General features: G+C 70.9%; 107 protein-coding genes (1 of these 107 running past the window's edge). 40 read left to right on the forward strand and 67 right to left on the reverse strand.

Annotation, left to right across the window (positions count from 1 at the left end; all coding sequences use genetic code 11):
• The 7 genes from ACZ7L4_RS13725 to ACZ7L4_RS13755 all read right to left on the reverse strand — a co-directional run.
• Positions 1-30, reverse strand: the 5' portion of a protein-coding gene (locus ACZ7L4_RS13725; protein WP_472102207.1) for a carbohydrate ABC transporter permease. The gene continues 900 nt to the left of window position 1, outside the view; the window shows 30 of its 930 coding nt (coding positions 1-30); the start codon lies at positions 28-30; its stop codon lies beyond the left edge, outside the window.
• The gene (locus ACZ7L4_RS13730; RefSeq protein ID WP_472102209.1) at positions 27-968 is read right to left on the reverse strand and encodes a carbohydrate ABC transporter permease; all 942 of its coding nucleotides are present in this window, start codon (positions 966-968) and stop codon (positions 27-29) included. Before ACZ7L4_RS13730 ends, ACZ7L4_RS13725 begins: the two co-directional genes overlap by 4 nt.
• A gap of 149 nt (positions 969-1,117) precedes the next feature.
• On the reverse strand, positions 1,118-2,860 hold the full coding sequence (araD, locus tag ACZ7L4_RS13735; RefSeq protein WP_472102211.1) for an L-arabinonate dehydratase: 1,743 nt from the start codon (positions 2,858-2,860) through the stop codon (positions 1,118-1,120).
• Positions 2,857-3,783 (reverse strand): dihydrodipicolinate synthase family protein, encoded by a 927-nt coding sequence (locus ACZ7L4_RS13740; protein WP_450817648.1) that lies wholly within the window; start codon positions 3,781-3,783, stop codon positions 2,857-2,859. Before ACZ7L4_RS13740 ends, araD begins: the two co-directional genes overlap by 4 nt.
• Positions 3,780-4,451 (reverse strand): GntR family transcriptional regulator, encoded by a 672-nt coding sequence (locus ACZ7L4_RS13745; protein ID WP_472102213.1) that lies wholly within the window; start codon positions 4,449-4,451, stop codon positions 3,780-3,782. Before ACZ7L4_RS13745 ends, ACZ7L4_RS13740 begins: the two co-directional genes overlap by 4 nt.
• A 181-nt stretch (positions 4,452-4,632) precedes the next feature.
• Positions 4,633-5,793 (reverse strand): hypothetical protein, encoded by a 1,161-nt coding sequence (locus ACZ7L4_RS13750; RefSeq protein ID WP_472102215.1) that lies wholly within the window; start codon positions 5,791-5,793, stop codon positions 4,633-4,635.
• Entirely contained in the window at positions 5,790-6,734 is a 945-nt protein-coding gene (locus ACZ7L4_RS13755) for a 5-dehydro-4-deoxyglucarate dehydratase (RefSeq protein ID WP_472102217.1), read from the reverse strand. The genes ACZ7L4_RS13750 and ACZ7L4_RS13755 overlap by 4 nt, the downstream gene beginning before the upstream one ends.
• Positions 6,735-6,949: 215 nt before the next feature.
• Here ACZ7L4_RS13755 and ACZ7L4_RS13760 point away from each other — a divergent pair, with 215 nt between their 5' ends.
• The 6 genes from ACZ7L4_RS13760 to ACZ7L4_RS13785 all read left to right on the forward strand — a co-directional run bounded on the left by ACZ7L4_RS13760 (position 6,950) and on the right by ACZ7L4_RS13785 (position 13,119).
• Positions 6,950-7,795, forward strand: a complete 846-nt coding sequence (locus ACZ7L4_RS13760; protein ID WP_472102219.1) for an NAD-dependent epimerase/dehydratase family protein — start codon at positions 6,950-6,952, stop codon at positions 7,793-7,795.
• A gap of 279 nt (positions 7,796-8,074) precedes the next feature.
• Positions 8,075-8,836 carry a DeoR/GlpR family DNA-binding transcription regulator gene (locus ACZ7L4_RS13765; protein ID WP_472102221.1) on the forward strand — a complete coding sequence of 254 codons (762 nt, stop codon included), beginning with the start codon at positions 8,075-8,077 and terminating at the stop codon, positions 8,834-8,836.
• 105 nt (positions 8,837-8,941) lie between these two features.
• Positions 8,942-10,315: an ABC transporter substrate-binding protein gene (locus tag ACZ7L4_RS13770; RefSeq protein ID WP_472102223.1), complete on the forward strand. Its 1,374-nt coding sequence runs from the start codon at positions 8,942-8,944 to the stop codon at positions 10,313-10,315.
• Positions 10,312-11,247, forward strand: a complete 936-nt coding sequence (locus ACZ7L4_RS13775) for a carbohydrate ABC transporter permease (protein WP_472102225.1) — start codon at positions 10,312-10,314, stop codon at positions 11,245-11,247. Before ACZ7L4_RS13770 ends, ACZ7L4_RS13775 begins: the two co-directional genes overlap by 4 nt.
• Complete coding sequence (locus tag ACZ7L4_RS13780; protein ID WP_399232439.1) at positions 11,247-12,080, forward strand: carbohydrate ABC transporter permease; 834 nt, start codon at positions 11,247-11,249, stop codon at positions 12,078-12,080. The genes ACZ7L4_RS13775 and ACZ7L4_RS13780 overlap by 1 nt, the downstream gene beginning before the upstream one ends.
• Positions 12,081-12,129: 49 nt before the next feature.
• Complete coding sequence (locus tag ACZ7L4_RS13785; protein WP_472102227.1) at positions 12,130-13,119, forward strand: zinc-dependent alcohol dehydrogenase family protein; 990 nt, start codon at positions 12,130-12,132, stop codon at positions 13,117-13,119.
• A gap of 52 nt (positions 13,120-13,171) precedes the next feature.
• On the opposite strand, the gene ACZ7L4_RS13790 is transcribed toward ACZ7L4_RS13785, so the two are convergent.
• Positions 13,172-14,134 (reverse strand): PRC and DUF2382 domain-containing protein, encoded by a 963-nt coding sequence (locus tag ACZ7L4_RS13790; protein WP_472102229.1) that lies wholly within the window; start codon positions 14,132-14,134, stop codon positions 13,172-13,174.
• A gap of 248 nt (positions 14,135-14,382) precedes the next feature.
• Entirely contained in the window at positions 14,383-15,627 is a 1,245-nt protein-coding gene (locus tag ACZ7L4_RS13795; RefSeq protein ID WP_472103986.1) for a TerD family protein, read from the reverse strand.
• A gap of 158 nt (positions 15,628-15,785) precedes the next feature.
• Here ACZ7L4_RS13795 and ACZ7L4_RS13800 point away from each other — a divergent pair, with 158 nt between their 5' ends.
• Positions 15,786-17,279: an amino acid permease gene (locus ACZ7L4_RS13800; RefSeq protein WP_472103988.1), complete on the forward strand. Its 1,494-nt coding sequence runs from the start codon at positions 15,786-15,788 to the stop codon at positions 17,277-17,279.
• A gap of 4 nt (positions 17,280-17,283) precedes the next feature.
• On the opposite strand, the gene ACZ7L4_RS13805 is transcribed toward ACZ7L4_RS13800, so the two are convergent.
• A complete protein-coding gene (locus tag ACZ7L4_RS13805; RefSeq protein WP_472102231.1) occupies positions 17,284-18,723 on the reverse strand; it encodes an alkaline phosphatase PhoX in 1,440 nt (479 codons plus the stop codon).
• Between the two features lie 116 nt (positions 18,724-18,839).
• On the opposite strand from ACZ7L4_RS13805, the gene ACZ7L4_RS13810 reads away from it, so the two are divergent.
• The 4 genes from ACZ7L4_RS13810 (at position 18,840) to ACZ7L4_RS13825 (ending at position 21,668) form a co-directional block, all read left to right on the forward strand.
• Positions 18,840-19,604 (forward strand): SDR family NAD(P)-dependent oxidoreductase, encoded by a 765-nt coding sequence (locus tag ACZ7L4_RS13810; protein WP_472102233.1) that lies wholly within the window; start codon positions 18,840-18,842, stop codon positions 19,602-19,604.
• 140 nt (positions 19,605-19,744) lie between these two features.
• Positions 19,745-19,996: a hypothetical protein gene (locus tag ACZ7L4_RS13815; protein WP_472102235.1), complete on the forward strand. Its 252-nt coding sequence runs from the start codon at positions 19,745-19,747 to the stop codon at positions 19,994-19,996.
• 50 nt (positions 19,997-20,046) lie between these two features.
• The gene (locus ACZ7L4_RS13820) at positions 20,047-21,201 is read left to right on the forward strand and encodes a chymotrypsin family serine protease (protein WP_472102237.1); all 1,155 of its coding nucleotides are present in this window, start codon (positions 20,047-20,049) and stop codon (positions 21,199-21,201) included.
• 20 nt (positions 21,202-21,221) lie between these two features.
• A complete protein-coding gene (locus tag ACZ7L4_RS13825) occupies positions 21,222-21,668 on the forward strand; it encodes a hypothetical protein (RefSeq protein WP_472102239.1) in 447 nt (148 codons plus the stop codon).
• Positions 21,669-21,807: 139 nt separating this feature from the next.
• Here ACZ7L4_RS13825 and ACZ7L4_RS13830 read toward each other — a convergent pair whose 3' ends face one another.
• Complete coding sequence (locus ACZ7L4_RS13830; protein ID WP_472102241.1) at positions 21,808-23,247, reverse strand: hypothetical protein; 1,440 nt, start codon at positions 23,245-23,247, stop codon at positions 21,808-21,810.
• 392 nt (positions 23,248-23,639) lie between these two features.
• Here ACZ7L4_RS13830 and ACZ7L4_RS13835 point away from each other — a divergent pair, with 392 nt between their 5' ends.
• Positions 23,640-25,478 carry an endonuclease/exonuclease/phosphatase family protein gene (locus ACZ7L4_RS13835; protein WP_472102243.1) on the forward strand — a complete coding sequence of 613 codons (1,839 nt, stop codon included), beginning with the start codon at positions 23,640-23,642 and terminating at the stop codon, positions 25,476-25,478.
• Between the two features lie 13 nt (positions 25,479-25,491).
• Here the strand turns inward: ACZ7L4_RS13835 and ACZ7L4_RS13840 are convergent, their stop codons facing one another.
• The 4 genes from ACZ7L4_RS13840 to ACZ7L4_RS13855 all read right to left on the reverse strand — a co-directional run bounded on the left by ACZ7L4_RS13840 (position 25,492) and on the right by ACZ7L4_RS13855 (position 27,475).
• Positions 25,492-26,241, reverse strand: a complete 750-nt coding sequence (locus ACZ7L4_RS13840) for an SRPBCC family protein (RefSeq protein ID WP_472102245.1) — start codon at positions 26,239-26,241, stop codon at positions 25,492-25,494.
• A 120-nt stretch (positions 26,242-26,361) separates the two neighbouring features.
• Positions 26,362-27,027 carry a hypothetical protein gene (locus tag ACZ7L4_RS13845; RefSeq protein WP_472102247.1) on the reverse strand — a complete coding sequence of 222 codons (666 nt, stop codon included), beginning with the start codon at positions 27,025-27,027 and terminating at the stop codon, positions 26,362-26,364.
• Positions 27,024-27,179 (reverse strand): hypothetical protein, encoded by a 156-nt coding sequence (locus ACZ7L4_RS13850; protein ID WP_472102249.1) that lies wholly within the window; start codon positions 27,177-27,179, stop codon positions 27,024-27,026. The genes ACZ7L4_RS13845 and ACZ7L4_RS13850 overlap by 4 nt, the downstream gene beginning before the upstream one ends.
• Positions 27,176-27,475, reverse strand: coding sequence for a hypothetical protein (locus ACZ7L4_RS13855; RefSeq protein ID WP_472102251.1), 300 nt, complete (start codon positions 27,473-27,475; stop codon positions 27,176-27,178). Before ACZ7L4_RS13855 ends, ACZ7L4_RS13850 begins: the two co-directional genes overlap by 4 nt.
• 213 nt (positions 27,476-27,688) lie before the next feature.
• On the opposite strand from ACZ7L4_RS13855, the gene dapA reads away from it, so the two are divergent.
• On the forward strand, positions 27,689-28,576 hold the full coding sequence (gene dapA / locus ACZ7L4_RS13860; protein ID WP_472102253.1) for a 4-hydroxy-tetrahydrodipicolinate synthase: 888 nt from the start codon (positions 27,689-27,691) through the stop codon (positions 28,574-28,576).
• On the opposite strand, the gene ACZ7L4_RS13865 is transcribed toward dapA, so the two are convergent.
• Together ACZ7L4_RS13865 and ACZ7L4_RS13870 are read right to left on the reverse strand one after the other, a co-directional pair.
• The gene (locus ACZ7L4_RS13865) at positions 28,563-29,786 is read right to left on the reverse strand and encodes a TolB family protein (RefSeq protein ID WP_472102255.1); all 1,224 of its coding nucleotides are present in this window, start codon (positions 29,784-29,786) and stop codon (positions 28,563-28,565) included. The two genes, dapA and ACZ7L4_RS13865, sit on opposite strands and share 14 nt — an antisense overlap.
• Positions 29,783-30,352, reverse strand: a complete 570-nt coding sequence (locus tag ACZ7L4_RS13870) for a SigE family RNA polymerase sigma factor (RefSeq protein WP_472102257.1) — start codon at positions 30,350-30,352, stop codon at positions 29,783-29,785. Before ACZ7L4_RS13870 ends, ACZ7L4_RS13865 begins: the two co-directional genes overlap by 4 nt.
• 203 nt (positions 30,353-30,555) lie before the next feature.
• On the opposite strand from ACZ7L4_RS13870, the gene ACZ7L4_RS13875 reads away from it, so the two are divergent.
• Positions 30,556-30,879 carry an SCO4225 family membrane protein gene (locus ACZ7L4_RS13875; RefSeq protein WP_472102259.1) on the forward strand — a complete coding sequence of 108 codons (324 nt, stop codon included), beginning with the start codon at positions 30,556-30,558 and terminating at the stop codon, positions 30,877-30,879.
• A 61-nt stretch (positions 30,880-30,940) separates the two neighbouring features.
• On the opposite strand, the gene dapD is transcribed toward ACZ7L4_RS13875, so the two are convergent.
• From dapD to ACZ7L4_RS13930, 11 genes are all read right to left on the reverse strand, one after another.
• Complete coding sequence (gene dapD, locus ACZ7L4_RS13880) at positions 30,941-31,930, reverse strand: 2,3,4,5-tetrahydropyridine-2,6-dicarboxylate N-succinyltransferase (RefSeq protein ID WP_472102261.1); 990 nt, start codon at positions 31,928-31,930, stop codon at positions 30,941-30,943.
• Positions 31,931-32,009: 79 nt separating this feature from the next.
• Positions 32,010-32,549, reverse strand: coding sequence for a TetR/AcrR family transcriptional regulator (locus ACZ7L4_RS13885; RefSeq protein ID WP_472102263.1), 540 nt, complete (start codon positions 32,547-32,549; stop codon positions 32,010-32,012).
• A complete protein-coding gene (locus ACZ7L4_RS13890) occupies positions 32,549-32,869 on the reverse strand; it encodes a DMT family transporter (RefSeq protein WP_472102265.1) in 321 nt (106 codons plus the stop codon). Before ACZ7L4_RS13890 ends, ACZ7L4_RS13885 begins: the two co-directional genes overlap by 1 nt.
• 69 nt (positions 32,870-32,938) lie before the next feature.
• The gene (locus ACZ7L4_RS13895; RefSeq protein ID WP_356388343.1) at positions 32,939-33,277 is read right to left on the reverse strand and encodes a metal-sulfur cluster assembly factor; all 339 of its coding nucleotides are present in this window, start codon (positions 33,275-33,277) and stop codon (positions 32,939-32,941) included.
• Entirely contained in the window at positions 33,274-33,732 is a 459-nt protein-coding gene (gene sufU / locus ACZ7L4_RS13900; protein WP_450816422.1) for a Fe-S cluster assembly sulfur transfer protein SufU, read from the reverse strand. Before sufU ends, ACZ7L4_RS13895 begins: the two co-directional genes overlap by 4 nt.
• Positions 33,733-33,751: 19 nt before the next feature.
• Positions 33,752-35,008, reverse strand: a complete 1,257-nt coding sequence (locus tag ACZ7L4_RS13905; RefSeq protein ID WP_472102268.1) for a cysteine desulfurase — start codon at positions 35,006-35,008, stop codon at positions 33,752-33,754.
• Positions 35,005-35,769, reverse strand: coding sequence for a Fe-S cluster assembly ATPase SufC (gene sufC / locus ACZ7L4_RS13910; protein ID WP_385766119.1), 765 nt, complete (start codon positions 35,767-35,769; stop codon positions 35,005-35,007). The genes ACZ7L4_RS13905 and sufC overlap by 4 nt, the downstream gene beginning before the upstream one ends.
• A gap of 7 nt (positions 35,770-35,776) precedes the next feature.
• A complete protein-coding gene (locus ACZ7L4_RS13915; protein ID WP_472102270.1) occupies positions 35,777-36,100 on the reverse strand; it encodes a non-heme iron oxygenase ferredoxin subunit in 324 nt (107 codons plus the stop codon).
• Complete coding sequence (sufD, locus tag ACZ7L4_RS13920) at positions 36,100-37,284, reverse strand: Fe-S cluster assembly protein SufD (protein ID WP_472102272.1); 1,185 nt, start codon at positions 37,282-37,284, stop codon at positions 36,100-36,102. Before sufD ends, ACZ7L4_RS13915 begins: the two co-directional genes overlap by 1 nt.
• 73 nt (positions 37,285-37,357) lie before the next feature.
• Positions 37,358-38,782 carry a Fe-S cluster assembly protein SufB gene (sufB, locus tag ACZ7L4_RS13925; RefSeq protein WP_399232392.1) on the reverse strand — a complete coding sequence of 475 codons (1,425 nt, stop codon included), beginning with the start codon at positions 38,780-38,782 and terminating at the stop codon, positions 37,358-37,360.
• Positions 38,779-39,501 (reverse strand): helix-turn-helix transcriptional regulator, encoded by a 723-nt coding sequence (locus tag ACZ7L4_RS13930; protein WP_472102274.1) that lies wholly within the window; start codon positions 39,499-39,501, stop codon positions 38,779-38,781. Before ACZ7L4_RS13930 ends, sufB begins: the two co-directional genes overlap by 4 nt.
• A gap of 206 nt (positions 39,502-39,707) precedes the next feature.
• On the opposite strand from ACZ7L4_RS13930, the gene ACZ7L4_RS13935 reads away from it, so the two are divergent.
• From ACZ7L4_RS13935 to ACZ7L4_RS13950, 4 genes are all read left to right on the forward strand, one after another.
• Positions 39,708-40,499 (forward strand): AAC(3) family N-acetyltransferase, encoded by a 792-nt coding sequence (locus ACZ7L4_RS13935; protein WP_472102276.1) that lies wholly within the window; start codon positions 39,708-39,710, stop codon positions 40,497-40,499.
• A gap of 346 nt (positions 40,500-40,845) precedes the next feature.
• Positions 40,846-41,769 carry an ABC transporter ATP-binding protein gene (locus ACZ7L4_RS13940; RefSeq protein ID WP_472102277.1) on the forward strand — a complete coding sequence of 308 codons (924 nt, stop codon included), beginning with the start codon at positions 40,846-40,848 and terminating at the stop codon, positions 41,767-41,769.
• Positions 41,766-42,533 carry an ABC transporter permease gene (locus tag ACZ7L4_RS13945; protein WP_472102279.1) on the forward strand — a complete coding sequence of 256 codons (768 nt, stop codon included), beginning with the start codon at positions 41,766-41,768 and terminating at the stop codon, positions 42,531-42,533. The genes ACZ7L4_RS13940 and ACZ7L4_RS13945 overlap by 4 nt, the downstream gene beginning before the upstream one ends.
• 83 nt (positions 42,534-42,616) lie before the next feature.
• Positions 42,617-43,612: a COX15/CtaA family protein gene (locus ACZ7L4_RS13950; RefSeq protein WP_472102281.1), complete on the forward strand. Its 996-nt coding sequence runs from the start codon at positions 42,617-42,619 to the stop codon at positions 43,610-43,612.
• Between the two features lie 16 nt (positions 43,613-43,628).
• Here the strand turns inward: ACZ7L4_RS13950 and ACZ7L4_RS13955 are convergent, their stop codons facing one another.
• From ACZ7L4_RS13955 to ACZ7L4_RS13965, 3 genes are all read right to left on the reverse strand, one after another.
• Positions 43,629-44,723, reverse strand: a complete 1,095-nt coding sequence (locus ACZ7L4_RS13955) for an amidohydrolase family protein (protein WP_472102283.1) — start codon at positions 44,721-44,723, stop codon at positions 43,629-43,631.
• Between the two features lie 104 nt (positions 44,724-44,827).
• Positions 44,828-45,163, reverse strand: a complete 336-nt coding sequence (locus ACZ7L4_RS13960) for a hypothetical protein (protein ID WP_472102285.1) — start codon at positions 45,161-45,163, stop codon at positions 44,828-44,830.
• Between the two features lie 93 nt (positions 45,164-45,256).
• Positions 45,257-46,207, reverse strand: coding sequence for a heme o synthase (locus tag ACZ7L4_RS13965; RefSeq protein WP_472103990.1), 951 nt, complete (start codon positions 46,205-46,207; stop codon positions 45,257-45,259).
• 392 nt (positions 46,208-46,599) lie between these two features.
• On the opposite strand from ACZ7L4_RS13965, the gene tkt reads away from it, so the two are divergent.
• The 5 genes from tkt to pgl are packed head-to-tail and all read left to right on the forward strand — an operon-like array spanning position 46,600 to position 53,241.
• Positions 46,600-48,687 carry a transketolase gene (gene tkt, locus ACZ7L4_RS13970; RefSeq protein WP_472102287.1) on the forward strand — a complete coding sequence of 696 codons (2,088 nt, stop codon included), beginning with the start codon at positions 46,600-46,602 and terminating at the stop codon, positions 48,685-48,687.
• A gap of 32 nt (positions 48,688-48,719) precedes the next feature.
• Positions 48,720-49,838, forward strand: coding sequence for a transaldolase (gene tal, locus ACZ7L4_RS13975; protein WP_450816400.1), 1,119 nt, complete (start codon positions 48,720-48,722; stop codon positions 49,836-49,838).
• Between the two features lie 4 nt (positions 49,839-49,842).
• Positions 49,843-51,378: a glucose-6-phosphate dehydrogenase gene (zwf, locus tag ACZ7L4_RS13980; protein ID WP_472102289.1), complete on the forward strand. Its 1,536-nt coding sequence runs from the start codon at positions 49,843-49,845 to the stop codon at positions 51,376-51,378.
• Positions 51,375-52,451, forward strand: coding sequence for a glucose-6-phosphate dehydrogenase assembly protein OpcA (gene opcA, locus ACZ7L4_RS13985; RefSeq protein WP_472102291.1), 1,077 nt, complete (start codon positions 51,375-51,377; stop codon positions 52,449-52,451). Before zwf ends, opcA begins: the two co-directional genes overlap by 4 nt.
• A 10-nt stretch (positions 52,452-52,461) precedes the next feature.
• Positions 52,462-53,241, forward strand: a complete 780-nt coding sequence (gene pgl, locus ACZ7L4_RS13990) for a 6-phosphogluconolactonase (RefSeq protein ID WP_450816394.1) — start codon at positions 52,462-52,464, stop codon at positions 53,239-53,241.
• 49 nt (positions 53,242-53,290) lie between these two features.
• Here pgl and ACZ7L4_RS13995 read toward each other — a convergent pair whose 3' ends face one another.
• From ACZ7L4_RS13995 to uvrC, 12 genes are all read right to left on the reverse strand, one after another.
• Positions 53,291-53,773 carry a DUF2087 domain-containing protein gene (locus tag ACZ7L4_RS13995; protein ID WP_472102293.1) on the reverse strand — a complete coding sequence of 161 codons (483 nt, stop codon included), beginning with the start codon at positions 53,771-53,773 and terminating at the stop codon, positions 53,291-53,293.
• 71 nt (positions 53,774-53,844) lie between these two features.
• Entirely contained in the window at positions 53,845-55,500 is a 1,656-nt protein-coding gene (pgi, locus tag ACZ7L4_RS14000) for a glucose-6-phosphate isomerase (RefSeq protein ID WP_472102295.1), read from the reverse strand.
• 157 nt (positions 55,501-55,657) lie between these two features.
• Complete coding sequence (locus ACZ7L4_RS14005) at positions 55,658-55,993, reverse strand: RNA polymerase-binding protein RbpA (protein WP_003976875.1); 336 nt, start codon at positions 55,991-55,993, stop codon at positions 55,658-55,660.
• 230 nt (positions 55,994-56,223) lie between these two features.
• A complete protein-coding gene (gene secG, locus ACZ7L4_RS14010) occupies positions 56,224-56,454 on the reverse strand; it encodes a preprotein translocase subunit SecG (RefSeq protein WP_306322637.1) in 231 nt (76 codons plus the stop codon).
• Positions 56,455-56,586: 132 nt separating this feature from the next.
• Positions 56,587-57,342, reverse strand: a complete 756-nt coding sequence (tpiA, locus tag ACZ7L4_RS14015; RefSeq protein WP_472103992.1) for a triose-phosphate isomerase — start codon at positions 57,340-57,342, stop codon at positions 56,587-56,589.
• Between the two features lie 39 nt (positions 57,343-57,381).
• Entirely contained in the window at positions 57,382-58,593 is a 1,212-nt protein-coding gene (locus ACZ7L4_RS14020) for a phosphoglycerate kinase (protein ID WP_472102296.1), read from the reverse strand.
• Positions 58,594-58,746: 153 nt separating this feature from the next.
• Positions 58,747-59,757, reverse strand: coding sequence for a type I glyceraldehyde-3-phosphate dehydrogenase (gap, locus tag ACZ7L4_RS14025; protein WP_385766174.1), 1,011 nt, complete (start codon positions 59,755-59,757; stop codon positions 58,747-58,749).
• 193 nt (positions 59,758-59,950) lie between these two features.
• Entirely contained in the window at positions 59,951-62,911 is a 2,961-nt protein-coding gene (locus tag ACZ7L4_RS14030) for a M14 family metallopeptidase (protein ID WP_472102298.1), read from the reverse strand.
• Between the two features lie 184 nt (positions 62,912-63,095).
• Entirely contained in the window at positions 63,096-64,121 is a 1,026-nt protein-coding gene (gene whiA, locus ACZ7L4_RS14035) for a DNA-binding protein WhiA (protein WP_472102300.1), read from the reverse strand.
• Complete coding sequence (locus tag ACZ7L4_RS14040) at positions 64,112-65,149, reverse strand: gluconeogenesis factor YvcK family protein (protein WP_450816381.1); 1,038 nt, start codon at positions 65,147-65,149, stop codon at positions 64,112-64,114. Before ACZ7L4_RS14040 ends, whiA begins: the two co-directional genes overlap by 10 nt.
• Positions 65,146-66,240: an RNase adapter RapZ gene (rapZ, locus tag ACZ7L4_RS14045; protein ID WP_472102302.1), complete on the reverse strand. Its 1,095-nt coding sequence runs from the start codon at positions 66,238-66,240 to the stop codon at positions 65,146-65,148. The genes ACZ7L4_RS14040 and rapZ overlap by 4 nt, the downstream gene beginning before the upstream one ends.
• The gene (gene uvrC, locus ACZ7L4_RS14050) at positions 66,237-68,333 is read right to left on the reverse strand and encodes an excinuclease ABC subunit UvrC (protein WP_472102304.1); all 2,097 of its coding nucleotides are present in this window, start codon (positions 68,331-68,333) and stop codon (positions 66,237-66,239) included. Before uvrC ends, rapZ begins: the two co-directional genes overlap by 4 nt.
• A 196-nt stretch (positions 68,334-68,529) precedes the next feature.
• On the opposite strand from uvrC, the gene ACZ7L4_RS14055 reads away from it, so the two are divergent.
• Both ACZ7L4_RS14055 and ACZ7L4_RS14060 read left to right on the forward strand, forming a co-directional pair.
• Positions 68,530-69,480 (forward strand): hypothetical protein, encoded by a 951-nt coding sequence (locus tag ACZ7L4_RS14055; RefSeq protein WP_472102306.1) that lies wholly within the window; start codon positions 68,530-68,532, stop codon positions 69,478-69,480.
• 159 nt (positions 69,481-69,639) lie between these two features.
• Positions 69,640-70,578 (forward strand): carbohydrate kinase family protein, encoded by a 939-nt coding sequence (locus tag ACZ7L4_RS14060; RefSeq protein ID WP_472102307.1) that lies wholly within the window; start codon positions 69,640-69,642, stop codon positions 70,576-70,578.
• A 95-nt stretch (positions 70,579-70,673) separates the two neighbouring features.
• Here ACZ7L4_RS14060 and uvrA read toward each other — a convergent pair whose 3' ends face one another.
• A complete protein-coding gene (gene uvrA, locus ACZ7L4_RS14065) occupies positions 70,674-73,718 on the reverse strand; it encodes an excinuclease ABC subunit UvrA (protein WP_472102309.1) in 3,045 nt (1,014 codons plus the stop codon).
• A 298-nt stretch (positions 73,719-74,016) separates the two neighbouring features.
• Between uvrA and ACZ7L4_RS14070 the strand changes: the two genes are divergently transcribed.
• Both ACZ7L4_RS14070 and ACZ7L4_RS14075 read left to right on the forward strand, forming a co-directional pair.
• Positions 74,017-74,745, forward strand: a complete 729-nt coding sequence (locus tag ACZ7L4_RS14070) for a maleylpyruvate isomerase family mycothiol-dependent enzyme (RefSeq protein ID WP_472102311.1) — start codon at positions 74,017-74,019, stop codon at positions 74,743-74,745.
• Positions 74,746-74,754: 9 nt separating this feature from the next.
• Complete coding sequence (locus ACZ7L4_RS14075) at positions 74,755-75,411, forward strand: MBL fold metallo-hydrolase (RefSeq protein ID WP_472102313.1); 657 nt, start codon at positions 74,755-74,757, stop codon at positions 75,409-75,411.
• A gap of 47 nt (positions 75,412-75,458) precedes the next feature.
• On the opposite strand, the gene aroQ is transcribed toward ACZ7L4_RS14075, so the two are convergent.
• From aroQ to ACZ7L4_RS14115, 8 genes are all read right to left on the reverse strand, one after another.
• Positions 75,459-75,932 carry a type II 3-dehydroquinate dehydratase gene (gene aroQ / locus ACZ7L4_RS14080; protein ID WP_472102315.1) on the reverse strand — a complete coding sequence of 158 codons (474 nt, stop codon included), beginning with the start codon at positions 75,930-75,932 and terminating at the stop codon, positions 75,459-75,461.
• 83 nt (positions 75,933-76,015) lie between these two features.
• Positions 76,016-77,116, reverse strand: coding sequence for a calcium:cation antiporter (locus tag ACZ7L4_RS14085; RefSeq protein ID WP_472102317.1), 1,101 nt, complete (start codon positions 77,114-77,116; stop codon positions 76,016-76,018).
• 83 nt (positions 77,117-77,199) lie between these two features.
• A complete protein-coding gene (locus tag ACZ7L4_RS14090) occupies positions 77,200-77,502 on the reverse strand; it encodes a hypothetical protein (RefSeq protein WP_472102319.1) in 303 nt (100 codons plus the stop codon).
• A gap of 129 nt (positions 77,503-77,631) precedes the next feature.
• Positions 77,632-78,621, reverse strand: a complete 990-nt coding sequence (locus ACZ7L4_RS14095; protein WP_472102320.1) for a TerC family protein — start codon at positions 78,619-78,621, stop codon at positions 77,632-77,634.
• A 233-nt stretch (positions 78,622-78,854) separates the two neighbouring features.
• The gene (locus ACZ7L4_RS14100; protein WP_472102322.1) at positions 78,855-80,771 is read right to left on the reverse strand and encodes a TerD family protein; all 1,917 of its coding nucleotides are present in this window, start codon (positions 80,769-80,771) and stop codon (positions 78,855-78,857) included.
• A 10-nt stretch (positions 80,772-80,781) separates the two neighbouring features.
• Positions 80,782-81,348, reverse strand: a complete 567-nt coding sequence (locus ACZ7L4_RS14105; protein ID WP_472103994.1) for a TerD family protein — start codon at positions 81,346-81,348, stop codon at positions 80,782-80,784.
• Between the two features lie 163 nt (positions 81,349-81,511).
• Positions 81,512-83,653 carry an excinuclease ABC subunit UvrB gene (gene uvrB, locus ACZ7L4_RS14110; protein ID WP_472102324.1) on the reverse strand — a complete coding sequence of 714 codons (2,142 nt, stop codon included), beginning with the start codon at positions 83,651-83,653 and terminating at the stop codon, positions 81,512-81,514.
• A gap of 74 nt (positions 83,654-83,727) precedes the next feature.
• Positions 83,728-84,579 (reverse strand): MHYT domain-containing protein, encoded by an 852-nt coding sequence (locus ACZ7L4_RS14115; RefSeq protein WP_472102326.1) that lies wholly within the window; start codon positions 84,577-84,579, stop codon positions 83,728-83,730.
• A gap of 270 nt (positions 84,580-84,849) precedes the next feature.
• Here ACZ7L4_RS14115 and ACZ7L4_RS14120 point away from each other — a divergent pair, with 270 nt between their 5' ends.
• The 3 genes from ACZ7L4_RS14120 (at position 84,850) to ACZ7L4_RS14130 (ending at position 87,721) form a co-directional block, all read left to right on the forward strand.
• Positions 84,850-85,725: a glycerophosphodiester phosphodiesterase gene (locus ACZ7L4_RS14120; protein WP_472102328.1), complete on the forward strand. Its 876-nt coding sequence runs from the start codon at positions 84,850-84,852 to the stop codon at positions 85,723-85,725.
• Between the two features lie 41 nt (positions 85,726-85,766).
• Entirely contained in the window at positions 85,767-86,339 is a 573-nt protein-coding gene (locus ACZ7L4_RS14125; protein WP_472102330.1) for a methylated-DNA--[protein]-cysteine S-methyltransferase, read from the forward strand.
• A 191-nt stretch (positions 86,340-86,530) separates the two neighbouring features.
• Positions 86,531-87,721 carry an MFS transporter gene (locus tag ACZ7L4_RS14130; protein WP_472102332.1) on the forward strand — a complete coding sequence of 397 codons (1,191 nt, stop codon included), beginning with the start codon at positions 86,531-86,533 and terminating at the stop codon, positions 87,719-87,721.
• 24 nt (positions 87,722-87,745) lie between these two features.
• Here the strand turns inward: ACZ7L4_RS14130 and ACZ7L4_RS14135 are convergent, their stop codons facing one another.
• Complete coding sequence (locus ACZ7L4_RS14135; RefSeq protein WP_472102334.1) at positions 87,746-88,132, reverse strand: cupin domain-containing protein; 387 nt, start codon at positions 88,130-88,132, stop codon at positions 87,746-87,748.
• A gap of 207 nt (positions 88,133-88,339) precedes the next feature.
• On the opposite strand from ACZ7L4_RS14135, the gene fdhA reads away from it, so the two are divergent.
• A complete protein-coding gene (gene fdhA / locus ACZ7L4_RS14140; RefSeq protein ID WP_450816345.1) occupies positions 88,340-89,566 on the forward strand; it encodes a formaldehyde dehydrogenase, glutathione-independent in 1,227 nt (408 codons plus the stop codon).
• Between the two features lie 84 nt (positions 89,567-89,650).
• On the opposite strand, the gene ACZ7L4_RS14145 is transcribed toward fdhA, so the two are convergent.
• Positions 89,651-90,448 carry a methyltransferase domain-containing protein gene (locus ACZ7L4_RS14145; protein WP_472102336.1) on the reverse strand — a complete coding sequence of 266 codons (798 nt, stop codon included), beginning with the start codon at positions 90,446-90,448 and terminating at the stop codon, positions 89,651-89,653.
• 173 nt (positions 90,449-90,621) lie between these two features.
• On the opposite strand from ACZ7L4_RS14145, the gene ACZ7L4_RS14150 reads away from it, so the two are divergent.
• On the forward strand, positions 90,622-91,749 hold the full coding sequence (locus ACZ7L4_RS14150; RefSeq protein WP_472102338.1) for a magnesium and cobalt transport protein CorA: 1,128 nt from the start codon (positions 90,622-90,624) through the stop codon (positions 91,747-91,749).
• Positions 91,750-91,776: 27 nt separating this feature from the next.
• On the opposite strand, the gene ACZ7L4_RS14155 is transcribed toward ACZ7L4_RS14150, so the two are convergent.
• Entirely contained in the window at positions 91,777-92,409 is a 633-nt protein-coding gene (locus ACZ7L4_RS14155; RefSeq protein WP_472102340.1) for a nucleoside/nucleotide kinase family protein, read from the reverse strand.
• A gap of 44 nt (positions 92,410-92,453) precedes the next feature.
• Here ACZ7L4_RS14155 and ACZ7L4_RS14160 point away from each other — a divergent pair, with 44 nt between their 5' ends.
• The 3 genes from ACZ7L4_RS14160 (at position 92,454) to ACZ7L4_RS14170 (ending at position 95,385) form a co-directional block, all read left to right on the forward strand.
• The gene (locus ACZ7L4_RS14160; RefSeq protein WP_472102342.1) at positions 92,454-93,242 is read left to right on the forward strand and encodes a DUF2293 domain-containing protein; all 789 of its coding nucleotides are present in this window, start codon (positions 92,454-92,456) and stop codon (positions 93,240-93,242) included.
• 62 nt (positions 93,243-93,304) lie between these two features.
• A complete protein-coding gene (locus tag ACZ7L4_RS14165) occupies positions 93,305-93,790 on the forward strand; it encodes an anthrone oxygenase family protein (RefSeq protein ID WP_450818102.1) in 486 nt (161 codons plus the stop codon).
• Positions 93,791-93,873: 83 nt separating this feature from the next.
• Positions 93,874-95,385: a glutamate synthase subunit beta gene (locus tag ACZ7L4_RS14170; protein WP_472102344.1), complete on the forward strand. Its 1,512-nt coding sequence runs from the start codon at positions 93,874-93,876 to the stop codon at positions 95,383-95,385.
• A 36-nt stretch (positions 95,386-95,421) separates the two neighbouring features.
• Here the strand turns inward: ACZ7L4_RS14170 and ACZ7L4_RS14175 are convergent, their stop codons facing one another.
• Both ACZ7L4_RS14175 and ACZ7L4_RS14180 read right to left on the reverse strand, forming a co-directional pair.
• Positions 95,422-95,694: a DUF397 domain-containing protein gene (locus ACZ7L4_RS14175; RefSeq protein ID WP_385765527.1), complete on the reverse strand. Its 273-nt coding sequence runs from the start codon at positions 95,692-95,694 to the stop codon at positions 95,422-95,424.
• Positions 95,695-96,564 (reverse strand): helix-turn-helix domain-containing protein, encoded by an 870-nt coding sequence (locus ACZ7L4_RS14180; RefSeq protein ID WP_450818099.1) that lies wholly within the window; start codon positions 96,562-96,564, stop codon positions 95,695-95,697.
• Between the two features lie 341 nt (positions 96,565-96,905).
• On the opposite strand from ACZ7L4_RS14180, the gene ACZ7L4_RS14185 reads away from it, so the two are divergent.
• Entirely contained in the window at positions 96,906-97,343 is a 438-nt protein-coding gene (locus tag ACZ7L4_RS14185) for an ATP-binding protein (RefSeq protein ID WP_472103996.1), read from the forward strand.
• Between the two features lie 58 nt (positions 97,344-97,401).
• Positions 97,402-97,878, forward strand: a complete 477-nt coding sequence (locus ACZ7L4_RS14190; RefSeq protein WP_472102347.1) for a hypothetical protein — start codon at positions 97,402-97,404, stop codon at positions 97,876-97,878.
• Positions 97,879-97,920: 42 nt separating this feature from the next.
• Here ACZ7L4_RS14190 and ACZ7L4_RS14195 read toward each other — a convergent pair whose 3' ends face one another.
• Entirely contained in the window at positions 97,921-98,103 is a 183-nt protein-coding gene (locus tag ACZ7L4_RS14195) for a hypothetical protein (RefSeq protein WP_472102349.1), read from the reverse strand.
• A 163-nt stretch (positions 98,104-98,266) separates the two neighbouring features.
• On the reverse strand, positions 98,267-98,959 hold the full coding sequence (locus tag ACZ7L4_RS14200) for a DUF899 domain-containing protein (protein WP_472102351.1): 693 nt from the start codon (positions 98,957-98,959) through the stop codon (positions 98,267-98,269).
• Positions 98,960-99,134: 175 nt separating this feature from the next.
• Here ACZ7L4_RS14200 and ACZ7L4_RS14205 point away from each other — a divergent pair, with 175 nt between their 5' ends.
• Positions 99,135-100,097 (forward strand): endonuclease/exonuclease/phosphatase family protein, encoded by a 963-nt coding sequence (locus ACZ7L4_RS14205; RefSeq protein ID WP_472102353.1) that lies wholly within the window; start codon positions 99,135-99,137, stop codon positions 100,095-100,097.
• Positions 100,098-100,107: 10 nt separating this feature from the next.
• On the opposite strand, the gene ACZ7L4_RS14210 is transcribed toward ACZ7L4_RS14205, so the two are convergent.
• Positions 100,108-102,021, reverse strand: a complete 1,914-nt coding sequence (locus ACZ7L4_RS14210; RefSeq protein WP_472102355.1) for an FUSC family protein — start codon at positions 102,019-102,021, stop codon at positions 100,108-100,110.
• 137 nt (positions 102,022-102,158) lie between these two features.
• On the opposite strand from ACZ7L4_RS14210, the gene ACZ7L4_RS14215 reads away from it, so the two are divergent.
• Positions 102,159-102,689 carry a 2'-5' RNA ligase family protein gene (locus ACZ7L4_RS14215; protein ID WP_472102357.1) on the forward strand — a complete coding sequence of 177 codons (531 nt, stop codon included), beginning with the start codon at positions 102,159-102,161 and terminating at the stop codon, positions 102,687-102,689.
• Here the strand turns inward: ACZ7L4_RS14215 and ACZ7L4_RS14220 are convergent.
• Together ACZ7L4_RS14220 and ACZ7L4_RS14225 are read right to left on the reverse strand one after the other, a co-directional pair.
• The gene (locus ACZ7L4_RS14220) at positions 102,683-103,462 is read right to left on the reverse strand and encodes a nucleotidyltransferase domain-containing protein (RefSeq protein WP_472102359.1); all 780 of its coding nucleotides are present in this window, start codon (positions 103,460-103,462) and stop codon (positions 102,683-102,685) included. The two genes, ACZ7L4_RS14215 and ACZ7L4_RS14220, sit on opposite strands and share 7 nt — an antisense overlap.
• Positions 103,459-104,913: an NCS1 family nucleobase:cation symporter-1 gene (locus ACZ7L4_RS14225; RefSeq protein ID WP_472102361.1), complete on the reverse strand. Its 1,455-nt coding sequence runs from the start codon at positions 104,911-104,913 to the stop codon at positions 103,459-103,461. The genes ACZ7L4_RS14220 and ACZ7L4_RS14225 overlap by 4 nt, the downstream gene beginning before the upstream one ends.
• 168 nt (positions 104,914-105,081) lie before the next feature.
• Between ACZ7L4_RS14225 and ACZ7L4_RS14230 the strand changes: the two genes are divergently transcribed.
• Positions 105,082-105,747 carry a GntR family transcriptional regulator gene (locus tag ACZ7L4_RS14230; RefSeq protein WP_472102362.1) on the forward strand — a complete coding sequence of 222 codons (666 nt, stop codon included), beginning with the start codon at positions 105,082-105,084 and terminating at the stop codon, positions 105,745-105,747.
• 10 nt (positions 105,748-105,757) lie between these two features.
• Here ACZ7L4_RS14230 and pip read toward each other — a convergent pair whose 3' ends face one another.
• From pip to ACZ7L4_RS14255, 5 genes are read right to left on the reverse strand one after another with little or no spacing between them, the layout of a single operon-like run.
• Positions 105,758-106,711: a prolyl aminopeptidase gene (gene pip, locus ACZ7L4_RS14235; protein ID WP_472102364.1), complete on the reverse strand. Its 954-nt coding sequence runs from the start codon at positions 106,709-106,711 to the stop codon at positions 105,758-105,760.
• Between the two features lie 41 nt (positions 106,712-106,752).
• Complete coding sequence (locus tag ACZ7L4_RS14240) at positions 106,753-107,961, reverse strand: nitrate/nitrite transporter (protein WP_472102366.1); 1,209 nt, start codon at positions 107,959-107,961, stop codon at positions 106,753-106,755.
• A gap of 9 nt (positions 107,962-107,970) precedes the next feature.
• Positions 107,971-108,699: a uracil-DNA glycosylase gene (locus ACZ7L4_RS14245; RefSeq protein WP_472102368.1), complete on the reverse strand. Its 729-nt coding sequence runs from the start codon at positions 108,697-108,699 to the stop codon at positions 107,971-107,973.
• 18 nt (positions 108,700-108,717) lie between these two features.
• Positions 108,718-110,256: a YfcC family protein gene (locus ACZ7L4_RS14250; RefSeq protein WP_472102370.1), complete on the reverse strand. Its 1,539-nt coding sequence runs from the start codon at positions 110,254-110,256 to the stop codon at positions 108,718-108,720.
• Positions 110,253-111,629, reverse strand: coding sequence for a M20/M25/M40 family metallo-hydrolase (locus tag ACZ7L4_RS14255; RefSeq protein ID WP_472102372.1), 1,377 nt, complete (start codon positions 111,627-111,629; stop codon positions 110,253-110,255). The genes ACZ7L4_RS14250 and ACZ7L4_RS14255 overlap by 4 nt, the downstream gene beginning before the upstream one ends.
• Positions 111,630-111,712 lie beyond the last annotated feature (83 nt).

Here is a 111,712-nt window from a genome sequence, read left to right on the forward strand (position 1 = left end):
GGCGGTCAACCGGGCTTCCTTGACGGTCACTTGTCCTCGCCCCCGAACTTGCTCAGGCGGAGATAGATCATCGAGCAGAACAGGAGGATCACGAAGGCGATGGACGTCAGCGCGGACGCGTAGCCGAAGTCGTGGCTGTCGACGGCAATGGAGGCGATGCGCAGCGGCAGGGTGGTCGTCTCGCCCGCGGGTCCGCCGCCGGTGAGGGTGTAGAGCAGGTCGACGTTGTTGAACTCCCAGACCGCGCGCAGCAGCGTGGAAAGGATGATCGCGTCCTTGAGGTGCGGCAGCGTGATGTGGAAGAACTGCCGCAGCCGGCTCGCCCCGTCGACCTCGGCCGCCTCGTACAGGTCCTTCGACACGGACTGCAGGTCGGCGAGGATGAGGATCGCGAAGAAGGGCACGCCTCGCCAGAGTTCGGCGGTGACGACGGCGGGGAAGACGGTCGCCGTGTCGGAGAGCCAGGACGTGCCGTACGAGCCGATGCCGATGTCGGCGAGGTAGCGCGTGATGCCGGTCTGCGAGTTGTAGAGCAGCATCCAGACGGCCGAGGTCAGCACGCCGGAGACGGCCCACGGCGAGAAGACCAGGGCGCGGGCCATGCCGCGGCCGACAAAGGTCTGGTTGACGACGAGCGCGAGCCCGAGGCCGAGCAGCAGTTGCAGCACCACTTGCACGACGACCCATTGGAGGCTGAAGCCCAGCGTCCGCCAGAAGTCCGGGTCGTTGGTGAACGCGGTGACGAAGTTGTCGAGCCCCGCGAACCCGTTGCGCCACGGCTTGGTCGGGTTGAAGTGCTGCACGCTGTAGTAGAAGACGCTGATGACGGGATACGCGATGAAGCCCAGCATCAGCAGCCCGGCGGGCGCGATCAGCAGATACGGGAGCCTGCGCGGGGTGGCTGACTTGCGGCGCCGGGGCGGCGACGCGCCCCCCGGGGCTTTGGCCACGGCTGCGGCTTGGGCCATGACGGGAACTCCGTTCTCGGTGGCTCAGGTCGGTGCTTCTTGCTTCTTCACGGGTCCGTAGAAAGCGCTTGCACGGGGCACGTATCGAAACGCTTCGCAGACGGTGTTCGGGGTGTCGGCCATGAAGGCCGGCGGTCGTGCGGGGTGGCTCAGCTCGCGTACGGGTCCTGGACCGTGCCGGACCGCGCCAGGAAGGCGAAGTCGCAGCCGGTGTCGGCCTGGGTGATCTGCTCGTCGTAGAGCACGCCGTAGCCGCGCCGGTGACGCTCGGCGGGTGGCGTCCACTCGGCTCTCCGCCGCTCCAACTCCTCGTCGCTGACGTCGAGTCGGAGGGAGCGGGCGGCGACGTCGAGCGTGACGGTGTCGCCGCTGCGGATGAGCGCGAGCGGCCCCCCGACGTGCGACTCGGGGGCGATGTGCAGGACGCACGCCCCGTAACTGGTGCCGCTCATCCGGGCGTCGGAGAGCCGCACCATGTCACGCACGCCCTGCTTGAGCAGGTGGTCGGGGATGGGCAGCATCCCGTACTCGGGCATGCCGGGCCCGCCCTTGGGGCCCGAGCCGCGCAGCACCAGGACACTGTCGGCGGTGATGCCCAACTCCGGGTCGTTGATGGTGCGTTGCATGGTCCTGTAGTCGTCGAAGACCACGGCGGTGCCGGTGTGCTTGAGGAGTCGCGGGTCGGCGGCGATGTGCTTGATGACGGCGCCGTCGGGGCAGAGGTTGCCGCGCAGGACGGCGACGCCGCCCTCGGCCGCGACCGGGTTCGCACGGGTGCGGATCACGTCGTCGTCGTGGACCTCGGCGCCCTCGATCTGGTCGCCGAACCGCCCGTTGACGGTGGGCCGTTCGAGGTGCAGCAGGTCGGCGATGCGGGAGAGGAACGCGGGCAGGCCGCCGGCGAAGTGGAAGTCCTCCATGAGGTACGTCTGTCCGCCCGGCCGTACGTTCGCGAGCACGGGAACGGTGCGTGCGATCCGGTCGAAGTCGTCGAGCGTGAGCGGCACCCCGGCCCGTCCGGCCATGGCGATCAGGTGGATGACGGCGTTGGTGGAGCCGCCGAGCCCGAGCACCGAGGTGACGGCGTCCTCGAAGGCCTCGGGGGTGAGGATCTCGGAGGGCTTGAGCGCGGTCCAGGCGAGGTCGACGGCGCGGCGACCGGAGGCGGCGGCCATCCGCTCGTGCGCGGAGTCGACGGCCGGGATCGAGGAGGCGCCGGGAAGGGTCATGCCGAGGGTCTCGGCCGCCGCGGTCATGGTGGACGCGGTCCCCATGGTCATGCAGTGGCCGGGCGATCGCGCCAACCCGCCCTGGAGTTCCCGCAGTTCGCAGTCGGTGAGGTTGCCCGCGCGGTGCTCGTCCCAGTACTTCCACATGTCGGTGCCGGAGCCGAGGGTCTCGCCGCGCCAGTGCCCGGGCAGCATCGGCCCGGCCGGCACGAAGAGCGCCGGTACGTCGGCGGAGGCCGCGCCCATGAGCAGGGCGGGGGTGCTCTTGTCGCAGCCGCCGAGCAGCACCGCCGCGTCGACCGGGTAGGAGCGCAGCAGCTCCTCGGTCTCCATCGCAAGGAGGTTGCGGTAGAGCATCGGGGTCGGCTTCTGGTACGTCTCCGAGAGCGTGGAGACGGGGAATTCGAGCGGGAAGCCGCCCGCCTGCCACACGCCCCGCTTCACGGCCTCGGCGCGCTCGCGCAGGTGCACGTGGCAGGGGTTGATGTCGGACCAGGTGTTGAGGACGGCGACGACGGGGCGGCCCTGGTACTCCTCGGCCTCGTAGCCGAGTTGGCGCATCCGGGCGTTGTGCGACCAGGTGCGCAGCTGCCCTTCGGTGCCGTACCACTGGTGGGAGCGGAGCTGTTCGGGAGCCAGCCGGGCTCTGGGCGCGTCGGTCATATGGACCACCCCGCCGCTATCCCGGCGACCTCGGCGCGCTCCGCCTCGGGCAGCTCCTTGCTCGGCGGGCGGACGTCGCGGCGGCACAGGCCGAGGGATGCCAGGGCCTCCTTGACGACGGTGACGTTGTTGGCGGAGGCGTCGGCGCCGCGCAGTTCCTCGAAGCGGCGGATCTGCTCCCACACCTTCATGGCGGCGGCGTGGTCGCCCGATCGAAGCGCTTCGATCATGGACAGCGAGACGCTCGGCGCGACGTTCACGAGCCCCGAGGTGAATCCGGTGGCGCCCGCGGAGAAGTAGGAGGGCGCGTACGGCTCGGCGAGCCCGGCCACCCAGACGAACCGGTCGAGGCCCGCGTCCCGGGCGAAGCCGGCGAACCGCGCGGCGTCCGGCACCGCGTACTTCACGCCGATCACGTTCGGGCAGGCGGCGCCGAGCTCGGCGAGCCGGGCACCGGGCAGCGCCGCGTTCCTGAGGTAGGGGACGACGCCGAGCTCGGGCACGGCCCGTGCGATGGCCCGGTGGTAGTCGACCCAGCCCACCTCGGAGACGTACGGGTGCACGGGCTGGTGGACCATCACCATGTGGGCGCCGTGCTCGCGGGCGTGCCGGGCGGCCTCGATCGCGGTCGGCACGTCATGCCCGACGCCGACCAGGACGACGCCCCGCTCCCCCACCTCTTCGAGGGTCGCCTCCGTGACGAGGCGGCGCTCCTCGGGGGTGAGGGCGTAGAACTCGCCGGTGTTCCCGTTCGGCGTGAGGGTGCGCACCCCGCTGTCGAGCAGGCGCCGCAGCAGGGCCCGGTACCGCCCCTCGTCGACGGATCCGTCCTCGGCGAACGGGGTCACCGGGATCGCGACCACGTCCGCGAGCGCGGCGCGCTGGGTCTCGAACGCGGCCGGCGTGACCGATGTGGCAGTCATGAGTGGTGCTCACCCTTTTCTTCCCGGTCCTCCCGCACGTCGGGGAAGGCCCGCTCGACGAACGACGCGATGTGGTCCCGCAGTGCGCGCGAGGCGCCCTGGGCGTCACCGGCGAGGGCGAGCTCCAGGATCTCCCGGTGCTCGGCGGCCTCCCGGTCCCACGAGGGGTCGGCGGCCCACGCCACGGCGGACACCAGGGCGGCCTGGTCGCGGACCTCGTCGAGCATCCTGCCGAGCAGCGGGTTGCCGCACGGGAGGTAGAGGGCGCGGTGGAACTCCCGGTTGGCCAGCGAGCGCTGGGCCGTGTCGCCCGCGGTGGCGGCGCTGTGCAGGGCGTCGCGAGCGGCGTCGAGGGAGGCGCGGCGGCGCACGGTGCGGCGCAGCGCCTCCGGTTCGAGCAGCAGCCGCACGTCGTAGACCTCGCGGGCCATGTCGGCGTCCACCATGCGCACCGTGACGCCCTTGTACTGGCTCATGACGACGAGCCCGGTCCCGGCGAGGGTCTTGAGGGCCTCGCGCACCGGGGTCTTGGAGACCCCGAACTGGGCGGCGACGTCGGTCTCCACCAGGGCCTGACCGGGCCGCAACTGCCCGGTCAGGATGCGGTGCTTGATCTCCTCCAGGACGTACTGGGTGCGGGAGGGGATCGGCGTGGGCACAGAGGTCATGCGGGCCTCTCGTATGGCGTATCGCGTCTCATATATGACGTACGAAGTACGACGCGTTGAAGCTAGAAGCGCGGCTCTGTTTCGTCAACGCTTCCGGCGAAAGAAGTTCACACAACTTCCATGTTTCTTGCGGAAGTTGATCATCCACTCCCATCACACTCCCCCCTGCGCCGCCCGCCCTTCAGAGCTCCGCGAGCGCCCCCGCCACCGCCGCGAGGTCACCGTCCGAGGCGAGCCCCGCGTGGTACAGCCGCAGCTGCGTCGCGCCCAGGTCACGTGCCGCGCGCGCGTCCTCGGCGAGGGTGGCGGGGCTGCCGCCCATGCCGCGCACGACGGTGAGGTTCGCGGCGACGACACCCCTCTCCCGCTCCGCGAACGGGCGCACCAGGCCCGCGCCGCCCGTACAGGGCACCACGACGCCGTCGGCGACGGAGAGGATGTGCTCCGGGTCGACGCCGGCGTTGGCGCCGCAGTGGTACGAGACCGGATCGGCGTGCAACAGCACCTGGAAGCCGGCGGGGGCGGCGGCCCGGACCGCCGCCACGGCCGCTTCCTGGAGGCTGCGGGCCGTGGTGTCGCGGTACGCGCGCGTGGCCGCCGCGGTCTCGGCGCCGAGCAGCTTCTCGACCGTCGCCCAGCCGTCGTCCGCCCCGTTCCCCCGCCACACGGGGTCCAGGGCCGACCGCACGGACACCGCCAACTCGACCGGATCCAGGCCGTGTTCGGCGTACCCCTCGCGGCACGAGGGGCAGAAGCACAGCGACATCAGGTACTGCCCGGCCTCGCCGAGTCCGACGCCGCCGGTCTTGTCGTGGGCGTGCAGGTGCGCGAGGCCGTACCAGCCGAGCGATTCCAGCTCGGTGCCGCGTGCGCCCGGCCGGGTGGCCGCCTCCGCCGCCAGGTCGACGAGGTACGCGCGCGTGGCGGGCTGCGCGATGCACGGCGCCCAGGGATAGCGGTCGCCGTAGGCGTTGACGACGGAGGTGTCCGGATGCTCGGCGCCCATCCGGGAGTTGTGGGCGAGCACGACCCAGGTGTGGACGTCGAGCCCCGCGCCCGCGAGGGCCTCGGCGGCTTCCCCGAAGGCGTCGCCAGGAGCCCAGCCCCCGGCCTCGTACGGGGCCAATTCCCGCCCCTGCCAACGTTGTTGGTCGGGTGGGTAGAGCACGGCCGCGTGTTCCGCCGTCACGATGCGGTGGCGCGGATGGCGGGGCGTGAGCGCGCGTGTGGAGTGGTACGCGGCGGCGAGTGTGACCTGCTGGACGCCGAGGTCGGCGATGCGGCGTGCGGCGTCCGGGTCGCCGTTGACGTCCCAGGGGTAGACGAAGGCGGAGGTCCTCACGCGTCGGCTCCTTCCAGCAACTTGGCGCCCTGCTCGACGAGTTCGACGAGGCGGTCGATGTGTTCCGCGCGCGGTTCGTGCAGCGGCGGCCGCACCCCGCCGACGTCGAGCCCGCCGAGCCGCACCCCCGCCTTCACGAGGGAGACCGCGTACCCGCGGCCCTGGTTGCGGAGTTCGACGAGGGGCCGGTAGAAGCCGTCGAGGAGCCGGTTGACCGTGGCGTCGTCGCCCGCGTTCAGCGCCTTGTGGAAGGCCTGCGCGAGCTCGGGCGCGAAGGCGAAGGCGGCGGAGGAGTAGAGGGTGATGCCGATGCCGCGGTAGGCGAGGCCGGTGAGTTCGGCGGTGGGGAGCCCGTTGAAGTAGAGGAAGTCCGCCGCCCCTTCGGTCCGTACGGCGCTGACGATCCGCTGCATCAGGTCCAGGTCGCCGAGCCCGTCCTTGAGGCCGATCACCTTGGGGTGGCGGGAGAGCGCGACAACGGTCTCCGGGGTGAAGACGGCGTTGTCGCGCTGGTAGACGACGGTGTCGAGGGAGGTCGCGTCGGCCAGCTCCGTGTAGTGCCGGAGCAGCCCCTCCTGTCCCGCGACGACGAGGTAGGGCGGCATCGCCAACAGCCCGTCGGCGCCCGCGCGTTCGGCCGCGCGCGCGTACCGGACGGCGAGCGCGGTGCCGTATCCGGCGCCCGCGACGACGGGCACCCGGCCAGCCGTCGCCTCGACCGCGGCGGCGACGCAGTCCTCGAACTCCTCGGGCGTGAGGGCGTGGAACTCCCCGGTGCCGCAGCAGGCGAACACGGCGGCGGCCCCGGCCTCGACGCCGCGCGCCACATGGGTGCGGTAGGTGTCGAGGTCCACGGTCCCGTCGGATCCGTAGGCGGTGACGGGGAAGAACAGCGGCCCGCTGGGAATGCTGAGGCGAGCGGCGAGAGGGACTGAGGTCACGAGCTCTCCCTGGACGTGCGCACCGCACGGTGTGCACGTTTGTGATTCGCGTTTACATTTCTGAACAATGCCACGGTAGGACGGCCTCCGACGGCCGGTCAAGCACGCAAAACACGCGAACTCACTCTGCGCGCACGCCTCTTGACTGGCCATGGGAGCGCTTCATAGCGTGTCCATGAATGTGAATGCCGCTCACGCACCCGGAGATCACACGCATGCCAGTCCCCTCCCGTTCCCGCACCATCCTGCTCACCGGCGCGGCCGGCGGACTCGGCACCCTGATGCGGGAGCTGCTGCCCCAGTACGGCTACGAGCTGCGCCTGCTCGACGTGCGCCCCATCGAGGACGCGCCCGACGCGATCGTCGCCGACCTGAACGACACGGACGCCCTGCGCGAGGCCGTGCGCGGCGTCGACGGCGTGCTGCACCTCGCCGGGATCTCCCTGGAGTCGACCTTCGAGAAGATCCTCGACTCCAACATCAAGGGCACGTACCACCTGTACGAGGCCGTGCGCGAGGAAGCCGCGTCCCGCGCGGACGGCACCGCGCCCCGCGTCGTCTTCGCCTCCTCCAACCACGCGATCGGCTACACGCCGCGCCCGCGCGCGGAGGACGGCGATCCGCTGGTCCCGGTGGAGACGCCGCGCCGCCCCGACACGCACTACGGCCTGTCGAAGTCGTTCGGCGAGGACCTCGCCCAGTTCGCCTGGGACAAGTACGGCATCGAGACCGTCTCCGTGCGCATCGGCTCCTGCTTCAAGGAGCCCACGGACGTCCGCATGATGTCGGTGTGGATGAGCCCCGCGGACGGCGCCCGGCTCTTCCACGCGGCCCTGACCGCCGAGAAGGTCGGCCACACGGTCGTCTACGGCTCGTCCGCCAACACCCGCGTCTGGTGGGACCTCTCCAGTGCCCGCGCCCTCGGCTACGAGCCGCAGGACGACTCGGAGGTGTACGCGGAGAAGCTGCTCGCCGAGCACGGTCCGCTCAGCGACGACAACCCGGCGCACCAGTACATGGGCGGCCGCTTCGTGAACGACCCGCCGATCTGGCCCCACTGAGCGCTGCCGAAGCCCCACTGAGGGCGGCACTTCCAGGCGGGCGGGCACCGAACGGGCCCGCCCGCCGCCTTGTTCGGGCATCCGCCCCGCCCGAACCCACATGATCCCCCGCTCCCCCGCAGGTCCGAGCCGGACCGCGCGCCCTGCGAAACGGGCAGGAACGGGCGGCATCGGGCCCGCTCCAGGCCTGTTCACCTCGGCGTACCCCCGGTACAACTTCCGGTGCGGGTCCTTCCGGGCCCGAACGGGCAGTGACGGACACGGAGGAGGTCGGCGGGCATGAGCGCGGAGGAACGACAGCGGGAGATCGTGCGGGCGGCGCGGCACTCCGGGTCCGTCGACGTCACGGAGCTCGCGGACGCGCTCGGGGTCGCCAAGGAGACCGTGCGCCGCGATCTGCGGGCCCTTGAGGACCACGGCCTGGTGCGGCGCACGCACGGCGGGGCGTATCCGGTGGAGAGCGCCGGGTTCGAGACGACGCTGGCGTTCCGCACGACGATGCACGTGCCGGAGAAGCGGCGGATCGCCTCGGCCGCCGCGGAGCTGCTGGGCGACGCCGAGACGGTCTTCGTCGACGAGGGGTTCACGCCGCAGCTGATCGCCGAGGCGCTGCCGCGCGAGCGGCCGTTGACCGTCGTCACCGCTTCCCTCGCCACCGCGGGCACGCTCGCGGAGAACGACAACACGACCGTGATCCTGCTCGGCGGCCGGGTCCGCGCGGGCACGCTCGCGACCGTGGACCACTGGACGTCGAAGATGCTCGCCGGCTTCGTCGTCGACCTCGCCTACATCGGCGCCAACGGCATCTCCCGCGAGCACGGCCTGACCACCCCGGACCCGGCCGTCAGCGAGGTGAAGTCGCAGGCCATCAGGGCGGCGCGGCGCACCGTCTTCGCGGGCGTGCACACCAAGTTCGGCGCGGTCAGCTTCTGCCGCTTCGCCCCGGTGGGTGCGCTGGAGGCCATCGTCACCAGCACCCAGCTGCCCGCGTCCGAGGCCCACCGCTACTCGCTGATGGGGCCGCAGATCATCCGCGTCTGATCCGCCCACGCACCACTCCCCGGTACGCGGGCGGGTTCCGCACACCCGTCGACGTACCGCTTCATCCCCGTACACACCCTTCATCCCTTACGTCCAGGAGCATCGATGCGAACCCAGAGCCGACGCAGGCCACCGGGCCCCCTGCTCGTGATGGCCGCCGCAGGGACGCTGCTCACCCCCCTCCTGTCCGGCTGCTGGGCCGGCGCCGGCGGGCTCGGCAGCGGCGGTGACTCCCTCAACGTCCTGATGGTCAACAACCCGCAGATGGTCGAGCTGCAGAAACTCACCGCCAAGCACTTCACGCGGGAGACCGGCATCAAGGTGAACTTCACGGTGCTGCCGGAGAACGACGTCCGCGACAAGATCAGCCAGGACTTCGCCAACCAGGCGGGCCAGTACGACGTCGCGACGCTCTCCAACTACGAGATCCCGATCTACGCCCGCAACGGCTGGCTCCGCTCGCTCGGCCCCTACGTCAGCAAGGACAAGGGCTTCGACCAGAAGGACATCCTCGCCCCCATGCGCGAGTCGCTGACCGGCGACGACGGCAAGCTGTACGGCGAACCGTTCTACGGCGAGTCGTCCTTCCTCATGTACCGCAAGGACGTCTTCGCCAAGAAGGGCCTGAAGATGCCCGAGCACCCGACCTGGCAGCAGGTCGCGGACCTGTCGGCGAAGGTCGACGGCGCGGAGAAGGGCATGAAGGGCATCTGCCTGCGCGGACTGCCCGGCTGGGGCGAGTCGATGGCACCGCTGACGACGGTCGTGAACACCTTCGGCGGCACCTGGTTCGACAAGGACTGGAAGGCCCGCCTCGACGACAAGGGCTTCAAGGACGCGACCAAGTTCTACGTCGATCTCGTCCGCAAGCACGGCGAGTCCGGCGCCGCGCAGGCCGGCTTCGCCGAGTGCCTCAACAACCTCACCCAGGGCAAGACCGCCATGTGGTACGACGCCACGTCCGCGGCGGGCTCCCTCGAAGCGTCGAAGTCCCCGGTCAAGGGCAAGATCGGCTACGTATCGGCGCCCGTCGAGAGGACGAAGTCCAGCGGTTGGCTCTACACCTGGGCCTGGGGCCTGCAGAAGGCGTCCCCCAACCCGGACAAGGCCTGGAAGTTCATCTCCTGGGCGTCCGGCAAGGAGTACGAGAAGCTCGTCGGCGAGAAGTTCGGCTGGGCCAATGTGCCCGCCGGCAAGCGCGCCTCGACGTACGACATCCCGCAGTACCGCGAGGAGGCGGCGCCCTTCCAGGCCCAGACGCAGGCCGCCATCGAGAACGCGCGGCCCGGCGATCCGGGCGTGCAGCCGCGGCCCGCGCCCGGCATCCAGTTCGTCGGCATCCCCGAGTTCACCGACCTCGGCACCAAGGTCTCGCAGGAGATCAGCGCGGCCGTCGCCGGACGCCAGTCGGTCGACACGGCGCTCGCCAAGTCCCAGAAGCTCGCCGCCGAGATCGCGAAGGAGTACGAGGGCCGATGACCACGACGACCGCTCCGGCGCCCCCTGCCACCCGCGCGCCGGCCACCCCGAACACGCCGAGCAGGCTGCGCGCCTGGGCGACCCGCGCGCCGCTGCTTCCCGCCCTGATCTTCATGATCGTGGTCACCCAACTCCCGTTCGTGGCCACGCTGGTGATCTCGTTCTTCGACTGGAACGCGCTGTACCCGGACGCCCGGCACTTCACCGGACTCGGCAACTACTCCGAGGTCCTCACCGACCCCGACCTGCGCAAGTCGGTCCTGACCACGATCGTCCTGACGGTGTCGGTGGTCGTGGCGAGCCTGGTCATCGGCCTCGCCCTCGCGCTGCTGCTCGACCGGCGCTTCAAGGGCCGCGGCCTGGTCCGTACGCTGCTGATCGCGCCGTTCCTGATCGTCCCGGTCGCCGCGGCACTGCTGTGGAAGCACGTCCTCTACAACCCCGAATACGGGCTGCTCAACGGCCTGTTGCACTACGTGGGCGGGCCCCAGCCCGACTGGATCTCGAACACCCCGCTGCTCGCGGTGGAGCTCTCGCTCGTCTGGCAGTGGACGCCGTTCATGATGCTGATCCTGCTCGCGGGCCTGCAGTCGCGCTCCGCCGAACAGATCGAGGCCGCCCGCGTGGACGGCGCGGGAGCCTGGCAGATCTTCCGCCATCTCACGCTGCCGCACCTGCGCCGGTATCTGGAGCTGGGCGCGCTGCTCGGCTCGATCTACATCGTGCAGAACTTCGACGCCGTCTTCACCATCACGTCCGGCGGCCTCGGCACGGCCAACCTGCCCTACACCGTCTACCAGTCCTTCTACCAGGCCCACGAGAACGGTCTCGCCTCGGCGGCCGGCGTCCTGGTCGTCATCGGTTCGATCATCATCGCGACGTTCGCCCTGCGCGTCGTGTCGTCCCTGTTCCGCGAGGAGGTGTCACGCTGATGACGTTCTCAACGTTCCTGCGCAGCAAGGGACTCGGGCTGCTCGCGTGGCTGGCCGGCATCGTCTTCTTCCTGCCGATCGCCTGGATGGCGCTGACGTCCTTCCACTCGGAGGCGGACGCCGCCACCAACCCGCCCTCCTTCGCCGCCGCGCTCACCCTCGACGGCTACCGCGACTTCTTCGGCGCGGACGGCGGCGCGAGCCCCTGGCCCGCGCTCATCAACTCGACGGTGGCCTCGCTCGTGGCGACGCTGTTCGTGCTGGTGCTCGCGCTTCCGGCGGCGTACGCGCTGTCGATCCGCCGGGTCCGCAAGTGGACGGACGTCCTGTTCTTCTTCCTGTCCACGAAGATGCTGCCGGTGGTGGCAGGTCTGCTGCCGATCTATCTCTTCGCGAAGAACACCGGCTTCCTCGACAACATCTGGCTGCTCGTCATTCTCTACACGTCGATGAACCTGCCGATCGCGGTGTGGATGATGCAGTCGTTCCTGGCCGAGGTGCCGGTCGCGGTGATCGAGGCGGCGCAGATCGACGGGGCGCGGCTTCCTACGGTCCTGACGCGGGTGGTGGCCCCGATCGCCCTGCCGGGGATCGCCGCGACCGCCCTCATCTGCTTCATCTTCAGCTGGAACGAACTCCTCTTCGCGCGGGTGCTCACCGGCGTCGTCGCCCAGACCGCACCCGTCTTCCTGACCGGCTTCATCACGAGCCAGGGCCTGTTCCTGGCGAAGGTGTGCGCCGCGTCCCTCGTGATCTCCCTGCCGGTGCTCGCGGCAGGGTTCGCCGCCCAGGACAAGCTCGTCCAGGGCCTGTCCCTCGGCGCGGTGAAGTGAACCAAGCGAGCAGCTGTCACAACTCCCGTACGTGCTTTGGAGGTTGTCCATGAAGGCCGCGATCGTCGAATCGGTGGGCAAGGTCGTCGTCGGCGAGGTGCCGGATCCGACACCTGGCCCCCGCGACGTGATCGTCGAGGTCGCGGCCTGCGGGCTCTGCGGCACCGATCTGCACATCCTGCAGGGCGAGTTCGCCCCCACGCTGCCGGTGGTGCCGGGCCACGAGTTCGCGGGCACGATCGCCGAAGTGGGGCGTGAGGTCACGGAGTTGAGGGTCGGCGACCGGGTGGCGGTCGACCCCTCCCTGCACTGTCACGAGTGCCGCTACTGCCGGGCCGGGCGGGGCAATCTGTGCGAGCGGTGGGCGGCGATCGGGGTCTCGACGGCGGGCGGCGCCGCCCAGTACGCCGTCGCGCCGGTCGCCAACTGCGTCCGGCTGCCCGACCACGTACAGACGCAGGACGCGGCGCTCATCGAGCCGCTGTCCTGCGCGGTGCGCGGCTACGACGTCCTCCAGTCGCGGCTCGGCTCGCACGTGCTGATCTACGGCTCGGGCACGATGGGCCTGATGATGCTGGAGCTGGCCAAGAGGACGGGCGCGGCCTCGGTCGATGTCGTCGACCTCAACCCGGACCGGCTTGCGACCGCCCAGCGCCTCGGCGTCTCGGCGTCCGCGGCGAACCCGGACGAGCTGGAGCGCCCCACGGGCTGGGACGTCGTCATCGACGCGACCGGCAACGCGGCGGCGATCCAGGACGGCCTCGGCCGGGTCGCGAAGGCGGGCACGTTCCTCCAGTTCGGCGTCGCGGACTACGCGACCCGGGTGGAGATCGACCCGTACCGCATCTACAACCAGGAGATCACCATCACCGGCTCGATGGCGGTCCTGCACAGCTACGAGCGGGCGGCGGAGCTCTTCGCGGGCGGCGTCCTCGACCCGGCCGTCTTCATCAGCGACCGGCTGCCGCTCGACAACTACCCGCAGGCGCTCGACCAGTTCGCCTCGGGCGTGGGCCGGAAGATCGTGGTCGTGCCCTGACAGCGGTGCGGGCCCGAGCCTTCCGGCCGGGCCCGCACGCCGTCCACCGCGGTCAGTGCCGCGGCCCGCGACGGCCCCGGCCCTCGCCGGGCATGCCGTCGTCCTTCGGGTTGTCGAACTCGATCTTCTCCTTGCGGACGGTGTCGGAGACCTCCTTCGTCTCCGTGACCTTCTCGGTCTCCAGGCGGACGCGCTCGACCGGGACGGTCTCCTTGCGGACGACCGCACGCTCCGCGTGCAGCGTCACCTCGGTCTCGGCCTCGCTGATCGTGCCCTTCGCGCCGTCGCCCTCGCGGATCGGTTCGCGGACGACGCGGACCTCCTCGTGGGAGACGGGCACCGACGTGGTGACGTTCTCCGTCTCCACCGTCTTGCGCAGGTGGGCGTGGCCGACCTCCTGCTCCTCGACGCCGACGCGCAGCCGCTCCTCGGAGCGGATCATCTCGTCGGCCTTGCCGTCGCCGCCGGGGCCGGAGCGCATGGCCGGCTCGCGTGCGGCGGCACCCGCGTGCCGACCGGCGTCCGAGCGCTCACCGGCGCCCGCACCGGCCATGCCCGCGGCGCCCGCGCCCGCACCGGCCATACCGGCGGCGCCCGCCGTACCGGCCGACCCGGCCGTGCCCGCCGTGCCCATCCGGCCGGTGTCGGCCTGGCCGGGCCGCTGGGGCTGGTTGGTGCCCGCCGCGCCCGCCGCGGGGCGGGTCATGCCGTAGTGGGTGTACAGCTCGTTCTTCTCGGCCTCGTCGAGGTGCTGGTCGGCGTCGACCCGCGGCGCGTCCTTCACCGCTTCCTTCGTGTACCGCACGTTGAGCCGGTCCGTGTCGTGCGTGGCACCCTTCAGCGGCACGAAGGTCTCCTTCATGCCGAAGAGGCCCGTCTTGACCGTCACCCAGTCGGCGTTGCCGGTCCTGTCATCGAGGTAGACCCGCTCGACGCTGCCGATCTTTTCCCCGGTGCGGTCATAGGCGGTGAGCCCGACAAGGGCATCCGGGTTGTTGATCTCGCTCTGCGTCATGCGTGATCACTCCCTTCGGGACATGGAGGCGGCTGGTGGCCGCCGCTTGGGCCATGTGCCTCGGGTCCATCGCGCGCCGGACCCGGGGAGTTCGCAACAAGGGATCTCACTTGGTGTAGCCGACGTGCCTGGTGGGAGTGACTTTGCGGCTCCATGGAGGGGCGCGGCGCACGGCTCGGCGAATATCCCGATTACCGCCATACGGGTGAACTGTTGGCATCCGCAACAGCCCACCCGCGTCCCGCGTCCTACAGCGCCTTGGCCGCCGGCTTCACCATTCCGCGCACCGTCCGTGACTTCACGAACTCGCCCATCGCCGTCATCTCCCACTCGCCGGAGAACTGCTTGATGAGCTTGGCCATCATCACGCCCGTCTGCGCCTCCGCGTTCGTGAGGTCGAAGCGGACCAGCTCCTCGCCCGTCGCCGCGTCCATGAGGCGGCAGTACGCCTTGGCGACCTCGGTGAACTTCTGGCCCGTGAACGAGTTCACGGTGAAGACCAGGCCCGTGACCTCCTGGGGGATGCGGCCCAGGTCCACGACGATCACCTCGTCGTCGCCCGCGCCCTCGCCCGTGAGGTTGTCGCCGGAGTGCTTGATCGCGCCGCCCACGATGGAGAGCTTGCCGAAGTAGCAGCTGTCGACGTGATTGCGCTGCGGCCCGTACGCGATGACCGACGCGTCGAGGTCGATGTCCTTGCCGCGGTACGCGGGCTCCCAGCCGAGGCCCATCTTGACCTGCGAGAGGAGCGGCTTGCCGCCCTTGACCAGGGACACCGTCTGGTTCTTCTGGAGGGAGACGCGGCCCTTGTCGAGGTTGATCTTGCCGGAGCCGGGCGCCGGGGCGGGCGCGGCGGCTGCGGCTGCCGGCGCGGCAGCGGCCGGTGCGGCGGTCGGCGGGGGCGGGGCCATCCGCGGGTCGACCGGAGGCGTCGTCGGCGCGGGCATCGAGGCGGGCGGAGCCTGCGGGGCAGGGGCGGGCGCCGCGGCCGGGGCCGCCGGCTCCTCCACCGAGACCCCGAAGTCCGTGGCGATACCCGCAAGCCCGTTCGCATACCCCTGGCCCACCGCGCGGGCCTTCCACGCGCCGTTCCTCAGGTACACCTCCATGACCACCAGCGCCGTCTCCGCGCCGAGCTGCGGCGGCGTGAACGTGGCGAGGACCGAGCCGTCGTCCGCGCTGCGGATCGTGGCCGTCGGCTCGACGCCCTGGAACGACTGGCCCTCGGCGTCCGGGCTCGCGGTGACGACGATCTTCTCGATGCCCGGCGGCACGGCGGCCGTGTCCACCGTGATGGCGTCCGGCGAGGTACCGCCGCCCGACGTGTACGTCACGCCGGGGCCCGAGGGCTGGTTGTAGAAGATGAAGTCGTCGTCCGAGCGCACCTTGCCGTCGGCGGTGAGCAGCAGGCCCGATACGTCGAGCCGCACGGGCGCCGTGACGTCCACCGTCACGCGCTGTGCGGTGAGCGGGATGTTCGAGCCGGGAGTCATTGCGGTCATGCCTGGGGTAACGAGCGACTCCGCTTTACCGTTCCCTTACCCGGGACTTTTGCGGGCCACTTTTGTGCGGGACTTTTCCCGCCCCCGCACGCCTGCGGCGCGTAGCTGCGACGCCAGGCATTTAATTTGCGAGAGTGCCCGTCGTGAACATGCACAAAGGGCACCAAACCGGACCAGCCGGGGAAGACCCCCACCTGGACGACCCGATCACCGCCGAGGGGGTCGCCGACGCCGGTGACCTCGGGTACGCCAAGAGTCTCAAGCCCCGCCACATCAGCATGATCGCGATCGGTGGGGCGATCGGCACGGGGCTCTTCCTCGGCGCCGGCGGCAACCTCGCCAAGGCGGGACCCGCCCTCGCGTTCGCCTATGCGATCTGCGGCGTGTTCGCCTTCTTCGTGGTGCGGGCCCTGGGCGAACTCGTCGTGCACCGGCCCTCCTCGGGCTCCTTCGTGAGCTACGCGCGCGAGTTCCTCGGCGAGCGGGGCGCGTTCGTGGCCGGCTGGATGTACGTGCTGAACTGGTCCTCGGCCGGCATGGCCGACATCACCGCCGTCGCCCTGTACGTGCACTACTGGTCGATGTTCACGACGATCCCGCAGTGGGTGCTCGCCGCGGTCGCCCTCGCGATCGTGCTGACCATCAACCTCATCTCCGTGAAGAGCTTCGGTGAGATGGAGTTCTGGTTCGCCATCGTGAAGGTCGCGGCCCTGGTCCTGTTCCTGCTGATCGGGATCTTCTTCCTGGTGACGGGCGAGCCCGTCGACGGGAACCACGACCCGGGCATCTCGCTCATCAGCGACAACGGCGGCTTCTTCCCGCTGGGCGTGCTGCCCGTCGTCCTCATCACGCAGACGGTGGTCTTCGCCTACGCGGCGGTCGAGATGGTCGGCGTGACGGCCGGCGAGACCGCGGAGCCGGAGAAGGTCGTGCCGAAGGCCGTGAACTCGATCATGTGGCGTGTCGGCATCTTCTACGTCGGCTCGGTCGTGATGCTGACGCTGCTGCTGCCCTGGACGGCGTACTCGGCGGGCGAGAGCCCCTTCGTGACCGTCCTGTCGAAGATCGGGGTGCCTGCGGCCGGCGGCATCATGAACCTGGTGGTGCTGACCGCCGCCATGTCCTCGCTCAACTCCGGGCTCTACACCACGGGCCGCATCCTGCGCTCGATGTCGATGGCGGGCTCGGCCCCCTCCTTCACGGCCCGGATGAGCGGCAGCCACGTCCCGTACGGCGGGATCATGCTGACGGCGACGGTGGCGCTGTTCGGGGTCGCGCTCAACGCCTGGCTGCCGGAGGACGCGTTCGCCATCGTCACGAACGTCTCCTCGCTCGGCGTCATCTCCACCTGGGTGATGATCATGCTCTGTCACCTGGTGTTCGTGCGGCGGGCGCGGGAGGGCGTCGTGCACCGGCCCGCGTTCCGGCTGTGGGCCTCGCCGTGGATCGAGCTGACGACGATCGCGTTCCTGCTCGCCGTCGTCGTGATGATGTGGTTCGACAAGGACGGCGCGGGCCGCGACACGGTGCTGATGCTGGTCCCGATCGCCGTGTGCCTGACGATCGGCTGGTACGCGGTGCGCGGGCGGGTCCACCGGATCGCCGCGGAGCGCGAGGCGCCGCCGGTGGACCCGCTCGAGTGAGCCCTCAGCCCTGGCGCTTCCAGGGGCCCTTGATCGCCACCATGATGCCGGGCGTCTGGATGTTGGCGTAGAGGGTCGAGCCGTCGGGCGAGAAGGTCACGCCCGTGAACTCGCTGTACTCCGGCTCCGCCTCGGTGCCGATGTTCAGCTCGTTGCGCGCAATCGGGTACGTACGGCCCTTCTCGGTCGCGCCGAACAGGTGCTGGATGCCCTCGCCGTCCTCGGCGATGACCAGGCCGCCGTACGGCGAGACGGTGATGTTGTCCGGGCCGTCGAAGGCACCATCCTTCGACGGGTCCGGGTTCACGCCCAGCAGCACCTTCAGGGTGAGGGTGCGGCGCTTGGGGTCGTAGAACCAGACGGCCCCGTCGTGCGCCACCGGGCTCTCCTCGCGGGCGTACGAGGAGACGACGTAGGCGCCGCCGTCGCCCCACCACATGCCCTCCAGCTTGCGGGCGCGGGTGATCTCGCCGTCCTTGAACTGCTTGCGCGTGGAGACCGACTTGGCGTCGCGGTCGGGCACGTCGACCCAGTCCACGCCGTACGTCGTGCCGATCTTCGTGGCGCGCGACAGGTCGTCGACGAAGCGGCCGCCGGAGTCGAAGCAGCGGGTCGCCTGGAGCACGCCCGCGTCGTCGGCGAGGGTGCGCAGCTTGCCGCGGCCGTGCTCGAAGCCCTTCGGCGGAACCCAGCGGTAGAGCAGGCCGTTGGGCCCTGAGGCGTCCTCGGTGAGGTAGGCGTGGCCGCGCTTGGGGTCGATGACGACGGCCTCGTGGGCGTAGCGGCCGAACGCCTTGATGGGCTTCGGGGACCGGTTGGCGCGGCGGTCGGCGGGGTCGACCTCGAAGACGTAGCCGTGGTCCTTGGTGAACCCGTTCTTGCCGGCCTTGTCCTCGGTCTCCTCGCAGGTCAGCCAGGTGTTCCACGGGGTGTGCCCACCCGCGCAGTTGGTGGCGGTGCCGGCGATGCCGACCCACTCGGCGACCTCGCCGCCGCGGCGCACCTCGACGACGGTGCAGCCGCCGGCCGCCATCGGGTCGTAGACGAGGCCCTCGGTCAGCGGCACCGGGTGCGGCCAGTCGGCGCGGGCGCCCGCCAGCTCGTGGTTGTTGACGAGCAGCGTGGCGCCGCGCGGGCCCGGGAAGGTGGCGGTGCCGTCGTGGTTGGAGGGCGTGAACTCGCCGGACTCCAGCTTGGTCTTCCCGCAGTACGTGATGACCGTGTACGAGAAGCCCTCGGGCAGCGCGAGGATGCCGTCGGGGTCGTCGACCAGCGGGCCGTAGCCGATGCCCTTGTCCCTGCCCTTGAGGACGTCGACGGAGGCGTCGTCGGTGGCCGCGAGGGCGTTCGGTGCGGTGGCCAGGGAGCCGACGGACCCGGCGAGTGCGATGCCGGCGCCGGTGGCCGCGGATCGTCTGGTGAAGTCCCTGCGAGTGAGCGACATGCTGGCTGTCTCCCGTGATGATCGATGAGAGTGAACGGGCCCTGTTTTCGGCCATACGTTCTCGCTCGCGTATAAACGGCGGTTGAACACCGTCCGACGCCGAGGGGCCCGCTTACATGACTTCCGTGAACCTGGAACCGTCCGACCGCCGCGTCCTCGTCTCCGGGGCCTCGCGCGGCCTGGGCCGCGCGCTGGCCCGCGCCTTCGCGGCGAACGGCGACCGGGTGGCGGTGCACTACGGCTCGCGGGAGGACGAGGCACGGGCCACGCTCGACTCGCTCACCGGCCAGGGGCACGTCCTCGTCGGCGGCGACATCGCCACGCCCGACGGCGCGGCGGACGTCGTCGAGCGCGCCGGCGACGGCCTCGGCGGCCTCGACGTCCTGGTCAACAACGCGGCCGTGAACACCCCGCATCCCCCGGCCACCACCCCGTACGAGGAGTGGGTGCGGCAGTGGCAGAGCCATGTCTCCGTGAACCTGCTCGGCACCGCGCACCTCAGCCACCTCGCCGCCCAGCGCATGATCGCGCAGGGCACGGCGGGCCGGATCGTCAACATCGGCTCGCGCGGCGCCTTCAAGGGCGAGCCGGACCACCCGGCGTACGGTGCGACGAAGGCGGCCGTGCACGCGCTCGGCCAGTCCCTCGCGGTGGCGCTCGCGCCGCACGGCATCGGGGTGGCCTCGATCGCGCCCGGCTTCATCGAGACGGAGCGGGTGGCGCACCGGCTGACCGACGAGGTCCGCGCGCAGAGCCCGTTCGGCCGGGTGGCCTCGGCCGAGGAGATCGCCGAGGCCGTCCTGTGGCTCGCCTCGCCCGCCGCGCAGTGGGCATCCGGCACCGTCCTCGACCTGAACGGCGCCTCGTACCTGCGGACGTGACGCGGCACGCGGACGCCCGCCGGAATCTTCGTAAAGAAGGTCAACACGCCCATCCTTGACGCAAACCCAAGATTTCACGCAGAACGCCTTGACCGGCCTGCCGTGCCGCAATAGACAGACGGCAGCAGACAGTTCGGGGGGTGGCGAGCCGAATGGACGTACGCCAGGCGCGCGGCCTCCATGAGAGCCGGCTGATGAGGCTGGCCAATGTCACCGGAGTCGGGACCGGGAAGGACGAGCACTCGGGCGAGGACGTCATCGTCGTCTTCGTGACCCGCAAAGTGCCCCGCGACCGGCTCCGTGCGGAGGACGTCGTCCCCGAAGCGCTCGACGGGGTACCGGTGCGTGTGCTCGCGATCGGTGACGTGCACGCCCAGGACGACGAGTCGTGAGGGGTCCCCCGCACTTCAGCGGCAAGTCAGGGGAATAGAGGTGGTCTGGCGTGCGCCAGCCCGAATTGATGCGCGGACCGGCCGGCGGGCAGCTCAGCGACAGCTCCCGGCAGCAAGCGACCAGCGACTTCCTGCGGCGCGAGGCGCCCCTTGCCAATGTGGTCGGCTTCGGCCACGGCGTGAAATGGTCGAACGGCGAGCCGACGGGCGAGGAGGCCGTCCTCGTCTTCGTGACCCAGAAGGTGCCCGAATCACTGCTCCCCGAACGGGATGTGATTCCGCGTCAGATGGACGACGGCACCCCGACCGACATCGTGGCCGTCGGTCACATCTCCGCCCAGCGCCGGCAGAGCCGCCCCTCGGGGGCCCGCTCGGAAGAGGTCTCGTACGGCCCCGACGGCGGCATCGCCCAGCAGCTGTCCGGCGTCGGCCAGCCGCTCCTCGAGGAGCTCGGCGGCCTCGGCGCGTTCGAGCCGCAGCAGCTCGTACGCCGCATGCGCCCGTGCCCCTCCGGCTTCTCCGTGGGCAATGTGGCCATCACCGCGGGCACCCTCGGCAGCGTCGTCTACGACTTCCTGCCGGGCGCCACGGTGGACCCGCCGGGCCCGGGCCTCGGCACCCCGTCGAAGTTCTACATCCTCTCCAACAACCACGTCCTCGCCGACTCCAACCGGGCCCAGCTGGGCAGCGCCATCGTGCAGCCCGGCCGGTTCGACGGCGGCACGGACCCCGCGGACCGCATCGCCACGCTGTCCCGCTTCATCACCATCCAGTTCGCCCCGCAGACGCCGCTGGAGCGGCAGAACAACGTGGTCGACGCCGCGCTCGCCGAGGTCCAGTTCCAGGACGCCACGCGCGAGCAGTACTTCAGCGGGGCGCCGCGCGCCTGGCGCCGCAAGGCGAACGTCGCGGTGGGCGACCTGGTGAAGAAGACGGGCCGTACGACGAACGTGTCCTTCGGCCGGATCGTCTCGGTCGACGCCACGATCGACGTCAACTACGGCACGGCGGGCACGGCCCGCTTCAAGGACCAGATCCTCACCACGAACATGTCCGCGGGCGGCGACTCCGGTTCGCTCGTGACGTCCTACGACAACGTGGCGGTCGGCCTGCTGTTCGCCGGCTCCTCGACGGTCACGGTCGAGAACCACATCGAGAACGTACGCGCCCTGCTGCGCGTCGAGGTCTCCGAGCAACTGGCATAGAAGGAGGTGACGTTGACGTCATGACCACGCAAGCACGCAAGGGCAAGAGCCAAACCCGCTCGGAACACCGCTTCCACAACCCGCAGGGCGCGGAGGTCAAGACCCGCGACGAGGCGTTCGCCGCGCAGCGCGAGGTGTCCGCGGAGGCACTGACGGTCGACTGCAAGCTGGAGCTGAACAACGGCTCGGTCACCTTCGCCATCACCGCGAAGATCAACCCGAACACGCACCCCTTCGTGGTGACCGGCGGCCAGATCACGTCGGGCATCTGCGGCGCCCCGTGGGACATCACGGGCGGCTTCATCGGCGACACCATCCGCCTGGACGCGAAGCGCGCGGGCCAGGGTTCGTGCGCCTCCACGATCACGGTGGTCGGCGAATTCCAGAACCCACCGTCGTACCGCGGCACGTACGGCTTCGACGGCGCGTCGTCGTCCTTCAAGCACACGACGCGGTATCTCTGCTGAGCACGCAGCGCCCGGCCGCCGCGTGCAGGCGGCGGCCGGGCGCATTCCAAGCCCGGGTACGCATTTCAAGCCCCTGCGGCGATTGAGCAGCGGGGCCCGGGGCAGAGCCCCGAGACCGCAACCCCGGCGCCGCGCAACGTCAACTCCCGTTGGCCGACCGCGCCTTGAACGCCGCCTTGCGCGCCTCCTTGGCCACCTTCTTGTCCGGGTGAAGGCGCCCCATCGCCTCCAACACATCGGCGGTAGCCGGATGCTCCACCCGCCACGCCGCCGAGAAGAACCCACTGTGCTGCGCGGCGAGCCCCTCCACCAGCGCCTGCAACTCCTCCGAGTTCCCCTCGATGGAAAGCTGCGCCGCGATCGTGTCGACGGTCAGCCAGAACACCAGGTCCTGCGAGGGCGCCGGCACGTCCCCGAACCCGTGCTCGGCCAGCCACACCCGGGCGAGCCCGCCCAGCTCCGCGTCGTCCAGCACCTCGCGAAGCGCCGGCTCGGCCTCCGCGCCGACCAGCGACAGTGCCTGCTGGCACCGCAGCCGCCGCAGCGGCGCCCACTCGTCGGCGCCGCGCGCCGCGGCCAGCAACTCCCGCGCCGCGGCCAGCGGTTCACGCCGCGCGAGCCACTGCTCGATCTCGACCTGCGCGGCGGCCTGCGGGAACGCGGCCGTACCGTCGAGCAGCGCGTCGGCGCCCTTGTCGGCGAGGTCGCCGACGGCCGGGGCGTCCAGGCCCGCGTCGAGCATCCGCGCCCGCACGCCGTACAGGCCGAGGGGCGTGAGCCGCACCATCCCGTAGCGGGAGACGTCGGCGTCGTCGACGGGCTCGGCCACCGACTCCTCGGCATCGGCCATCAGCGCCTCGTCGACCGGCTGGAACTCCACCAGGCCGATCGGGTCGAGCAGCCGGAACTGGTCGTCGAGCCGCATCATCGCGTCCGAGACCTGCTCCAGGACGTCGTCGGTCGGCTCGCCCATGTCGTCGGGCACGATCATCGACGCGGCGAGCGCGGGCAGCGGCACGGCCTCCTCGCCTGCGCCGCCGTCGCTGACGGTCAGCAGATACAGGTTGCCGAGCACGCCCTCCAGGAACTCGGACTCCGCCTCGGGGTCCCAGTCGAGCTGCGAGAAGTCGATCTCGCCGCCCTCCTCCATGGCGCCGACCAGGTCGTCGAGGTCGGGCACGCTCGCGTCGGCGAGCACGGTGTCGAGCGCGCCCAGCCACAGCGCGAGCACGTCGGCGGGGCCGCCCGCGGTGAGCGTGCCGAGCTCCTCACCGACCTTGACCGTGCCCTCCTCCTCGTCCACGACCTCCACGAGGCCCGTGTCGACGGCGATGCGCCAGGCCTCGCTCGCGTACGCGGCGGCGTCGGCCTCGTCGACGGCACCGGTGAGCCCGAGCTCGGCCGCAGCGGCGGGCAGCTGCTCCTCGACCAGCTCACCGCCCGCGCCGACCCGGGTGTCGGGACCGGCCCAGCGGGCGAGCTTCACCGCGCGGGACAGGAGAGGGGTGGCAAGGGCGTCCCGCGCCAGCTCCGCTTCGGCGGGCAGCCGCACCGGCGGCAGGGGGGAGCTGTCTGACATCGGCTGGTTCTCCTCGGGGACGTGCATGGGGCCTACGTTGCGACCGCCCAGCCTAGAGCCTGCCCGGCGGATCCTGCTGGAGTCGCGGGGTCTGGCACGCACTCCTGCGGCGTTGTCGTCAATCACCATCGCTCCGCGATGCCTCAATCCTCCGCCTTGCAGGCGCACGCACCAGACCCCGCTCGCCTGCACCGCCTGGGCGCGGCCACCCGCATCCAGCCTGATCCGCCGGGCAGGCTCTGACGGATTTACACCCATGCTGCCGGGTTCATCTACCGGTCGGCTCCCCCTCATGTCCCCGACATCCCCGAAACCTTGACAACTCACGGGCGCAGGACGGAAATTGACGCGCGTAGAAGGCGCCGCGCGCCTCTCCCGACAAGGAGTCGAACATGAAGCCGAGCAAGTACGTGCTGTCCCGGTCGCGCCTCGCCGCGCTGGCCGTCGCCTGCGCCGCGGTGTCCGGCACCCTCGCCACGCTCCCCGCCCACCCGGCCGCGGCCGCCGACGTCGCCATCCACGACATCCAGGGCGGCACCCGGATATCCCCGCTCGCCGGACAGCAGGTCACCGGCGTGACGGGGGTGGTGACGGGCGTCAGAACGTACGGCTCGTCCCGCGGCTTCTGGTTCCAGGACACGAAGCCCGACGCCGACCCGGCCACCAGCGAGGGCGTCTTCGTCTTCACGAGTTCCACCCCCACCGTGAAGGCCGGCGACGCCGTCACCGTCTCCGGGACGGTCTCCGAGTACGTGCCCGGCGGCGCCTCGTCCGGCAACCAGTCGCTCACCGAGCTGACGAAGCCGACCGTGACCGTGAACTCCTCGGGCAACCCCGTGCCGGTCACCACCATCACCGCCAAGTCGGTCCCCGCCGCGTACGCGCCGCAGGGCGACCCGGCGGCGAACGGCTCCGTCAACAAGCTGCCGCTGAACCCGCGCGCGTACGCCCTCGACTACTACGAGTCCCTGGAGGGCCAGAACGTCCGCGTCGGATCCTCGCGGGTCGTCACCGCGTCCGACGCGTACGGCGAGCTGTGGGTCACGGTCAAGCCGCACGAGAACCGCACCAAGCGCGGCGGCACCCGCTACGCCTCGTACGAGGACCAGAACGGCGGGCGGCTGCAGATCCAGTCGCTCGGCGCGCTCGCCGACTTCCCCGCGGCCGACGTCGGCGACACGCTGACCGGCACCACCGAGGGACCGCTCGACTTCAACCAGTACGGCGGATACACGCTGGTGGCACGGGAGTTGGGGAGCCTGAAGCAGTCCGGCCTGGAGCGCGAGACGACCCGCGCGCAGAAGTCGGGCGAGCTGGCCGTGGCGACGTACAACGTCGAGAACCTCGACCCCTCCGACGCCACCTTCGACGCGCACGCCGCCGCGATCGTCGGCAACCTGCGCTCCCCCGACATCGTGTCCCTGGAGGAGATCCAGGACAACAACGGCGCGAAGAACGACGGTACGGTCGCCGCCGACGCGACGATGGGCAAGCTGATCGACGCGATCGCCGCCGCGGGCGGGCCGCGCTACGACTGGCGTTCGATCGACCCGGAGAACAACAAGGACGGCGGCGAGCCGGGCGGCAACATCCGCCAGGTCTTCCTGTTCAACCCGGACCGCGTGTCCTTCACCGACCGTCCCGGCGGCGACGCCACCACGCCGGTGGGCGTGACCCGCGAGAAGGGCAGGGCGGCGCTCACCGCCTCCCCCGGCCGCGTGGCGCCCGCCGACACGGCCTGGGCGAACAGCCGCAAGCCGCTGGCCGCCGAGTTCTCGTTCCGCGGCAAGCCCGTCTTCGTGATCGCCAACCACTTCGCGTCGAAGGGCGGCGACCAGGGCCTGACCTCCCAGTACCAGCCGCCCGCGCGCTCCTCGGAGACGCAGCGGCACGCGCAGGCGACGGTGGTGAACACCTTCACCAAGGACATCCTGAAGGCGCAGCCGGACGCGGACGTGATCACGCTCGGCGACATCAACGACTTCGAGTTCTCCGGCACGGCGCAGCGCCTGGAGGCCGGCGGCGCGCTCTGGTCGGCGATCAAGTCCCTGCCGAAGCACGAGCGTTACACGTATGACTACCAGGGCAACAGCCAGGTCCTGGACCAGATCCTGATCAGCCCGTCGATCAGGGCGAAGGACGCGTTCGCGTACGACAGCGTGCACATCAACAGCGAGTTCCACGACCAGATCAGCGATCACGACCCGCAGGTGCTGCGCTTCCGCCCGTAGTCGAAGTGATCCGCTAGTCGAAGATCCTCGCCAGCCAGTCGCCCCACTCGATCTCGTTCCGCACGGCGTCGGCGTCCGGCGCGAAGTCATGGACGCCGACGCCCACGGGCGCGCCCCAGTGACCGCGCCCGAAGAAGCGGTACAGGGCGTCGTCGGTGCGCAGGCCGAGGAAGTGGGCGTTGCGGTAGTCGAGCACGGCGTCCAGGGTCTGTCCTGCCGGACCCTGGACGCGCACCCTGGCACCCGCCGTCGCGTCGGCGGGCAGGTCGAGCGCCCTGCCGACGGCGGTGAGCGCCTCGCGGTTCGCGGAGGAAGGGGGCCCGTCGAGCGTGGCGAAGGCGGCCGGGCGGCCCGCGAAGTACGTCACGTACTGGCGCAGTGTGTGCAGGTAGAAGTCGGTGTGCTTGTCGCAGGCGTCGTACTGCTCGTCCCAGTGCTCGGTGAAGATGCCGCTGTGGGTGTAGCGGACCCGGGCGCGGCTGCCGCCGTCGCGCGGCTCGATGGCCCAGTCGAGCTGGTTCAGCGGCTGGCCCGGCGGCAGGGCGGCCGGGTCGTCGGAGCGGACGGTGAGCCGGCGCGGCGGGTTCCAGACGGTCAGCACGGAGTGGAAGGGGCCGTGGCCGCCCTCTTTCGGCTCGTACTCCATGGGCCACAGCCAGCCGGCCGCCCCTTGCGTCACGGCGTCCCACACCTGCTGGGGGGCGGCGCCGATCTCGAATTCCCGTGCGACCTCGAACGGCTTTCCGCCGCCGGGTCCACTCATGACCGCCGACTTCGTCGCATGGCTCCACGGTCCCCCGGAAGCCGCTCCCCGTCCAGACGAACGGCCCCGGCCGCGCTCCCCGCTCCGGACCCGAGCCGGGACCGCTCCCCGTCCGCGCCGCTACTTCTCCCCGCCCATCGCCCGCCCCAGGCGCGCCAGCTGTCCCTGGAACCAGTCGAGCCGGGCCTGGAGCAGGGCCGCCTCCGCGGCCAGCTCGGGCATTGCGGGGGCGGGCCCCCGCGGCCCCGCGCCCGGTGCGGCGCGCACCCGCAGCCCGTCGCCCGCGAGCCGGGCGAAGGCCTCCAGGGTCCAGCGCGGCCGCCCGCCCACGCACCCGGCGCACGCCGCTTCGAGCACAAGCCGGCCGGCCCGCCCCCACCCCGCGTCGGCGAGCACGGACGCCTCGGCGCCGCACGGGCACGGCCCGACGGTGGCGGTGCGCACCCGCTGGCGCCCGTAGCGGAACCCGCGCTCGAACCGGATGTAGGGCCCGAGGACGGAGACCTCGAGCAGGACCGCCCTGCGGTGCCCGGCCTCGACCAGCAGCCCCTCCGCGCTCCGGCGTTCGTGCACGCAGTGGAATCCGCAGTCGCAGCGCCGGTGCGGCGCGCGGTGCCGCCGCCCGTACACGCAGCGCGCCTCGTCGAGCACCTTGTAGGGCGCCGCGGCGCCGAGCGAGACGCCCAGGAATCCGGCGCTCCCACCGTCCGCGGCGAGCACGGGGTGGGCGATCTTGTAACCGGTGGGCGGCTCCGTCGGGCGCTCCTGAGGGAGCCGCAGCCTCATCGCGCGGCCGGGACCTCGGCGGGCTCCGGCACGGCGTCGCGCACGACGGTCTCGGCCGTCAACTCCTGCGCCTGATCGTCGACTTCGGGCCGCTCGGTCTCCCGCGGCGCTTCTTCGGCGATCCCGGTGGCGAGTGCTTTGCCGAGCCTCATGGTGCCTCCCCTGAACGGCCTTCGGCGATCCGGTTGCCGGTCACCGGCCTCTCATGGTGGCGCACACCGCCCGATTTGGCACCAGTGCGTTCGGCGTCCTGCATGAGCAGGGCGTGCTCGTCGGCCACCAGCGCCTCGGCCACGGCCACCGCACGCTCCCCCGCGAGCCGCAGCCCGGCCTGCGACCAGGGTTCGGGGGCCGGGTGCCGGCGCCGCCACCACACGGCGCACGCCGCGTAGATCCCGCTCGCACACATCACCGCGGGCGCGGCAAGCGCCATCACCACGTCTCGCACCACACGCACCTCGCGAACGGACCAGCATCTTCACTGCGGTTCATCGGGTTTCCGCCGCGCCACCTGAAGCGCACATCTCGGCCAAATCGGATGGGAGGCAGTGCATTTCAAGCCCCGCCGTTCCGCTTCCGCCTCGACTCTTCAGCGGTGCTTCGCACCACCTCGTAGCAGAATTAAGTGGAGCTGCACCGTGCCCGGACCGACACTCCCGTCATGACCGACACAACCCCACGCCCCTCCCCCTTCAACCGCGCCCTGTGCGCCATGGTCACGCCCTTCACACGGACGGGGACGCTCGACCTGCCCGCTGCCCAGAAGCTGGCCGACCAGCTCGTCACCGAGGGCTGCGAGGGCCTCGTCCTGTCCGGCACGACCGGCGAGTCCCCGACCACGACCGACGCGGAGAAGGCGGACCTCGTACGGGCGGTGCGCGAGGCGGTCGACCGCCGCGCGAAGGTCGTCGCCGGCATCGGCACGTACGACACCCGCCACACCGTCGACCTCGCCCACCAGGCCCAACAAGCGGGCGCGGATGGCCTGTTGGTCGTCACCCCGTACTACAGCCGCCCGCCGCAGGACGCGATCGAGGCCCACTTCCGGGCGGTCGCCGACGCCACGGACCTCCCCCTGATGCTGTACGACATCCCGGGCCGCACCGGCACCCGCATCGAACCGGAGACGATGATCCGGCTGGCGGAGCACCCCCGGATCGTCGCCGTGAAGGACTGCGCGTACGACCTCCTCGGCACCCAACGGGTCATGTCTGCAACGGACTTGGCGTACTACACGGGCTGCGACGAGTACGTCCTGGCACTGTACGCACTGGGTGGCGCGGGCTACGTCTCGACGGTCGCGAATGTGGCACCCGCCGCCTTCCGCGCCATCGTCGACGCGTACGACGCGGGCGACACGGCGGAGGCCGCCCGCCGCCAGCGACTCACGGTCCCGCTCACCCAGTTGATGATGAACGCGGGCCTGCCCGGCACGGTGACCACCAAGGCCCTCCTCGGCGGCCCGGTCCGCGCACCGCTGCAGCCCGCCGACCAGGAGGCGACCGACGGGCTGCGGGCGGCGCTGGAGAAGCTGCTCAGCGCGTCGTGAACTGGGGCGACCAGCGCCCCGGATAGTCCGCCGACGCCTTGCGGAAGTCGCTGAGCTGGACGACCTTGTCGCTGCCGACCGTCACCAGCAGCAGCTGGTTGCGGAACTCGCCCTTGCCGCCGCACTTCTTGGGGTCACAGCCCCAGGCGACGAGCCGCTTGTCGTCGGCCCAGGCGAGCAGCTGCTGCGCGGGCAGCTTGTCGACGAGTTCACCGGTCCGCGCGTCGTTCACGGCGACGGCGATCGTGTTCTTGCCGCCCGCGAAGTCCCCCGCGGCGAGCTTCCCGTCGGGCGAGAGCCCCGCCTCGGCGTACATCAGCCAGTGCCGCAGCTTCTCGGGCGTCGGGGCCTTCTTGCCGTCGAGACCGTAGGCCTGCGGTCCGCCGTCCGACATCGAGGTGGCGACCACGAGGTCACCGTCGGGCGCGAACCGGAAGTCCTCCCGGGCGTTGTGCTCGAACTCCCCACCCTTGAGCGGCACCGCCGCCCACGTCCCCTTCCCGCTCGCCACGTCGACGACGGAGAACCCGGTCCTGGACGGGTGACCGGGACTCGGCTGCTCCGGACCGCTGCCGTCGCTCATGGGCCGGTCCTTGTACAGGTGGTCCGGATCGGTCTTGTACGTCGTCACGACGAGCTTGCGGCCGTCCGCGGAGTACTCGACCCCGGCCGCCCCCTGTGCCACCGGGATCCAGCGCGTCACCTTGTTCGTGGCCAGGTCGAGGATGCCGACCCGCTTCGCGGGCAGCTTCTTCTCCAGGACGGCGGCGGTGCGCGCCCCCGGGGCGACGGTCAGCCAGGACCAGTCCGTGGTCTTCCGATACGTCTTGGTCGTCGGGTCGAGCACCCCGTACGTCCGGGTCAACTTCCCGTCCCCGTCGGCGTACTTGACCGACTTGTACGTGACGAAGGACGCGAGAACCGTGCGCCCCGCCGCGATGACGTCCTTGGGCGGCGACTGGTCCGGGTGCGCGATGACATCGGCCGAACCGGTCACCTCGGCGGGCGGGGCGTCCTTCCCGTCGTCGATCCGCGGCACCAGTACGGCGGCGACGACCACCGCCGTGGCCGCCACGAACGCGCCCACGGCCGTGCCGGTGCGCCGCCTGCGCCGCACCGCCAGGACCCGGTCGGCGAGGTCGACGGGCGCGGGCCCGACGGCGTCGGCCTGCTCGCGCAGCGCCTCCTTGAGCATGGCGTCGACGTTCACGGGCGCACCTCCGCCGGCGCGTAGTCATGGGAGGACGGCGGCCGGTCGTCGCCGTCCTGTGCCAGTTCGGGAGCGAGCCCGCGCAGCTTCGCGAGCGCGCGGTGGGTGGTGGAGCGCACGGTGCCCACGGAGACGCCGAGCTCCCGGGCGACGTCGCCCTCCGGCAGGTCCTCGAAGTACCTGAGGACGAGGACGGTGCGCTGCCGTGCGGTGAGCCGGGCTAGGGCGGCGCGCAGCACGACGCGCAGTTCCGCGTCGGCCGTCCCGTCCCCCGCCGCGGCGCCGTCCGGCACCCGCCCGTAACTGACCTCACGCTTGGGCCACTTCAGCCGCCACCGGCTGATCTGCTGCCGGTAGAGGGCCTGGCGCACATACGCCTCCGGGTCCTCGATCCGGTCCCACCGCCCGGCCACCTTGATCAGCACGCTCTGCAGCAGGTCCTCGCCCGCGTGCCGGTCCCCGCCACTGAGCAGCACGGCCGTCTTCAGCAGCACGGACGACCGTTCGGCCACGAACTCCCTGAACCGCTCCGCCCCCGCACCGCGCTCTTTCCGCACCGCATCCATCGCCACCTTCTCTTTCCCCCCGGGCTGCCCCCGGCTGTCCCCGCTGTCACCCCTGATGACGAGCGCGGGCGCGGTCCGCTATGCCTGCCCGGCGAGAATTCTTCCGTACGGCCCCGAACCAGGTACGGATACTCATGACGGGACCACGGGCCCGGCGTGACCATGGGGGAAGAACGGCACCATCACCCACGGGGAGACGACCGATGAATGCCCGCACCCTCTTGCGCCTGACCGTCACCAACCCGGCGTCGGCGATCTATCTCAGCCTGGTCGGCGCGTCCGTCGTGTTCACCGGCGTCGTCGTGCTGACGTCCTCCGACCCGGGCTTCGTCGGGGTCTGGCCCTTCTTCTTCACCGCTCCGACGTCCCTGCTCATGGTGGGAATCATCGGCGCGGTCGGCGGCCTGGACGCCCCCATCTGGCTCCTCGGCGCCGGCATCGTCGTGAGCGCCCTGCTCCAGTCGCTGGCCCTCGGCGCGACCCTGCAGGCCCTGCGCGGCCGCCGCCGCCTCGGCACCACCCACTGACCCACCCCCCACACACGAGCGCCCTCCCGTGGACCACGGGAGGGCGCTCGGCTGACGCGGGTCAGTTGTGGCTGTGCAGCACCTCGTTGAGGCCGCCCCAGACCGCGTTGTTCGGGCGGGCCTCGACCGTGCCGGTCACGGAGTTGCGGCGGAAGAGGATGTTCGAGGCGCCGGAGAGGTCGCGGGCCTTGACGACCTCGCCGTCGGGCATCGTCACGCGGGTGCCCGCGGTGACGTACAGACCGGCCTCGACCACGCACTCGTCGCCGAGCGCGATGCCGACGCCCGCCTCGGCGCCGACGAGGCAGCGCTCGCCGATGACGATGCGGACGTTGCCGCCGCCGGACAGCGTGCCCATCGTGGAGGCGCCGCCGCCGATGTCCGAGCCGTCGCCGACGACGACACCGGCGGAGATGCGGCCCTCGACCATCGACGTGCCGAGCGTGCCGGCGTTGAAGTTCACGAAGCCCTCGTGCATGACCGTGGTGCCCTCGGCGAGGTGCGCGCCCAGGCGGACCCGGTCGGCGTCGGCGATGCGCACGCCCTTGGGGGCGACGTAGTCCGTCATGCGGGGGAACTTGTCCACGGACGTCACCTGGAGGTGCAGGCCCTCCGCGCGGGCGTTCAGCCGGGCCGTCTCCAGGTTGTCGACGGCGACGGGGCCGAGCGAGGTCCAGGCGACGTTGGCGAGGAGGCCGAACACGCCGTCCAGGTTCTGGCCGTGCGGCTTCACCAGGCGGTGCGAGAGCAGGTGCAGGCGCAGGTACGCGTCGTGCGCGTCGAGCGGCTTGTCGTCGAGGGACGCGATGACCGTGCGGACGGCCACGGTCTCCACGCCGCGGCGGGCGTCGGGACCGATCGCCTTCGCCGCGCCCGCGCCGAGCAGCTCGACGGCCTTCTCGGCGGAGAGCTTCTCGGTCCCGGCCGGGCCGGGCTCGGCGACGAGCTCGGGCTTCGGGAACCAGGTGTCGAGCACGATGCCGTCGGACGTAACGGTGGCGAGGCCGGCGGCGACGGCGCCGGTGGAGCGGGGAGCAGTGGTGTCGGTCATGGCCCCAAACCTAATCGGCGCGGGCCCGTGGAGGCTAACCGGTGCCCGCCCCCGTCTCACCAGCCGGGCGCCGCCGCGCTCAGGGGATCAGCCGCGCCAGCATCTCCCGCGTGTACCCGGCGTCGTACTCGCCGCCCGTCAGCAGCACTTGGAGCGAGATCCCGTCCATGAGCGCGACCAGGGCCCGCGCGGTGACGGGGTCGGTGCGCCGGGCGACGACCTCCGCGAGCTCCTCGCACCACTCGGCGGCGACGGGCCGCAGCGAGGGCCTGCGCAGCGCGGCCAGGTAGAGCTCGTACTCCAGCTCCACGCCGTCCCGGTCCCCGGCCAGCCACTCGCCGAGCACGGCGGCCAGCTCGGCGGGCAGATCGCTGTCCGGGTCCTCGATGGCGTGGTGCCCCGCGACGACCTTCGCGAAGCCCTCGTTGGCCTGCCGCAGCGCGGCCACCATCAGCTCGTCGAGCGTCTTGAAGTGGTACGTGGTCGAACCGAGCGGCACATCGGCCTCGCGGGCGACGGAACGGTGGCTGAGCCCGCCGATGCCCTTCGAGCCGACCACCCGGATCGCGGCGTCGATGATCCGCTGGCGGCGCTCGGGATCGTAGCGGCGCGTGCCCATCAGTGCGCCCCGCCGAGATTGAGCAGCACGACGCCCCCGATGACGAGGGCGATCCCGCCGACCTTGGCGAGCGTGAGGCCCTCGCCGAGGAACAGCATGCCGATCGCGGCGATGATCGCCGTGCCGGTACCTGCCCAGATCGCGTAGGCGGTCCCGATCTGCACGGTCTTCAGCGTCTGCGCGAGCAGCGCGAACGCGACGATGTAGCCGGCGACGGTGAGCAGCGAGGGCCAGAGCCTGCTGAACCCCTCGCTGTACTTCATGGCGGTGGTGGCCCCCACCTCGGCGGCTATGGCGCCGGCCAGCAGCACGTATCCCATGTGTACGAGTGTACATAACGGCGGCGCCGAAAAAGCCCCTCCGGCGTTTGCCGGAGGGGCTTGATCAGCTCACACGTTGAACCCGAGCGCCCTCAGCTGCTCGCGCCCGTCGTCCGTGATCTTGTCCGGGCCCCACGGCGGCATCCAGACCCAGTTGATCCGGAGCTCGTTGACGATGCCGTCGGTGGCGGACTTCGCCTGGTCCTCGATGACGTCGGTGAGCGGACAGGCCGCCGACGTCAGCGTCATGTCGATCGTCGCGATGTTCGCGTCGTCGATGTGGATGCCGTAGATCAGGCCCAGGTTGACGACGTCGATGCCCAGCTCGGGGTCGACGACGTCGTAGAGCGCCTCGCGGACCTCGTCCTCGGAGGCCGGCTTCATCTCCACTGCCGTGCTGTCACTCATGCGGTCTTCGCCTCCTCCGCGAAAGCCTGCGCCGTCGCGTCCTTCCACGCCATCCAGCTCAGGAGGGCGCACTTCACTCGGGCCGGGTACTTGGAGACCCCGGCGAACGCGACCGCGTCCTCCAGGAGCTCCTCCATCGAGTCGTCCGGCTCGATCTGCCCCTTCGACTGCATCAGGTCCAGGAAGGTCTCCTGGATCTTCCGCGCGTCGGCCAGCTCCTTGCCGACCAGCAGATCGTTGAGGACGGACGCCGAGGCCTGGCTGATGGAACAGCCCTGCCCCTCGTACGACACGTCAGCGATCTTCTCGCCGTCGTACTTCACGCGCAGTGTGATCTCGTCACCGCACGTCGGGTTGACGTGGTGCACCTCGGCGTCGCCATCCCGCAAGCCCCGGCCGTGCGGGTGCTTGTAGTGGTCCAGGATGACTTCCTGGTACATCGAATCCAGCTTCATGCGATTCCTCGCCAACCCCTCAACCGAAGAAGTTCCGTACGTGCTCCAGGCCGTCGACCAGCGCGTCGATCTCGCCGGGCGTGGAGTACAGATAGAACGACGCTCGCGTGGTCGCAGGAATTCCGTACCGCAGGCAGACCGGCCGTGCGCAGTGGTGACCGACCCGGACCGCGATGCCCTGCTCGTCGAGGACCTGGCCCACGTCGTGCGGGTGGATGTCGCCGAGCGTGAAGGAGATCGCCGCGCCCCGGTCCTCGGCCGTGGCCGGGCCGATGATCTTCAGGTCGGGGACCTCCTGCAGCCGCTTCACCGCGTACTCGGTGAGCGCCTGCTCGTGCTGGAGGATCTTCTCCATGCCGATCGAGTTCAGGTAGTCGATCGCCGCGCCGAGGCCGACGGCCTCCGCGATCGGCGGCGTACCGGCCTCGAACTTGTGCGGCGCGGGGGCGTACGTCGAGGAGTGCATGGACACCGTCTCGATCATCTCGCCGCCGCCGAGGAAGGGCGGGAGGTCCTCGAGCAGCTCCTGGCGGCCCCAGAGGACGCCGATGCCGGTCGGGCCGCACATCTTGTGGCCGGTGAAGGCCACGAAGTCGGCCTGCAGCGCCTGCACGTCGACCGGCATGTGCGGGGCGGCCTGCGAGGCGTCGATCAGGACCAGGGCACCGACCTCCTGGGCGCGGCGCACGATGGCCTCGACCGGGTTGTGGGTGCCGAGGATGTTCGACACGAGCACGAAGGAGACGATCTTCGTCTTCTCCGTGATGACCTCGTTGATGTTGGAGAGGTCCAGGCGGCCGTCGTCCGTCAGGCCGAACCACTTCAGCTTCGCGCCGGTGCGCTGCGAGAGCAGCTGCCACGGAACGATGTTGGAGTGGTGCTCCATCTCCGTGATCACGATCTCGGTCTCGTGGTCGACCTTGTACGGCTCGTCGGCCCAGCCGAGCATGTTGGCGACGAGGTTGAGCGACTCCGAGGCGTTCTTCGTGAAGATGACCTCGTCGCGGCTCGGCGCGTTGATGAACGCGGCGACCTTGTCGCGCGCGCCCTCGTACAGCGCCGTGGCCTCCTCGGCCAGCACGTGCACGCCGCGGTGGACGTTGGCGTTGTGCCGCTCGTAGTACCCCGTCATGGCGTCGAGGACCTGGCGCGGCGTCTGCGAGGTCGCCGCGTTGTCCAGGTACACGAGGTTCTTGCCGTCGTGAAGCACCCGGTCGAGGATCGGGAAGTCCTTGCGGATCGCCTCGGTGTCGAGGAGGCCCGGCAGCTGTGTCACGCGGATGCGCCACCCTTCACGTACTTGTCGTAGCCCTCGGCCTCGAGCTGGTCGGCCAGCTCGGCGCCGCCGGACTCGACGATGCGGCCGCCCGCGAACACGTGCACGTGGTCGGGCTTGATGTAGCGCAGGATGCGCGTGTAGTGGGTCACCAGGAGGGTGCCGACCTCGCCGTTCTCACGGACGCGGTTGATGCCCTCGGAGACGATGCGCAGGGCGTCGACGTCGAGGCCGGAGTCGGTCTCGTCGAGGACGGCGATCTTCGGCTTGAGGAGCTCCAGCTGAAGGATCTCGTGGCGCTTCTTCTCACCGCCGGAGAAGCCCTCGTTCACGTTGCGCTCGGCGAAGGACGGGTCCATGGAGAGCTTCTCCATGGCCTCCTTGACCTCCTTCACCCAGGTGCGCAGCTTGGGGGCCTCGCCGCGCACGGCCGTGGCCGAGGTGCGCAGGAAGTTGGAGACGGAGACACCGGGGACCTCGACCGGGTACTGCATGGCCAGGAAGAGGCCGGCGCGGGCGCGCTCGTCGACGGACATCTCGAGGACGTCCTCGCCGTCGAGCGTGACGGTGCCGGAGGTGATCGTGTACTTGGGGTGACCCGCGAGCGAGTACGCGAGGGTCGACTTGCCGGAGCCGTTCGGACCCATGATCGCGTGGGTCTCGCCCTGCTTCACGGTCAGGTCGACGCCCTTGAGGATCTCCTTCGTGGCGTTGTCCGCCTCGACGGTGACGTGCAGGTCCTTGATTTCAAGCGTTGCCATGGGGACTTCAGTTCTCCTGGGTGAGGGAGACGAGAACGTCGTCCCCTTCGATCTTCACGGGGTATACGGGCACAGGGCGGGTGGCCGGGAGGCCGGACGGCTTGCCGGTGCGCAGGTCGAACGCGGACCCGTGCAGCCAGCACTCGATCTGGCAGTCCTCCACCTCGCCCTCGGAGAGCGAGACGTTCGCGTGCGAGCAGATGTCGTTGATCGCGAACACCTCGCCCTCCGTGCTCACGATGGACACGGGCGTGCCGTCGATCTCCACCCGCTTCGGGGTGTCGGTCTCCAGCTCGGCGAGTCCACAGGCACGGACGAAGGACGGGGTCATCAGACCGACGCCTCCAGCTCGGTCTCGATCTTCTCGAGCAGGCGCTCCTCGATGTCCGGGACGCCGATCTGCTGGACCAGCTCGGCGAAGAAGCCGCGCACGACGAGGCGGCGGGCCTCCTCGGCGGGGATGCCGCGGGACATCAGGTAGAAGAGCTGCTCGTCGTCGAAGCGGCCGGTGGCGGAGGCGTGACCGGCGCCGACGATCTCGCCGGTCTCGATCTCCAGGTTCGGCACCGAGTCGACGCGGGCACCGTCGGTCAGAACCAGGTTGCGGTTCATCTCGTACGTGTCCGTGCCCTCGGCCGCGGCCTCGATGAGGACGTCACCGATCCACACGGCGTGCGCGTCGTCGCCCTGGAGCGCGCCCTTGTAGACGACGTTCGACTTGCAGTGCGGGGTGTTGTGGTCGACCAGGAGGCGGTGCTCCTGGTGCTGGCCCGCGTCGGTGAAGTACAGGCCGAACAGCTCGGCCTCGCCGCCGGTGCCCGCGTAGTTGACGCGCGGGTTGAGGCGGACGACGTCGCCGCCGAAGGTGACGACGACCGACTTGAAGGAGGCGTCGCGGCCGACGAGCGCGTTGTGCTGCGCCACGTGCACGGCCTTGTCGTCCCAGTCCTGCACGGAGACGACGGTCAGCTTCGCGCCGTCGCCGAGCAGGTAGTCGACGTTGGCGGCGAGCACCGCGTCACCGGTGTGGTCGATGACCACGACGGCCTCGGCGAAGGCGCCCAGCTCGATGACCTGGTGGCCGTAGGCGACACCGCCCTCGCCGTGCACCGCGATGCGGATCGGCTCGGTGAGAACCGTTTCCTTGGGCACGGAGACGACGGACGCCTTCTCGAACGCCGAGTACGCCTGCGCGGCGACGCGGTCGACGGGCTTGCCGGCCTTGCCGACGCGCGCGTCGTCGCGGCCGACGAGCTCGACGGTGACGCCCTCCGGGGCCTCGACGTCGACCTTCACGCCGTCACCGGTCGCGGTGGCGGTGCCGTCGTGCAGGCCGCGCAGCCGCTCCAGCGGCGTGAACCGCCACTCCTCCTCGCGGCCGTGCGGGACCGGGAAGTCCTGCACGTCGTAGGAGGGGGGCGCGCTCATGCGCGTGGCAACGGTCGACTCGGCGGCGACCGCGACGGCGCCCGCGGTCGTCGAGCCTGCCGGGATGGTGGTGGGAGCCTCAGCCATGGCTGTCGTGGTGCTCGCTTTCGTTTACGTAAGTGGCTTGATGGGAGCGGCGGTTGGCGACCCTGGAGGGGTCTTAACCGACCGCGCCCTCCATCTGGAGCTCGATCAGCCGGTTGAGCTCGAGCGCGTACTCCATGGGCAGCTCCTTGGCGATCGGCTCGACGAAGCCGCGCACGATCATCGCCATGGCCTCGTCCTCGGAGAGGCCGCGGCTCATGAGGTAGAAGAGCTGGTCCTCGGAGACCTTGGAGACGGTCGCCTCGTGGCCCATCGACACGTCGTCCTCGCGGACGTCCACGTACGGGTACGTGTCGGAGCGCGAGATCTGGTCGACGAGCAGGGCGTCACAGAGCACGTTCGACTTGGCGCCCGGGGCGCCCTCGCCGATCTCGATGAGGCCGCGGTAGGAGGTGCGGCCACCGCCGCGCGCGACGGACTTCGAGACGATGTTGGACGACGTGTTCGGCGCCATGTGGACCATCTTCGCGCCGGCGTCCTGGTGCTGGCCCTCGCCCGCGAAGGCGATGGACAGCGTCTCGCCCTTGGCGTGCTCGCCCATCAGGTAGATGGCCGGGTACTTCATGGTCACCTTGGAGCCGATGTTGCCGTCGACCCACTCCATGGTCGCGCCCTCGTAGGCGACGGCGCGCTTGGTGACCAGGTTGTAGACGTTGTTCGACCAGTTCTGGATGGTCGTGTAGCGGCAGCGCGCGCCCTTCTTGACGATGATCTCGACGACGGCGCTGTGCAGGGAGTCCGACTTGTAGATCGGGGCGGTGCAGCCCTCGACGTAGTGGACGTAGGCGTCCTCGTCGACGATGATCAGCGTCCGCTCGAACTGGCCCATGTTCTCCGTGTTGATACGGAAGTAGGCCTGGAGCGGGATCTCGACGTGCACGCCCTTCGGCACGTAGATGAAGGAGCCACCCGACCACACGGCGGTGTTCAGCGCGGCGAACTTGTTGTCGCCGGCCGGGATGACGGTCCCGAAGTACTCCTTGAAGAGCTCCGGGTGCTCCTTCAGGGCCGTGTCGGTGTCCATGAAGATGACACCCTGCTCCTCCAGGTCCTCACGGATCTGGTGGTAGACGACCTCGGACTCGTACTGGGCCGCGACACCGGCGACGAGGCGCTGCTTCTCCGCCTCCGGGATGCCGAGCTTGTCGTACGTGGCCTTGATGTCCTCGGGCAGGTCCTCCCAGGACTCCGCCTGCTTCTCCGTGGAGCGCACGAAGTACTTGATGTTGTCGAAGTCGATGCCCGACAGGTCCGAGCCCCAGTTCGGCATGGGCTTCTTGCCGAACAGCTTCAGACCCTTGAGGCGCAGCTTGGTCATCCACTCCGGCTCGGACTTCTTGGAGGAGATGTCCTTGACGACGTCCTCGTTGATGCCGCGCTTGGCAGAGGCACCGGCCTCGTCGGAGTCCGCCCAGCCGTATTCGTACTTGCCCAGGCCCTCGAGCTCAGGGTGGGCAGTCTCCTCGATGGGGAGAGTCATGCGGGGTTCCTCCCGGCCGTGCTTGCAGATGCGTTGGTGGTCGTGTTGGGGGTGTTCTTGGGGATGAACGTCGTGCAGACCCCGTCGCCGTGGGCGATGGTGGCCAGTCGCTGTACGTGGGTGCCGAGCAGCTGCGAGAACATTTCCGTCTCGGCCTCGCACAGTTGCGGGAACTGCTCGGCCACGTGGGCGACTGGGCAGTGGTGCTGGCAGAGCTGCTCACCGACCGGTGCGCTACGCGCCGTAGCAGCGTACCCGTCCGCGCTCAAGGCCCTCGCCAGGGCCTGGGCGCGCTCTTCGGGCGCTGCCGCCTCGATCGCCGCCTTGTAGGGACCGGCCTGTGCGGCGATCCGCGCGCGGGCGAAGGAGACGAGGGCGTCGTCGCCGCCGGCCTGCTCCTTGATCCAGCGGAGCGCTTCCGCGGCGAGCTTGTCGTAGGACTGGTCGAAGGCGTCCCGGCCGCAGTCGGTCAGCGCGAACACCTTCGCGGGGCGGCCGCGGGTGCGGGCTCCGTAGACGCGCTGGTCCCTGGGCTCCACGACATTGTCGGCACCGAGTGCGTCGAGGTGGCGGCGGACGGCGGCCTGGGTGAGGCCGAGGCGCCCGGCGAGCTCGGCGACGGTGGACGGGCCGTGGTCCAGGATGGAGCGCGCGACCCGGTTGCGGGTGGACCGCTCCCCGGTCGTGAGCTCCTCTGGGGCCTCGCCGACGTTTTTCACAACGCCATTGTTGCGTAATTCCTCAGACCCTGACAAGCGCGGCGGTGATCGCCCCACGGTGCCGTGCATCACTTAGGCGAACCTAAGTAGTCACGTGCCGTGACCTGCGGAAACGATCTTTGATCGATCAGAACGCCGGTGCCGCGACCATCGGGGCAGCCCTTAATTCCATGGCGCCCGACACCCCTCCCGAGCACACTCGCCCCATGCCCACACCCCCTCCGACCGGCCCACTCGTCACTCGCGCGTCCCTCGCGTCGGACCTTCGCGCCCTCGGCGTCCGACCGGGCGACACCCTCCTCGTGCACACCTCGCTCAGCAGCCTCGGCTGGGTGAACGGCGGGGCGCCCGCGGTCGTCCAGGCCCTCCTCGACGCACTCGGACCGACCGGAACACTCGTCGTCCCGACACAATCCGCCGATCTCTCCGACCCGGCCGAGTGGAGCCGCCCGCCGGTCCCGGAGGAGTGGTGGGAGACGATCCGGACGACCATGCCCGTGTACGACCCGGCGATCACGCCCACGCGCGGCGTCGGCATCGTCCCGGAGACCGTACGGACGTGGCCGGGTGCCCTGCGCAGCGCGCACCCGCAGACGTCCTTCGCGGCGCTCGGCCCGCGCGCCGCCGAGGTGACCGAGGGACACGCGCCGGACTGCCGGCTCGGCGAGCGCAGCCCGCTGGCCCGCCTCGAGGAGCTGCACGCGCGCGTACTGCTCCTGGGCGCGGGATACGAGGCGTGCACGAGCTTCCACCTGGCGGAGTACCGCGTCCCGGCCGCATACGAGGACGCCGGCCGCCCGGGCCCGCACGGCTGGGAACACACGCGCGAGGTAGCCATCGACGCCACCCGCTTCACCGCCCTGGGCACCGCCTTCGAACACGCCACACCGGTCACCCTCGGCCGCATCGGCGCCGCAGAGTCCCGCCTCTTCGACCTCCGCACGGCCGTGACCTACGCAGAACACTGGCTCCGAACCCACCGCCCCACCGCAGGCTGACACGGACGCCCGCCCCGCCTCGAACAACCCGCCGCACACCACGGCTCCCCACCCCAGACGGCAAAGGCCACCCCCGCCATGAGCAATCCGCCTCGATACGGCTCCCACCCCAGACGGTCAGGGCCGCCCCCGCCTTGGGCAATCTGCCGCCTTGGGCGGCAGGGTGGGCAAGGCGGCGCCCCGGTGCCGCGTGACGGAGACGTCGGGGTTCGCCCCGGGTGAGCGACCCGGCCCCCGTGCCGCGCAACGGAAACGACGAGCCCCGCCCCGGGTCAGCGTCACGGTGCCGCACACCCCCGGGCCCCGGCCCCCCGCGGAGCGCGACCGCTCCTTAGACTTGCGGACCATGCGAAGCGAGCCAGTCGTCCACATCACCGGTCTGGTGAAGCGGTACGGAACCAAGACCGCGGTCGACGGCCTCGACCTCACGGCGGCCCCCGGCATCACCGCCGTCCTCGGCCCCAACGGCGCGGGCAAGACCACCACGATCGAGACCTGCGAGGGCTACCGCAGGCCGGACTCCGGCACCGTCCGCGTCCTCGGCCTCGACCCGGTCAAGCAGGCCTCCGCCCTGCGCCCCCGCATCGGCGTGATGCTCCAGTCCGGCGGCGTCTACTCCGGCGCCCGCGCCGACGAGATGCTCCACCACATCGCCAAGCTGCACGCCCACCCGCTCGACGTGCCCGCCCTCATCGAGCGCCTCGGCCTCGGCAGCTGCGGCCGCACCACCTATCGGCGCCTCTCCGGCGGCCAGCAGCAGCGCCTCGCGCTCGCCATGGCCGTGGTCGGCCGCCCGGAACTGGTCTTCCTCGACGAGCCGACCGCGGGCCTCGACCCGCAGGCCCGGCACGCCACGTGGGACCTGGTGCGGGACCTGCGCGCCGACGGCGTCTCCGTCATCCTCACCACGCACTACATGGACGAGGCGGAGCAGCTGGCCGACGACGTGGCGATCGTCGACTCCGGCAAGGTCATCACGCAGGGCTCCCCGGAGCAGCTGTGCAAGGGCGGCGCCGAGAACACGCTCCGCTTCTCCGGCCGTCCCGGCCTCGACGTGGCCTCGCTCCTGAAGGCCCTGCCCGCCGACGCGGCCGCCGCCGAGCTCACCCCCGGCTCGTACCGCGTCAGCGGCAAGGTCGACCCCCAGCTCCTCGCGACGGTCACCTCCTGGTGCGCCCAGCACGGCGTGATGCCGGACAAGATCTCCGTCGAGCGGCACACCCTCGAAGACGTATTCCTGGAACTGACCGGCAAGGAGCTGCGCGGATGAGCGCCGGTACGTACGCCCCCGCCCCCGGAGCCGCCCCGCTCCCCCGCATGATCGCGACGCAGGCCGCGCTCGAGACGAAGATGCTGCTGCGCAACGGCGAGCAGCTCCTCCTCACGGTCGTCATCCCGACGCTGCTACTGGTCCTGTTCTCGGCCGTCGACATCGTCGACACCGGCTCCGGGAAGGCCGTCGACTTCCTCACCCCCGGCATCCTCGCGCTCGCCGTGATGTCCACGGCCTTCACGGGCCAGGCCATCGCCACCGGCTTCGAGCGCCGCTACGGGGTACTGAAGCGGCTCGGCGCGTCCCCGCTCCCCCGCTGGGCGCTGATGACCGCGAAGACGCTCTCGGTCCTGGTCACCGAGATCCTCCAGGTCGTCCTGCTCACGGTCATCGCGTTCGCCCTCGGCTGGTCGCCGCACGGGAACCCGTTCGCCGTTCTGCTCCTCCTGGTGCTGGGCACGGCGGCGTTCTCCGGACTCGGCCTCCTCATGGCGGGCACGCTGAAGGCGGAGGCCACGCTGGCCGCCGCGAACCTGGTCTTCCTGCTCCTCCTGGTCGGCGGCGGCGTCATCGTGCCGCTCGACAAGTTCCCCGACGCCGCGCAGTCGGTCCTCGGCCTGCTGCCCATCTCGGCGCTCTCCGACGGCCTGCGGGACGTGCTCCAGCACGGCGCGTCGATGCCCTGGGGCGACCTCGGGATCCTCGCCGCCTGGGCGGTCGTGGGCCTCGGCGCGGCGGGCCGCTTCTTCCGCTGGGAGTAAAAAATGTAGTAACGGGCGTCACAGTTGGCCCAGTTACGTCCCCCTCGTGAAGCCGTGCACAAGCCGCCGCCTACGATGGGCCCGTGCCAAAGCTGACCCCCACCGACGCCGCGCGGGCGCTGCGCAACCCGCTCGCCTTCATCGCCGAGTACTGGACTCCCACTCAGCGGACCGTCCAGCGCGCGGCCATGTCCGCCGTCGTCATGACGGTGCTCATCGTCTGCACCGGCGGCGCCGTGCGCCTGACGGGCTCGGGCCTCGGCTGCCCGACCTGGCCCAAGTGCACCGACCAGTCGCTGACCGCCACGAGCGAGATGGGCTTCCACGGCGCCATCGAGTTCGGCAACCGCATGCTGACCTACGTGCTGTGCGCCGCGGTCGGCTGGGCCATCATCGCCGCCCGCTCGCAGAAGCCGTGGCGGCGCACGGTGACCCGGCTCGGCTGGGCCCAGTTCTGGATCGTGATGGGCAACGCGGTGCTCGGCGGCATCGTCGTCCTGGTCGGCCTCAACCCGTACACGGTGGCGGCCCACTTCGTCCTGACGACCGCCCTGCTGACGGTCGCGGTGCTGATGTGGCAGCGCACCCGTGAGGGCGACGCCGAGCCGCGTCCGCTGGTCGGCGGCGCCATCAAGCAGCTGGTGTGGTTCCTGGTGGTGGCCGCCTCGCTGCTGATCCTCGTCGGCACCGTGGTGACCGGCGCGGGCCCGCACGCGGGCGACTCCAGCGACGTGCACCGGATGCCGCTCGACTGGGAGACGGTGTCGAAGGTGCACGCGGTCCTGGCCTGGATCGTGGTGACGCTGACCTTCGCCCTGTGGTTCGTCCTGAAGGCGGTCGACGCCCCCAAGGGCCCGCTGCACCGCACCCGCGACCTGTTCCTGATCCTGCTCGCGCAGGGCGTCATCGGCTACGTCCAGTACTTCACGGACCTGCCGGAGATCCTGGTCGGCCTGCACATGCTGGGCTCGGCGCTGGTGTGGATCGGAGTCCTGCGCGTGGTGCTCTCGCTGCGCGAACGCCCGGCGGTGGAGCCGGGCCTCCCGTCCCAGTCGGGCCAGGAGCTCTCGGCGGTCTGACGCCCCACGTACGGGCTCAGCCGACGCCGAGCCCGTACACCCGCCGCGCCGTCCCCGACGCGATCATCTGGGCCACCCGCTGCGCGTCGCTCAGCGACCACGCCCCGTCGGCGACCCACTCCCCGAGCACCCGCCCGAGCGCCTGCCGGAAAAGCCGCGCCCCCACCACGTGCAGCTCCGGCAGCCCCTGCGCGCCGGTCGAGAACAGCAGCTTCCCGAACGGCGCCAGCTCCAGGAACTCCGCGAGCAGCCCCGCCGCCCGCGCCCCCGTGCGGGCGAGCGCCGGGCCCAGGTCCGCGTAGACGTGCGGAAAGACGCCCGCCAGATGCGCCGCGTGCCGGTGGTACGGGTAGCCGTGCAGCAGCACCACGTCCGTGCCGAGCCCCGCCGTGGCGCGCGCGAACTCGGCGAGCACCGCCGGATCCGTGTGGTCGAGGTGTCCCCAGCGCAGTTGCAGCGGACGCCCCGAGGCGACCGCGATCCACAGCAGGTGGCGGAGGAGCACCGGGTCCGTGAGGGCGCCGCCGACCTGCCGCCCCGCCAGCCAGCGCGCCGCCGCGCCGCGCACCTCGCCGGGTCCTGGCGGCTGCGGGTCGAGCGCGAGCCCGTGGCGCACGCCGGCGACCGAGGTGAAGGCGACCGCGCCTGAGGCCGCGGCGTGCACCGATTCGGCGAGGTTCGCGAGGAAGGACTCGACGGTCCCGGAGGTGTCCGCGACCTGCTCCGCGAGGAGTTCGAGGCGGATGATCTCGTGGGCCTCGCTGCGGGCGGCCGAAGCCATCTCCGCGGGCCCGGTCAGATCGTCCCGCTGTCCCGTGTCCACGAGATACGTGGTGATGCCGCTGCCCCGAAGCAGCCTGCGGCCCGCCTCGACCACGCCCAGTTCGCGGCGCCTCGCCAGATAGCGGGCGGGCAGGCAGTGGGGCTCGAGACCGAGCAGCGGCGGGCACCAGCGGCGCACCGCGAACCCGGTCTGGGTGTCGAAGAAGGTGGTGCCGGGGGCGGGCGGTCCCTCGCCCCGGCCGAGATGGGCCTCGAAGGTGCCGAGGCCCAGCTCCGTACGCAGCACCCCGTGGCAGTACTGATCCACGAGGGACGGCGTCTCGATCATCCGGGCTCCCCGTCTGTGGACCGTGTTCCTACAGTCCTAACGGGTGAACAAGCGTCTGGTGTTGCTCGAATTCGGCGGCCGGACCCGGCCGCCGGGTTCCGCGTTCAGCCGCCGAGCTGGATGCCCGCCATCCGCTTCCATTCGTACGGGCCCGTCTCGACCTTGGCCGCGAAGTCGCCGTCGAAGTCCTCGTGGACGGTGACGCCGGCCTTCTCGACGGCCTTCTGCGCGATCTCGTACGTGCGGGCCACCACGTCGCCCCAGCCACCGTCCTCGCCGACGAGTACGATCCGCGTGCCGTGCTCGCCGATGTACGCGAGCTGCCCCTCGGCGCCGCCGTGCGCCTTGGCGAACATGCCGATCTCCTTGGCCAGCTTGGCCGCGCGACGCTCGTCCTTGGCCGCCCCGCGGGGCGCCTCAACCGCTTGAGTCTCTGCCATGGACAGGATGCTACCGACGAGTAGCCAAACAAGCGACAAGTGGGGTACGTGGCCTGGGCCACGTACCCCACAAGGAAAGAGCAAAGAGAACGATCAGCGCAAGAAGGGGTCCACCGCGATCGCCACGAACACCAGCGACACATAGGTGATCGACCAGTGGAACAGCCGCATCTCCTTGAGCTTCGCGCCCGTGACCTCGGCCTTGGCGCGGCTCTGCAGACCGTGCGCCTCCCACAGCCAGAAGCCGCCGGCGAGCAGCGCGACCGCCGTGTAGAACCAGCCCGTGTAGCCGAGCGGCTGGAGCAGCAGCGAGACCGCCACCATCACCCAGCTGTACGCGACGATCTGCTTGGCCACGACCTTGTTGGAGGCGAGGACCGGAAGCATCGGCACGCCCGCGCGCGCGTAGTCGTCCTTCACCTTCATGGAGAGCGGCCAGTAGTGCGGCGGCGTCCAGAAGAACATGACCCCGAAGAGGATGATCGGCGCCCACGACATGGAGTTCGTGACCGACGACCAGCCGATGAGGACGGGCAGGCAGCCGGCGATGCCGCCCCACACGATGTTCTGCGCCGTGCGCCGCTTCAGGATCATCGTGTAGACGACCACGTAGAAGAGCAGCGCGCCCAGCGAAAGCCAGGCCGACAGCCAGTTCACCGCGAAGCCGAACAGCAGCGTCGAGATCACCGCGAGGGAGATGCCGAAGACCAGGCACTCGGTCGGGCTGACCATGCCGGTGACCAGCGGACGCTGCGACGTGCGCTCCATGAGCGCGTCGATGTCGCGGTCGTACCACATGTTCAGGGCGTTGGCCCCGCCCGCCGACAGGTAGCCGCCGAGGCAGGTGACGAGCACGAGCCAGAGGTCGGGCACGCCTTGTTCGGCGAGGAACATCACCGGAACGGTGGTGATGAGAAGCAGCTCGATGATTCGCGGCTTGGTCAGCGCCACGAACGCCTTGATCCTGGCCCCGAACGGCCGCTGGCCCCGACTATTGCTCGTCAGCGCTCCCGCTGGACGGGATTCGACGGCCGTCACGCACACCCCTGACAGAGACTCCAGCGAGCCCCCGTTGCGGACCACTTGATGTGAAGTCCCGGTAAAGGCTCGCGCGTACCACGCCACTCTAGACGTTGCCCATACCCAGCCCTTCGTGGGGGTGGGTCGTGTTGGCCCGCATGCCGTAACGCCCCTTCGCACCCCTCTCGCGGAGGCCGTCCGGATGAGCAATTCCGGCCACGGATGAGCCCCCATCTGAGCGGCTGCGTATTCACGTGTCGAATGTGCGTGGATCCGCGTCAGGAGGCGGATCCGACAGAGTCCCGGCAGTCTGGAATGAGTCGAAAAAAAGCACGTTCCAGCGAGGGTAGGCTCGACAACGGCTGGTGACAGACGTCACCGGCAATGAGACATGTGGAGAGGAGCCCTGACTCAGGGTGAGCACCAAGCCGACCACCACAGACTTCGAGTGGACCGATGTGGACCAGCGGGCCGTTGACACCGCTCGCGTCCTGGCCGCCGACGCCGTACAGAAGGTCGGCAACGGCCATCCCGGTACGGCGATGAGCCTGGCCCCGGCCGCGTACACCCTCTTCCAGAAGGTGATGCGGCACGACCCGGCGGACGCCGACTGGGTCGGGCGGGACCGTTTCGTCCTGTCCGCGGGGCACTCGTCCCTGACCCTCTACATCCAGCTCTACCTGGCCGGCTTCGGCCTGGAGCTGGCGGACCTCGAGGCGTTCCGCACCTGGGGCTCCAAGACGCCGGGCCACCCGGAGTACGGGCACACCACCGGCGTGGAGACGACCACGGGCCCGCTGGGCCAGGGCGTCGCCAACGCGGTGGGCATGGCCATGGCCGCCCGCTACGAGCGCGGCCTGTTCGACCCCGAGGCCGCCCCCGGGGAGAGCCCGTTCGACCACTACGTCTTCGCCATCGCCGGCGACGGCTGCCTGCAGGAGGGCATCTCCGCGGAGGCCTCCTCCATGGCGGGCCACCAGCAGCTCGGCAACCTGGTCCTGCTGTGGGACGACAACCACATCTCGATCGAGGGCGACACCGAGACCGCGGTCTCCGAGGACACCTGCAAGCGCTACGAGGCCTACGGCTGGCACGTCCAGCGCGTGGAGCCGAAGGCGGACGGCGACCTGGACCCCGAGGCGATCTTCAACGCCATCGAGGCCGCCAAGGCCGTCACCGACAAGCCGTCCTTCATCGCGCTGCGCTCGATCATCGCCTGGCCCGCCCCGAACGCGCAGAACACCGAGGCCGCGCACGGCTCGGCGCTCGGCGACGACGAGGTGGCCGCCACCAAGCGCGTCCTCGGCTTCGACCCGGAGAAGTCCTTCGACGTCTCCGACGAGGTCATCAACCACACGCGCGGCGCCCTGGAGCGCGGCGCGCAGGCCAAGGCCGAGTGGGACAAGCAGCTCGCCGAGTGGCGCGCCGCCAACCCGGAGCGCGCCGCCGAGTTCGACCGCATCAACGCGGGCGAGCTGCCGGCCGGCTGGGAGGAGAAGCTCCCCGTCTTCGAGACCGGCAAGGGCGTCGCCACCCGTGCCGCGTCCGGCAAGGTCCTCCAGGCGCTCGGCGGTGTGATCCCCGAGCTGTGGGGCGGCTCCGCCGACCTCGCGGGCTCGAACAACACGACGATCGACAAGACGTCGTCGTTCCTGCCCAAGGGCAACCCGCTGCCGGAGGCCGACCCGTACGGCCGCACGATCCACTTCGGCATCCGCGAGCACTCCATGGCCGCGGAGATGAACGGCATCGCGCTGCACGGCCACACGCGCATCTACGGCGGCACCTTCCTGGTGTTCTCCGACTACATGCGCAACGCGGTGCGCCTGTCCGCGCTGATGTCGCTGCCCGTCACGTACGTGTGGACGCACGACTCCATCGGTCTCGGTGAGGACGGCCCGACGCACCAGCCGGTCGAGCACCTCGCCTCGCTGCGCGCGATCCCCGGCCTCAACGTCGTCCGCCCCGCGGACGCCAACGAGACGGCCATCGCCTGGCGCGAGATCCTGCGGCGCGGCAAGAAGGAGTACGGCGTCTCGCACCCGCACGGCCTGTCGCTGACCCGCCAGGGCGTGCCGACGTACGACGCCAACGAGGACACCGCCAAGGGCGGCTACGTCCTGGCCGAGGCCTCCAAGGCGACGCCGGACCTGATCCTGATCGCCACCGGCTCCGAGGTGCACCTGGCCGTCGAGGCCCGTGAGCAGCTGGAGTCCGAGGGCATCGCCACCCGCGTCGTATCGATGCCGTGCGTCGAGTGGTTCGAGGACCAGGACCAGGGGTACCGGGACAGCGTCCTGCCGCCGTCGGTCAAGGCGCGCGTCGCGGTGGAGGCCGGGATCGGTCTCACCTGGCACCGCTTCGTCGGGGACGCCGGGCGCATCGTTTCGCTGGAGCACTTCGGCGCGTCCGCCGACGGCAAGGTCCTCTTCAAGGAGTTCGGCTTCACTGCCGAGAACGTGGCCGCCAAGGCGAAGGAATCCCTCGCCGCGGCGCAGCGCTGACGCCAGTACACGACTTAGGAGATGCAATTTCCATGACAGACGCACTCAAGCGCCTCTCCGAGGAAGGCGTCGCGATCTGGCTGGACGACCTGTCGCGCAAGCGGATCACGTCCGGCAACCTCGCCGAGCTGATCGACGAGCAGCACGTCGTGGGCGTCACGACCAACCCTTCGATCTTCCAGAAGGCGATCTCGCAGGGCGACGGCTACGACCAGCAGCTCGCTGACCTCGCCGCCCGCAAGGTCACCGTCGAAGAGGCCATCCGCATGATCACGACGGCGGACGTCCGTGACGCCGCCGACATCCTGCGCCCGGTCTTCGACGCGACGGGCGGCCAGGACGGCCGCGTGTCGATCGAGGTCGACCCGCGCCTGGCGCACAACACCAAGGCGACGGTCGCCGAGGCCCGGCAGCTGGCCTGGCTGGTGGACCGCCCGAACACGCTGATCAAGATCCCGGCGACCAAGGCGGGCCTGCCCGCGATCACCGAGACGATCGGCAACGGCATCAGCGTCAACGTCACGCTGATCTTCTCCCTCGAGCGCTACCGCGAGGTCATGGACGCCTACCTCGCGGGCCTGGAGAAGGCCAAGGCCAAGGGCCTCGACCTGTCGACGATCCACTCGGTCGCCTCGTTCTTCGTGTCCCGCGTGGACGCCGAGATCGACAAGCGGATCGACGCGCTCGGCACGGACGACGCCAAGGCGGCGCGCGGCAAGGCCGCCCTCGCCAACGCGCGGCTCGCGTACGAGGCGTACGAGCAGGTGTTCGGCAGCGACCGCTGGGCCGCGCTCGACAAGGCGCAGGCCAACAAGCAGCGCCCGCTGTGGGCCTCGACGGGCGTCAAGGACAAGGCGTACAAGGACACCCTGTACGTCGACGACCTGGTCGCTCCCGGCACGGTGAACACCATGCCGGAGGCCACGCTCGAGGCGACCGCGGACCACGGCGAGATCAGCGGCAACACGATCGCGGGCACGTACGACCAGTCCCGCAAGGAGATCGAGGCCGTCGAGAAGCTGGGGATCTCGTACGACGAGGTCGTGCAGCTCCTGGAGGACGAGGGCGTCGAGAAGTTCGAGGCGTCCTGGAACGACCTGCTGAAGTCGACCGAGGCGGAGCTCAAGCGCCTCGCCCCCTCGGAGGGCTGATCCCTTGACCGCACACGGAGCGAACAGCAATCCGCTCCGTGACGCCGCCGACCGACGGCTCCCGCGCATCGCGGGGCCGTCGGGTCTGGTGATCTTCGGCGTCACGGGCGATTTGTCCCGTAAAAAGCTGATGCCTGCCGTTTACGACCTCGCCAACCGGGGTCTGCTCCCGCCCGGCTTCTCGCTCATCGGGTTCGCCCGCCGCGAGTGGCAGGACGAGGACTTCGCGCAGGAGGTGCACGACGCGGTCAAGCAGCACGCGCGCACGCCGTTCCGCGAGGAGGTCTGGCAGCAGCTCATCCAGGGGATGCGCTTCGTCCAGGGCAACTTCGACGACGACGACGCGTTCGAGCAGCTCAAGGCGACCATCAACGACCTGGACAAGTCGCAGGGCACGGGCGGCAACTTCGCGTTCTACCTCTCCGTACCCCCCAAGTTCTTCCCGCAGGTCGTGCAGCAGCTCAAGAAGCACGGCCTGGCGGACGGCACGGAGGGCTCCTGGCGGCGCGCCGTCATCGAGAAGCCCTTCGGCCACGATCTCGCCTCCGCCAAGGAGCTCAACGCGATCGTGCACGAGGTGTTCGACCCGGACCAGGTGTTCCGGATCGACCACTACCTCGGCAAGGAGACCGTCCAGAACATCCTGGCGCTGCGCTTCGCCAACCAGATGTTCGAGCCGATCTGGAACCGGTCCTACGTCGACCACATCCAGATCACGATGGCCGAGGACATCGGCATCGGCGGCCGCGCCGGCTACTACGACGGCATCGGCGCCGCGCGCGACGTGATCCAGAACCACCTCCTCCAGCTGATGGCGCTGACCGCGATGGAGGAGCCCGCCTCCTTCGACGCGGACGCGCTCGTCGCGGAGAAGGCCAAGGTGCTCGGCGCGGTGAAGCTGCCGAAGGACATCGGCAAGGACACGGTGTTCGCGCAGTACGCGGCCGGGTGGCAGGGCGGCGAGAAGGCCGTCGGCTACCTCCAGGAAGACGGCATCGACCCCAAGTCGAAGACCGACACCTACGCGGCCGTGAAGCTGGAGGTGGACAACCGCCGCTGGGCGGGCGTGCCCTTCTATCTGCGCACCGGCAAGCGGCTCGGCCGCCGCGTCACCGAGATCGCCGTCGTCTTCCAGCGCGCCCCGCACTCCCCCTTCGACCACACGGCGACGGAGGAGCTGGGGCAGAACGCGATCGTGATCCGCGTCCAGCCGGACGAGGGCATCACGGTCCGCTTCGGCTCCAAGGTGCCGGGCACGTCGATGGAGATCCGGGACGTCTCGATGGACTTCGCGTACGGCGAGTCCTTCACGGAGTCGAGCCCCGAGGCGTACGAGCGGCTGATCCTGGACGTCCTGCTGGGCGACGCCAACCTCTTCCCGCGCACGGAGGAGGTCGAGCTGTCCTGGAACATCCTCGACCCGATCGAGCAGTACTGGGACAAGCACGGCAAGCCCGCGCAGTACCCGTCCGGCACGTGGGGGCCCGCCGAGGCGGACGAAATGCTCGCACGAGACGGACGGAGCTGGCGCCGGCCATGAAGATCGATCTCACGGACACCACCTCCAGCAAGATCAACAAGGCGCTCGTCAAGGGCCGCCGCGCCATCGGCACCCCTGCCGTCGGCATGGTGCTGACCCTCGTCATCGTCACCGACGAGGAGAACGCCTACGACGCCCTGAAGGCCGCCAACGAGGCCTCGCGCGAGCACCCCTCGCGCACCCTCGTGGTCATCAAGCGCGTCTCGCGCTCGCCCCGCGACCGCACCAAGTCCCGGCTCGACGCCGAGGTCCGGGTGGGCGCCGAGGCGGGCACCGGCGAGACCGTCGTCCTGCGCCTGTACGGCGAGGTCGTCAACCACGCCCAGTCGGTCGTGCTCCCGCTGCTGCTCCCGGACGCCCCCACGGTCGTCTGGTGGCCCGTGGACGCCCCGCTGGACCCCGCGAACGACCCGCTCGGCGCCCTGGCCCAGCGTCGCGTCACGGACACGTACGCGGCCGAGCAGCCGGTTCACGAACTGGAGGCGAGGGCCGAGTCCTACGCTCCCGGCGACACCGATCTGTCCTGGACCCGGATCACGCCGTGGCGCTCCATGCTGGCCGCCGCGCTCGACCAGGTGACCTGCGACGTCACCTCGGTCGAGGTCGAGGGCGAGGAGTTCAACCCGAGCTGCGAGCTGCTCGCGATGTGGCTCGCGGACCGGCTCGACGTCCCGGTGCGGCGCAATCTGTCGGCGGGCCCCGGCCTGACCGGCGTACGCATGGAGTCCACCTGCGGCCCGATCGTCCTCGACCGGGCCGACGGCACGCTCGCCACGCTCTCCATCCAGGGCCAGCCGGACCGCGCGGTCGCGCTCAAGCGCCGCGAGACGTCCGAGCTGATCGCGGAGGAGCTGCGCCGGCTCGACCCGGACGACACCTACGCGGCCGCGCTGCGGTTCGGCGTGGACCGTCTTGGCGAGCCCGAGGACCAGAAGACGGTGCCGGACTCGGTGTCGTCGGCCGCCTCGGCCGCACCCACGGCGGCGCCCGCCCAGAAGGCGGCCGCGAAGAAGGCACCGGCCAAGAAGGCCCCTGCCAAAAAGGCTCCGGCCAAGAAGGCAACGACGAAGTGAGCGCAGACAAGTGAGTGCAGCACCCCAACTCGTCGTCCACCGCGACAAGGAGCTGATGGCGCAGGCGGCCGCGGCCCGGCTGATCACCAAGATCGTCGACGCCCAGTCCGCCCGCGGCTCCGCCTCCGTCGTCCTGACGGGCGGCCGCAACGGCAACGGCCTGCTGGCCGCCCTGCACGCGGCACCCGCCCGGGACGCCATCGACTGGGGCCGCCTCGACCTCTGGTGGGGCGACGAGCGCTTCCTGCCGGACGGCGACCCCGAGCGCAACTACACGCAGGCGAAGGAGGCCCTGCTCGACGCGGTGCCGCTTGACCCCGCGCGCGTGCACCCCATGCCCGCGTCGGACGGTCCCTTCGAGGCGGACGCCGCGGCCGAGGCGTACGCGGCCGAACTCGCGAACGCCGCGGGGCCCGAGGACCACGGCCCGGTGCCGACCTTCGACGTCCTGATGCTCGGCGTCGGCCCGGACACGCACGTCGCGTCGCTCTTCCCCGAGCTTCCGGCGGTCCGCGAGACGGAGCGCACGGTCGTCGGCGTGCACGGCGCCCCCAAGCCCCCGCCCACCCGCACCACGCTCACGCTCCCGGCGATCCGGGCCGCGCGCGAGGTGTGGCTGCTCGCCGCGGGCGAGGACAAGGCGAAGGCCGCGGCGATCGCGCTGTCCGGCGCGGGCGAGATCCAGGCCCCGGCCGCGGGCGCGTACGGGCGCTCGCGCACGCTGTGGCTGCTCGACGCGGCCGCGGCCTCGCAGCTCCCGCCGGAGCTGTACCCGCCGGCCATCGCGTAACGACGCCCTACGTAGTCACCTGGGCCCCGCTTCTTGAAGAAGTGGGGCCCTACGCGTGCTGCGGCACCCGGTAGTCCGAGCCGTCCTTCTCGCGTACGAGCAGGCCGTCGATGACGCAGTAGCGGCGCAGCGCGGCCGTGTCGTCGTGGACCGTGCGCAGCGCCTCGTTGACCTCGCGCTCGCTGTACGTGCGCTCGGCGTCGAAGAGGGTGCCCGTGAGGTGCACGAGGAGGTCGTGGCGGACGGTCGGGCGCACCGGTATGGCGGTGAGGCGGCCCCGGGAGAAGAACCCGGTGAGGTGGCGCGGGACCCCCGGAGCGGGCTCGGCGGCCCGGTGGTGGCGGAAGATCTCCGACCCGGCCCGCAACGAGCCGTCGTCGAGGCGCTGGACGAGTCCCGCCGCGATCAGCTTGCCGAGGTGCTTGCGGGCCAGTGGGGAGTCGGCCTCACGGGGCGGCAGGTCGTCGAGGACGATGCGCGCGTAGAGCCTGAGTCGATCGGGGTCGGCGAGCGCCGACATGAGCTGGTCCACAGGTGCCTCCCGGCAGGGTCACGGACGGGCAGTCTCACCCGCCGGAAGGACTTTGCGCACCCCAATAACGCTTAACGTCCCCGCAGCTCGCGGTACTTCGCGACCAGCGCCTTCGTCGACTCGTCGAGGCCCGGGACGTCCGTGCCCTCGGTGAGAGCCGGCTCCACGCGCTTGGCGAGGACCTTGCCGAGTTCGACGCCCCACTGGTCGAAGGAGTCGATGTTCCAGACGGCGCCCTGCACGAACACCTTGTGCTCGTAGAGGGCGACCAACTGGCCGAGCACGGACGGCGTGAGGTTCTTCGCGAGGATCGTGGTCGTCGGGTGGTTGCCCTTGAACGTCTTGTGCGGCACCAGCTCCTCCGGCACCCCCTCGGCGCGCACCTCGTCGGGCGTCTTGCCGAAGGCCAGCGCCTGGGTCTGCGCGAAGAAGTTGGCCATCAGGAGGTCGTGCTGGGCGACGAGCCCGGGCAGCAGATCGGCGACGGGCTCGGCGAAGCCGATGAAGTCCGCCGGGATCAACTTCGTTCCCTGGTGGATGAGTTGGTAGTAGGCGTGCTGCCCGTTCGTGCCCGGCGTGCCCCACACCACGGGGCCGGTCTGCCAGCGGACCTCCTCGCCATTGCGCTGCACGTACTTCCCGTTGGACTCCATGTCGAGCTGCTGGAGGTACGCGGTGAACTTGGAGAGGTAGTGCGAGTACGGCAGCACTGCGTGCGACTGGGCGTCGTGGAAGTTGCCGTACCAGATGCCCAACAGGCCCATCAGCAACGGCACGTTGGACTCGGCGGGCGCCGTGCGGAAGTGCTCGTCGACGAGGTGGAACCCGTCGAGCATCTCGCGGAACGCGTCGGGCCCGATCGCGATCATCAGCGACAGACCGATCGCGGAGTCGTACGAATAACGTCCGCCGACCCAGTCCCAGAACTCGAACATGTTGTCCGTGTCGATGCCGAACTCCGACACCTTCTCGGCGTTCGTCGACAGCGCCACGAAGTGCTTGGCCACGGCTTCCTGACCGGCCCTCAGCTCGGTGAGCAGCCAGTTGCGCGCGGACGTCGCGTTGGTGATCGTCTCGATGGTGGTGAAGGTCTTCGACGCGATGACGAACAGCGTCTCGGCCGGGTCCAGGTCCCGGACGGCCTCGTGCAGGTCCGCCCCGTCGACGTTCGACACGAAGCGGACGGTCAGCTCGCGGTCGGTGAAGGAGCGCAGCACCTCGTAGGCCATCGCAGGGCCGAGGTCGGAGCCGCCGATGCCGATGTTGACGACGTTCCTGATCCGCTTGCCGGTGTGTCCGGTCCACTCCCCCGACCTGACCCGGTCGGCGAACGCGGCCATCTTGTCGAGCACGGCGTGCACGCCCGGCACCACGTTCTCACCGTCGACCTCGATCACGGCGTCGCGCGGCGCGCGCAGCGCGGTGTGCAGGACGGCCCGGTCCTCGGTCGTATTGATCCTGTCGCCGCGGAACATGGCGTCGCGCAGGCCGAACACATCGGTCGCGGCGGCCAGCTCGCGCAGCAGCCGCAGCGTCTCCTCCGTGACGAGGTGCTTCGAGTGGTCGACGTGCAGGTCGCCGACCCGCAGCGCCCAGCCGGCCCCACGCGCGGGATCGGCCTCGAACAAATCCCGCAGCCGCACATCGCCCAGCTGCTGCCGGTGCTTGACGAGCGCCTGCCATTCGGGCGTCTGGGTGAGTGCTGCCTGCTTGTCGGACGCGTTCATCTCGAACTTCAGCCTTCCCTCGTACCTGGGTACGCACGGTGCCCCGCTGCTCCCGTCCAACCTAATTGATCAGGGTGAATCGGGCCTTTCCGCGGCCACACGAAAGGGGTACGAGAAAGGGCCGGGCACCTTCTCAGGTGCCCGGCCCTTTCATGGGTCAGATCTCGCCCCGCAGTTTCGCGAGCGCCTCGGCGAGGATCGCCTCGCCGTCCGCGTCGCTGCGCCGCTCCCGGACGTATGCCAGATGCGTCTTGTACGGCTCCGTACGCGGCGGGTCCGGCGGGTTGTCCCGGTCCTGCCCGGCAGGGAAGCCGCAGCGCGGACAGTCCCAGGTCTCCGGCACCTGCGCGTCGGAGGCGAAGCTCGGCTGCGTCTCGTGCCCGTTCGAGCACCAGAAGGAGATGCGCAGGCGCGGCGCGGACTCGCCGCGCTCGGCCTCGCCCATCGGCCCCGCCCCGACCCGACTTCCTCGGATCGCGTTGCCACTTGCCACGGTCGTAACTCCCTGCGTGATGGTGCCGCGAAGCGTGTCGGCGTATCAGCTTCGCCGCGGAGCGCCTCAGTCTACGTAAGGCCCAACGCGCGTCCAGTGCTTGGAGTTACATCGCTCCCCAGACGCAAGCCCCATGATAGGCCGCGTTGTTGAGCGCGTACCGAACATGGGGCTTTACGTGGGAGATATGCGGTTGTGGCGGGCCGGCCCCAGGGGCCGGGGCCCGAAAGTCAGTTGTTGATCTTCATCAGAATGCCGAGCACCACGATGCACGCGAACCACAGGAGACCGACCACGATCGTGATCCGGTCGAGGTTCCGCTCGGCGACCGAGGAGCCGCCGACGGAGGACTGCATGCCGCCACCGAACATGTCGGAGAGGCCGCCACCCTTTCCCTTGTGCATCAGCACAAGGAGCATCAGCAGCAGGCTGAAGACGATCAGGGCGATCGAGAACCCCATAACCACGGCTGGACCAACTTCCTCGGACTTATATGTCGGACTTTGCTTGGACGACGGGGCCGAAGCCCGGTAAAGAGCCTCGGCCCCGCAAGGGTACGACGTATGACGCCTAGCGCCTACTCGCTGCCCGTGTCACTGCTCGTGGAAGCGAACGATCTTGACGAACTCGTCCGCGTCCAGCGAGGCGCCGCCGATCAGCGCGCCGTCGATGTCGGGCTTCGCCATGATCTCCGCGACGTTCCCGGACTTCACCGAGCCGCCGTACTGGATCCGGATCTTGTCGGCGACGTCCTGCGAGTACAGCTCGGCGAGCTTGCCGCGGATGGCCGCGCAGACCTCCTGCGCGTCGTCGGCGCCGCACACCTTGCCGGTGCCGATGGCCCACACGGGCTCGTACGCGATGACGATGGTCTCGGCCTGCTCGGCGGGCAGGTCCTTGAGGCCGCCCTCGACCTGGGCGAGCGTGTGGGAGACGTGGTTGCCCGCCTCGCGGACGTCCAGCTCCTCACCGACGCACAGGATCGGCGTGAGGCCGTGCTTGTACGCGGCCTTCACCTTGCCGTTGACGATCTCGTCGGTCTCGTCGTGGTACTGGCGGCGCTCCGAGTGGCCGATCGCCACGAAGGTGCACTTCAGCTTGGCGAGCATCGGGCCCGAGATCTCACCGGTGTACGCGCCGGAGTCGTGCGCCGACACGTCCTGGGCACCGTACTTGATCTTCAGCTTGTCGCCGTCGACCAGCGTCTGCACGGAGCGCAGGTCGGTGAACGGCGGCAGGACGGCGACCTCGACGGCGTCGTAGTCCTTGTCCGCGAGAGCGAAAGCGAGCTTCTGGACGTGCGCGATGGCCTCGAGGTGGTTGAGGTTCATCTTCCAGTTGCCCGCCATCAGCGGCGTGCGGCCCTGTACGGGAGCAGTCATGCGGGGTCAGTCCTCCAGTGCGGCGAGACCGGGCAGCGTCTTGCCCTCGAGGTACTCGAGGGAGGCGCCACCGCCGGTCGAGATGTGGCCGAATGCCTTCTCGTCGAAGCCCAGGGTACGGACCGCGGCGGCGGAGTCTCCGCCGCCCACCACGGTGAAGCCGGGAGCGTCGATGAGGGCCTGGGCGACCGCCTTGGTGCCCTCGGCGTAGTCGGGGTGCTCGAAGACGCCCATCGGGCCGTTCCAGAACACGGTCTCGGCGTCGGCGAGCTTCGAGGCATACAGCTTGCGGGTCTCCGGGCCGATGTCCAGGCCCTCCTGGTCGGCCGGGATGGCGTCCGCGGCGACGGTCGAGGGGTTGGCCGGGGTCTTGCCCTTCAGGTCCGGGAACTCGGACGAGACCAGGACGTCGACCGGGAGCACGAGCTCCACGCCGTTCTTCTCGGCGCGCGCCATGTACTCCTTGACCGTCGGGATCTGGTCCTCCTGGAGGAGCGAGATGCCGACCTCGTAGCCCTTGGCCTTGAGGAAGGTGTACGCCATGCCGCCGCCGATGAGGAGACGGTCGGCCTTGCCGAGGAGCTGGTCGATGACGGCCAGCTTGTCGGAGACCTTGGCGCCGCCGAGCGCGACCACGTAGGGGCGCTTGACGTCGTCGGTGAGCTTCTTGAGGACGCCGACCTCGGTGGCGATGAGGAAGCCGGCGTAGTGCGGAAGGCGCTTCGGCAGGTCGTAGACGGAGGCGTGCTTGCGGTGCACGGCGCCGAAGCCGTCGCCCACGTAGACGTCGGCGAGGTTGGCGAGCTGCCCGGCGAAGTCGCCGCGCTCGGCGTCGTCCTTGCTGGTCTCGCCGGCGTTGAAGCGCAGGTTCTCGATGACGGCGACCTGGCCGGGCTCCAGGCCGTCCACGGCCTCGTTCGCGGCGGGGCCGACCGTGTCCTGGGCGAACGCCACCGGCTTGCCGAGCAGCTCGCCGAGGCGCTCCGCGGCGGGCAGCAGGGAGAACTGCGGGTCCGGGGCGCCCTTGGGACGGCCCAGGTGGGAGGCGACGATCACCTTGGCGCCGGCGCCGGCCAGGGCCTGCACGGTGGGCAGGACGGCGCGGATGCGGCCGTCGTCGGTGATGACGCCGTCGGCCAGCGGCACGTTGAGGTCGGCGCGGACGAACACCCGCTTCCCGTCGACCCCTTCGGCGAGAAGTTCCTCAATCGTCTTCATGGATGGGCTCCTTGAGAGGGCTGGTCGTACACGTTCTTGAAGGCTGAGCCGTGGCGGCTGACGCGCGAAGGGTCCGGACTGTCGCGCGGCATCGCGCGGGTCCGGACCCTTCGCTCACATCTGAGTGCCTTGCTGCTCCAGAACCTTAGAGGTTCAGAGCTGGCCGCCGACGAAGACCGTGAGGTCGACGAGACGGTTGGAGTAGCCCCACTCGTTGTCGTACCAGCCGAGGATCTTCACCGTCTTGCCCTCCTGGACCATGGTCAGGGAGGAGTCGAAGGTGCAGGAGGCCGGGTCGCTGACGATGTCCGAGGACACGATCGGGTCCTCGGTGTAGTACAGGATCCCCTTGAGGGCGCCGTCGTCGGCGGCCTTCTTGAACGCGGCGTTGACCTCGTCCTTGGTGACCTCGCGCTGCAGGTCGACGACCAGGTCGGTGGCGGAGCCGGTCGGGACCGGGACGCGCATCGCGATGCCGTCGAGCTTGCCCTTGAGCTGCGGCAGGACCAGGGCGGTGGCCTTGGCGGCGCCCGTCGTGGTCGGGATGATGTTCTCCGCGGCGGCACGCGCGCGGCGCAGGTCGCTGTGCGGGAAGTCCAGGATGCGCTGGTCGTTCGTGTACGCGTGGACCGTCGTCATGAGGCCCTTGACGATGCCGAAGTTCTCGTCGAGAACCTTCGCCATCGGCGCCACACAGTTGGTGGTGCAGGACGCGTTCGAGATGACGTGGTGGTTCGCCGGGTCGTACTGGTCCTGGTTGACGCCCATCACGATGGTGATGTCCTCGTCCTTGGCCGGAGCCGAGATGAGGACCTTCTTGGCGCCGCCCGCGATGTGCTTCTCGGCGTCGGCCTTCTTCGTGAAGATGCCGGTGGACTCGACCACGACGTCGACGCCCAGCTGGCCCCACGGGATGTCGGCGGGGTTGCGCTCGGACAGCACCTTGATGGTGTGGCCGTCGACCGTGATGGTGTCCTCGGTGTGCGACACGTCGGCCTTGAGGCGGCCCAGGATGGTGTCGTACTTCAGAAGGTGTGCGGTGGTCGCGGTGTCACCCAGGTCGTTGACAGCCACGATCTCGATGTCTGCACCCTGCTCAAGGAGGGCGCGGAAATAATTGCGACCGATGCGGCCAAAGCCGTTGATGCCTACGCGGATCGTCACGAACCGATCTCCTCGTTGGTACGCCGGAGTATCGACGCCGGCGAGATTTATTTGGGATGTCCCCGACCGCCTCCGACCCTACCTCCCATAAAGGCTTGGGGTGACATCGAGCGACTCTATGTAGGGCACAGCGGCCCGTACTCGTGAGTAACGTACGGGCCGCCGTGTATTTCGCGGGTAATTCAGACCCCGTTCAGTCGCTAATTGAGCGCAGGGCCTTTCGGATGAGCGCATTTCGATCGGCGGTCGCGGTGACATGTTCAAGGCCGAATCCGAGCAGCACCGTGTCCGGAGTGCTGATCGCCCCGTACGTCGTGAACAGGTCCTTGGCGAGCGCCCAGTCCTTCACTGCGGGCGGGCTGCCCGCGGGCGGCCCGGGCACCTTCCAGACGCCCAGCGACGTCTCGAAGTCCTCGGTCTGGGTGGCCTGTCCCCCGATGACGACGGAGGCGTTGTCGGCGCGCACGCCCTCGCCGCCGGTGCCGGGGTCGCTCACGTAGCTCAGCGACACCTCGACGGTCTTCCCGGCGTAGGCGCTCAGGTCGTACGAGACCGTCTTCCAGTCGTCCGAGGAGCCGGTGAGGCTGTTCCACTGGCCCGTGGTGCCGGTGTTGCCGCAGGCGGCGCCGTCCGGCGTCAGGTAGCGGGTGAGCGCCGGGTGGTCCTGGATGAAGAACCCGGCCTCGCACTCGGTGGGCACCTTGTTCGACGTGTAGCCGTCCCGGTCGGGCAGGGTCGTCCAGTCCTCCGCGCCGGTGGTGTGCGCCTCCAGGAGTACGTGGTCGTAGCCCGGCTCGGTGTCCCACAGGAGCTGCATCCGCAGCATGGGCTGCTGGGCCGCGGTGACCTGGGTGAGGTCGATCGTGCGGGTCAGACGCTTGTAGGCGTCGTCCGTGTGGACGGCGGCCGCCATGCCCGCGCCCTCGTACTGGCCCGCTCCCGCGCTGGTGAACTTTGGCAGCGTGGCGGAGGTCGCCTCGTACAGGCCCGCGCCGTTCAGCGGGTTGCCGGGGGCGTCGCCGAGCGTCGCGGCGATCCCGTCGAGGGCGCCTGAACCGTCGAAGCGGGTCGCCACGGGCGACGCCGTGCGCGAGTAGGCGCCCAGGTAGTACTGGCTGAAGTCGTTCGTCGTGGTGTCGCCGATGTCGACGGAGCCGCCCGCCTTCTCGCCGGCCTCGACGAGCTTGCCGCCCTCGTTCAGGTAGTCGCGGATCGCGAGCTGGGTGGCGAGGGTCGGCCGGTCCGCGCTCGTGTAGTGGACGACCGCCTTGAAGTGGCCGAGGACCGCGAGCGGGTCGGGAGCGCCCTGCTTCGCGACGTTCCAGACGACCGGGGAGCGGCCCGCCGCCTTCAGCGCGTCCACGTAGGCGCCCGTCTGCACGCCCGCGGCGTCGTTCTCCGCGACGACCAGGGTGTCTCCCTTGTCGCGTGCGGCGACGGTGTAGGTGAACGGCTCGCTACTTGTGCGCTTTCCGGATTTCGTCCGTCCCGTGAACCACACCTCTACCTTGTCGCCCACATCCGCGTCCTCGACCTTCGCCCGATAGGCGTCGAAGTGCAGATTGTCGTCGCCTCCGTAGGTCTCGCCGCCCTTCCAGGCGCGCAATTCCTCGTCGTGCGAACGGCCGCCATTGATGCGGTAGTTCAGCTCCTTGTCGCGTACCGACTTCCGCGCGGTCACGGAGACTTCCTGGTCCCCACCGCGCGCGTACGAAGTGGCGAACTTCGCCGGGGTGAAGTCGGGCGCCTCCATGCCGACCGAGGACGACGGCTGGTCCGGGTGCGAGGCCGTCTCGGCGACCGACATCGCGAAGGGGATGTTCTTCTCGAACTCGGCCTGGATGAGCTTCTCGTCGTCCGGGAACGTGAAGACCGATGCGCAGTCGCCCGGGTTCCAGGCGTCGTTGGGGTCCACGTTCGACGCCGTCTGGCAGGTGCTCATCTCGGGGGTGAACATCGAGACGCCGTTGACGTTGCCGGCGTGCCCGTCGGCCTCGCCGTTCGTCGTGTACAGCTCCGAGGAGACCTGCGGGTGGTAGCCGGGGATCGCGGACTTCTCCGGGGTGCCGGCGAGCGCCTTGTAGAGCACGTCGTCCGGGGTCGGCGTGGCGACCTGCCAGCCCACTCCGTAGAGCAGCAGTTCGGCGGCGGAGTGGTAGTTGATGGCGTAGTCGAAGCCGACGCGCTTCTCGAAGGCGTCGACGGCCTTGGTCTCCGGCTCGGAGTTCGGGCCCGCGCCGCGGTAGGTCTGGTTGGCGGGGTCGGGTGACGAACCCTCGTCGTCGTAGCCCCACTTGTAGGCGAAGTTGCGGTTGAGGTCGACGCCGTCGCCGGTGGTGTACTTGCCGTCGCCGTTGTTGTCGCGCATGTTCTTGCGCCACTGGCGGTTGGCCGCGTCCTTGAACGTCCAGTCGTAGCCGTCGGGGTTCGCGGAGAGGACGAACCACATCTCCGTGGAGTCGACGAGCTTCTTGACGCGCGCGTCCTTGGAGTAGTTGTCCACGTAGTGGTGCATCAGGCGGCGGGTCATCTCCGGGGTGATCCACTCGCGCGCGTGCTGGTTCGACATGTAGAGCACGGACGGCTTCGCGCCGTCCTTGGTCTTCTTGGCGTTCTTGCTGAGCTTGAGCGCGAGGATGTCCTGGCCCTGGAGCGTCTTGCCGATGGAGACGACCTTGGTGAGGTCGGGGTGCTCCTGGCCGGTGCGGAGGATCTCCTCCTGGAGGCCGCCCTTGCCGCTGTACGGGCGGAAGACGCCGTCCCCCGCCGCCTTCACGCGGGCCGCGGCCTTGGCGGTCAGCTTGTGCTCGGTGAGTTCGACGCCCTTCTTGCGCAGGCCGTCGGCCTGCTTGTCGGTGAGGTAGACCTCGACCTTCGCGGTGCCCTTCTCGGGCGCCTGGGCGCTGAGCTCGTGGGCGTCCTGGCCCGCCTTGAGGAGCAGGGGTATCTGCTCCTTCGACACCTCGGCGCGGAACACCTTGACGGCGTCCGCGCCTTGACTGCTCTTCGCCGGATCGTCGTCCGCGTGGGCGACGGGCGCCAGTGCGGCGCCTCCCACCCCCAGGACGAGCGCTCCGACAGCGAGGATCGATCTCGCCCGTCGCCCCGCTCCGTGCCCCGGCTGATCCGTTCTTCGTCCCACACTTCGTCGCATGAGCCCCCCTTGCAGATGTCTGCCACGGTTGTGGCGCGATGCCGCAGAAGCGAACAAGCGCCAGAATCGTGACCGTTCATGGTCAAGTCAAGGGGGCCTCAACTCCCGTGCGCGGACACGGAAAAGCCGGTGGCGGCGCCCGCGATCGGGCGCCGCCACCGGCTCGTCGAAGAGGTGCTTCGGGTCAGCCCGCCATGTTCTCCGCGAGGCTCTGCGCCATCTCCTCGGTCATCTCCTCCGCCATGTCCTCCGTGATGTTGGACTCCGTGCCGGGGATGCCGATGTCCTGGGCCCGCTTGTCCGCCATGGCCAGCAGGCGGCGGATCCGGCCCGCGACGGCGTCCTTGGTCAGCGGCGGGTCGGCGAGCGCGCCGAGCTCCTCCAGGGAGGCCTGCTTGTGCTCCATGCGCAGCCGGCCCGCCGCGGCGAGGTGCTCGGGCACGTCGTCCGCGAGGATCTCCAGGGCGCGCTGCACCCGGGCGCCGGCCGCGACCGCGGCGCGGGCCGAGCGGCGCAGGTTCGCGTCGTCGAAGTTCGCGAGGCGGTTCGCCGTGGCGCGCACCTCGCGGCGCATCCGCCGCTCCTCCCAGGCGAGCACCGACTCGTGTGCGCCCATCCGGGTGAGCAGCGCGCCGATCGCGTCGCCGTCGCGCACCACCACGCGGTCCACGCCGCGCACCTCACGGGCCTTGCCCGCGATCTGCAGCCTGCGGGCCGCGCCGACCAGCGCGAGGGCCGCCTCGGGGCCCGGGCACGTCACTTCCAGCGAGCTGGAGCGCCCCGGCTCGGTCAGCGAGCCGTGCGCCAGGAACGCGCCGCGCCAGGCCGCCTCCGCGTCACAGGTGGCCCCCGAGACCACCTGGGGCGGCAGGCCCCTGATCGGACGGCCGCGGCCGTCCACCAGGCCCGTCTGGCGGGCCAGCTGGTCGCCGCCCGCCACCACTCGTACAACGAACCGCGAGCCGCGGCGCAGCCCGCCGGGCGCCATCACGATCAGCTCCGAGCTGTGCCCGAAGATCTCGAGAATGTCCCGCTTGAGCCGCCGTGCGGCCATCGCGGTGTCCAGCTCCGCCTCGATCACGATGCGGCCGCTCACCAGGTGAAGGCCGCCCGCAAACCGCAGAATGGCCGAGACCTCGGCCTTCCTGCAGCAGGTCCGGGTGACGGGGAGCCGGGAGATCTCGTCCTTCACCGCTGCCGTCATCGCCATGGGCCGATCCTTCCATGCATCCGAAAAATACGGTCGTACGCGGCGGCCAACAGCTCCGGGTCGTGCCTCGGAGTCCCGTCGGGCCTGGCCACCGGCGCCAGCTCGACCGCGGCACCGAAACGCTCACGCGCGGTTTCGGTCAGGGACTCGCGATCGGGCACGGCGGCCTCGTCGGCCAGCACCACGTCCAGGGCGAGTTTAGGGGCGTGTCGTCCCAAAACTTCCAAATGACGCTGCGGGGAGAAGCCCTCAGTTTCTCCGGGTTGCGGAGCGAGGTTCAGTGAGAGGACCTTGCGGGCCTTCGTCTCGACCAGCGCGTCGAGCAGTTCCGGGACCAGCAGGTGCGGAATCACGGAGGAGAACCAGGAGCCCGGGCCGAGCACCACCCAGTCCGCGTCGAGCACCGCGGCGACCGCCTCGGGGACGGCCGGCGGGTCGTGCGGCACCACGTGCACGGACTGGACCTCGCCGCGGGTGAGCGCGACCGTGGCCTGTCCGCGCACCGTCTCGATGTCCTCCGGGCACTCCGGGTCGTGCCCCTTGACCTGCGCCTGGAGCTCCAGCGGGACGGCGGACATGGGCAGCACGCGGCCCTGTGCGCCGAGCAGCTTGCCGACCAGGTCGAGCGCCTGCACATGGTCGCCGAGCTGCTCCCACAGGGCGACGATCAGCAGATTGCCGACCGCGTGCTCGTGCAGCTCGCCCTTGGACTGGAAGCGGTGCTGGATGACGCGGGCCCAGGTCTGGCCCCAGTCGTCGTCCCCGCACAGCGCGGCGAGCGCCTTGCGCAGGTCGCCGGGCGGCAGCACGCCCAGCTCGTCCCGCAGACGGCCGCTGGAGCCCCCGTCGTCGGCGACCGTGACGACGGCGGTCAGATTGTTCGTGATGCGGCGCAGCGCGGCCAGGGACGCCGAAAGACCCATGCCGCCGCCGAGGGCGACGACCTTGGGCGTGGCTCCCTTGCCCGGCTTCACCGGTGAGGTTCTGCGGCGGATCCTGCTGGTGAGCCGCAGGGTGCGTCCCGTCATTCCCGTCCCATGTCGCGATGGACGACCACGGTCTCCACGCCCTGCGCGGCGAGGCGGGCGGCGAGCTTCTCCGACGTCGCGACGGAGCGGTGCTTGCCGCCCGTACAGCCGACGGCGATCGTCACGTAGCGCTTGCCCTCACGGCGGTAGCCGGCGGCGATCAGCTGGAGCAGCTCGGTGTAGCGGTCGAGGAACTCCTTGGCGCTGGGCTGCGAGAAGACGTAGTTCGACACCTCCTCGTTGAGCCCGGTGAAGGGGCGCAGTTCGGGGACCCAGTGCGGGTTCGGCAGGAAGCGCATGTCGACCACGAGGTCCGCGTCGACCGGCAGGCCGTACTTGAAGCCGAACGACATGACGGTGGCCCGCAGCTCGGGCTCCTCCTCGCCGGCGAACTGGGCGTCCATCTTGGCGCGCAGCTCGTGGACGTTCAGGCTGGAGGTGTCGATCACCAGGTCGGCGTCGCCACGCAGCTCGCGAAGGAGCTCGCGCTCGGCGGCGATGCCGTCGACGATGCGGCCGTCGCCCTGGAGGGGGTGCGGGCGGCGCACCGACTCGAAGCGGCGCACCAGGGCCTCGTCGGAGGACTCCAGGAAGACGATTCTCCTGGTGACGTGCTTGGCCTCCAGGTCCGCGAGGGACTGCCGGAGGTTGTCGAAGAAGCGCCGGCCACGGACGTCGACGACGACCGCGATGCGCGCGACGTTGCCCTGCGAGCGGGCGCCGAGCTCCACCATGGTGGGGATCAGCGCGGGCGGCAGGTTGTCGACGACGAACCAGCCGAGGTCCTCCAGGCACTTCGCCGCCGTGGAGCGGCCGGCGCCCGACATCCCGGAGATGATCACCAGCTCGGGGATGGCGGCGTCGGGGACGCCCGGCGCCTCGACGGACTTACCGGCTGCTCCGGTGTCCTGCTCCGTGCCGGTGCCGGTGCCCGTCTCCGTGCCCGCGCCCGGTTCCGTGCCTGGCCCTGTCCCTGATCCGGTGCCCGTGCTCACGTGTGCTCCGTGCTGTGGTTGCGGCTGCTGTTCCTGTGCTGCGGGGCCCTGTGGCGTGCCGCTGGTGTCGCTGCTCTCGTGGTCCTGCTCGCTCATGACTCCTGCCCCCGTCGTTCCTCCGGGGCGCCCGCGCTGACGGGTTCCCCGCCGGTCGGCACGTCCGTCGTACCGGCCGTTTCGTCTTCGTCTTCAATGATCTCTCCAGTGGCCGTGTTCACCGCCGGAGCCGCGGGCGCGGCCTGCGCGAAGGCCGCCACGATGGCCTCGGCCGTCTTGCGGCCTATGCCGGGCACCTCGCAGATCTGGTCGATGGTGGCGGCCCGCAGCCGCTTCACCGACCCGAAGTGCTTGAGCAGCGCCTGCTTGCGCGAGTCCCCGAGCCCCGGCACCTCGTCCAGCGGGCCCGCCCGGAAGCGCTTGGCCCGCTTGGAGCGCTGGTAGGTGATCGCGAAGCGGTGCGCCTCGTCGCGCACGCGCTGGAGCAGGTAGAGCCCTTCGCTGGTGCGGGGCAGGACCACCGGGTCCTCCTCGTCCGGCACCCAGACCTCTTCGAGGCGCTTGGCGAGGCCGCACACCGCGATGTCGTCGATGCCCAGCTCGTCCAGGGCCCGCTTGGCGGCGGCGACCTGCGGCTGCCCGCCGTCGACCACCACGAGCTGGGGCGGATAGGCGAACCTCTTGGGGCGGCCGTCATCCTCCGTGAGCCGCGACTCCTCGACGACCGTCCCGTCGGCCGCCTCGGCGCTGTCGGCGGACTCCGGCTCCTCGTCGGACCACTCACGCGACTTCTCCTGCGCGGAGAGGTACCGCTTGAAGCGGCGGGTGATGACCTCGTGCATGGACCGGACGTCGTCCTGGCCCTCGAAGCCCTTGATCTCGAAGCGCCGGTACTCGCTCTTGCGGGCGAGGCCGTCCTCGAACACGACCATGGAGGCCACGACGTCGTCGCCCTGGAGGTGCGAGATGTCGTAGCACTCGATGCGCAGCGGGGCGCTGTCCAGGTCGAGGGCCCCGGCGATCTCCTCCAGCGCGCGCGAGCGCGTGGTGAGGTCGGAGGCGCGCTTCGTCTTGTGCAGGACGAGCGCCTGCTGCGCGTTCCTGTGGACCGTCTCCATGAGCGCCTTCTTGTCGCCGCGCTGCGGGATGCGCAACGACACGTTCGACCCGCGGCGCTCGGTGAGCCAGGCCTGGACGGGCTCCAGGGGGTCGGGCAGCGCGGGGACGAGGACCTCCTTGGGGACGGCGTCCCCGGTCTCCTCGCCGTAGAGCTGCTGCAGCGCGTGCTCGACGAGGTCGCCGCTGGTGACCGCCTCGACCTTGTCGGTGACCCAGCCGCGCTGGCCGCGCACGCGTCCGCCGCGCACGTGGAAGATCTGGACGGCCGCCTCCAGCTCGTCCTCCGCGAGGGCGACCAGGTCGGCGTCGGTGGCGTCGGTGAGGACGACCGCACTCTTCTCCATGGCCTTCTTGAGCGCCTCGATGTCGTCGCGCAGGCGGGCCGCCCGCTCGTACTCCATCTCGTCGGCCGCCGCGGCCATGTCCTTCTCCAGACGCCGGATGTACGTCCCCGTACGCCCCGTCATGAAGTCGCAGAACTCCTCGGCCAGTTCGCGGTGCTCCTCCGGCGTGACGCGGCCCACGCAGGGCGCCGAGCACTTGCCGATGTAGCCGAGCAGGCACGGGCGGCCCGTGCGCTCCGCGTTCTTGAACACGCCCTTGGAGCACGTGCGCACCGGGAAGACGCGCAGGAGCAGGTCCACGGTGTCGCGGATCGCCCACGCGTGCCCGTACGGACCGAAGTAGCGCACGCCCTTCTTCTTCTGGCCGCGCATCACCTGGACCCGCGGGAAGTCCTCGTTCATCGTCACCGCGAGGTACGGATAGCTCTTGTCGTCGCGGTACTTGACGTTGAACCGGGGGTCGTACTCCTTGATCCAGGAGTACTCCAGCTGCAGCGCCTCGACCTCCGTGGACACCACCGTCCACTCCACGGACGCGGCCGTGGTGACCATCGTGCGCGTACGGGGGTGCAGGTTCGCCAGGTCCTGGAAGTAGTTCGCCAGACGCTGGCGCAGGCTCTTCGCCTTCCCGACGTAGATCACTCGGCGGTGCTCGTCGCGGAACCTGTACACCCCTGGGGAGTCGGGGATCTGTCCCGGCTTGGGGCGGTAGCTGGAGGGGTCGGCCATGTCAGACACCCTACTGGCGGTGTGTGACAGTTCGGGGTGCCCTGCGGTGGTGGCGCCGGGCTCCGGGCGGTACGCGGCCGGCCGCGCCGCCCGACGCCTGTGCGTGGTCGCGCGGTGGCGGTCGGTGTGGTGCGCATCGAGGCTTGTCGGGCGCAAGTCAACACGCTTCAATGCCGGGTGACTTGAGGCGGTGAGCATGCGGCTCGAAGAACGACGGACCGAAGCGGCCCGGGCGCCGAACCTGGAGGCCGCGCTGCGCTCCGGCCCGTTCAGCAGCGCCCTGCGGGCCGCGATCGCCGCCCGGCGGCTGCCCCTGCACCGGGTGCGCCATCACCTGGCACGCCGTGGCGTCCACATCGGGGTCACCAGCCTGAGCTACTGGCAGCAGGGCGCGCGGCGGCCGCAGCGTCCCGAGTCGATGCGGGCCGTGCGCGCCCTGGAGGAGATCCTCGAACTGCCCGAGGAGTCGCTGATCCGGCTGCTCGGCCCGGCACCCGAAGCGGCCGCGCCCAAGGGCCGGGCGGGCCGCTCGTACCGGTCGTTCACCGAGGCGTCCGGGGCCGTCGAGCGGCTGCTCACGGAGCTGGGGTCGCCGCTGGACGGCGGGCTGCACACCGTCGGGCACCACGAGCGGGTGCGGATCGGCGGGCACCGGCAGCTCCTCGGCAGGGACTCGCAGCAGATCGTGCGGGCGCACCGCGACGGCGTGGATCGCTATGTGGCCGTCCACCATGGCGATCCGGGATGCACCCCGGCGGATGTGGCGGTCTGCGCCATGGAGAACTGCCGTACGGGGCGGGTGCGCTGGGATGCCGGGACGGGCGTCCTGGTCGCGGAGTTGCTCTTCGACGCGCGGCTGCGGGCGGGCGACACCCATCTGTTCCGCTACGGGTTCGAGGACGGGACGGCCGGTTCCGCGTCCGAGTACGTCCGCGGATTCGGCTTCGCCGGAGGGCAGTACGCGCTCCAGGTCAGGTTCTCGGACGACGCGCTGCCCGTGCGCTGCCACCGCTTCGCCCAGCGGTCGGCCGCGGCCCCGCGCGACGACCGCCACGAGCTCGTGCTGAGCGGCCCCCACCGGTCCGTGCACATGGTGGAGCCGCAGGTGCGGGCGGGCCTTGTGGGGATCGGCTGGGACTGGGAGTGAGGGCCGGGAGCGCGGTCCTGCGGTGAACCGTGCCCGGTTTCCGGGGCGTACGTGCCCGGGTGCGCGGCGGGCGTGCCCGGTTCGGGTGAGGCGGGTGCCTCGCCGTGCGTGAGGCTCTAGCGTCGACGGTGCCCGCTCGTCCGCTCGAAAGGAAACACCGTGATCGTCGTCGCCGGAGAGGCACTGATCGACCTCGTCCCGCAGGGCGTGCCCACCGACGGCGGCCCCGGCACCGAACTGCCCGCCCTCGCCCCGCGGCTCGGCGGCGGCCCGTACAACACGGCGGTGGCGCTCGGCCGCCTCGGCTCGCCCGTCGCGTTCTGCTCCCGGGTGTCGCGGGACGCCTTCGGCGAGGCGCTGCTCGGCGGCCTGCGGGCGGCGGGGGTGGACGTGTCCCCGGTGCAGCGCGGCGACGAGCCGACGACGCTCGCCGTGGCCTCCATCGGCGCGGACGGCTCCGCCGGGTACTCCTTCTACGTGGAGGGGACGGCCGACCGGCTCTTCGCGGCCCCCGACGCACTGCCGGAGGGCACGCGCGCGGTGTCGTTCGGCACGTGCTCGCTGGTCCTCGAACCGGGCGCGACCGCGTACGAGGACGTGATGCGCTCGGCCGCCGCGCAGGGCGTGTGCACGGCGCTCGACCCGAACATCCGGGCCGGCCTGATCCCGGACGCGGACGCCTACCGGGCCCGCTTCAAGAGCTGGCTCGCGTCGACGACGCTGCTGAAGCTTTCCGAGGAAGACGCCGAGTGGCTGGGCGGCACGCCGCAGGAGTGGCTGGCCGCGGGCCCTGCCGCCGTGGTGATCACGCGCGGCGGGGAGGGGCTGACCGTGCTCACGCGGGACGGGGGCGAGTACTCGGTGCCGGGCGAGACGGTCGACGTCGTGGACACGATCGGCGCCGGTGACACCGTCAACGCGGCGCTGCTGCACGGGCTTTCGCGGCTTGACGCCCTCTCCCCCGCCGCGATCGCCGGGCTGGACGGCGAGGCCTGGTCCCGGCTGCTGCGGTTCGCCGCGCGCGCGGCGGCGGTCACCTGCTCCCGCGCGGGCGCGGAACCGCCGTACGCCGACGAGCTGGTGGGCCCCGCCTGGTGAGGTGTGACCTGAGGACCGGATCCTGAACGGGCGGCGCCCCGTGGGGAGTTCCCACGGGGCGCCTTCGCGCGTGTGCCGGCGACGCCGGGCCTCCGTCAGGCCTTGCGGGTCTTCCCGGTCGCCTTCTTGGCGGCGGGCTTCTTCGCTGCGGCCTTGGTGGCGGCCGACTTGGTGGCCGCCTTCTTGGCGGTCGTCGACTTCGCCGTGGCCGTCTTCTTGGCCGGGGCCTTCGTCGCCGCCACGGTCTTCTTCGCCGCCTTGCGGGCGCGCGTGGCGGGCACGGCCGCGTCGCTGACCCGGTCGGCGCCGAGGACGTCGCGCAGGAACTTGCCGGTGTGGCTGGTCGGCACGGCCGCGACCTGCTCCGGGGTGCCCTCGGCGACGACGAGCCCGCCGCCGCTGCCGCCCTCGGGACCCATGTCGACGATCCAGTCGGCGGTCTTGATGACGTCGAGGTTGTGCTCGATGACGATCACCGAGTTGCCCTTGTCGACGAGCCCGGAGAGCACGGTGATGAGCTTGCTGATGTCCTCGAAGTGCAGACCCGTGGTCGGCTCGTCGAGCACGTACACCGTGCGGCCCGTGGAACGCTTCTGGAGCTCACTGGCGAGCTTCACGCGCTGCGCCTCACCGCCGGAGAGCGTCGGCGCGGGCTGCCCGAGCCGGACGTAGCCGAGACCCACGTCGTTGAGCGTCTTCAGGTGGCGGGCGATCGCCGGGACGGCCTCGAAGAAGCTCAGCGCCTCCTCGATCGGCATGTCCAGGACCTCGGAGATGGACTTGCCCTTGTAGTGGACCTCAAGGGTCTCCCGGTTGTAGCGCGCGCCGTGGCAGACCTCGCACGGGACGTACACGTCCGGCAGGAAGTTCATCTCGATCTTGATAGTGCCGTCACCGGAGCAGTTCTCGCAGCGGCCGCCCTTGACGTTGAAGGAGAAGCGCCCCGGCAGGTAGCCGCGGACCTTCGCCTCGGTCGTCTCGGCGAACAGCTTGCGGACGTTGTCGAAGACTCCGGTGTACGTCGCCGGATTCGACCGCGGCGTGCGGCCGATGGGCGACTGGTCGACGTGCACGACCTTGTCGACGAGGTCGTCGCCTTCCACGCGCGTGTGCCGGCCCGGAACGGAGCGCGCCCCGTTCAACTCCCTGGCCAGGTGCGTGTACAGGATGTCGTTCACCAGCGTCGACTTGCCGGAGCCCGAGACGCCGGTGACGGCCGTCAGGACGCCCAGCGGGAACGACACGTCGATGTCCTGGAGGTTGTTCTCCTTCGCGCCGTGCACCGTGAGGCGGCGGGCCGGGTCCGCGGGCCGCCGGATGTCCGGGATCGCGATGGCCTTCTTGCCCGCCAGGTACTGACCGGTCATCGACTCCGGGTTCGCCAGCAGCTCCTTCAACGGACCGCTGTGCACGACCTTGCCGCCGTGCTCACCGGCGCCGGGGCCGATGTCGACGATCCAGTCGGCGACCTTGATGGTGTCCTCGTCGTGCTCGACCACGATGAGCGTGTTGCCCATGTCACGGAGCCGGACGAGCGTCTCGATGAGCCGGTGGTTGTCGCGCTGGTGCAGGCCGATGGACGGCTCGTCGAGCACGTACAGGACGCCGACCAGGCCGGAGCCGATCTGCGTGGCGAGCCGGATGCGCTGGGCCTCGCCGCCGGAGAGGGTGCCCGCCGCGCGGTTGAGCGACAGGTAGTCGAGGCCGACGTCGACGAGGAAGCGCAGCCGCTCGTTGACCTCCTTGAGGACGCGCTCGGCGATCTTCTTGTCGCGCGCGTTGAGCTTCAGCTCGCTCAGGAAGTCGGCGCAGTCGCTGATGGACATGGCCGAGACCTCGGCGATGGACCTGCCCATGACCGTGACGGCCAGGATCAGCGGCTTCAGTCGCGTGCCCTCACAGGTCGGGCAGGGCACCTCGCGCATGTAGCCCTCGAAGCGCTCGCGGCTCGCGTCCGACTCGGCCTCGCTGTGCCGGCGCTTCACGAACGGGACGGCGCCCTCGAAGGGCGTCGTGTAGCGGCGCTCGCGCCCGTACCTGTTGCGGTAGCGGACCTCGATCTGCGTCTTGTGGCCGTTCAGGAGCGCCTTCTTGGCGCGCTGCGGCAGACCCGCGAAGGGGATGTCCGTACGGAATCCGAGCGCGTCCGCGAGCGCCCCGATGAGGCGGCCGAAGTAGTCCTTCGTGTGCCCGTGCGACCACGGGTGGATGGCGCCCTCGTCGAGCGACTTGTCCTCGTCCGGGACGATCAGCTCGGGGTCGACCTCCATGCGCGTGCCGATGCCGGTGCAGTCGGGGCAGGCGCCGAAGGGCGAGTTGAAGGAGAAGGAGCGCGGCTCCAGCTCCTCGAAGGACAGGTCGTCGTACGTGCAGTACAGGTGCTCCGAGTACATCCGCTCGCGCTCGGGGTCGTCCTCGGGGAGGTCGACGAAGTCGAGCACGACCATGCCGCCGGAGAGGCCGAGGGCCGTCTCCACGGAGTCGGTCAGGCGGCGCTTGGCGGAGCTCTTCACGGTGAGGCGGTCGACGACCACCTCGATGGTGTGCTTCTCCTGCTTCTTCAGCGTCGGCGGCTCGGACAGCTGGATCGTCTGCCCGTCCACGCGCGCGCGGGAGTAGCCCTTGGTCTGCAGGTCGCTGAAGAGGTCGACGAACTCGCCCTTGCGCTCGCGCACGAGCGGCGACAGGACCTGGAAGCGGCTGCCCTCGGGCAGCTCCAGGACCTTGTCGACGATGGCCTGCGGCGACTGGCGGGCGATGGGGCGGCCGCACTCCGGGCAGTGCGGCTTGCCCACGCGCGCGAAGAGCAGGCGCAGGTAGTCGTAGACCTCGGTGATGGTGCCGACCGTGGAGCGCGGGTTGCGCGAGGTCGACTTCTGGTCGATCGAGACGGCCGGGGAGAGGCCCTCGATGAAGTCGACGTCCGGCTTGTCCATCTGGCCGAGGAACTGGCGCGCGTACGAGGACAGCGATTCGACGTACCGGCGCTGCCCCTCGGCGAAGATCGTGTCGAACGCGAGGGAGGACTTACCGGAGCCGGACAGACCGGTGAAGACGATGAGGGAGTCGCGCGGGAGGTCGAGCGAGACATTCCGAAGATTGTGCTCGCGCGCGCCACGGACGATGAGACGGTCGGCCACGCCGGTCCGCACCTTTCTTGAGAGACAAGTGACAGGGGCGGGCCCCCGTCTCTCGAGGTCTGACTCTCGAGGGCGCTCACGCCGTGATCGAGGCGGAGCGGCCCTGAGAAGGCTGTCCTTCGAAGACTAGAGGGAGCCACTGACAACGCCGGTCGGATTCCCTGCTTGGTAACAAACTGGGCCCCGCAGAACTTCCAGGATGCCCGACGCCGCCCTCGACCATATAGCACGTACATTCGATTCACGCGGATCGTAGGCCACCTTCACCCGAACGTGTCGCGGGGCTATCGTCGGCGCCATGAGTGATCATGTGCGCGACCTGGCGTCAGTACGCGAAGCGACCGACCGGCTGCTCGCCGCGGTCGGCACCCTGGACAACGCCGCCGTGGCCGGTCCTTCACGGCTCCCGGGGTGGACCCGCGGGCACGTTCTCGCCCACCTGGCCCGCAACGCGGACGCGCTCGTCAACGTCCTCGAGGGCCGCCCCATGTACGCGAGCGCCGAGGTCCGGGACGCCGACATCGACCGGGACGCCCCGCGCGGCCTGCGCGAGCAGCTCGGCGACGTACAGGAGAGCGCGGAGCGCTTCCAGCGCCTGGGGGCCGAGGAGGCCGACTGGGCGCGCACCGTGGAGCTGCGCAACGGCGTGAAGGACCTCGCCTCGAACGTGCCGTTCCGGCGCTGGATCGAGGTCGAGCTGCACCACGTGGACCTCGGGATCGGCTATGAACTGGAGGACCTCTCCCCCGAGTTCACCCAGCGGGAGATCAACTTCCTCGCGAAGCGGTTCCGCGACCACCCGGGCCTGCCGCCCCTGCTGATCAAGCAGGACGACGGCCGGATGATCTCCACGGGGGCCGTGCAGGCGCTCTCCATGGACGAGATCAAGGACGGCGCTCCCCTGCCGCCCCTCGGCATCGTCGTCAAGGGCCACCAGGCGGACCTCCTGGGCTGGCTCGCGGGCCGCAGGGACGGCGGCGCCCTCACCGTCGACCGGGGCTCCCTGCCCGACCTGCCCCCGCTATAGGCTGAATCCATGACGTACAGCGGAAGCGTGAAGGTCGGCGGCCCGGCGGATGTGCACGAGCTGCGGGATCTGATGATCTCCAAGGTCGCGGTCGGGCCGATGGACAACAACGCCTACCTGTTGCGCTGCCGCGCGACCGATCAGCAGCTCCTGATCGACGCGGCGAACGAGCCGCGGACGCTGCTGGGTCTCATCGGTGAGGACGGCATCGCGGCCGTCGTCACCACGCACCGGCACGGCGACCACTGGCAGGCCCTCCAGGAGGTCGTCGAGGCGACCGGCGCGCGCACGTACGCGGGGCGCGAGGACGTCGAGGGGATCCCGGTGGCGACGGACGTGGCCGTCGCCGACGGGGACACCGTCGAGTTCGGCCGGATCACGCTCACCGCCCGCCACCTGGTCGGCCACACGCCCGGTTCGATCGCCCTGGTCTACGACGACCCGCACGGCCACCCGCACGTCTTCACCGGTGACTGCCTGTTCCCCGGCGGCGTGGGCAACACGTGGAAGGACCCCGAGGCCTTCGCGAGCCTCATCGAGGACGTCGAGACGAAGATCTTCGGCACGCTGCCGGACGAGACGTGGGTCTACCCGGGGCACGGGGGCGACACGACGCTGGGCGCCGAGCGCCCCCACCTCCAGGAGTGGCGCGAGCGGGGCTGGTGACCTCTTTGGTGGGCCGTTTCGTTTCGGCCCACCTATAGGCGGCGTTTTTACGCCTGCGCCGTCCCCGGCGCGGCGAGCGCCGCCACCCGCTCCACGCCGAACGCGTAGCCCTGCACACCGCATCCGGCGATCACGCCGTCGGCGCGCAGCGACACGTAGGAGTGGTGCCGGAACTCCTCGCGCTGGTGGATGTTGGAGATGTGGACCTCCACCACCGGCATGCCGTCACAGGTGTTGAGCGCGTCCAGGATCGCCACCGAGGTGTGCGAGTAGGCGGCCGGGTTGATCACGATGCCGACGTGGTTCTCGCGCGCCTCGTGGATCCAGTCGACCAGCTCGCCCTCGTGGTTGGACTGCCGGAAGTCCACGGTGGCGCCGAGCGCGGTGGCCGCCTTCACGCACAGGGCCTCGACGTCGGCGAGGGTGTCGCGGCCGTAGATCTCCGGCTGGCGCTTGCCGAGCAGGTTCAGGTTCGGGCCGTTGAGAACCATGATCGGGGCGTTGGCGAGCGTGCGCGGCACGAGGGACCTCCGTAGAAGAGCGTTTGCTCCTTGAGGGTCTATCACGGCGCCGGCACCGCCCGAAGGGGGTGGTCACAGGGCGGTCAGGGCGTGACGGCGAGTTCGATGTACGCGGCCAGGATCACCAGGTGGACGCCGCCCTGCAGCGGTGTGGCACGGCCCGGGACGATGGTGAGGGTCGCGACCACCATGGTCAGCGCGAGCAGCACCATGTGGGTGGCGCCGAGCCCGAGGACGAGCGGCCCGGTCAGCCAGTACGAGGCGATGGCGACGGCAGGCACCGTGAGGCCGATGCTGGCCATGGACGAGCCGAGCGCGAGGTTGAGGCTGGTCTGCACCCGGTCCCTGCGGGCCGCGCGGAGCGCCGCGATGGTCTCGGGCAGCAGCACGAGCAGCGCGATGATCACGCCGACCACGGCCTGCGGCATGCCGGCCGCCTCGACCCCCTGCTCGATCGTCTTCGAGACGCCCTTGGTGAGTCCGACGACGGCGACCAGGGCGAGCGCGAGCAGACCGAGGCTGAACAGGGCGGTCCGGGTACTCGGCACGTCGGCGTGGTCGTCGGCGTCGATCACCTCGCCGTGCTTGGTGATCGGCAGGAAGTAGTCGCGGTGGCGGACGGTCTGCGTCGCGACGAAGAGGCCGTACAGGACGAGCGCGGCGACGGCCGAGAAGACCAGCTGGGAGGTGGAGAACTCCGGGCCGAGCTTGCTGGTGGTGAACGTCGGCAGGACCAGGCAGAGCGTCGCGAGCGTGGCCACGGTGGCGAGGGCTCCGCCGGTGCCCTCGGACTGGAAGACCGCCACGCGGTGCCGCAGCGCGGCCGCGAGCAGGCTGACGCCCACGATGCCGTTGCAGGTGATCATGACGGCGGCGAACACGGTGTCGCGGGCGAGCGTGGAGCTCTTGGCCCCGCCGTCGGCCATCAAGGTGACGATCAGGGCGACCTCGATGATCGTCACGGCCACGGCGAGCACGAGCGAACCGAAGGGCTCACCGACCCGGTGGGCGACGACCTCCGCGTGGTGCACGGCCGCGAGCACGGAGACCGCGAGGACCACCGCGACGACGGCGACCACGGCGCCGGGCAGATCGCGGCCCCAGGTGAACGCGAGCAGCACGATCGCGATCAGTGGCACCACCACGGTCCACTGCGTACTCAGCGCCCGCACTCTGGTGATCATTCATCGATGGTGCCCGTGGCGGGGTGGGGGCGCGACTCCACGGGCGGCGGCGCCCGGCGGGCGCGGGGCGCCGCGCGCGCACGTCACTTGAGCTCGCGCACGTCCTTCAGGTCGCAGTTGACGAAGGCCGGCGGGCGGGTGCACAGGGCCGAGAGCTGCTTGTTGAGCTCGGCCACCTCGGGGTGTTCGTTGCTGCGCATCGCGTCCTCGTAGGACTCGAACTCGATGACCGCGAGATAGCGGCCCGTGGTGTCCCGGTCCTTGAGCATCATCCGGTGCGTGGGGCCGCCCTCGGTGCCCTGCATCCGCTGTTCGAAGGCCTCGAGCAGCTCCCGCATCTCGCCGAAGCGCTGCGACTCGAAGTCGATGATCTGGACGAACTTCATGGGGTCCTCCCCCGTCGTGCCCTCGCGCCCCCACGGGACGCGCTCAGGGCACAAAGAAGCACCGGGAGCGACGCACGGCAATCGGCCGCGCACCGCTCCCGGTGCTGGTAATTCCTACGCCCGACGCCGTCAGGCCTCGATGCTGTCCTTCTGAGCCGCTTCGGCCGCGTCCCTCTCGGCCTGCTTCTTCGAGGCGATGAGGCTGGTGATCGTCGTGATGATCAGGACGCCGCAGATGACGGAGAGCGAGACCGGGATGGAGATCTCCGGTACGTGCACCCCCGACTCGTGCAGCGCGTGCAGGATCAGCTTCACGCCGATGAATCCGAGGATCACCGACAGGCCGTAGCTGAGGTGCACCAGCTTCTTGAGCAGTCCGCCGATGAGGAAGTACAGCTGGCGCAGGCCCATCAGGGCGAACGCGTTGGCGGTGAAGACGATGTACGGGTCCTGGGTCAGGCCGAAGATCGCCGGGATCGAGTCCATCGCGAACAGCACGTCGGTCATGCCGATGGCGAGCATGACGACCAGGAGCGGCGTCATGACCTTCTTGCCGTGCTGCTGGATGAAGAGCTTCGTGCCGTGGTACCGGTCCGCGACGCCGAACTTCTTCTCGATCGACTTGAGGATGCGGTTCTCCTCGAACTCCTCCTCTTCCTCGTCCGCCATGGCCTCCTTGATGAGCTTCCAGGCGGTGTACAGGAGGAAGGCGCCGAAGATGTAGAAGACCCACGAGAAGCTGGAGATGATCGCCGCGCCGGCCGCGATGAAGATCGCGCGCAGCACGAGGGCGATCAGCACACCGAACAGCAGCACGCGCTGCTGCAGCTGGGTGGGTACCGAGAACTTCGCCATGATCAGGATGAAGACGAAGAGGTTGTCCACACTGAGCGACTTCTCGGTGATGAAGCCCGCGAAGAACTCGCCGCCGGCCTGGCTGCTCCCCCAGACCATCACGCCGACGCCGAACAGCGCGGCGAGCACGATCCAGACGATCGTCCAGATGCCCGCTTCCTTGATCGACACGTCGTGGGGCTTGCGCCCGATGAAGAAGTCGACCGCGATGAGGGCGCACAGACCGAGAACGGTCAGCACCCACACAGTCATTGATACGTCCACTACTGCGCCTCCGGCGTCGTACGGCTACTGATCAGCGTCGTCGCTGCCGGAGGTCTCTTCCACCCGAGCGCCTTGGCGCGTCTCGGGCCGGCGCCCCGGGATCGATGCCTTCTGGCCTGTCGTCCGTACTGACGGGAACGCCGCGTTGGAGTACTCCCCTCCGCGTCAAGGAGCGTACTCGAAACACCCATGAAAGGTAAAGGGAAAGGTAAAGGAGTCACCAAGTCCGCAGGTCAAAGGCCCCGCTTTCGACGGGCTTCGGCCACTTCCGCGAGCACCTGACGCAGGATTCCGCTGCCCGGAGGGACCGAAGGCGGCTCATACGTCCATGCGTGGCCGACCCAGGGATCGGCCAGGTGATCGTCGGGGACGGGTGTGAGGCGCAGCAGGGCGCGCCACAGGGGGTCGAGCAGCGGCCCGTACTCGGCGGCGTCCTCCCGGTCGGCGACGAGCATCAGGTGCACGCCGACCGCCGGCCCCTCGTCCGCGAGATAGCGCAGCCGGGTGATGGCCCGGTCGTCGAAGCCGTGCGGGAAGTCGTGCACGATCAGGAGCTGCTCGGCGACGTCCAGGTCCGCCGGCAGCGCGTCGGCCGCGCCCGCACGGACCGCCATCTGTACGAGGTCGACGCGCTCGGTCAGCCGCGTCAGCGTGTCCGCGACGCCCGCCGCTCCCCTGGCCGGCGGCCCGGCGAGCACGCCCGCGTCCACGAGCGGGGCGAGCGCGCCCGCCGCGGTGCCCGCCGGGTCGATGACGTGCACGCTGAACCCGTCCGCCGGATGGGCCGCGAGCAGCCGGGCCGCGTGGAGGACGGCGGTGTGGGCGGCACGCGCGCGCAGTGCGTCGGCGTCGGTGAGGCTGTCGGCGGCGGAGGGCCCCGCGTCGATCCACAGGCCGCGCTCCAGCGGCAGCCGTACGAGCATCGGGACGCGCAGTCCGGCGCTCTCGCTCTCGGGCAGGCTCAGCTCCCCGACCCGGACCGCCATGGCGGGCTCCGCGGGGCTGCGGTAGGCGTGCCAGCAGGGGCTGTCCCAGCCCGCGTACGCCGCCGGGAGCGCGGGCTCGACGGCCTCGGCCTCGGCGACGAGCTGCGCCAGGTCGCGGTCGAGCGCCTCCCTGGCCCGGTCGACCAGGGCAGTGTGCCTGGCGCGGGCGGCCTCGCGGGCGGCGTCGCCCTGGCCGCCGAGGCGGCTGCGCGGGTCTGCGGAGTCGGCGAGGGCCCCGTCGAGCTCGCGCTCCATGCGGGAGTCCGCGAAGCCGACGGCGCCGCGGTACGCGGCCGTGGTGCGGGCCAGGTCCTCGAACATGCCCCACACCTGGTTGTAGAGCCGCTCGTCCAGGGACCAGCCCGTCGCGTCCCCGGCGACCGGTGTCGCGGGCTGCGGCGCGGGCGTGAACGGCGCGCTGTCCTGGCGCCGGGGGTGGGTGTAGTCGATGGGGCCGCCGCCCGGCGCCGCGGTCGGCGTGGGGGTGGCCGGAGGCAGGGCCGCGGAGGCGTGGCCCGCGGTGGCCGCCGCGGGCACATGCGCCCCGTCCGCGGCCTCCGGGCGGTTCTCCGGCGTACGGGTCTCCGGGGTACGCGGCGAGGGCGCCACGGCGCGGTCGTGGGCGACGGCGCCGTGGATGGTGCCCGCGAGGGCCCGCGCATCCGGCAGGCCCTGGTCGGCGAGGAGCGCGGCGAGGCCTTCGGCGTAGCCCTGGCCGACGGCGCGCACCTTCCAGGCGCTGTGCCTGCGGTAGAGCTCCAGGGCGACGACGGCCGACTCCGTGTCGAGGTCGGTGATCGTGTAGCTGGCCTCCTCCGCGCCGTCCGGCCCGCCGACCGCGAGGAACGGGGCCGCCGCGGCGCCGAACCGCTCCTGGCCGCCGGCGCACACCGGCAGCGCGAGCAGCACGGTGACGCGGTGCACGTCCCGCGGCATCGCGTCCAGGTCGACGGTCAGTCGGTGCTCGGCCGCGGCCCGGCGCGGGACCTCGATGCCCGGCAGCGCGGGCGCGCCGGGGTGGGCGATCCGGTCCGCGCCGCGCACGACGCCCCGGTCGTCGGCGAGCGTGGCGCCCGCGACGACCGGGCGGCCGGCCGACACCCGGATCTCCAGACGGGTCTGGGTGAGGGGGTGGTTCTGCCCCCTCACCAGTTCGGCCGCCATCGTGGGTCCGCTACAGGCTGGGCAGGATCGAGGGCATCAGGTCCTGGAACGTGCGCCCCTGCGCCGCTTCTCCCAGAGCCGTCATCTTCCAGCCCGCGCCGTCCCGGTGCACCTTCGCCATGATCTGCGCCGTGTACTTCCCGCCGCCGTCCAGCGTGTAGCGGGCGAGCTCCTGGCCGTTCGTCTCGTCGACCAGGCGGCAGAACGCGTTCTGCACCTCCTGGAAGGTCTGCCCCGTGAAGGAGTTGACCGTGAAGACGATCTGGTCGATGTGGACCGGGACGCGCTGCAGGTCGACGACGATCGACTCGTCGTCGCCGCCCTGGCCCGCGCCGCCGACCAGATTGTCACCGGTGTGCCGCACCGAACCGTCGTCGCTGACGAGGTGGCGGAAGAAGACCACGTCGACGGGTTGCTTGTCGGCGAAGAGGACCGCCGACGCGTCGAGGTCGACCTCGCGCGTGCGCGTGCCGAACAGGCCGCGCCGAGGAGCCGCCTGCCAGCCGAGTCCCATCCGTACGGCGGTGAGGGTGCCCCCGCCCTGCTTCTCCAGGCTGATGGCCTGACCCTTGGTCAAGTCGATGCCCACGCGCTGTCCCCTCTCGGACCGTCCCCTGTTGCCGCGCCACATGCACGGTTGGCCCAAACCCTAGAGGGCGGCACCGACAACGCCGCCACCGTGGGCGGGGTTTTGTGGCGGTCCTGCAACACGCCACGCCACCCCCGCCCGTCGTGGCAGGTCAGGCGATGCCCGCCTCCTTCATCTGCCGCAGCTCCTTCTTCATCTCCGACACCTCGTCGCGCAGCCGTGCCGCGACCTCGAACTGCAGGTCGGCGGCGGCCGCCCGCATCCGCTCGGTCAGCTCCTCGATCTGCCCGGACAGCTCGGCCGCGGGACGGTCGGTGGGAACCGTCTCCTCCGCCTTGCCGCGCTTCTTCTTGGCCGGCGCCTTGTCCGCCTTCCCGGCCGAGGGCACGGGGGCCTTGGCACCCTTTCCGTCCTTGCCGCCCTTGCGGTACCCGGTGCCGAGCAGCGCCTCCGTGTCGACGTCCTCGCGCGCGATGGACGCCACGATGTCGTTGATCTTCTTCCGGAGGGGCTGGGGGTCGATCCCGTTCGCCTCGTTGTACGCGACCTGCTTCTCGCGGCGGCGGTTGGTCTCGTCGATGGCCTTCTCCATCGCCGGGGTGATCTTGTCCGCGTACATGTGGACCTGCCCGGAGACATTTCGCGCCGCGCGGCCGATCGTCTGGATCAGCGACGTGCCGGAACGCAGGAAGCCTTCCTTGTCGGCGTCGAGGATCGCGACCAGGGAGACCTCGGGCAGGTCGAGGCCCTCGCGCAGCAGGTTGATGCCGACCAGCACGTCGAACTCGCCCGCGCGCAGCTCGCGCAGCAGCTCGACACGGCGCAGGGTGTCGACGTCGCTGTGCAGATAGCGGACCTGGATGCCGAGCTCGATGAAGTAGTCGGTGAGGTCCTCGGCCATCTTCTTGGTGAGCGTGGTGACCAGGACGCGCTCGTCCTTCTCCGTGCGCGTACGGATCTCGTGCACCAGGTCGTCGATCTGCCCCTCGGTGGGCTTCACGACGACCTCGGGGTCGACGAGGCCGGTGGGGCGGATGATCTGCTCGACGTGGCCGTCCGCGCGCGACAGCTCGTAGTTGCCGGGGGTCGCCGACAGGTAGACGGTCTGGCCGATGCGCTCCTGGAACTCCTCCCACTTGAGCGGGCGGTTGTCCAGCGCGGACGGGAGCCGGAAGCCGTGGTCCACGAGCGTGCGCTTGCGGGAGGCGTCGCCCTCGTACATGGCGCCGATCTGCGGCACGGTGACGTGCGACTCGTCGATCACGAGCAGGAAGTCGTCCGGGAAGTAGTCGAGCAGCGTGTTCGGCGGGGAGCCGGGCTCGCGGCCGTCGAAGTGCATCGAGTAGTTCTCCACGCCGGAGCAGGAGCCGATCTGGCGGAGCATCTCGAGGTCGTACGTGGTCCGCATGCGCAGGCGCTGGGCCTCCAGCATCTTGCCCTGCTTCTCCAGCTCGGCGAGACGCTCCTCCAGCTCCTTCTCGATGTCGTTGGCCGCGCGCTCCAGGCGCTCGGGGCCCGCCACGTAGTGCGTCGCCGGGAAGATGTACAGCGACTCGTCGTCGCTGATGACCTCGCCGGTGAGCGGGTGGAGCGTGGAGAGGGACTCGATCTCGTCGCCGAACATCTCGATGCGGACCGCGAGCTCTTCGTAGACGGGGAAGATCTCGATGGTGTCGCCGCGGACCCGGAAGGTGCCGCGCTGGAACGCCACGTCGTTGCGCGTGTACTGGATGTCCACGAAGCGGCGCAGCAGGTCGTCCCGGTCGATCTCGTCCCCGACCTTCAGGGGGACCATGCGGTCCACGTACTCCTGCGGGGTGCCGAGGCCGTAGATGCAGGAGACGGAGGCGACCACGACGACGTCCCTGCGGGTCAGCAGCGAGTTCGTCGCGGAGTGGCGCAGGCGCTCCACCTCCTCGTTGATCGAGGAGTCCTTCTCGATGTACGTGTCCGACTGCGGAACGTACGCCTCGGGTTGGTAGTAGTCGTAGTACGAGACGAAGTACTCGACCGCGTTGTTCGGCAGCAGCTCGCGGAACTCGTTGGCCAGCTGGGCGGCCAGCGTCTTGTTCGGCGCCATCACGAGCGTGGGGCGCTGGAGCTTCTCGATCATCCACGCCGTGGTGGCGGACTTGCCGGTGCCGGTCGCGCCGAGCAGGACGACGTCCTTCTCGCCCCCGGAGACGCGCTTCTCCAGCTCGGCGATGGCCGCGGGCTGGTCACCGCTGGGCTGGTACGGGCTGACGACCTCGAAAGGCGCCACCGTGCGTTCGATCTTGGATACGGGCCGCATGGAATCAACCGTACGACCCACCACTGACAACCGGGCCCGAACCGCTGTCGGGCCCGGCCCTCACGGGCTCCGGGTCACCAGTCCTGCGGCGTGCGCGAGCGGGGCCGACCCAGGGGGCGGCGCAGTCGCGTGACGGCAGGGGCGGGGGTACCGAGCCGGGCCTGCGCCGCCCGGCTGTCGCGCCAGTCGGGGCGGCCCGTGACCAGCAGCGGGTCGAACACGACGACCACGCCGGCCAGGAGCAGGAAGCCCAGCGGGCCGATCAGCATGGGCCCGAGGATGGCGGTGGCCGAGTCCCCTCCGAGGGATCCTGCGGCATCGGCGTGCGCGTGGACGCTGACGCCCGCCATCGCCATGTAGTGCATCCCCGAGACGGCGAGCCCCATGATCAGGCTCGCGCCGAGGCTCCACATGATGCCGCGCACCTGGACGGCCGCCCACAGGGCGGCGGTCGCCGCCGCCATGGCGATGATCACGGAGGCGACCACGGTGAACGTGTTGTAACTGATCGTCCCGTGAAGACGCATTCCGGCCATTCCGAGGTAGTGCATCGACGCCACCCCGAGGCCCGTGATGGTGCCTCCGGTGAACAGCGCGGGGCCGGTCGCGCCCTTGTAGCCGACGATGAAGACGCCGATGCCGACCATGAGGACGGCCACACCGAGGCTCGCGAACGTGGTCAGCGGGTCGTAGCGGATCGCCATGCCCTTCACGCTGAAGCCCATCATCGCGATGAAGTGCATGGTCCATATCCCGGAGCCGATCGCCGCCGAGCCCAGCGCGAGCCACCCCACCCGCCAGGTGTTGGCGACGAGCAGGGATCTCGTGGTGCAGCGCAGCCCCAGGGCGCCTCCGAGGCAGGCCATGAGGTACGCCACCACCGGTGTGACGAGCCCGTAACTGAAGCCGTCGACCGAACCCTGCATGCGTGACAGCCCTTCCGACTGATTTTCCGTGAGATGTGCAGCTCGTCCCTTCGCGCGCGGCGGCCGAGGCGGCCGCGGGTGAGGCAGAGATTAAAGCGCACACGGGAACGTCCGAACGATTTTCCGGCAAAGAATCCGGCCGCACGACACGGGGGTCGACCGCACTTGAGTGACTCCATTCAACTCGTGACCATCCTGCGCCTACTTTTCGTTCGCTCTCAGCTGTCAATCTCGTACAGTCCGTGATCCCACGACGTATGAGGAGCACACGTGCACGCACGAGCAGCAGCCGCTCTGACCTCAGTGGCGGGCTCCGTCGTCATCGGTGTCCTGGCCCTGCCGACTGCCGCACAAGCCGCCCCCGCACACAACAGAACCGTGGTCGTAGCCCACCGCGGTGCCTCCGCGTACGCGCCCGAGAACACCCTGGCGGCCATCGACAGGGCACACGCCCTGGGGATCACCTGGGTCGAGAACGACGTCCAGCGCACCAAGGACGGCGCCCTGGTCGTCCTGCACGACACCACGCTGGCCCGCACCACCAACGTCGAGCAGCTCTATCCCGACCGCTCCCCGTGGAACGTGTCGGACTTCACCTCGAGCGAGATCGCCAAGCTGGACGCGGGCAGCTGGAAGGGCGCCGAGTACACGGGCACCCGGATCCCGACGCTCCACGAGTATCTGCGGCGCGTCGACCGAAACCACCAGAAGCTGCTCATGGAGGTCAAGTCGCCCGAGCTGTACCCGGGCATCGAGGACCAGATCCTGCACCAGCTGCGCAAGGACGGCTGGCTGGACTCCTGGGACGTCAAGCACCGGCTGATCATCCAGAGCTTCAACGCCGACAGCGTGCGGACCGTGCACGCCCGGCGCCCGGACATCAAGACGGGCTTCCTCGGCACACCCGCCGTGTCCGAGCTTCCCTCGTACGCGAAGTTCGCCGACCAGATCAATCCGTCGCACACGACGATCTCCGCGGACTACGTCAAGGCCGTGCACGCGCTCAAGGGCCCGCACGGCAAGCCGCTCGAGTCCTACACCTGGACCGTCAACGACGCGAAGACCGCGCAGAAGGTGGTCGGCTACGGCGTCGACGGGATCATCAGCAACGCGCCTGACGTGGTGCGGGCCGCCGTCGGCGGCTGATCCGCCCGGCGTTGTCAGTGCCCGGCCGTACCGTGGTCGGCATGAACGCCACTGGACTGAGCGAGACCACTCCCGCCGCGCCGCGGCAGGCCGTGTGGGCCGTCGTGCGCAGTGACATCGGCCCACTGCTGCTCGCCGCGACGGACGCCGGTCTGGTGAACGTGGTCTTCCACGCCACCGACGCGGTGCGGGACAAGGCGCTCGACCGGCTCGGCTCCCGACTCGGGGCCGAGCCCGTCGAGGCTCCCGATTCGCCGCTGCTCGCCGAGGCGATACGGCAGTTCGCGGAGTACTTCGCCGGGCGGCGGCGCGCGTTCGACGTGCCGCTCGACTGGTCGCTGATCACCGGCTTCAACCGGGAAGTGCTGCGCGAGCTGTTCGCCGGGGTGCCGTTCGGGGCGGTCGTCGGGTACGGGGACCTGGCCCACCGGGTCGGACAACCGGGCGCCGCGCAGGCCGTGGGTCTGGCGATGGGGTCGAATCCGCTGCCGGTCGTCGTGCCGTGCCACCGGGTCGTGGAGCGGGACGGCGGGATCGGCGGCTTCGGGGGCGGGCTCGAGACGAAGCGGAAGTTGCTCGCCCTGGAAGGGGTGTTGCCCGAGCCGTTGTTCTGAGACGGTCCTGGGGCGGGGCGAACGAGCGGGGTCCGCGGGGTTGAGCGGGGCGGGGGTGTGCGTTGAGCACGGACGAGGGACAGCTGCGTCCTCCAGAGGATGTGCCCCCGGAGGACGGGCGGACCGGCCCGGTCGGGCGAACCGCGGATGTCGGGCCGGGGACAGAGGCACTGCAACGACGGACCCAGCGGGTGCTCGTCGCCTCGCAGATACTCGGCGGGCTGGGGACCGCCACCGGGATCGCGCTGGCCGCCGTGCTCGCCAAGAAGGTCAGCGGGGACGAGGCGCTCTCCGGCCTCGCGTCCACGGCGAGCGTCGCGGGCACCGCGGTGCTGTCGGTGCCGTTGGCCGCGCTGATGAACGCCCGTGGGCGGCGGGCCGGCCTCGTACTGGCCTATCTGATCGGCACGCTGGGGGCGGTGGTGACCGTCGTCGCCGCCGTGATCGGCACGTTTCCCCTGCTGCTCGTCGGCCTGATGGGCTTCGGCGCGGCGTCCTCGGCCAATCTCCAGGCCCGGTACGCGGCCGCCGACCTGGCCGAGCCGGACCGGCGGGCCCGCGCCATCTCGACGGTCGTGTGGGCCACCACCATCGGCGCCGTCCTCGGGCCGAACATAGCGGCGCCCGCGGGCCGCAGCGTCTCCGGGCTCGGCATACCGCCGGAGGCCGGTCCGTTCGTCTGGGCGGCCGGGGTGTTCCTGATATCGGCGGTCGTGGTGCACCTGCTGCTGCGCCCGGACCCGCTGTTGACCGCGCGTTCCCTGGCCCCCGCCGAGGAGCAGTCGCCCGCCGCGCGGTCCATACGGGCGGGGTTCGCGGCCGTGTCCGCGTCGCCGCGCGCCCGCCTGGCGCTCGTCACGGTCGCGGTGTCGCACACGGCGATGGTGTCCGTCATGTCGATGACGCCGGTCGACCTCGAACACCACGGCGCGGGCATCGAGTTGATCGGGCTCGTGATCAGCGGGCACATCGCGGGGATGTACGCCTTCTCGCCGGTCATGGGACGGCTCGCCGACACGTTCGGCCGGCTCACGGTGATCGGCCTCGCGGTCGGCCTGCTCGCGTGCGCGGCACTGCTCGCCGGGACGGCGGGCGGGAGTCACGGGCAGAGCGCGGCGGCGCTGTTCCTGCTCGGGCTCGGCTGGTCGGCCGGGCTCGTCGCGGGCTCCGCGCTGCTCACGGACTCCGTGCCGCAGGCCGCGCGGGCCGCCGCGCAGGGGCTCTCCGACCTGACGACGAGCCTGTCGGCGGGGATCGGCGGCGCGACGGCCGGCATCGTGGTGGCGACGGCGAGCTACGCGTGGCTGAACCTGGCCGCGGCCTGCCTGCTGCTCCCGCTCGGGGCGCTGGCGCTGTTCACGCGGCGGGCCCAACGCCCGTAGCGGAAGGGGCAGTTCGGGCGCGGGTCAGCCGAGGGTGATGTGGTACGCCTTGCGCAGGGTCTCGTGCACCGTCCAGGTCGTCCGGTCGCCCTCGCGCAGCACGGCGGCCGTGCCGGGACCCAGTTCCAGGGTGTCGCCGCCCTCGACCGCGACGGTGGCGCGGCCGCTGACGACCACGAACAGCTCGTTGGCCTCGGTGTCGGTGACCACGCCGGGCGTGATCTGCCAGATGCCGCGCAGCTGCTTGCCGTCGGCCGACTCCCACAGCACCTTGCCGGTCACCTCGGGGGTGCCGGAGACGATCTGTGCGGGGTCGAGCGGCTCCGGTTCGAGGTCCACGTCCGGGACGCGGACGGCGAAGGAACCGGCGAAGGAGCCGGGGGAGCTTGCGGGTCGGTCGTTCGTGGTCATGGCCAGTCACCGTAGATGACCTGTGCCTCCCCTCTCACTGGACGGCCTGTGCCGTACGGGCCCCGCCGACTGGACGGCTCGTCGAGGCTTCAACAACTCCGGCCGGAAGGCTCCTCAGAACGCCGTTTCGGTAGCAGACTCCGCCGTGCGCACAGCCGGAGCATCCGCCGTAGACGAGTCACGGAGCTGAAGGGACGGCGATCAGGCATGAGCGGAAACAGGGCAGTCGCATATCTCAAGCCGGGCACGGTGGAGGTCAGGACCATCGAGCACCCGACCCTGGAGCTGAAGGACGGGCCCGGAGTGGCCCCGCAGAACGTGGGCAGGACCTGTCGGCACGGTGTGATCCTCAAGGTGCTCGCCACCAACATCTGCGGCAGCGACCAGCACATGGTGCGCGGCCGCACCACGGCACCCGAGGGCCTCGTCCTGGGCCACGAGATCACCGGCGAGATCGTGGAGAAGGGCCCGGACGTCGAGTTCCTGGACGTCGGGGACATCGTCTCCGTGCCGTTCAACATCGCCTGCGGGCGCTGCCGCAACTGCAAGGAGCGCAAGACCGGCATCTGCCTGAACGTCAACCCGGCACGGCCCGGGGCGGCTTACGGCTATGTCGACATGGGCGGCTGGGTCGGCGGCCAGGCCGAGTACGCGATGATCCCCTACGCGGACTTCAACGCGCTGCGCTTCCCCGACGCCGACCAGGCGCGCGAGAAGCTCCTCGACCTCACCATGCTCTCCGACATCTTCCCGACCGGCTTCCACGGTGCGGTGACGGCGGGCACGAAGGTCGGTTCGACGGTGTACGTGGCCGGGGCCGGGCCCGTCGGGCTCGCGGCGGCGGCATCGGCGCACCTGCTGGGCGCGGCCGTGGTGATCGTCGGCGACCTGAACGCCGAACGGCTCGCGCAGGCCCGGAGTTTCGGCTGCGAGACGGTCGACCTCACACGCGGCACCGTGGAGGAACAGGTCGCCGAGATCCTCGGGGTTCCCGAGGTGGACGCTGCCGTGGACGCGGTCGGCTTCGAGGCCCGCGCGCACGGCCCGGACGCTCCCGAGGCCCCGGCCACGGTCCTCAACTCGCTGATGGGGCTCACGGCGGCCGGTGGCGCGCTCGGCATCCCCGGCCTGTACGTCACCGACGATCCGGGCGGCGTCGACCAGGACGCGCGCACCGGGACGCTCAAGGTGCGGCTCGGCCTCGGCTGGGCGAAGAGCCACCAGTTCACGACGGGGCAGTGCCCGGTGATGCAGTACCACCGGGGCCTGATGATGGCGATCCTGCACGAGCGCGTGCACATCGCGAAGGCCGTCAACGCGACCGTGATCGGCATCGAGGACGCGCCGCGCGGCTACGCGGAGTTCGACCAGGGTGCGAGCCGCAAGTACGTCCTCGACCCGCACGGCGCGCTGAGCGGCGTACGGCCGGTCTGAGGCCGACGGGCGGAAGTGGGCTCCACGCGCGCGTGGAGCCCACTTCCGAGCCCCGTGCCGCAGGGACCGCCGACCGCGATGCGCCTACTTCCGCCCCCACGCCGAGATCAGCGGCGCCGTCGCCAGGTCCATCGTTCCTTCGGCGACATTCGCCAGATGCCGGTCGATCTCGTCGTCCGTGGCCAGCCCCGCCGTCACGAGCTGCGCACGGATCTGCCCGACCGTCGCCGTCTCCAGCGCCGTGCAGGCCGGCGACGCCAGCGGGAAGTACGCGTCCGCCTCGACCTGCCGCAGGCCCGCCGCCCGCAGCAGCCCGGGCAGCTTGCGGCCGTAGCTCAGGTCGGCGCCGCGCTCCGCGAGCAGGGAGCGGAAGCCGTGCCGCAGGCGGTTGGCCAGCTGCTGCGCGGGCCCCGCCTCGTCCGGGCAGAGCAGGGGCTGAAGCGCGGGATCGGCGTCCTCGATGAGCAGCCGGCCGCCGGGGCGCAGCGCACGGATCATCGACGCCAACGCCCGCTCCCGGTCCGGGACATGGACCAGGACGAGCCGCGCGTGCACCAGGTCGAAGCTCTCCGCGGGCGGCTCGTCGACGCCGATGTCGTGGCGTCGCACCTCGACGGGCGTGCGGGGCGTGGCGGTCTGCCAGGACGTGTCGATGTCGGTGGCGAGGACCCGGCCGGTCGGCCCGACCTTCCGCGCGAGCCACGAGACCACCGACGTGCCGCCGGCCCCGACCTCCCAGCAGCGCCAGCCGGAACCGATGCCGAGACGCTCGATGTGCCGGAACGTCGTGGGGTCGAAGAGGACCGAGAAGGCGTCGAAGCGCCGCCCCGCCTCGGGCTGCTGGTTGTCGAGGAGGTACGCGTGCTCGCCTGATCGCATCATGAACCGATCATCCCAGCCCAATCATTGGATACCGGACATTGCGCAACGGAGCGGAGTCTTCCGTTCCCACAGGGCTGGACAGGCTGTCGGTGACCGCTGGCAGACTGATCCACCAAGTCGTCTTCGCGACGGAGACACGACGGAGAACGGATGGGAACGGGGAGGGGCCGAGCATGTCGATGGCGGGCAATCTGCGGAAGGTCGGCGGTCTGCGCAGGGTGGGCGGCCTGCGCAAGGTCGCGCGGCTCGCGCGGCGCGCGCCCAAGGTCGACCTGAGCCACCCGGCGCGCTCCCCGCTGGGCTCCGCGGTGGTGAACTGCGTGACCTACCGGGACGGCGTGCGCGAGTCGGGCGACAGCGATCTCGTCGAGTCGGTGCGCGCGGTGCGCAAGGCAGCGGACGGGTTCGTCTGGCTGGGGCTGCACGAGCCGTCGGAGGTGGAGTTCGCGGACATCGCCGAGCTGTTCGACCTGCACCCCCTGGCCGTCGAAGACGCGGTGCACGCGCACCAGCGGCCCAAGGTGGAGCGGTACGGGCAGACGCTCTTCGCGGTCCTGAAGACGGTCTGCTACGTCGACCACGCGGAGCTCACCGCCACCAGCGAGGTGGTGGACACCGGCGAGATCATGGTGTTCCTCGGCCAGGACTTCGTGATCACGGTGCGGCACGGCAGGCACGGCTCGCTCGGCCCCGTGCGCGAGCGGATCGAGGCGGACACGGAGCAGTTGGCCAAGGGCCCGGCCGCGGTGCTGCACGCGATCGCGGACAGCGTCGTCGACGACTATCTGACGGTGATCGACGAGGTCCAGGCCGACATCGACGAGGTGGAGGCGGACGTCTTCGCGCAGAACGGCGCGAAGGCCGACCCCGGCCGGATCTATCAACTCAAGCGCGAGCTGCTCGAGTTGAAGCGGGCCGTGGTGCCGCTGTCCCGGCCGATACAGGAGCTCGCGGGGCGCCCCTTCCCCGCCGTGCCGCCCGAGATACAGGCGTACTTCCGCGATGTGTCGGACCACCTGCTGCGAGCGGCGGAGCAGATAGCGTCCTTCGACGAACTGCTCAACTCGATCCTGCAGGCCCACCTGGCGCAGGTGACGGTCGCGCAGAACGAGGACATGCGCAAGATCACGGCGTGGGCCGCCATCGTGGCCGTGCCGACGATGGGCTGCGGCGTCTACGGCATGAACTTCGAGTACATGCCGGAGCTGCACTGGCGGTTCGGCTATCCGCTGATGATGTCCGTGATAGCCGTGATCTGTTTCGTGGTCTACCGGGGGTTCAAGCGCAACGGCTGGCTGTGAGCCGCACGGCACTACGGGGCGGAGCGGTCACCCGCTCCACGCCGGATGGCGCGGGTCGTCCGCGCGGACGACGACGTCGGCGCTCGCCGCGGGCCCGGTCTCGGAGTCGTAGCGCTCGAAGGCCGGGAGCGTCCACTGCTCGGACTCGGGCGTGCGTCGCCGCAGCGCGCCCGGCGACAGGCTCACGTGCACGGTCAGATCGAAGGGGAACCAGTGGTGCAGAAGCAGCGGGCCGTGCATCAGCAGCACGCCGCCGGGAGGGAGTTGTACGTAGCCGCTGCGGGTCGCGCGATCCGTGACCGGGTCCCACAGATCGGGCAGGACCCGGCCCGTGCCGTCCGGTTCGAGCGGCCCGAACACCTCGCGCCACAGCGCGCCCGTGTCGAACCAGCCGCTGTAGTACGACTCGACGTCCCGGTGTCCGTACTCGAAGCGGAGCGAGGCCGGGCGCAGAAAGCCCTCGGTGCCGACCGTGAGCGAAGACCGGCCGCGGGTGCGCAGGGCCTCGGAGACGAGCGCGGCCAGCTCGCCGGGGCGGGCCGCGGGCGCTCCGTCGAGGGCGACCTTCACCCAGGGGCCGCCGTCGGCCGGCTTCAGGTCGAGCAGCCGCTCGGCGAGGGCGTCGCCGAGCCGTTCCCAGGTGATCGCTTCAAGTCGCACGCACTCCATGATGCAGGGGACGCCGGGGCGGGCATCACGCTCGTATGACCCGAGCAGCCCCACCGCAGACCGGAGCCGCGCCACCACCGGCCGGTGCCGCGCGCAGCCCCCTCGCCTTCCAGCCGGTCAAACGCAGGCGGTGCGGCGCCTGCCATCGGGGGCCGCTCGGGCTGCTGACCCTGGAGGACGGGCAGCCCCGCTGTCTGGACTGCGCCGACCTGGGGCATCTGGTGTTCCTGCCGCGCGGGGACACGGCGCTGACCCGCAGGGCGCGCGAGGAGAGCGTGCTCTCGGCCGTCGTCGTGCGCTTCCACCGCAAGCGCGGGCGGTACGAGCGGCAGGGCGTGCTCGTCGAGGAGGCGGCGCTCGCGCGGGCCGACGCGCGCTGCCTGGCGGACGCGGAGGCGCGGGCCCGGCGGCGGGCGCGGGACGCGGCGCGGCGGGCGGCGCAGGACGCGGTGTTCGTGACGGAGTTCGCGGCGCGGATCCTGCGGCTGTTCCCCGGCTGTCCCGCGGACCGGGCGGCGGCGATCGCGGCGCATGCCGGGGCGCGCGGGAGCGGGCGGGTGGGCCGGAGCGCGGCGGGGCGGGCGTTCTCGGAGGGCGCGGTCGCGGCGGCGGTGCGGGCCGCCGTGCGCCATGTGGACACGCCGTACGACCGGCTGCTGATGGAGGGCGTGCCCCGGAGGGAGGCGCGGTCGCGGGTGACCGAGGCCGTGGCGGCGGTACTGCGCGAGTGGCAGGGCCCGACCACCACCTCAGTCCCAGCACCAGCACCCGCACCCGCCGTGCTCCACAAAAACACCACAACCGGCACCGTTCGCTCAATGTAATCGTGAAATCACTGTCCACAACCGACAAACTGCGGCATGATCCCTCTCAGACAGGGGGGCGCATGATCGAAGGTCCGTATTTCGCGCTGGTCGTACTGGGGGCGGTCTGGTGCGGCGTGAGCTCTGGGGTGTTCATCGCGTTCTCCACATTCGTGATGCGCGGGCTCGGAGCGCTGCCGGCCGCGCAGGGGATCGCCGCGATGAACGCCATCAACATCGCCGCGCTCACGCCGCCGTTCATGGTCGTCTTCCTCGGCGCGGCGGTGCTGTGCGCGGTGATCGCGGTCGTGACGTTCGTGCTCTGGCCCGATCCGGGCACCGTCGAGCTGTTGCTCGGCTGTGCGCTGTACCTGATCGGCTCCTTCGGCGTGACGGTCCTGGCGAACGTGCCGCGCAACGCGGCGCTCGCGGGCCTCTCCGGCGACGAGGACTCCGAGAGCGGCGCCGCGCAGTGGCGGACGTACCTCGTCGAGTGGGTGCGCTGGAACCATGTGCGGGCCGCGACCGGCGCCGCCGCCTCCGCGCTGTTCGTGCTCGCCCTGACCTGAGCCGGGGCGGCCCGCGCCCACCCGACGTATCGTGACGAAAAGAACCGGAGCACCGGCAGGAGTCACGGCGTAGGGAGACGGCCATGGCCGACCCCAAGGGCTTCCTCAGCACGCCCCGCCAGGAGGCGCCGCGCCGCCCCGTCGGGGAGCGGGTCCGCGACTGGGACGAGGTGTACGTCCCCGGCGGCCTGCTGCCGATCGTCGAGGCGCAGGCCGACCGCTGCATGGACTGCGGGATCCCGTTCTGCCACGAGGCGTGCCCGCTGGGGAATCTGATCCCCGAGTGGAACGACCTGGTCTCGCGGGACGACTGGCGGGCGGCGAGCGAGCGGCTGCACGCCACGAACAACTTCCCGGAGTTCACCGGCCGCCTGTGCCCGGCCCCCTGCGAGGCGGGCTGCGTCCTCGCCATCAACCAGCCGGCCGTGACCATCAAGAACGTCGAGGTCGCCATCGCCGACCGGGCCTGGGAGGAGGGTCTCGTGTCCGCGCAGCCGCCCGAGCGGCACAGCGGACTGACCGTCGCCGTCGTCGGCTCGGGCCCCGCCGGGCTCGCCGCCGCGCAGCAGCTGACGCGGGCCGGGCACACGGTCGCCGTGTACGAGCGGGACGACCGGCCGGGCGGACTGCTGCGCTACGGGATCCCCGCTTTCAAGATGGAGAAGCGCCAACTGGACCGAAGGCTCGACCAGTTGACCAAGGAGGGCGTCCGGTTCCGTACGTCGACGGACATCGGCCGGGACCTCGAAGCCGCCGATCTGCGGTCCCGCTACGACGCCGTGGTGATCGCGACCGGCGCCACGGCCTGGCGTGAACTCGACGTGCCAGGCCGGGAGTTGACCGGCATCGAGCAGGCGATGGAGTACCTGCCGTGGGCCAACCGCGCGTACGAGAACGCGGAGATCACGCCGAAGGAGGCGGCGCCGGACTCGCCGCTCACCGCCGCCGGCAAGCACGTCGTCATCGTCGGCGGCGGCGACACCGGCGCCGACTGCCTGGGCACGGCGGTCCGCGAACGAGCCGCGTCCGTCACGCAGTTGGACATCTACGACAGGCCCGGCGAGGCGCGCGACGAGGACGCCGAGCCCTGGCCGACGTACCCGAAGCTGTACCGGCTCTCGGCCGCGCACGAGGAGGCCGGTGAGCTGCGCACGGCCCCGGCGGCCGACGCGGACGCCCGGCTCTTCGCCGCCTCCACGCTGCGCTTCACCGGGGACGAGGCGGGGCACGTGCGGGAACTGCATGTCGTGGAGGTGGACGCGGCGCGCAGGCCGCTGCCGGGGACGGGGCGGACGCTGCCCGCCGATCTGGTGCTGCTCGCGCTCGGCTTCCACGGGCCGGAGCGTCGAGCCGGTGGTCTGATCGACCAGTTGGGCCTCGACGTCGACGAGCGGGGCCGGCTCGCGCGGGACGCCGCCTTCGCGACGGGCGTGCCGGGCGTGTTCGTCGCCGGTGACGCGGGGCGGGGCGCCTCGCTCGTGGTGTGGGCGATCGCCGAGGGAAGGGCGGCGGCCGCCGCCGTCGACCGCTGGCTGACGGGGCGGACACGGCTGCCGGAGCCGATCGGGGCGCACGACCGCCCGATGACCGTCTGAGCGGACCGCCCACCGCGGCGGCCGGCCCGCGACGCGTCACGAGAGCAGAAAGTCCGCGGCCCCCGCCTTCGCGCCCTCGATGAACGCGGTGATCTCACCGATGGTGTAGATCAGCGCGGGCCCGTCCGGGTCCGAAGACTGACGTACGGCGACGCGCCCGTCGGCCAGCTTCATGGCTTCGAGGCAGTTGCCCCCGTTGCCGCCGCTCCACGGCTTGTGCCAGCCTTCGCTGCCGAGTTCGCGCGCGGGCATGCCGTTGTAGATCGGCTCGCCGTCGACGCCTCGTATTCGGTCCTTGATCGAGTCCATTCACAGCTCCTTGCGGAGATCACGGAGGATCTCCTTTGTGCGTTGCGCCGTCGCGGCATGCGCCGCCATGCGGTCCATGACCTCGAGGTGGGTGGCCACCTCGGGGCGCGCGTCGAGGTAGACCGCGCCGGTCAGGTACTCGCTGTAGACCATGTCCGGCAGTTCTGACATGGCAAATCGGAACAGGACGAAGGGGCCGTACGTGCCCGGGTGCGGGCCCGCGGCGAACTCCGCGACCTGAAGCGTCACGTTCGGCAGCTCCATCGCCTCGAGCAGCCGGTCGATCTGGGCGCGCATCACGTCCGCGTCGCCGACCGGGCGGCGCAGGGCGGTCTCGTCCATCACGACCCACAGGCGGGGCGCGTCCTCGCGGGTGAGCAGGTTCTGGCGCTGCAGTCGCAGGGCCACGTGCCGCTCGACCACGTCGGGGTCCTCGGCGAGGGCCCGCCCTATGGCGCCGGACTCGAGCACCCCGCGCGCGTAGTCCTCGGTCTGCAGCAGGCCGGGCACGAAGTGCGGGTCGTAGGACCGGATGAGCCGGGCCGCGCCCTCCAGGCTCACGTACATCGAGAACCAGCCGGGCAGGATGTCGTGGTACCGCTGCCACCAGCCGGGCTTGTTGGCCTCCTCCGCGAGCTGCACGAAGGAGCCGGCCTCGTCGTCCGCGACGCCGTAGGCCTTCAGGAGCAGTTGGACGTACGGGATCCGCAGCGAGACCTCGGCGGTCTCCATGCGGCGGATCGTCGCGGCGGTCACGCGGAGTACTTTCGCGGCCTCCTCGCGCTTGAGCCCGGCACCCTCGCGAAGGTCCTGCAGGCGGCGGCCGAGAACGACCTGGCCGACCGTCGGAGCGGACCGGGGTTCGCTCACGCCCCCTACCTCCCAGTAGTCCTGATGTCTGAATCCCGCCACTTTTCATCACGGAAAAAGGTCCGAAAGACGTCCCTCACCGGCCGTTTCCCTGCGATCCACCCCCGTTGGAGGGCGCGTGGCGCGCTGCTGCGAGCAGTCTGCCATGCCCGCTCCACACGGCATACGCCACTCTGCACTTTTCAGAGTGGGCCTTGCCAAGTGTTCATGGCGGGGAGATAGTGGCAAGCGTGACTCCGTCTGCGCCTTTAGGAACAGAAGCCGGCGAAACTACGCTCGGTGACCGTTCGGGTACCCCGGCAGGGGCCAACCCGTCGGCTGCCCGTCGCAGCAGTTTCGAACTGGCTCCCCATCCGGGCTCCGCCGCTCAGGCCCGGCGCGTGACGCGTACCCACCTCAGTGCGTGGGGCGCGTGCGAGGACACCTGCGACGCGGCGGCCCTCGTCGTGTCCGAGCTGGTCACGAACGCGATCGTGCACACCGCGAGCCGGCGCATCCACTGCGAACTGCGCGAGCTGCGCGACGCCTCCGGTGACCGGCTGCGGATAGCGGTCAGGGACGAGGGCTGCATCCCCGGCGACGCGCGCGCGGGCCGTGTCGCGCCCGAGGAGGAGCACGGCAGGGGGCTCCTCCTCGTGGCCGCGGTCGCCACGGCGTGGGGCGCACAGGAGACCGGACCCGGCCTCCTCGTCTGGGCCGAACTGCCCCGCGACGAACTGGAGCCGCAGCCACCGGGCCCCGTGCCCGGCGCGTCGGACGGCGCCGCATGGGCCTGGTGAACGTCCGCTCCCGCCGGACGGCGGGCGGAGGAACGACGAACGTGCGAAACGGGATCGGATGGGCGTGGTGACAACGGGCAAGCGGACGATGCACTTGAACTCGCTGGCCGGACTGGCCCGGAGGCGTCGCCCCCGGCATCCGGAGCACGCGGACGCGCCGCGTGCGGGCCGCGCCCGGCCCGTGCGGCTCAGCGTGCCCGCGGGCATGACCGCGCCGCTCGGCTGCGACGCCGTCGCCGTGCCCGAGGAGTTCGGCCGGGCGATGGCGAAGCGGCTGCCGCGGATGGGCTGTGTGTACGCGGACGGGGCGCACTGGTGGTGGCTCGTGCCCTCGGACTCCGACGTGTCCCTGGAGTGGCCCGCGCCCGCGGCCTACACGGCGGGCGCCCTCGTGCGCGACGCCCCGCGGGCCCCGTCCCTGGTGCACTGCCCGGAGGGTTCGGTGCCGTACACGCCGCCGATTCCGCTGTACCTCGCGCTGTGCCGGGTCACGGGCACCACGCCGGTGTGGTCGCGCTCGGTCGGCGCGTCCTGAACTCCTCGTCCCTGCACGGGATTCCCGGTCCCGCTGCCGGCGTCAGCCCACCGGATCGGCGACCGGCTCCCGCACGATCACCAGGAACGCGTCCGTCGCCAGGTCCATGATCACCTCGGCCGGCTGGCCCTCCTGACGGCGCCGGCTCGCGTACTCCTCCGCGGGCCATGAGCCGCGGGGCCCGCCCGCCGGGAAACGTTGCAGCACCACTCGTCCGTTGCTCATCACTTGTCCCTGCCCCCGTGATCGTGCCGATGTGCGGCGCCCGGAGCGTCCGGGCGCTTCATGAGGGAGAACGTTGACAGGGGCGCTCCCGGCTCGCAACGTGACGAGAATGACACGGAGTTGAGACGCGGTCAGGTCGTACGGGCCGGGGTCTTGTCGGCTCTCAGTCGAGGTACTCGTCGTGATAGCGCACCCGCGCGCTGCCCGCGGGAGCCCCGAGGGCGGACGCCCGCCCCGCCGGTTTCTCCCACTCCTCCTGGCGGCCGAGGGCGGTGAGGTCCAGCAGGTTCGTGGTGAACCCGATGTGGTCCATGCCGCGGGCGAACGTCGAGTACGTGTGGAAGACCCGCTCCCCCTCGCGCAGGAAGCAGCTGATCGCGGGCCGCTCCTGCGGGACGCCGTCCTCGTCGACCACGGTGGCGCCGAAGTCCAGGTTGAAATCGCTGAGATGGGACGAGTACCAGGGCACCGTCCACCCCATCCGCGCCTTGAACGGCAGGATCCTGGTGAACGGCGCGCGGGACACCGCCGCGAACTCCGTGCCCCGGGCCCGCAGATGCGCCAGGTGCCCGATCTGGTCGAGGAATCCGGAGCAGCTGCGGCAGCCCGCGTCCCAGTCCGGCGCGAACATGAAGTGGTAGACGACGAGTTGGGAACGCCCTTCGAACAGGTCGAGCAGCTCCGACTTCCCGTCCGGGCCCTCGAAGACGTACGACTTGTCGATCTCGACCATGGGCAGCTCGCGCCGCCGTGCGTTCAGCGTGTCCCGTGCCCGGGTCGCCGCCTTCTCCAGGGCGAGCAGCTCCTCGCGCGCGGCGCGCCACTCCTCGCGCGTGACCACCTTCGGCAGCCCCATGGTTCCTCCTCCGGTCGTGTCTCTCGTCAGGGGTGACCGGGGGGCGGTGCGGAACTCATCGCTGCGGCGGAAGTTTTTCCGAAGGAAGTCCTGGAGGAGTCCTGTCGTCCCCGCACGGCCGCTGGGACGCTGGCCGCCCCGGCCCGTCCGGGCCGGCCAGAGGACGGAGCACGCCATGCTCGTCGGAACCTGGAACCTGGAGAACCTCTACCGCCCCGGCGGCCCCTACGGCCCCCGCGACAAGGCCGCCTACGAGTCGAAACTCGCCTCCCTCGCCGCCACCGTGAACCGGCTGCGGCCGACCCTGCTCGGCGTCCAGGAGGTCGGCGACCCGGCGGCGCTCGACGATCTGGTGCAACTGCTCGACGAGCGGTACCGGGTGACGCTGTCGGAGCACCCCGACGAGCGCGGGATCCGGGTCGGCTTCCTCAGCGACGTCATCGTGAACGTGGTCACGGACACCGCCGCGTTCCCCGAGGCCGTGCGCCCGGTGCAGGTCGACGACAGCGGCAGGACCGCGGACCGGGCGGGCCGGGGCGTGCTCGCCGTGCACTTCTCGACACGGGCGACCTGGCTGACGGCCGCCGTCTGCCACCTCAAGTCGAAGCTGCTCGGCTACCCGGGCGGCCGGTTCGTGCCGCGCAACGAGGGCGAGCGGGCGCGCTACGCGGCGTACGCGCTGCAGCGGCGCGCGGCGGAGGCGGCGACCGTGCGCGCCCTCGCGGACACCCTCATCGGGGAGGACGGCCGTCGTGAACGCGTCGCGGTCCTCGGTGACTTCAACGACGAGGTGGCCGCGGCGACCACCCAGATTCTGCAGGGCCCGCCCGGCTCCGAGATCGGCACGCCGGGCTTCGACCACGCCGACAAGGGCGACGCGAAGCGGCTGTGGAACGTGGCGCCGCTGATCCCCGAGGAGCAGCGCTACTCGCGGGTGCAGGCGGGCCACCGCGAGCTGATCGACCACGTCTTCGTCTCGCACGAGCTGCTCGGCCATGTGGTCCGCGCCGGAACGGGCGTGCCGCACGAGGAGGACGCCGCGCTCGCACCGCTGCCGTCGGTGGGCACGGATCCGCAGGACCGGCGGGACGCGCCGGGCTCCGACCACGCGCCCGTCTGGATCGACCTGCGGCCCTGAACCACGCGTGTCAGGCGGCGAGTTCCGCGAGCAGCACGTCGATCCTGCGCGCGTGCTGCTCGGGCACCCGCCCGGTGTCGTCGACCTGCACGGCGCACGCGGTCGTCGCGTCGACGAGCCGCTCCAGTACGACGGTCACCTGCCGCGAGCCGTCCGAGTGCCGTGCGAGCACCGGCAGTTCGGCGGCCGCCAGGTCCACGGCGGCCCGCGCCTGCGCGAGCGTCCGGTACGCCTCGCGCCGCAGCGCCCACCGCCCGTGCCGGTCGATCCCCTCGGCGCCCGGCGCGGACTCGCTGAGCACATGCCGTACGTAGGCGTGGGCGGCGTCGTGCGCGACGGCGAGCCGCACCCGCACCCCGCCTCCGCGGTGCCGGCCCGGCAGCGGCAGATGCCCGGCGACCAGCACGATCGCGCAGGCGAGCAGCGTCTCGGTGATCCGGCCCCAGGATGCCTGCGGCTCCCCGCCCACCATCACCAGGGACAGCACGAGGACGGTGACGACGGCGGTCTGCGCGGCGAAGTGCCGGGTGGCGACGGGGATCAGCGCCCCGCAGGCGGCGACGAGCGCGACGAGCCCGAGGGGGTGGGGCAGCACGGCGGCGAGCCCCGCGAAGAGGACGGCGCCCGCGACGGTCCCCGCGGCCCGGCACAGCGCGCGCGAGGCGAGCGGCCCGAGGTCCGGCTTCACGAGGAAGACGGCGGTGGCGGGCAGCCAGTACCAGTGCAGCGGGTGCAGGGCCTGGGCGACGGCGGCGCTGGCGCCGAAGGAGAGCCCGACGCGGACGCCGTACTCGCGCCCGGCGGGCCCGGCCACCCTGCGCAGCACTCCGCGCACGGACGCGCGGCGCCGGACCGCCGGCAGCTGGACACCGGCCCCGAGGCGCAGCCCGACGCGGGCAGCCGTGGGCCCGACCACCTTGTCCAGCAGCCCTGTCCCGGACTCGGGCGGGCGCCGTCCGGCCACCACGCTCCGGGCACCGGCCCCGTCGAACGCCTCGGCGGCCCGCAGCAGCGATTCGTCGAGCGCCCGCAGTCCCGCGTCGGCGCGGGCGGGGGCGGGCAGCGCGCCCGGCGCCTCCCCGGACCGCACGGCGGCGGCCAGCCGACGGGGCCCCTGCGCGGCCCGCGCGGGCACCGGCTGCCCGGCCCAGGCGAGCGCGGTGGCGGCCTCGGCGAGCGGGAGGGCGGCGGAGTACTGGCGGCGCAGGCGCAGCGACGCCCGGGAGCGGCCGCGCCGCAGGGCGTCCTGCGCCTGGTCGAGGGCGGCGGTCAGCGCGACGCGGCGCGCCTGGGCCTCGGGGCCGCCGACGGCTTCGAGCAGCCGGGCCACGGCTTCGTACACGGAGGCGACGGCGGCGCGCTCACCGTCGTAGAGATAGCCGAGCCCCTTCGTGCGTACGTTCGTGCGGACGGGAGACGGCAGCAGCAGCCGCAGCAGGATCAGCCACGCGGCGCCACCGGCGAACAGCAGTGCGCGCTGCCAGCCGGGCTCCGGCAGCGGCATCCCCGCGCCTATGGCGACGGTGACGAGGAACTGGGTCCCGGCGGAGGACGCGACGGGCCCGACGGCACTGAACGCACCGCCCACGAGCCCGAGCACGGCGAAGAGGCCGGCGATGAGCGCCCCGGTCGGCAGAGTGCCGCCGACGAGACTGCCGACGGTCATCCCCAGGGCGCCGGCGAGCGCGGGCCCGCCCAGCCGCGACACGGCGGCGAGCCGCGGCCCCGGCCGGTCGTTGACCCCGGCGAGCATCGCCCCGAGCGCGAGCAGCACCCCGCTGGAGGGCCGCCCGGCGGCCACGGCGACGAGCAGCAGCGGCCCGCCGGCGAGAGCCCCGCGCACGACGGCGGGCCACGGCACGGGCGCGCGCTGGGCGCGCAGGGCGTGGCTCAGCCAGGGCGGAAGCGAATGGGGGCGGCGCATGACGGTGGGCAGACTCCTGTCCTACGAGCACGGAGGGGTGCCGGACGCCGTCGGCCAGCCTGAACTGGTCTGTCAAGAGTAAGCGGAGTTGTTGGAGGGGAGGAAACAGCGAGGCTTCCGGAATGTGACACTTGACCGTGCCCACACGACGTACTGCTCAGGACCACGGCGGCTGGCCGGACCTCCCCGGCGACACGGCCCTGACGATCCACGTCCCGGAGGCGGACGCGCTGGTCCGCACGCCGTCGAGGGCGCACATCACGCTCCTCTACCCGTTCCTCCCGCTGGAGCGGATCACGCCGGAGACGGACGACGTCCTGCGCGCCCTGTTCGAGGCAACACCGCAGCTCGCACTCACCTTCCCCGAAGTGCACCGCTGGCCGGGCGTCCTCTACCTCCCGCCGGCCCCGGACGACCCCCTGCGCACGCTGACGAAGTCGCTACGGCACCGCTGGCCGGAGGCGGTCCCGTACCGCGGGATCTTCGGCGACGAGGGCCTGGACCCGCACCTCACACTGGCGAGCGGCGGGGGCACGGACCACATCCCGGAGACCGAGTTCACGGGGGCGCTGCCGCTGCACGCGCGCGTGGAGTCGGTGAAGCTGATCGTGACGGAGGGGGCGGGGACGGGCTGGCGGGACCTCCGCGAGTACCCGCTGGGCTACTGAGCCTCGGCGACGGCCCGCGCCAACAACTCCCGCGCCCGGTCGACGAGTTCTCCGAGCGGAATCGAAGGGTCGGCCACCACTTGGTCGATCCCCCGCAGCCCGGCCCGCTCCAGCAGCCGCTTCTCGTTGGTCACCCACTCCCCGCGCGCGGCGAGCACGGCATGGGCGGCCTGCACGGCCGCGACCGCGATCGCTCCCACGACCTCGGTGCGCCCGCCGAGGGGCGCGTTGTTCGCCTTCGCGTATTCGAGGGTGATCGAGGCGCGCCCCCACCACACGTCGGGCGCCGCCTTGCGCAAGGCGGCGGGATACCCGTCGGGCCGGGGCGTCCCGCCGCGCAGCACACGGTTGACGGCGAGCTCGGCGACGACGAGATACGACGGGATCCCGGCGAGGTGGAACATCAACGGCTCCCAGTGGAACCGCCCGGCCTCGGCCTCCCTCAACTCGTGCTCGACGACGTCGAGATCCCGGTAATGCACGTCCACACGCCGCCCGTCGACGCTCAGCCAGGCCCCACCGTTGAAGACACCCCCGCCCCAGCCCCCGATCTCGGAGACCTCGCCCTCCCACCCGACGTCCCGCAGATGCCGGGGCTCGAACAGCCCCTCGCTCCCCCGGTAGTACACGGCGGTGTCCCAGTCGCTGGCGGCCGTATGCGTGCCTTGGGCCCGGGACCCGCCGAGGGTGACGGCGTGCACGCCGGGCAGGGCGTCGAGCCGGTCGGCGAGGCGGTCGAGGAAGGTGTCGTCGGTGACGGGTTCGGCGGTCATACGGCCAAGCTTGCCGCCCGCTCCCGCCGGCACACCACCCCATAAACCCCCGCCCCCGCCACCGTCCCGATGAACCACGAGTACGCCGCCACCGAGTCGAAATACGGGACGAGGGCCAGCACCACGGCCAGCGCCGCCGACGGGACGAACGCCGCCAGGGCCTTCGGGTTCACCCCGTGCCGGTAGTAGTAGCGGGAGCCCGGCCGCGCGTCGAAGAGGGCCTCCGTGTCGACGCGGCCGCGCTTCACCCAGAAGTAGTCCAGCATCAGGATCCCGAACAGCGGCCCGAGGAATGCCCCTAGCCCGCCCAGGAAGTAGTTCACGACATCCGGGTTCGAGTACAGGTTCCACGGCGTGACCAGCAGGGCCAGGACCGTCGAGATCGCCCCGCCCACCTTGAACGTGATCTTCTGCGGCCACACGTTCGCCAGGTCGTACGCCGGGGAGACGAAGTTGGCGACGATGTTCACGCCCATCGTGGCGATCGCGAAGGTCAGGGCGCCGAAGACCAGGACCCAGGTGTTGCCGATCCGCGCCACGAGCAGCGCCGGATCGGTGATCGCCTCGCCGAACACCTCGACGCTGCCCGCCGTGACCACGACGGACAGCACCACGAAGGCGGTTGAGTTGATCGGCAGGCCCCAGAAGTTGCCGCGGCGGACCGTCTTGTAGTCCGGTGCGAAGCGGGAGAAGTCGCAGAAGTTGAGCATCAGCGTGCCGTAGGTGGCGAGGATCAGGCCGATCGCGCCGAACCACTGGCGGAACTGTTCGCCCGTCGACACCGGGTGCGGCGTCGACGTCAGCGAGATCGTCCAGCCCGCCTTCGCCCAGATCCAGATCGCGAGGGCGAGCATCACGACCCAGATCGCGGGGCCGCAGAAGTCCTGGAACTTGCGGACCGACTCCATTCCGCGCGTGATGATCAGGGACTGGACCAGCCAGAGGAGGAGGAAGGACGCCCAGCCCAGCGCGTGCAGGCCCAGGAACGAGTGCTCCGTCCACGACTTCGTTCCCGGGAACGCCGCGAGCACCATCACGTTGACCGCCACCGACGCCAAGTACGTCTGGATTCCGTACCACATGATGGCGATCACGGCCCGGACGAGCGCCGGGATGTTCGCTCCCCAGACGCCGAAGCTGATCCGGCTGACGACCGGGAACGGGACGCCGTGGCGCTGGCCGATGCGGCCCATCGCGTTGCAGCCGACGTAGATCAGGACGAAGCCGATGAGCAGCGAGGTGAAGACCTGCCAGGCGTTGAGGCCGAGCACCAACAGGCCTGCGGCGAACGTGTAGTTGCCGAGGTTGTGGACGTCGGACATCCACAGGGCGAAGAGGTCGTAGACCTTCCACTTGCGCTCGCGGGCCGGCGCCAGGTCCTCGTTGGTCAGGCGCGGGTCGGGCGGCACGGGGGTGGCGGACTGGGGGTGCACGGGCTCGGCCACGGACATACGGGTCCTCCGGCGAGGGCGAGGGGCGAGAAACGGGAGGGGGTTTGGTATACCAATACCGCGCGATCGTCCCGCCGCCGACGACATCCGGCAATGTCCGTGCGGTTACATCTCCGTAAACCCACCCCGCTCCCCCTGCCCCTCGGCGACATCGACGAAGATGGACCCATGACGACGGCAGGATCGGTGGAGCCCCTGGGCGCGGTGCGCGAGCGCGTGCTCGCGGCCCTGCGCGAGGACATCATCGGCGGGCGCAGGCGGCCGGGCGACCGGCTCGTCGAGCGGGAGCTCGCCGAGCGGTTCGGGGTGTCCCGGGTGCCCGTCCGCGAGGCGATCCGGGCGCTGCTCGCCGAGGGCTTCGTGACGTACGAGACGCCCCGCAGGGCCGTCGTGCGCACCCTGACCCGCACCGACGTCACCGAACTGTACGAGCTGCGCGAGGCCTTGGAGGTCTACGCCGCCGGGCTCGCGGCCGAGCGGGCCACCAAGGACGATCTGGCGGAGCTGGAGGGGCTGCTGGAGCGCGCCACACGTGCGACGCGCGACGGCGACGCCGAGACCAACACCGACGTCAACTCCCGTTTCCACGACCGGCTGTTGGAGATGGCGCGCAACGAGCTCATCGTCTCCGTGATGCAGCCCGTCAGCGGGCGGCTGCGCTGGCTCACCCGGCGCGCCGAGGAGTGGGCCCAACAGCTCGCCGAGCACCGGGAGTTGTACCAGGCGATGGCCGGCGGCGACGCGGACCGGGCGCGGGCGGTCGCCCTCACCCACGTGCGCACCAACTACCACTTCACCGTGCGCCACCTCTTCGACGACGAGCCCACCCCGTAACGCCGGGAGGTCAGGAGGCGGCGAACCGGTCCAGGGCGGCGACCAGTTCGTCGGTGATGCCGGGCGCGCCCGCGTTGTGCCCCGCGTCGTCCACGACGAGCAGTTCGGCGTCCGGCCAGGCCTGCGCGAGCCGCCACGGGATGCCGAGCAGGTTTCCCAGGTCCACCTTTCCCTGCACCACCACCGCGGGGAGCCCCTTGAGCAGCGGCAGATCGCGCAGCACCGTGTCGGGCGCGTCCAGGAAGTGGCCCTGACCCCAGTAGTGCGTCACCGTGCGCGCGAAGCCGTACCGGAAGTCCGGGTCCTGGTAGCGGGGCACGGAGCGCGGCGGCTGCGAGACGCACGCCGTCTCCCAGTCGGTCCAGGCGAGCGCCGCCCGCTCACGGACGGCCGGGTCGGGCGACTCCAGGAGCCGGTTGTACGCGGCCGCGAGATCGCCGTCCCGTTCCGCCTCGGGCAGCCCGTCGAGGAACGCGGAGAAGGCCTCCGGGAACACCGCCCCGAGTCCCCGCGTCAACAAGTCGACTTCTTCCTGGCTGCCCGTCGCCAGGCCCGTCAGGACCAGTTCGGAGACGGACTCCCGGTGCGTCTGCGCGTACCGCAGGGCGAGCACGGACCCGAAGGACACGCCCCACACCAGCCAGCGCTCGATGCCGAGGTGGGCGCGGAGCAGCTCCAGGTCGGCGATCAGTTTCGGCAGCGTATTGACGCCCATGTCGGTGCCGTACGCGCTCGCAGGCGGGGTGGAGCGGCCCGCGCCGCGCTGGTCGAGCAGCACGATCCGGTAGCGCTCCGGGTCGAACAGCCGGCGCATGAAGGGCGTGGCCCCGGTTCCGGGCCCGCCGTGCAGCACGACGGCGGGCTTGGCGCCCGGGTTGCCGCAGGTCTCCCAGTGGATCCGATTGCCGTCGCCCACGTCCAACAGGCCGTGGGCGTACGGTTCGACGGGCGGGTACAGAGGCATCCGGTGAACCTACTACCGGCCCGCCGCGCACCGCCTCCGGATTACTGCTGGTGCACGTTGATGCTGCGCATCCGCCCGTAGGCGTAGACACAGCCCGCGAGTGCCAGGTCGGACAGCAGCATGAAGCCGATGGAGTACGAGTTCTGCGAGCTGTAGATCGCGCCCATGACCAGCGGCGGGACGAAGCCGCCGAGGCCGCCGATGGCGCCGACGATGCCGGTGACCGAGCCGACCTGGGACGGTGGGGTGACCTGCGCGACCAGGGCGAAGACGCTGCCGCTCGCGGTGCCGAGGCCCGCGCCCATGACGAGCATGTCGACGGTGCCGCCGGGGGCCAGGTGCGGGTTGAAGGCCTGCACGATGGCGAAGAGCGCGACGACCGCGAGCGCCCAGGCGGTGACGACCGCCGGGTGGATCCGGTCGGAGAGCCAGCCGCCGATCGGCCGGAAGACGACGGTGACGAGGGCGAATCCCGCGGCCTTGGTGCCCGCGTCGATGGGGTCGAGGTCGTACCAGGTCTTCAGGTACGTCGGCAGATAGGTGCCGTACGCGACGATGCCGCCGAAGCCGATCGCGTAGAGCGCGGAGAGTTCCCAGGTCACCCGCAGCTTCCCGGCCTGGCCGAGGCGTTCGCCGAGCGAGGTCGTCGGGATGGTGCGGCCGGGGTGGTCGCTGATGAGGAACCAGGCGATCACCACGTACGCGGCGAGCGCGATGGCGACGATGTAGAACGGCAGGTTCTCGCCGTGCTTGGCGATGCGCGGGGTGAAGTAGCCGGACAGCGCGACGCCGCCCATGCCCATGCCGAAGATGCCGACCGCGGCGCCGCGCTTGGCGGGCGGGAACCAGGCGTTCACCAGCGGGACACCGATGGCGAACGTGGTGCCGCCGAGGCCCAGCAGGAAGCCGACGAGGATCATGGCCAGATACGAGTCCCTCGCCACCGTCACGAGCAGCACCGGGATGATCGTCGCCGCGGTGACCAGCGGGAACATCAGCTTGGCGCCGAACTTGTCGGTCAGGGCGCCGACCGGGATCCGGCCCAGCGAACCGACGATCACGGGCACGGCGACCAGGAAGGACTGCTCGAACGAGCTGAGCCCCAGGGACTCGCCGAAGGCGCTGCCGAGCGGGGCGATGAGATTCCAGGCCCAGAACGTGAGCGCGAAGCCCACGGTCGCCACGATGAGGTTGCGGTAGGCCGCCGCGGGCGGCTTGGGCGTCGTCTCCTGCACTGTCTCTGCTGCCACAAGACCACGCTAGGAAGCGGGCGGGTCGCGGTCCTCCTGAGCTGGGCCGAACGGGTGCAATCCGGCCGCGTGCGCCGCGTCCCGCAGCACGCCGCGCAGCATCTCGGGGGTGAGTCGGCCGGTGAACGTGTTGCGCTGGCTGACGTGGAAGCAGCCGAAGAGCGCCAGTCCGTCGAGGTCGACGCGGGCGCCGTGCGCGAAGGCGGGGCGCGGGCGCGGCACCTCCCACCCGGCCTCCGCGAACGCCGGCAACGCCGCCTGCCAGCCGAACGCGCCGAGTACGACGACCGCGCGCAGGGTGGGCCGCAGCAGGTGCAGCTCCTGGACGAGCCAGGGCCTGCACGTGTCCCGCTCGGCGGGGGTCGGCTTGTTCGCGGGCGGCGCGCAGTGCACGGGCGAGGTGATCCGGACGCCGTGCAGCGTCAGCCCGTCGTCGGCGCTCACGGCGTCGGGCCGGGAGGCGAGGCCGATGTCGTACAGGGCCCGGTAGAGGACGTCGCCCGAGCGGTCGCCCGTGAACATGCGGCCGGTGCGGTTGGCGCCGTGCGCGGCGGGCGCGAGGCCCACGATCAGGAGCGACGCGTCGTGCGGGCCGAAGCCGGGCACCGGGCGCCCCCAGTACGTCCAGTCGGCGAAGGCCGCGCGCTTGGTGCGCGCGACCTCCTCACGCCACTCGACGAGCCGGGGGCAGGCCCGGCAGCCGCTGATGCGCTCGTCGAGTTCACCGAGACCGTCCATGCCACCCGACGATAGGGGCTACGTGAACGCGGCCCCCAGCGCGACGAACACGCAGATCAGCACGAACAGGATCGCCAGCAGCGGCCACACGAACCGCAGGTACTTGTCGTAGCCCACCTTGGCGAGGGCCACACCGCCGATGGTGACGGCGGTCGTCGGCACCCACAGGTTCATCCAGCCGCTGGCCGCCTGCCACGCGGTGACGACGACCGCGCGCGAGACACCCGCGAAGTCGGCGAGCGGCGCGAGGATCGGCATGGCGAGGGTGGCGTGCCCGGACGTGGACGGGATGAGGAAGGCCAGCGGCAGGTTGACGAGGAAGACGATGATCGCGAAGACCCCGGACGAGGTGCCCTTCACGACGCCCTCGATGGCGTGCAGGACCGTGTCCGTGATCTTCGAGTTGTTCATGATCACGGTGACGCCGCGGGCCAGCAGGATGACGAGCGCCGGCGAGACGAAGTCGGCGGCGCCCTGGATGATCGTCGAGCTGAGCTTCTGCTCGCCCATCCGCGCGACGATCCCGATGAGCACGGCCGCGACCAGGAACAGCGCCGCCAACTGCGGGAAGGACCAGTCGAGTTCGAAGCCGTACGGGGTCGCGTCGGCGTCACCGGTCAGGGCGCTCGCCCAGGGCACCACCGAGAAGATCATGAAGGCGAAGACGAGCGCCGTGGCGACCAGAACGCCCTTGTGCAGGCCGGTCAGTTCGGGAACCTCGGCCGCCTCCGTGGCCGTCTCGTCGAGGTCCCGGTCCCCCGGCAGAAAGCCCGAGACCGAGCGCTCCGGATCGCGCCGCACCCGCTTCGCGTAGCGGATGACGTACGCGATGGTGACCCCGGTCAGCACGATCCACATCACGAACCGCAGCGCGATGCCGTCGCCCAGCGAGATCTCGGCGGCCGAGGAGGCGACGCCGGTCGCGAACGGGTTGACGGTCGAGCACAGCACACCGACGCCCGCGCCGAGGATGATCGCGCCGACCGCCGTCATCCGGTCGTAGCCGAGCGCCAGCATCAGCGGCACGATCAGCCCGTAGAACCCGAGCGTCTCCTCGGCGAAGCCCTCGACCGTGCCGAGGACGGAGAAGACGGCCATGACCCCCGCGATGAGCAGCGCCCCGCGCTCGCGCAGCCGGTGGGCGAGGCGCCCGATGCCGCGGTCGAGAGCGCCGGTCGCGAACACGACGGTGATGAAGGCACCAATGGCGAGCACGAAAAGAAAAACTCCCGCACTGCCGTACAGATCACCGGAGTTGTCGGGCGAGACGAGGGCGGTCTTCGGGTCCTGGATGCCGTACAGGCCGTTGACCGGGGCGAGGAACAGGTCGTTGAGCCGGTCGACGAAGGACTGCCCGGAGTCGACGCGCTGGTACGTGCCCTCGACGGGCGCGCCCTCCCCGTTCCTGTCGTACTCCCCCGACGGGATCAGGAACGCGAGCAGCCAGATCGCGATCGTGACGACGGCGAGGACGGTGAGGGCGCTGGGGAAGGTGAACTTCTTCTTCGCCGGGGGCTGTTCGGGCGCCTCGGTCGTGTCCGGGCCCGCGGTGCTCATGCTCCGCTCCGGAAGTCGGCGGCGTACTCCCGCACGAACGCGCACATCGCGACGACTGTGGCGTGCAGTTCGGAGAACAGGACGCGTTCGTTGGGGGCGTGCAGATTGCAGAGGTTGTCCTGGGCGCCGAAGAGCAGCACCTCGGCGCCGGGGGCGGCCTTCGCGAGGCCGTTGACCAGCGGGATGGAGCCGCCGGTCGCGACGTACGAGGCGTCGGTGCCCCAGGCCTCCTTGAGCGCGGCACGGGCGGCCCGGTAGGCGGGGCCGCCGGTCGCCGCCTCGTAGCCGGGACCGGTGTCGCCGGGGGTGACGGTGAGCGCGACGCCGAAGGGGCGCAGCGAGCGCAGATGCCGTACGAGGAGTTCCTGGGCCTCGTTCGGGTCCTGCTGGGGGTGGAAGCGCAGGTTCAGCTTGGCGCGGGCGTGCGGGACAACGGCCGAGGCGGCGCCCGCCACGCTCGGCGCGTCCAGGCCGATGACGGTGATCGCGGGCCCGCTCCACAGGCGCTCGCCGAGGGTGCCGCTGCCGAGGAGCGGGAGGCCCTCCTCGACGCCGGCGAGCTCGCGGAACTCGTCCTCCGTGTAGCTGGTGCCGGTCCACTCGTCGCGGCGCAGGCCCTCCACGGCCACGTCCCCGTGCACGTCGTGGAGCGTGGACAGGGCCTTGAGGAGGACGAGCAGGGCGTCGGGGGCCGCGCCGCCGAACTCGCCGCTGTGCCGGGCCTCTTCGAGGGTGCGGACCTCGACGGTGACCTCGGCGGCGCCGCGCAGGCCCGTGGTGAGGGTGGGGGTGCCGGGGCGGATGTTGCCGAGGTCCGCGATGACCATGGCGTCGCAGGCGAACCGGCTCGGGTCGCTCGGCGGATACGCGTCGAACGGGCTGCCGTACTCCTCCTGCCCCTCGAAGACGATCTTGACGCCGACGGGCGGCCGGCCGCCGAAGGCCCGCAGCATGCCCAGATGCGCGATGACGTTCGACTTGTCGTCCGCGATGCCGCGCGCCCGCAGCCCGCCCTCGATCTCGGTCGGTGTGAACGGCGGCGACTTCCACAGGCTCTCGTCGCCGGGCGGCTGCACGTCGTAGTGGGAGTAGAGCAGGACAGTCGGGGCGTCGGGCGTGGGCGGCGGGATCTCGCCGAAGATCACCGGTGCGGTGTCGGGCAGGTCGAGGGTCTCGATCCGCTCCACGCCCGCGTCCCGCAGCAGCCCGACGAGCAGGTCGTGGGCCTCGCGCACCGGCTCCTCCGGGTAGCCGGGGAAGGCGACGGACGGGATGGCCGCGAGCCGCTCCAGGTCGGACCGCAGGCCGTCCATCAGTCGGTCGACCGCGGCCCGCGGGTCGCCGCTCGGGTCGATGGCATCCGTACCGTCCATACCGACCATGTCTTCATGCACCCCTCGCTGTCGAATACGCTCCTTTCGCCCGGATTATCCGGGGAGGTCGGGGATCGTTCGGC

The sequence above is a fragment of the Streptomyces sp. NPDC107575 genome, from assembly GCF_055657265.1.

Coding starts and splice junctions, on each gene's coding strand:
- ACZ7L4_RS13890 (WP_472102265.1), bottom strand. CDS start 32,869: ATGGGATACGTGCTGCTGGCCGGCGCCATAGCCGCCGAGGTGGGGGCC.
- ACZ7L4_RS13800 (WP_472103988.1), top strand. CDS start 15,786: ATGCACAAAGGGCACCAAACCGGACCAGCCGGGGAAGACCCCCACCTG.
- ACZ7L4_RS14150 (WP_472102338.1), top strand. CDS start 90,622: ATGTCGATGGCGGGCAATCTGCGGAAGGTCGGCGGTCTGCGCAGGGTG.
- ACZ7L4_RS14230 (WP_472102362.1), top strand. CDS start 105,082: ATGACGACGGCAGGATCGGTGGAGCCCCTGGGCGCGGTGCGCGAGCGC.
- ACZ7L4_RS14220 (WP_472102359.1), bottom strand. CDS start 103,462: ATGACCGCCGAACCCGTCACCGACGACACCTTCCTCGACCGCCTCGCC.
- ACZ7L4_RS13955 (WP_472102283.1), bottom strand. CDS start 44,723: ATGATCGAGACGCCGTCCCTCGTGGATCAGTACTGCCACGGGGTGCTG.
- ACZ7L4_RS14135 (WP_472102334.1), bottom strand. CDS start 88,132: ATGACCACGAACGACCGACCCGCAAGCTCCCCCGGCTCCTTCGCCGGT.
- ACZ7L4_RS14030 (WP_472102298.1), bottom strand. CDS start 62,911: ATGCGACGAAGTGTGGGACGAAGAACGGATCAGCCGGGGCACGGAGCG.
- tal (WP_450816400.1), top strand. CDS start 48,720: ATGACAGACGCACTCAAGCGCCTCTCCGAGGAAGGCGTCGCGATCTGG.
- ACZ7L4_RS13790 (WP_472102229.1), bottom strand. CDS start 14,134: ATGACGCAGAGCGAGATCAACAACCCGGATGCCCTTGTCGGGCTCACC.
- ACZ7L4_RS13885 (WP_472102263.1), bottom strand. CDS start 32,549: ATGGGCACGCGCCGCTACGATCCCGAGCGCCGCCAGCGGATCATCGAC.
- ACZ7L4_RS13730 (WP_472102209.1), bottom strand. CDS start 968: ATGGCCCAAGCCGCAGCCGTGGCCAAAGCCCCGGGGGGCGCGTCGCCG.
- ACZ7L4_RS14255 (WP_472102372.1), bottom strand. CDS start 111,629: ATGGACGGTACGGATGCCATCGACCCGAGCGGCGACCCGCGGGCCGCG.
- uvrB (WP_472102324.1), bottom strand. CDS start 83,653: ATGCGGCCCGTATCCAAGATCGAACGCACGGTGGCGCCTTTCGAGGTC.
- dapA (WP_472102253.1), top strand. CDS start 27,689: ATGACCGACACAACCCCACGCCCCTCCCCCTTCAACCGCGCCCTGTGC.
- ACZ7L4_RS14250 (WP_472102370.1), bottom strand. CDS start 110,256: ATGAGCACCGCGGGCCCGGACACGACCGAGGCGCCCGAACAGCCCCCG.
- ACZ7L4_RS13895 (WP_356388343.1), bottom strand. CDS start 33,277: ATGAGTGACAGCACGGCAGTGGAGATGAAGCCGGCCTCCGAGGACGAG.
- sufC (WP_385766119.1), bottom strand. CDS start 35,769: ATGGCAACGCTTGAAATCAAGGACCTGCACGTCACCGTCGAGGCGGAC.
- ACZ7L4_RS14200 (WP_472102351.1), bottom strand. CDS start 98,959: ATGGGGCTGCCGAAGGTGGTCACGCGCGAGGAGTGGCGCGCCGCGCGC.
- ACZ7L4_RS13945 (WP_472102279.1), top strand. CDS start 41,766: ATGAGCGCCGGTACGTACGCCCCCGCCCCCGGAGCCGCCCCGCTCCCC.
- ACZ7L4_RS14115 (WP_472102326.1), bottom strand. CDS start 84,579: ATGCAGGGTTCGGTCGACGGCTTCAGTTACGGGCTCGTCACACCGGTG.
- ACZ7L4_RS14160 (WP_472102342.1), top strand. CDS start 92,454: ATGACCCGAGCAGCCCCACCGCAGACCGGAGCCGCGCCACCACCGGCC.
- secG (WP_306322637.1), bottom strand. CDS start 56,454: ATGGGGTTCTCGATCGCCCTGATCGTCTTCAGCCTGCTGCTGATGCTC.
- ACZ7L4_RS14145 (WP_472102336.1), bottom strand. CDS start 90,448: ATGATGCGATCAGGCGAGCACGCGTACCTCCTCGACAACCAGCAGCCC.
- araD (WP_472102211.1), bottom strand. CDS start 2,860: ATGACCGACGCGCCCAGAGCCCGGCTGGCTCCCGAACAGCTCCGCTCC.
- opcA (WP_472102291.1), top strand. CDS start 51,375: ATGAAGATCGATCTCACGGACACCACCTCCAGCAAGATCAACAAGGCG.
- ACZ7L4_RS13745 (WP_472102213.1), bottom strand. CDS start 4,451: ATGACCTCTGTGCCCACGCCGATCCCCTCCCGCACCCAGTACGTCCTG.
- ACZ7L4_RS13805 (WP_472102231.1), bottom strand. CDS start 18,723: ATGTCGCTCACTCGCAGGGACTTCACCAGACGATCCGCGGCCACCGGC.
- ACZ7L4_RS13760 (WP_472102219.1), top strand. CDS start 6,950: ATGCCAGTCCCCTCCCGTTCCCGCACCATCCTGCTCACCGGCGCGGCC.
- ACZ7L4_RS13940 (WP_472102277.1), top strand. CDS start 40,846: ATGCGAAGCGAGCCAGTCGTCCACATCACCGGTCTGGTGAAGCGGTAC.
- ACZ7L4_RS14170 (WP_472102344.1), top strand. CDS start 93,874: ATGGCCGACCCCAAGGGCTTCCTCAGCACGCCCCGCCAGGAGGCGCCG.
- ACZ7L4_RS13875 (WP_472102259.1), top strand. CDS start 30,556: ATGAATGCCCGCACCCTCTTGCGCCTGACCGTCACCAACCCGGCGTCG.
- ACZ7L4_RS13770 (WP_472102223.1), top strand. CDS start 8,942: ATGCGAACCCAGAGCCGACGCAGGCCACCGGGCCCCCTGCTCGTGATG.
- ACZ7L4_RS14225 (WP_472102361.1), bottom strand. CDS start 104,913: ATGTCCGTGGCCGAGCCCGTGCACCCCCAGTCCGCCACCCCCGTGCCG.
- rapZ (WP_472102302.1), bottom strand. CDS start 66,240: ATGAGCGAGCAGGACCACGAGAGCAGCGACACCAGCGGCACGCCACAG.
- ACZ7L4_RS14055 (WP_472102306.1), top strand. CDS start 68,530: ATGCGGCTCGAAGAACGACGGACCGAAGCGGCCCGGGCGCCGAACCTG.
- sufU (WP_450816422.1), bottom strand. CDS start 33,732: ATGAAGCTGGATTCGATGTACCAGGAAGTCATCCTGGACCACTACAAG.
- ACZ7L4_RS13765 (WP_472102221.1), top strand. CDS start 8,075: ATGAGCGCGGAGGAACGACAGCGGGAGATCGTGCGGGCGGCGCGGCAC.
- ACZ7L4_RS13825 (WP_472102239.1), top strand. CDS start 21,222: ATGACCACGCAAGCACGCAAGGGCAAGAGCCAAACCCGCTCGGAACAC.
- ACZ7L4_RS13780 (WP_399232439.1), top strand. CDS start 11,247: ATGACGTTCTCAACGTTCCTGCGCAGCAAGGGACTCGGGCTGCTCGCG.
- ACZ7L4_RS14175 (WP_385765527.1), bottom strand. CDS start 95,694: ATGGACTCGATCAAGGACCGAATACGAGGCGTCGACGGCGAGCCGATC.
- ACZ7L4_RS14205 (WP_472102353.1), top strand. CDS start 99,135: ATGCTCGTCGGAACCTGGAACCTGGAGAACCTCTACCGCCCCGGCGGC.
- pip (WP_472102364.1), bottom strand. CDS start 106,711: ATGCCTCTGTACCCGCCCGTCGAACCGTACGCCCACGGCCTGTTGGAC.
- tpiA (WP_472103992.1), bottom strand. CDS start 57,342: ATGGCGGGCAACTGGAAGATGAACCTCAACCACCTCGAGGCCATCGCG.
- ACZ7L4_RS14210 (WP_472102355.1), bottom strand. CDS start 102,021: ATGCGCCGCCCCCATTCGCTTCCGCCCTGGCTGAGCCACGCCCTGCGC.
- ACZ7L4_RS14245 (WP_472102368.1), bottom strand. CDS start 108,699: ATGGACGGTCTCGGTGAACTCGACGAGCGCATCAGCGGCTGCCGGGCC.
- ACZ7L4_RS14020 (WP_472102296.1), bottom strand. CDS start 58,593: ATGAAGACGATTGAGGAACTTCTCGCCGAAGGGGTCGACGGGAAGCGG.
- sufD (WP_472102272.1), bottom strand. CDS start 37,284: ATGGCTGAGGCTCCCACCACCATCCCGGCAGGCTCGACGACCGCGGGC.
- ACZ7L4_RS13775 (WP_472102225.1), top strand. CDS start 10,312: ATGACCACGACGACCGCTCCGGCGCCCCCTGCCACCCGCGCGCCGGCC.
- ACZ7L4_RS13740 (WP_450817648.1), bottom strand. CDS start 3,783: ATGACTGCCACATCGGTCACGCCGGCCGCGTTCGAGACCCAGCGCGCC.
- ACZ7L4_RS14070 (WP_472102311.1), top strand. CDS start 74,017: ATGAGTGATCATGTGCGCGACCTGGCGTCAGTACGCGAAGCGACCGAC.
- ACZ7L4_RS14090 (WP_472102319.1), bottom strand. CDS start 77,502: ATGAAGTTCGTCCAGATCATCGACTTCGAGTCGCAGCGCTTCGGCGAG.
- ACZ7L4_RS13785 (WP_472102227.1), top strand. CDS start 12,130: ATGAAGGCCGCGATCGTCGAATCGGTGGGCAAGGTCGTCGTCGGCGAG.
- ACZ7L4_RS14075 (WP_472102313.1), top strand. CDS start 74,755: ATGACGTACAGCGGAAGCGTGAAGGTCGGCGGCCCGGCGGATGTGCAC.
- ACZ7L4_RS14100 (WP_472102322.1), bottom strand. CDS start 80,771: ATGGCGGCCGAACTGGTGAGGGGGCAGAACCACCCCCTCACCCAGACC.
- ACZ7L4_RS13845 (WP_472102247.1), bottom strand. CDS start 27,027: ATGAGGCTGCGGCTCCCTCAGGAGCGCCCGACGGAGCCGCCCACCGGT.
- ACZ7L4_RS14085 (WP_472102317.1), bottom strand. CDS start 77,116: ATGATCACCAGAGTGCGGGCGCTGAGTACGCAGTGGACCGTGGTGGTG.
- ACZ7L4_RS14165 (WP_450818102.1), top strand. CDS start 93,305: ATGATCGAAGGTCCGTATTTCGCGCTGGTCGTACTGGGGGCGGTCTGG.
- ACZ7L4_RS13870 (WP_472102257.1), bottom strand. CDS start 30,352: ATGGATGCGGTGCGGAAAGAGCGCGGTGCGGGGGCGGAGCGGTTCAGG.
- ACZ7L4_RS13935 (WP_472102276.1), top strand. CDS start 39,708: ATGCCCACACCCCCTCCGACCGGCCCACTCGTCACTCGCGCGTCCCTC.
- pgi (WP_472102295.1), bottom strand. CDS start 55,500: ATGAACGCGTCCGACAAGCAGGCAGCACTCACCCAGACGCCCGAATGG.
- ACZ7L4_RS13850 (WP_472102249.1), bottom strand. CDS start 27,179: ATGAGGCTCGGCAAAGCACTCGCCACCGGGATCGCCGAAGAAGCGCCG.
- ACZ7L4_RS13795 (WP_472103986.1), bottom strand. CDS start 15,627: ATGACTCCCGGCTCGAACATCCCGCTCACCGCACAGCGCGTGACGGTG.
- ACZ7L4_RS13830 (WP_472102241.1), bottom strand. CDS start 23,247: ATGTCAGACAGCTCCCCCCTGCCGCCGGTGCGGCTGCCCGCCGAAGCG.
- ACZ7L4_RS13960 (WP_472102285.1), bottom strand. CDS start 45,163: ATGGCAGAGACTCAAGCGGTTGAGGCGCCCCGCGGGGCGGCCAAGGAC.
- ACZ7L4_RS13810 (WP_472102233.1), top strand. CDS start 18,840: ATGACTTCCGTGAACCTGGAACCGTCCGACCGCCGCGTCCTCGTCTCC.
- ACZ7L4_RS14190 (WP_472102347.1), top strand. CDS start 97,402: ATGGGCGTGGTGACAACGGGCAAGCGGACGATGCACTTGAACTCGCTG.
- ACZ7L4_RS13835 (WP_472102243.1), top strand. CDS start 23,640: ATGAAGCCGAGCAAGTACGTGCTGTCCCGGTCGCGCCTCGCCGCGCTG.
- fdhA (WP_450816345.1), top strand. CDS start 88,340: ATGAGCGGAAACAGGGCAGTCGCATATCTCAAGCCGGGCACGGTGGAG.
- ACZ7L4_RS14195 (WP_472102349.1), bottom strand. CDS start 98,103: ATGAGCAACGGACGAGTGGTGCTGCAACGTTTCCCGGCGGGCGGGCCC.
- ACZ7L4_RS13915 (WP_472102270.1), bottom strand. CDS start 36,100: ATGACCCCGTCCTTCGTCCGTGCCTGTGGACTCGCCGAGCTGGAGACC.
- ACZ7L4_RS14040 (WP_450816381.1), bottom strand. CDS start 65,149: ATGACGGGACGCACCCTGCGGCTCACCAGCAGGATCCGCCGCAGAACC.
- whiA (WP_472102300.1), bottom strand. CDS start 64,121: ATGGCGATGACGGCAGCGGTGAAGGACGAGATCTCCCGGCTCCCCGTC.
- dapD (WP_472102261.1), bottom strand. CDS start 31,930: ATGACCGACACCACTGCTCCCCGCTCCACCGGCGCCGTCGCCGCCGGC.
- uvrC (WP_472102304.1), bottom strand. CDS start 68,333: ATGGCCGACCCCTCCAGCTACCGCCCCAAGCCGGGACAGATCCCCGAC.
- ACZ7L4_RS13840 (WP_472102245.1), bottom strand. CDS start 26,241: ATGAGTGGACCCGGCGGCGGAAAGCCGTTCGAGGTCGCACGGGAATTC.
- sufB (WP_399232392.1), bottom strand. CDS start 38,782: ATGACTCTCCCCATCGAGGAGACTGCCCACCCTGAGCTCGAGGGCCTG.
- ACZ7L4_RS14125 (WP_472102330.1), top strand. CDS start 85,767: ATGAACGCCACTGGACTGAGCGAGACCACTCCCGCCGCGCCGCGGCAG.